Consider the following 115,343-nt stretch of genomic DNA (forward strand, 5'->3'; position numbering starts at 1 on the left):
CAAAAGCACAGGGCACGTTCGCTGTCCTATAGCTCCCCACCCCCGATTTGAGTTAATTTCGGCGCTGCGATAACAGCGTCGGAATTTTCTCGCTGCGCTGTAGCCCAATTCATGGAGTGAAGTCGGCAGATTCAGAGCGGGTCAAATCGACTCAAAACCAGGCGATCACGCCAGTTTCAACTTCACCCTTGTAGACCGTCCTGCCCACCCCCATATTGGGGCGACTGACGCGTGAAGGAATCCAACTTGAGCGAACTTCTCAACCGCCGCCTGGCCCTGCTCGGCAAGCGCGAACACCTCTCCCTGCTAGAGCAATGCTTGCACGGCATCGAGCGCGAATGCCTGCGCGTCACCAACGAAGGTCGACTGGCGCAAACGCCGCACCCCGAAGCCCTGGGCGCCGCGCTGACCAATGAACAGATCACCACCGACTACTCGGAATCGCTGCTGGAGTTCATCACCCCTGCCCTGCCGAACCCGGCCGATACTCTGAGCAGCCTGGACAAGATCCATCGCTTTGCCTACACCAAGCTGGGCAGCGAATACCTGTGGAGCCCCTCGATGCCGTGCCCGTTGCCGGCCGAGGAAGATATTCCGATTGCCTACTACGGCACCTCCAACATCGGCCAGCTCAAGTACGTGTACCGCAAGGGCCTGGCCCTGCGTTACGGCAAGACCATGCAGTGCATCGCCGGCATCCACTACAATTTTTCCCTGCCGGAAGCGTTGTGGCCGTTGCTCAAGGAAACAGAAGGGTTTGTCGGCACCGACCGTGACTATCAATCCACGGCCTACATCGCGCTGATCCGTAATTTCCGTCGTTACAGCTGGCTGTTGATGTACCTGTTCGGTGCCTCGCCAGCCCTGGATGCCGGCTTCCTGCGCGGACGCTCGCATCAGCTTGAAGTCCTCGACGCCGACACGCTGTACCTGCCCTACGCCACCAGCCTGCGCATGAGCGACCTGGGGTACCAGAGCAACGCCCAGGCCGGCCTGACGCCGTGCTACAACGATTTGGCCAGCTACACCGACAGCCTGCGCGAAGCGGTGGCAACACCCTACGCGCCCTATGTCGAAGTCGGCACGCACAAGGATGGCGAGTGGGTGCAGCTCAATACCAACATCCTGCAGATCGAAAACGAGTACTACTCCAACATCCGTCCCAAGCGCGTGACCTACACCGGCGAGCGGCCGATCCAGGCGTTGATGGCCCGCGGCATCCAGTACATCGAAGTACGCTGCCTGGACATCAACCCGTTCCTGCCGATGGGAATCGACCTGCCAGAGTCGCGGTTCCTCGACGCATTCCTGCTGTACTGCGCGCTGAACGACAGCCCATTGTTCGCCAACAACGAGTGCGGCAACGCCACCTCCAACTTCCTCAGCGTGGTCAAGGAAGGCCGCCGTCCGGGCCTGCAATTGCAGCGTGACGGCCAGCCGGTGGACATGAAGGAGTGGGCGGCCGAGTTGCTGGAGAAGATTGCCCCGCTGGCCGCCCTGCTCGATCAGAGCCATGGCATCACCGAGCACAGCGAGGCATTGGACGCCCAGTTGGCCAAGGTCAAGGACCCGTCCCTGACGCCGTCGGCCCAGGTGTTGGCAGCCATGGCTGAGCGCAAGGAAAGCTTTGCGCAGTTCTCCCTGCATCAAAGCGAAGTCCATGCCGAATACTTCCGCAAAGAACCTTTGGCGCCTGAGGAACAAGCCCACTTTGAAGAACTGGCCCGTGCGTCGCTGGCGCAACAGGCAGAGCTGGAGCAGAACGAAGTAGGCGATTTCGATGTGTTTGTCGGTTCGTACCAGGCAAGCATCCTCGCCATCAGCAACTAACCTGTAGGAGCGAGCTTGCTCGCGAAAAACTCACGGCCCCCGCATTCATCCAGACTGAACGCGTCACCGTTAACGTTTTTCGCGAGCAAGCTCGCTCCTACAAGTTTTAAGCTAATTCGAAAAAGTTATTTATTTTCGAATTCTTAGATCATTTAGTCTCCTCTCACGCCGACCCTCGGCCGCCTGATTGAGGAGCTTCCCTTTGAAACTGCTGACCCCTCTGCGCCTGTTGGCCGCATTGTCCCTGGCCGGTGCCAGCCTGTTTGCCCAGGCGGCGGACGTGACCATTGCGTATCAGACCACCGTGGACCCGGCCAAAGTCGCCCAAGCCGACGGCGCCTATGAAAAAGCCACCAACGCCAAGATCGACTGGCGCAAATTCGACAATGGCGCCGACATCATCGCTGCCATCGCGTCCGGCGACGTGCAGATCGGCTACCTCGGTTCCAGCCCGCTCACCGCCGCGATAACCCGTAAAGTCCCGGTGCAAACCTTCCTCGTCGCCACCCAGATCGGCGGCGCCGAAGCCCTGGTGGCGCGTAACGGTTCGGGGATCAACAGCCCTCAGGACCTGGTCGGCAAAAAAATCGCCGTGCCCTTCGTTTCCACCGGCCACTACAGCCTGCTCGCCGCGCTGAAGCACTGGAACATCGACCCGGCCAAAGTCACCATTCTCAACCTCGCCCCGCCGGCCATCATTGCCGCCTGGAAGCGCGGTGATATCGACGCCACCTATGTGTGGGACCCAGCCCTGGGCGTGGCCAAGGAAACCGGCAAGGTGCTGATCACGTCCGGGGAGTTGGCCAAGTTCGGCGCGCCGACGTTCGATGCCTGGATCGTGCGCAAGGACTTCGCCGAGAAGCACCCAGAGATCGTCACCGCCTTCGCCAAGGTCACTCTGGATGCCTACGCCGCCTACCGCAAAGACCCACAAGCCTGGCTCGCCGATACCGGCAACGTCGACAAGCTGGTGAAGCTCTCCGGCGCCAAGGCCAGCGATATCCCCTTGCTGCTGCAAGGCAACGTCTACCCGTTGGCCGCCGACCAAGTCACCCTGCTGGGCGCACCGACCACCAAGGCCGTCACCGACACCGCTGCGTTCCTCAAGGAGCAAGGCAAGGTCGAGGCCGTGCTGCCCGACTACGCCCCTTATGTCAGCGCCAAGTTCATTACCAACTGACCCAGGAGTTCACTGCGATGGCCTTGCTACAACTGGAGCGCATCAGCGCACAGTACCCAGGCGCCCCGGAACCGGTACTGTCCGATATTTCACTGGAGCTTGGGCCCCAGCAATTGCTGGTCGCCCTGGGCCCCTCCGGCAGTGGCAAGACCTCGTTGTTGAACCTGATTGCCGGCTTCGTCGAACCGTCTGCCGGGCGTATCACCCTCGATGGCGTGCCGGTCAAAGGCCCCAGCGCCGAGCGCGGCGTGGTGTTCCAGGACGATGCCCTGCTGCCCTGGCAGGACGTGCTGGCCAATGTGGCTTTCGGCCTGGAGCTGGCCGGCGTGCCCAAGGCGCAGCGCGACGTGCGGGCGCGTGAAATGCTCGCGCTGGTGGACTTGGCCGGTTTCGACAACCGCCGCATCTGGCAACTCTCCGGTGGCCAGAAGCAACGCGTCGGCCTGGCGCGTGCGCTGGCGGCCGACCCGCGTGTACTACTGATGGACGAACCCTTCGGCGCCCTGGATGCCTTCACCCGTGAACAGATGCAGGAGTTGCTGCTGCAAGTGTGGCGGCGCACGGCCAAGCCGGTATTCCTGATTACCCATGACATTGAAGAAGCGGTGTTTCTCGCCACCGACTTGATCTTGCTGGCGCCCAACCCCGGCCAGATCGTCGAACGCCTGCAGCTGGATTTCGGCCAACGTTACGCCGCCGGTGAATCAGCCCGCGCAATCAAATCCGACCCGCGCTTTATCGAAACCCGTGAGCATGTGCTGGGCAAAGTGTTCTCCCAACGGCAGGTGTACGCATGAGCAGCTACGAACTTCCCGCCACGGCCACCGAGCCTGCGACACATCCCGTGATCCCGCTGCGCCGTCGCCTGAGCACGCGCTGGATCAGCCTGCTGACCCTGGCGGCCTTGCTTGCCCTGTGGTGGGCAGTGACCGCCACCGGTTTGATCGAACCTTTGTTCCTGCCGCCACCGTCCGCCGTGTTGCAAAAAGGCTGGCTGCTGGCAACCACCGGCTACATGGATTCCACTTTGTGGCAGCACCTGGGCGCGAGCCTCAGTCGCATCGGCCTGGGCCTGGGCTTTGCAGTACTGACCGCCGTGCCGGTGGGGATCGCCATCGGTGCCAACCGTATCGCCCGTGGCATTCTCGATCCGCTGATCGAGTTCTACCGGCCGATTCCGCCCCTGGCCTACCTGCCGTTGATCGTGATCTGGTGCGGCATTGGCGAGCTGTCCAAGGTGCTGCTGATCTACCTCGCTATCTTCGCCCCGATTGCCATCGCCACCGCCACTGGGGTGCGCACCGTCGACCCGGCCAAATTGCGCGCGGCGCAGTCGTTGGGCGCCAGCCGCGCGCAACTGATTCGCCATGTGATCCTGCCCAGCGCCCTGCCCGATATCCTCACCGGTGTGCGCATCGGCCTGGGCGTGGGCTGGTCGACCTTGGTGGCGGCCGAGTTGATTGCCGCCACCAGCGGCCTGGGCTTTATGGTGCAGTCGGCGGCGCAGTTTCTGGTCACTGATGTGGTGGTGCTGGGCATCCTGGTCATCGCCCTGATCGCCTTCGCCATGGAAATGGGCCTGCGCGCCCTGCAGCGTAAATTAGTGCCCTGGCATGGCCAGGCACACTGAGTGAAGAACCCACAATGAGCAGCCTGACCGTTACCCCATTAAGCACCGCCCTGGGCGCCCAGATCGGCGGCGTCGATATCACCCAGCCGCTGAATCCCGAACAGCGCGACGCCATTGAACAGGCGTTGCTCGACTATTCGGTGCTGTTCTTCCGTGACCAGCCGATCACCCCTGCGCAACAGGCACGGTTCGCGGCAAACTTTGGCGACCTGCACATCCACCCGATCTACCCCAACGTGCCGGAACAGCCCGAAGTGCTGATCCTCGACACCGCCGTCACGGATGTGCGTGATAACGCGGTGTGGCATACCGACGTGACGTTCCTGCCCACGCCTGCTCTGGGCGCAGTGCTCAGCGCCAAGCTGTTGCCCGCGTTCGGCGGCGATACCTTGTGGGCCAGTGGGATTGCGGCGTATGAAGCACTGTCTGAACCGCTAAAGCGCTTGCTCGATGGCCTCACCGCCACACACGACTTCACCAAGTCGTTCCCGCTGGAGCGCTTTGGCAACACCGCCGAGGACCTTGTGCGCTGGGAAGCAACCCGCAAGAAAAACCCGCCGCTATCGCACCCAGTCGTGCGCACGCATCCGGTGAGTGGACGTAAATCGCTGTTCGTCAGCGACGGCTTCACCACCCGAATAAATGAACTGGAACCGGCCGAAAGCGAGGCCATTCTCAAGCTGCTGTTCGCCCACGCCACCCGCCCGGAATTCACCATCCGCTGGCGCTGGCAGGAAAATGACGTGGCGTTCTGGGATAACCGCGTCACCCAGCATTACGCTGTGGATGACTACCGGCCGCAGCGGCGGGTGATGCACCGGGCGACGATTCTTGGGGATGTGCCGTTCTGACGCTTGGCGACAGATCATTCCCACGCTCTGCGTGGGAATGCCTCCTGTGATGCTCTGCGTCATGACTTTAAAGCGGACGCCGAGCGTCCGGGGCTGCATTCCCACGCAGAGCGTGGGAACGATCACCCAGTGGTGTAAGGTCATTCAGCAGTGGACGGTTTTTCCCACAGGTTGATCCCACCTTCCTGCGCAAACCTATCAATTTCCGCCAGTTCTTCAGCACTGAAGCTCAAGTTCTTCAACGCCCCAACGTTCTCGATAATCTGCTCCGGCCGGCTTGCGCCGATCAGCGCACTGGTTACCCGTGGATCACGTAACGTCCACGCCAGCGCCAACTGGGCCAGGCTCTGGCCACGGCGTTTGGCGATTTCATTCAGGCCGCGTACATGGGCGATGTTGGCTTCGGACAGGTGCTGGGCCTGCAACGAGCCACCACCCGGACGATTGACCCGCGCATCGGCCGGTACCCCGTTGAGGTATTTATCGGTCAACAAACCCTGGGCCAGCGGCGTGAAGGCGATCACCCCGGCGCCGAGTTCTTCAGTGGTGTCCAGCAGGTCTTTTTCCACCCAACGGTTGAGCAGGTTGTAGGCCGGCTGGTGGATCAACAACGGCACTTTCCACTCATTGAGCAACGCTGCGATTTCGCGGGTTTTTACCCCGGAGTAAGACGAGATACCGATGTACAACGCCTTGCCTTGTTGCACGGCGGTGGCCAGGGCGCTGGCGGTCTCTTCCAGGGGCGTCTCGGGGTCGAAGCGGTGCGAGTAGAAGATATCCACATAATCGACGCCCAGGCGTTGCAGGCTCTGGTCCAGGCTCGCCAATACGTATTTACGCGAGCCGCCACCCTGGCCGTAAGGGCCGGGCCACATGTCCCACCCGGCTTTGCTGGAGATGATCAATTCGTCGCGATAGTGTTTGAAGTCTTCGCGCAGCAACCGACCGAAATTGATCTCGGCGCTGCCGTAGGGTGGGCCGTAGTTGTTGGCCAGGTCGAAGTGGTTGATACCCAGGTCGAACGCCGTGCGCAGCAATGCGCGCTGGGTGTCGATCGGGGTGCTGTCGCCAAAGTTGTGCCACAACCCCAGGGACAGTGCCGGCAGCACCAATCCACTGCGGCCTACGCGGCGATAAGGAATAGATTCATAGCGGTTTTCGGCAGCAATGTACGTCATCGAATCCTCTCTTGATCTAGGGCAAATAAGGCCCGGGAATAGGCATATACCCGGGCCTTTTAAGCAGCTGAATCGCTTAAGTCTGCCTCTTCCTTTTACAGCAAAGACCTACTTGAGAGGAACGCTATCAGCGCACCATGTGCAAGAACTGCAGATGGCGCTCGTACTGGTCGAGGATGTCATTGATGATCTGCTCCTTGGTGTAGCCCACCAGGTCATAGTCCTGGCTGCCCTCACTCAAGTGCACTTCGGCCCGATAGTAGCGGCGGTTGTTGATCTCTTTCTTGCCAATGCCGCCCAAGGCGAACGACGGTGTGAAATAGCCACGCATCTGCACCTGGTAGATGAACGGGCGTTCTTCGCCATGGCCGATTTCGAGGCTGACGCTGTCGTTGGACGGGTCGGGCTGGGTCACCACCGTAAGGCCCTTCTCGACAAACACTGCGGTCACTTCTTCAATCGCCGGGCGCACCGTGGTGTCGAGGAAACGGTATACCTCATCGCGGGATGGGAAATGCACCGCCTGGCTCAAACGCTGGCGCCAGCCGCCTCGGCCTTTGCGCGAAGCGGAGATCGGTGCCAGGGAATGCAACTGCGCGATCTGCTTTTGCGACTCCAGGTAGAACGCCTTGTGCAGCCCCCACATCATCAGCAGCAGGATCAGCGAGAACGGCAGCGAGGTCAGTACCACCGCAGACTTGAGCGAGTCGATACTGCCGGCGAACAGCAACGCACTGGTGACCAGGGCGGTCATCGCGCCCCAGAACACACGCAGCCACTTCGGCCCATCTTCATCCGCGTTGCCGCCTTTGGACGACAGGGTAGAGAGCACCACCGTGCCGGAGTCCGCCGAGGTCACGAAGAACACAAAGCTGATGAACACCGTGACCGCGATCACCGTCTTGCTCCACGGGTAGGTCTCCAGCAGCAGGTAGAGGCTCATCGATGGGTCATCGATCGCCGACTGGCCCAGTGCAGCCATGCCATGGTTGAGCACCTGGTCGATGGCGCTGTTACCGAAGATCGACATCCACGCCAGGGTGAAGCCCAGTGGAATCAGCAGCACGCCAAACACGAACTCGCGGATGGTACGACCACGGGAAATACGCGCGATAAACAGGCCCACGAACGGCGACCATGCGATCCACCAGGCCCAATAGAACACCGTCCAGCCGCCCAGCCAGTCGCTCGGCTTGTTGTAGGCGTATACATCAAAACTCTTGGTGGGCAGCGCCCCCAGATAGTCACCGATGTTCTGGATCAAGGTGTTGAGCAGGTGCTGGGTAGGCCCTGCGAACAACACGAACAGCAGCAGCGCACAGGCCAGCAGCATGTTGATGTCGGACATCACCCGCACGCCCTTGTCGACGCCGGCCACGGCCACGATGATCGCCGCGCCCATCATCAGAGTGATCAGGCCCACCTGGATCCACTGGGTATGGGCAATGCCAAACAGGTAGTCCAGGCCAGAGTTGAGGTGCAGTACGCCAAAGCCCATGTCGGCGCCCAGGCCGAACACCGTGGCAATGATGCCAAAGCCATCCACGGCGTAACCGATAGGGCCATTGATGCGCTTGCCGATCAGCGGGTACAGCGCCGAGCGCAACGCCAGCGGCAGGTTATGCCGGTAGGCGAAATACGCCAGGGCCATGCCGACAAACGCGAACACGCCCCAGCCATGCAGGCCCCAGTGCAGGAACAACACCTGCATGGCCTGGCGCGCCGCATCGGCGTTCATTGCTTCGCCCTGGGGCGGCTGCACCAGGTGCGTCAGCGGCTCCGAGACGCAAAAGAAAAACAGCGTGATGCTGATCCCGGCGGCGAACAACATGCCAGCCCAGGACAGGTAACTGAATTCGGGCTCGTCGTGGTCGGCACCGAGTTTTATCTTGCCGTAGCCCGATAGCGCGGTGACCACCACGAAGACCAGATACAGCGTCATCGCCAGCATGTAGTACCAGCCGACCGTATTGGCCGCCCAGTTTTGCGCCGCCAGCAGCCAGGCACCGGCCTGTTGCGGGATAGCGATGACCGTGATGCCGAACAGCAGGATGACGGTCGCGGCAAAATAGAAAACGGGCGCATTCATGCGCACCATGCCGCTGGAAGGGGTGGACGATGCACTCATGAACGATGCACCTCAAGGTTGCGGGATATGGCTGTAAAAAACGGACTCAGCAAAGGTAAGCCTCCTGTTGTGAGCGGGCAGCGAACCACCGGTTTAACTTGAACGAACGTTCAAGTTAAACATGAATAGGCGGTCTGGGACTAATCGCAGGGCTGAGTGGTAGGTGTTTCCTACACTAGCTCAGGGATTGGTATGACGCGTGAAGGAGACGAATCGTTCAGCAACCCGACGGTGAAATACATACGAAATGTGGGAGCTGGCTTGCCTGCGATAGCGCTGGGTCAGCCACCCATCTGTTGACTGATACACCGCTATCGCAGGCAAGCCAGCTCCCACACTGACCGGCGTTTGACTCAGGTATTACTTCTGCGCCCCATCATCATGCTGCAAGTTCGCCTGGGTGATATTCGCCCCGGCCGGCACGCTGCGGGTCAGCCACACATTGCCGCCGATGGTCGAACCCTGGCCAATGGTGATCCGCCCCAGGATCGTCGCCCCGGCGTAAATCACCACATCATCTTCAACAATAGGGTGACGCGGGTGGCCTTTCTGCAATTGCCCATCTTCATCCGCCGGAAAGCGTTTGGCGCCCAATGTCACGGCCTGGTAGATGCGCACGCGCTCGCCGATGATCGCGGTCTCGCCAATCACCACGCCTGTGCCGTGGTCGATAAAGAAACTCGGGCCGATCTGTGCGCCGGGGTGGATATCAATACCGGTGGCCGAGTGGGCGATTTCCGCACTGATCCGCGCCAGCAGCGGCAGGCCGGCGCGGTACAGGTGGTGGGCCAGGCGATGATGGATCACCGCCAGGATGCCCGGGTAGCACAACAGCACCTCATCCACACTGCGTGCGGCCGGGTCGCCGTGGTAGGCGGCCAGTACGTCGGTGTCCAGCAGGCTGCGCAAGGATGGCAACGCCAGCGCGAAATCCTGGATCAGGCGAATGGCGTGGGCGTTGACTTCGCTGTCGTCCTCACCGCTCTGGCGCGCGGCATAGCGCAACTCCAGGCGCGCCTGGGCGAGCAAGGCGTTGAGCGCGACGTCGAGGGTATGGCCCACGTAGAAGTCTTCGCTTTCTTCGCGCAAGTCCGCAGGGCCCAGGCGCATCGGAAACAGAGCGCCGCACAAGGCCTCAAGAATTTGTGCCACCGCCTCGCGGGACGGCAACTCGCGGCCACCATGCTCGCCACTCAAGCGCCCATTGCGCGTTCGCCACTGGTCGCGGGCGCCGCGCAGCTGGCTGACGATGGTCTGCAATTGCCAATGACTGGAACGCTCACTCACGGTATTCACTCCTGACGAAATGGCCATCACTTTACGGTATGCACCCAGGCAGCTCTTAAGAACCAATGGTATGGAGCTAAGAACCTTTCGTCATAAGCGATTGGCGGTTGCCCGATGAAAAGTGCCTGCCTATAGTCCCCCAATCACTCAGCCACCGTGCGTAACCATGATCAAACAACAGCTCGACCGTTTTAACCGTCTGGAACTACTGGGCAGTGCCACGGCCCTGGAAAAGCTCGAGCGGCTGTCGGCTTGGCTGGGCAGGGACATCTACGTCAAACGTGATGACACCACGCCGCTGGCCATGGGCGGCAACAAGCTGCGCAAACTCGAATACCTGGCCGCCGACGCCATCGCCCAGGGCGCCGACACCCTGGTCACCGCCGGCGCGATCCAGTCCAACCATGTTCGCCAGACCGCCGCGCTCGCCGCCAGGCTTGGCCTGGGCTGTGTTGCCCTGCTGGAAAACCCTACCGGCACCGACGACCCCAACTACCTGGGCAACGGCAATCGCCTGCTGCTGGAGCTGTTCGACGCCAAAGTGGAGTTGGTGGAAAACCTCGACAACGCCGACGACCAACTCAACGCCCTCGCCGACCGCCTGCGCAGTAACGGCAAGAAGCCGTACCTGGTGCCTATCGGCGGGTCCAATGCACTCGGCGCGCTGGGCTACGTGCGCGCCGGGCTGGAGTTGGCCGCGCAGATTGAAGACAGCGGCATTCAATTCGCCGCCGTGGTGCTCGCCTCTGGCAGTGCGGGTACCCACAGCGGCCTGGCCCTGGCCTTGAGCGAAGCACTGCCGCAGTTGCCGGTGATCGGCATCACGGTGTCGCGCACCGAGCAAGCGCAATTCCCGAAAGTGCAGGGCCTGGCCGAACGCACCGCCGAGTTGCTCGGTGTGGCTATGCCCGACGCCTTCAAGGTTACCCTGTGGGACGAGTATTTCGGGCCGCGGTATGGCGAGCCAAACGCTGGCACCCTCTCGGCGATCAAACTTTTGGCCAGCCAGGAAGGTCTGTTGCTGGACCCGGTGTATACCGGCAAGGCCATGGCCGGTTTGCTCGACGGCATCGGGCGCCAGCGCTTTGAAGAGGGGCCGATCATTTTCCTGCATACCGGTGGCGCGCCGGCATTGTTTGCCTATGACTCAGTATTCAACTGATTGAATACTGTCGATGTGGGAGCTGTACATATTTCTAAAAAGAATATGAAATGGTATTTTTATTATTTTCAAGACTTAAAAACCCACCTTATCATCGCGCCGAAGGCGAAGACGCGCTTCGCGCTTTAGGGCAGGATACGACTACCGCGTCACCTGCTTCGCTCACCATAAAAAACACAGGGGCTCTCCATGACTATTTCTGCATTTCGTCGCACGCTGTTGGTTGGCACTTTGGGCCTCGCGCTTGGCGCTGGCTGGTTGGGCCAGGCGGTTGCCGGCGAGCAATTGAACACCATCAAGAAGGCCGGCGAGATCAAGATCGGCCTGGAAGGCACCTACCCGCCGTTCAGCTTTGTCGATGAAAGCGGCAAGCTCAGCGGTTTCGAAGTGGAACTGTCCGAGGCGCTGGCCAAGGAGCTGGGTGTCAAGGTCAAGCTGCAAGCCACCCCTTGGGACGGCATCCTCGCCGCGCTGGAATCCAAGCGCCTGGACGCCGTGGTCAACCAGGTGACCATCTCCGAAGAGCGCAAGAAAAAGTATGACTTCTCCAAGCCTTACACCGTGTCCGGCATCCAGGCGCTGGTGCTGAAAAAGAACGTCGACTCGATCAAGAAAGCCGACGACCTGGCCGGCAAGAAAGTCGGTGTGGGCCTGGGCACCAACTACGAACAATGGCTCAAGGACAACCAACCAAAAGCCATTATCAAGACCTACAACGACGACCCGACCAAGTTCCAGGACCTGCGCATCGGTCGTATCGACGCCATCCTGATCGACCGCCTGGCCGCCCTGGAATACGCCAAGAAAGCCCCCGACACCGCCGCTGCCGGCGACGCCTTCTCCCGTCAGGAATCCGGTATCGCCCTGCGCAAAGGTGAGCCCGAGCTGCTCGATGCGGTGAACAAGGCTCTGGACAAACTGCGCGCCGACGGCACGTTGAAGACGCTGTCCGAGAAGTACTTCAACGCTGACGTCACGCAATAATGGAAGCAGGTTTCCAACTCGCGCTGGACTCCGCGCCCTTTCTGCTCAAGGGCGCGTACTACACGGTAATCCTCAGCCTGGGCGGGATGTTTTTCGGCCTGCTGCTGGGCTTCGGCCTGGCCTTGATGCGCCTCTCGCGCTTCAAGCTCTTGAGCTGGACCGCCCGGGTCTACGTGTCGTTCTTTCGCGGCACGCCGTTGCTGGTGCAGCTGTTCCTGATCTACTACGGCTTGCCGCAAGTGGGCATCGAGCTGGACCCGATCCCGGCCGCCATGATCGGCTTTTCGCTGAACATGGCTGCCTATGCGTGTGAAATCCTGCGGGCCGCCATCGCCTCCATCGAGCGTGGCCAGTGGGAAGCTGCTGCCAGTATCGGTATGACCCGTGCGCAGACGTTGCGCAGGGCCATCCTGCCCCAGGCGATGCGCACGGCGTTGCCGCCTTTGGGTAACAGCTTTATTTCACTGGTCAAGGACACGGCGCTGGCCGCCACCATCCAGGTGCCCGAGCTGTTCCGCCAGGCCCAACTGGTGTCGGCACGTACCTTCGAAATTTTCACCATGTATCTGTCCGCGGCCCTGATCTACTGGATCCTGGCGAGCATCCTGGCGCATCTGCAAAATCGTCTGGAAGACCGGGTCAACCGGCATGACCTGGAGTCTTGAAGCATGATCGTGGTTGAAAAACTGACCAAGCAATTCAACGGCCAGGTGGTACTCAACGGCATCGACCTTGAGGTCAAGGAAGGCGAAGTGGTCGCCATCATCGGCCCCAGCGGTTCGGGCAAGACCACCTTCCTGCGCTGCCTGAACTTCCTCGAAGAACCCACCAGCGGCCGTATCAAGGTGGGTGACATCGAGATCGACAGCAGCAGGCCGCTCAACCAGCAACAGGGCCTGGTGCGGCGCCTGCGCCAGCATGTGGGCTTTGTGTTCCAGAACTTCAACCTGTTCCCCCACCGCACCGCGCTGGAAAACGTCATCGAAGGCCCGATTGTGGTCAAGAAGATGCCACGGGAAGCGGCGGCCGAACTGGGGCGCAAGCTGTTGGCAAGGGTCGGCCTGGCGGGCAAGGAAGCGTCGTACCCGCGGCGCCTGTCCGGCGGCCAGCAACAGCGTGTGGCGATTGCCCGCGCATTGGCCATGGAGCCGGAGGTGATCCTGTTCGACGAACCCACCTCGGCCCTCGACCCGGAACTGGTGGGCGAAGTCCTGGCGACCATTCGCAGCCTGGCCGAAGAAAACCGCACCATGGTCATCGTCACCCACGAGATGAGCTTTGCCCGTGATGTGGCCAACCGGGTGATCTTTTTCGACAAGGGCGTGATCGTCGAACAGGGCGAAGCCAAGGCGCTGTTTGCCAACCCCAGGGAAGAACGTACCAAGCAGTTCCTGAGCAAATTCCTCGCCCACTGACGCCTCCCAGTGTAGGAGCGAGCTTGCTCGCGAAGAACGTTAACGATAACGCGGTGAATCAGATTGACCGAGTTGCCTGGGCGTTCTTCGCGAGCAAGCTCGCTCCTACAACGGGTTGCAGGTTGAGCGTGTAAAAGCCCCCGTCGCAAGCGCCTTAAAATCCCCCTCCTCGTCAGACCCGTCTGAATCTCGCCAAACCCGCCGTTTAGCCCTTTGCCTCCATTGACGCTCCTTGGCCAACCCTCTTATCTAGCGCCTTAAGGATTGGATCCTATCCCGGCTACTGACTGAATCGTGCCTTTCGAACCCCCTTGCGCCTGTGCGTCCAGGTTTCGGAACGATTGCTGCTGGCTGCATCAAGGAGATTACTTATGACACACACTCAAACCCCGGCCACGCTCAGTGCCCCAAGGCTTCCCCAGGCTATTGGAAACGGCATCAGCGCCCTGGCCTCCGCCCACTTGCAGGTCGACATTTCACCCTACCCGAGCATGGAAGAAGGCGACCTGATCGAACTGTTCTGGAACAACTGCTTCGCCGCCTCGCGCAAGGTGACGGCCTGCAGGATCGGCACGTGTACCCACTTATGCGTACCGCAGAGCTTTGTGCAGGACGGACCGGCACGCGTCCATTACCAGGTCTTGCAGATCGGCCATGGCCCGATGCGCTCGGCGGTGACGCTGGTGCGGGTCAAGACCAGCTATCCGGGCGGTCAGCCTTCGCCGCGCCTGAACCCTGAAGGCGACACTGAAAACCAGAATCTGGCGCCCGTGAACTTGCCCGAGACGATTCGCCGCCACGGCGTCAACAGCAGCCAGGTAAGGCGCGGCATTCCGCTGACCATCGAGCCTTACCTGAACATGAGCACGGGCGATGCCATTACGTTGCGCTGGGGCGATGTACGCTTGGACCTGCCCCGCATCCAAGCCAACAGCGTCGGCCTGGCGGTGCAGGTGTGGGTGCCGCCCCACGTGATTGTCGAAGCCGGCGACGACTGCCGGTTGGAAGTCACCTACTGCATTCTCGACCGCGTGGGTAACAACTCCCGCTGGGCGCCCGCCCGCACGCTGCGCATCGCCGCCTGCACACCGCCCCGCATTGCCTCGCCCGCACCGGGCTATCAACCGCGTCGCTTCGGTTCACCCTGTGAACCGGGGTGACAGCCCTTCTATGCATATTCCTAAAAGTTAGTTTATTTAAATAATTAACACGCTTAGGGTATATGCACCGGACCACCGGACATTCCTGATTTTTCTGTTTATTTCATTGAATGCGAGGTCGGTATGGTCAGAATTACCCCGGTGCGCAACGCCAGGGCATTGCGTGCAGCCAAGGAGCGGCGCTGATGTCTAACTTGGCTCTAACACCCCCCCAGAGTGATCTGGATGTAGCCCCCCTGCTGTTGCCCGCCACGGTGTTGCGCAACGACGCTCAGGCACTGAGTGCAGCCCGCGAACTGGCCCAGGCTGCACGCCTGCACGCCGCCCAGCGCGACCAGCAACGCAAACTGCCCTGGGCGCAGCTCGAACAGTTCACCCGCAGCGGCTTGGGCAGTATTTCCATTCCCCGTGAATACGGCGGCCCACAGGTGTCGTTTGTGACCCTGGCCGAAGTCTTCGCGATCATCAGCGCAGCCGACCCGGCACTCGGGCAGATCCCGCAGAACCATTTCGGCATCTTGCACGTATTGCAGGGCACCGCGACCGAGCGTCAGAAAAAGCAGCTGTTCCAGAGCGTGCTCGACGGCTGGCGCATCGGCAACGGCGGCCCGGAACGCGGCACCAAAAATACCCTGGAGCTCAAGGCACGCCTTACGGCCGAAGGTGATGGGTACGTGGTCAGCGGCCAGAAGTTCTACTCCACCGGCGCCCTGTTCGCTCACTGGGTGGCAATCAAGGCCCTGAACGATGACGGCAAGCAGGTCATGGCCTTTGTGCGTCGCGGCAGCGAGGGTCTGCGCATCGTCGATGACTGGTCGGGCTTTGGCCAACGCACCACCGCCAGCGGCACCGTCTTGCTTGATCGCGTGGCCGTGGAGCCGGAACTGGTCATCGACAACTGGCGCCTGGGCGAGAGCCCGAATATCCAGGGGGCCGTGTCGCAGCTGATCCAGGCCGCCATCGACGCCGGCATCGCCCGAGGCGCCCTCGACGATGCCATCGCCTTCGTGCGTGAGCGTTCGCGCCCGTGGATCGACGCCAAGGTCGAGCGAGCCAGCGACGACCTGTATGTGATCGCCGATATCGGCAAGCTGAAGATCGAACTGCACGCCGCCGAAGCCCTGCTGCGCAAGGCCGGCCAGGTGCTTGACCATGTCAGCGCCGCGCCGATCACCGCGCAGTCCGCCGCCCACGCCTCGATTGCCGTGGCCGAGGCCAAGGTGCTGACCACCGAAGTGGCGTTACAAGTCACCGAGAAGCTCTTTGAACTGGCCGGCAGCCGCGCCACCCTGGCCGAATTCAACCTTGACCGTCACTGGCGCAACGCCCGGGTGCACACCCTGCACGACCCGGTGCGCTGGAAGTACCACGCCATCGGCGCCTATCGACTCAACGGCACCTTGCCGGCTCGTCATTCCTGGATTTAACCAACCAGAACACTTTTTCCACGAGCTTCTGGAGAAACTCATGACCCTTTCTCACTCCGTCGCGGTCATCACCAGCGACGAACAAGCGCTTATTGTCGCCAGCGATCTTGCTGAAGACTTGCGCCGCGACAGCGCCCAGCGCGACCGCGAACGCCGCCTGCCATTGCCTGAACTGGACGTGTTTTCCCGCTCTGGCCTGTGGGGCATCAGCGTGCCCAAGGCCTACGGCGGCGCGGGCGTGTCCAACGTCACCCTGGCCAAGGTCATCGCATTGATCGCCCAGGCCGATGGCTCGTTGGGCCAGATTCCGCAAAACCATTTCTATGCCCTCGAAGTACTGCGCGTGAACGGCAGCCCCGAACAGCAGCAACGCCTGTACGCCGAGGTGTTGGCCGGCCAACGCTTTGGCAACGCCTTGGCGGAGCTGGGCACCAAGACCGCCCACGACCGCATTACCAGCCTCACCCGCGACGGCGACGGTTTTCGCATCAACGGGCGCAAGTTCTACGCCACCGGCGCGATCTACGCCCAGCGCGTCCCCACTTCGGTGGTGGATGCAAATGGCGTGCAGCAACTGGCCTTCGTACCGCGTGACAGCGAGGGACTGACGGTGATCGACGACTGGAGCGGCTTCGGCCAGCGCACTACCGGCAGCGGCTCGGTAGTGTTCGACAACGTGTGGGTCGCGGCGCAAGACGTGGTGCCGTTCCAGAGCGCTTTCGAACGCCCGACCACCGTCGGCCCGCTGGCGCAGATCCTCCACGCAGCCATCGACACCGGCATCGCCCGCGCGGCCTTTGAGGACGCCTTGCATTTTGTGCGCACCAAGACCCGCCCATGGATCGACGCCGACAACGACAAGGCCACCGAAGACCCGCTGACACTCAAGAGCTTCGGCCACCTGAGCAGCCGGCTGCACGCCGCCGAAGCCTTGCTGGAACGCTCGGGTGAATTCCTCGACCGCGCCCAGGCCGACAGCAATGCCCAGACCGTCGCCGCAGCCTCCATCGCCGTTGCCGAAGTACGCGCTCTGAGCACCGAGATCTCCCTGGCGGCCGGCAGCACCCTGTTCGAACTGGCTGGCAGCCAGGCGACCCTGGCCGAACACGGCCTGGACCGCCACTGGCGCAACGCCCGGGTGCACACCCTGCACGACCCGGTGCGCTGGAAATACCATGCGGTTGGCAACTACTACCTCAACGATGAAAACCCGCCGCTGCGGGGGACCATCTGATGAGCAAAAAAAAGATCCTGCTCAATGCTTTCAACATGAACTGCATCGGGCACATCAATCACGGTTTGTGGGCTCATCCACGAGACAACTCGACCGAGTACAAGACCCTCGAATACTGGACTGAACTGGCGAAGATCCTTGAACGCGGGTTGTTCGACGGTTTGTTCATCGCTGATATCGTCGGCGTGTATGACGTCTATCAGGACTCCATTGACGTGCCGCTCCAGGAGTCGATCCAGCTACCGGTCAACGACCCGCTGCTGCTGGTGTCGGCCATGGCCGCCGTCACCCAGCACCTTGGCTTCGGCCTTACCGCCAACCTCACCTATGAGCCGCCGTACCTGTTCGCACGGCGCATGTCGACGCTGGATCACCTGAGCCGTGGCCGGGTGGGTTGGAACATTGTCACCGGCTACCTCGACAGCGCCGCCAAGGCCATGGGCCTTACCGAACAGGTCGAGCATGACCAGCGCTACGACCAGGCCGATGAATACCTGCAGGTGTTGTACAAGCTCTGGGAAGGCAGCTGGGAAGACGACGCGGTGCGCAACGATCGCCAAGCGCGGGTGTATGCGCAACCGGGCAAGGTGCACAAGGTAGAGCACCACGGCGAGTTCTATCAGGTGGAGGGTTACCACCTGTGCGAGCCCTCGCCGCAGCGCACGCCGGTGCTGTTCCAGGCCGGCAGTTCCGAGCGCGGCTTGCTGTTCGCCGGGCGGCATGCCGAGTGCGTGTTTATCAGCGGGCAAAACAAAGCAGCGACCAAACGCCAGGTGGACAAGGTGCGCGCCAGCGCAGTGGAGGCTGGGCGCAACCCGGACGACATCAAGGTGTTCATGGGCCTTAACGTCATCGTTGGCGCCACTGAAGCGTTGGCCTGGAACAAGCACGCCGAGTACCTCAGCTACGCCAGCGCGGAAGCCGGCGTGGCGCACTTCTCGGCCTCGACCGGGATTGATTTTGCCCAGTACGCGTTGGACGAACCGATCCAGTACGTCAAAAGCAACGCGATCCAGTCGGCCACCCAGAACCTGCAGAACAACGACTGGACCCGGCGCAAATTGCTTGAACAGCACGCCTTGGGCGGGCGCTATATCACCCTGGTGGGCTCGCCTGAACAGGTGGCCGATGAGCTGGAATCCTGGATCAGCGAAACCGGGCTGGATGGTTTCAACCTGACGCGCATTGTGACGCCGGAGAGCTATGTGGATTTCATTGAGCTGGTGATACCGGAGCTACAACGACGGGGCTCGTACAAGACGGAATATGCGCAGGGAACGCTGCGGGAAAAAGTCTTCCACGACACGGCTCGCTTACCCAGCCAACACACCGGCTCTACCTACCGCCACATTGTTTGATCGTTCCCACGCTCCGCGTGGGAATGCCTCTTGGACGCTCTGCGTTCGCTTGTGGGACGCGGAGCGTCCCTGGCTGCATTACCACGCGGAGCGTGGGAACGATCTCGCTACCTAAGACCTTATGACTGGAAAACCATTATGAAAAAGACATTCCTAAACCACCCAGTCAAAGCACTGGCCCTGGCCTTCGGCTTATTCAGCTCGGCGGTATTTGCCGCCGACGCCCCGTTGAAAATCGGCACCACCGCTGCCTTCGCCATTCCGCTGGAAGCCGCCGTAGAAGAGGCCGGCAAGCAGGGCCTGAAGGTCGAACTGGTGGAGTTCACCGACTGGATCGCGCCCAACGTCAGCCTCGCCGCCGGCGATATCGACGTGAACTACTTTCAGCACATCCCCTTCCTGGAAAACGCCAAGGCCGCCGCCGGGTTTGACCTGGTGCCGTATGCGCCAGGCATCATCAATAACGTCGGGCTGTATTCGAAAAAGTACAAAAACTTCAACGAACTGCCCGCAGGCGCCAGCGTGGCGATTGCCAACGACCCGATCAACAGCGGTCGCGGCCTGCAACTGCTGGCCAAGGCCGGGCTGATCACCCTCAAGCCGGGCGTGGGCTACAAAGCCACCGAAGAAGACATCGTCGCCAACCCGAAAAACATCAAGATCCTGCAAGTGGAAGCGGTGCAACTGGTGCGCGCCTATGACGACGCTGATCTGGTCCAGGGCTACCCGGCGTACATCCGCCTGTCCAAGACCTTCGATGCCGAGTCGGCGCTGCTGTTCGACGGCCTCGACCACCCGGAATACGTGATTCAGTTCGTCATCCAGCCCAAGAGCAAAACCGACCCACGGGTGATCAAGTTCGTCGATATCTACCAACACTCGCCGGTGGTGCGTGCGGCCTTGGACAAGTCCCTCGGCAAGCTCTACCAGGTCGGTTGGGAAGCTAAACCATGAGTGCCGCCAACGCCCGATTGCACGATCTGGCCCCTGCGCCCAGCCACGCCGAACAGACTGAACTGCACCCGGACTTGAACCGCGCCCATGTGCGGTTCATCAACCTGGGCAAAACCTATGACGGCACGGTGCATGCGCTGCAAGGCATTGACCTGGCGATCCAGCGTGGCGAAGTGTTCGGCATCATCGGCCGCAGCGGCGCCGGCAAGTCATCGCTGATCCGCACCATCAACCGCCTGGAACAACCCAGCAGCGGACGGGTGCTGATCGACCAGGTGGACATCGGCAGCTTCGATGAAGACCACCTGGTGGCGCTGCGGCGACGCATCGGCATGATCTTCCAGCACTTCAACCTGATGTCGGCCAAGACTGTGTGGCAGAACGTCGAGTTGCCGCTCAAGGTCGCCGGCGTACCCCAGGCACAACGCGCACGAAAGGTGCATGAACTGCTGGAGCTGGTAGGCCTGCAAGACAAACACAAGGCGTACCCGGCGCAGCTGTCCGGCGGGCAGAAACAGCGCGTCGGCATCGCCCGCGCGCTGGTGCACGACCCCGAGATTCTGCTGTGCGACGAAGCCACCTCGGCCCTCGACCCGGAAACCACCCAGTCGATCCTCGGCCTGCTGCGCGAGATCAACCAGCGCCTGGGCCTGACCATCGTGCTGATTACCCATGAGATGGCGGTGATCCGCGACATCTGCGACCGCGTGGTGGTGCTGGAGCACGGGCGTATCGTCGAGCAAGGCCCGGTGTGGCAGGTGTTTGGCGATCCGCAACATGAGGTCAGCAAGACCCTGCTCGCACCGCTGCAACACGGCTTGCCGCCAGAGTTGCAAAGCCGCCTGCAACCCACGCCAGCCTCGGCCGACGCCGCACTGGTACTGCGCCTGCAGTTCACCGGCAGCGACACCCTGGAGCCAGACCTCGCGGCACTGTTCAGTGCCCTCGGCGGCCGTGTGCGTTTACTGCAAGGCGGCGTGGAACGCATCCAGGGGCATGCCTTGGGGCAACTGCTGCTGGCGGTGAATGGATCGCCGCACAACGCCGAAGAACTGCGCAAACGCGCGGCCAATTGGGCACAACAGGTGGAGGTGCTGGGCTATGTGGTTTGATCGTTTAGTGCAGGGCGCCATCGACACCTTGTTGATGGTGGGGGTGTCGTCGCTGATCGCGCTGCTGGTGGGCATTCCGCTGGCGGTCTTCCTGGTCACCAGCGACAAGGGCGGCATCTACCAGGCACCGGCCCTTAACCGCGTGCTGGGAGCGTTCGTGAATCTGTTCCGCTCCATTCCGTTTCTGATCCTGATGGTGGCGCTCATCCCGTTCACGCGCCTGATCGTCGGCACCACCTATGGCGTCTGGGCGGCAGTGGTACCGCTGACCATCGCCGCCACGCCGTTCTTTGCACGCATCGCTGAAGTGAGCTTGCGCGAGGTCGACCATGGCCTGATCGAAGCCGCGCAGGCCATGGGTTGCCGTCGCTGGCACATCATCTGGCATGTGCTGTTGCCAGAGGCGTTACCCGGCATCGTCGGCGGCTTCACCATCACCCTGGTGACCATGATCAACTCATCGGCCATGGCCGGGGCGATCGGCGCCGGTGGCCTGGGCGATATTGCCTACCGCTATGGCTACCAGCGCTTCGATACGCAGATCATGCTCACGGTGATTGTGCTGCTGGTGGTGCTGGTAGCGGTGATCCAGCTGAGCGGGGACCGATTGGCGCGGGTATTGAACAAGCGCTGACGTCACGGGCACTCATCCAGTTGGGCAACGCTGGCACGGGGCACGAAGGTGATGGTTTTTTCCTTGGCCTGCCAGGGCCGCACGATGTAGCTGCCATCCGAGTCGGCCATCACTCGCAGTTTTACGCTGCGCTTGGGGTTGTCGGTGTCTACCAGCGCGCCGGGGACCTTGGCCTCTGCCGCCCAGGTCATCAACGTACAAACGCGCCCTCCCGAGGCGGAGCCTTGCAGCGGCAGGCCACCCAACTTGGCCCCGCTCGCCGGGATCAGCCCGAGTAAAACGATGAGCGCAAAGGCCACCAATGAGGCGAACGCCACCGGGTTTTTCTGGACGCGCATGCGCACCACCAAGCAGGCGGCGCTCCCCTGGATCAGGAACAGCACGGCCATTTCGGCGGCCATGAACGGCGCAAAGAACACGGCGCTGTCGGAGTACTCGCTGAAGGCGCGGGAGACCGGCACCGTCACCATCAGAATGACCACCATTTGAACGACCCCGGCGCCAGCACTGGCCAGCCAGAACTCGCCGGACAACTCACGCAGGGCAACATCGGCGGGCCGGGCACGAATGATGATGCCGACATAGGCCACTATCGCCGCCATGAATGCGACGATCCAGCTGAAGGTCAGCCAAAACCCACTTTCGGCGTTCACAGACAGGTATACAGCGGACATCCAGAAAACACCCATTACGACCAGACTGACAGTCCAATGCCCCAATAAGCGCCTATGCTGGGCCGTCTCTTGGGGCGACTGCGGGCGGAGATTGAGTTGATCACTCAGGCGCACACCCGCGCAGTTCAGGCGCGTGAACAAGATGAAGGTAGGGATCAGGATCGACGCGCCCATCATGCCGATCACAAATACCAACATGGCGAACATCGCCGGCAAGGCAGTGAACGCCGACGCCGACAAGATACTCAGCGGTACCTGTTCGACCTGGATGTACTGGTACAGGTACAAGCCAGCCACCGAGAGAATCCCCACCGTCAGCGGCCAGGCACGCTCATTGAGCCAGAACAGCCCATTGCTCAAACTTGTGGCGTATTGGACGACCTTGTTCGCTGCGGTGTCGCTGCCAACGGGTGAACGTTTTTCCTCTTCCATGGATGTGTAGCCCTCTGCAAATGAGGGCCGAATCTTACCCACAATTTCCCGTGGCGGTCTGTCGGATGCGCGCACTGCGACCGCCGTGAAGTGCCCTACAGCGGATACACGGTTTTCAACTGATGAATGGGCCGGGGTATAGTCCCCCTACCTCAGCCGCAGCCGTGCGCCATGCCATGAAACTTGCTCCCGACGACCTCAACCAGATCACCTCCACCACCCTGGGCCACTACAACAAGGTGGCCGAAGACTTCCGTGAAGGCACCCGCGATCACGATGTGAGCCAGAACATCGACGCGCTGCTGCGGCATATCCAGGGCACGCCGCCATTCACTGTGCTGGATTTCGGCTGTGGGCCAGGGCGGGATTTGCAGACGTTTACGCGCATGGGGCATATCGCCGTTGGCCTGGATGGCTCCGAGCGTTTTGCGCAGATGGCCCGCGAAGACAGCGGCTGTGAGGTGCTGCAGCAGGACTTTCTCAAGCTGGACCTGCCCGCCGAACGCTTCGATGGGGTGTTTGCCAATGCTGTGCTGTTTCATATTCCCAAGCAGGAGTTGCCCCGAGTGCTCAAAGAGCTGCACGGCGCGTTGAAGCCTGGGGGCGTGCTGTTCAGCTCCAACCCTCGGGGTGAGAACCAAGAGGGCTGGAATGGGCCGCGGTATGGCTCTTATCACGACCTGCAGGCGTGGCAGGCCTTGCTGACCGCGGCAGGGTTTGAAGAGTTGGAGCATTACTACCGGCCGGCCGGGTTGCCGCGGGAACAGCAGCCTTGGTTGGCGAGTGTGTGGCGTAAACTTTAGTACTGCATCGCCTGTACCTGCCTCATCGCAGGCAAGCCAGCTCCCACCTTTGGAATGCATTCCCCTGTGGGAGCGGGCTTGCCCGCGATGGCGCCGTAACGGGCAGCGTTATTTCACCTGATACACCACCGGCTCCTCCCCCTCCACAAGCACCGTCACACTGCGCCCGGCATACCCCTGTTTTTCCACCGCCGAGAAATTCGCCACCAGCCGCGTCCCATCGGCGAAGGTGGTTTGCTGCAGCTGTTTGTCCACCGTCAGCCAACGGAAACCAGTCATTTCCTGGGTCGCCAAGCGCTGGTGCAACGGCCGGAAGAAGCGGTCCTGGCGCTGAATAATCGGCAGCCGCGCCTTGAGCGTCGCAGCACTGAGGTGGTACAGCGGCGGCACGTTGTAGAGCAGTTGGGTCAGTTCATTGTCGCCCTGCACATTGCTCAGTTTGAGGCTGTCGAACAGCCAATGATGGGTGGTGATCACCGAGCCGTGGAACACCGCCTGATACAACGGCAGGCGCATCGTCGGTTCGAAATACAGCGTGCGAAACGGCTCCTTCAACGGCACTGATTTGAAGAACACCGCCGGTTGCTCCGTGGGGTACCAGTTGCCTACGAAGTACGGCGACTGCGGGTCCTGGGTCATCTCGCGGTCACCCCAGCCGATCACCGGGGTCTGCATGCCGTGGGCAAACAGGATGCCTTGGGCAGTGATCGCGTTGCCGTCTTCGGAGCCTGTGACCAGCTTCGGCACGGTGTTGATCCAGCGGGAAGCATCGATATTGCCTTCGGCGTTTTGTGCCTGAGTCATGCTGGCGTTGCTGCGATAGCTGTCGAACAACATGCTGGTGGCGTAGGCATCGAGAAACCAGGCATTGAAGCCAGTCTTCGCGTGTACTGCCTTCACCCGTGCCTCCAGCAGCGGCCGCACACAACGTGGATCCGTGTAGTGGCCGGACTTCTGGAAACCGGTTTTCAGCTTGCCGTCTTTCAACACGATCGCGCAGTCGCGGTAGGCCTTGGCGCCCAGGTGGGCAGTGGTCCAATCGGGGTTTTCCGTGGCGGACAGGGCCGTTTCATAGGAGTCGTAAGGCGCCATCAGAAAACCGGCTTCCACCCCCGCGCGAATCGCCTCGGGATGCCAGAGGCCACCCTCCCAACCTTCGCCCAAGGTCAGCAGCAGACGCTGCAGCCCGGCGTCGCGCAGGGTTTGAATGGTGCTACTGCCCCAGGTCTGCGGGCTGTCACTCAAGGCTCCCGCAAAGTCCACGGCCAGTTCACTGCGCAGCTCACCATAACGGGCGGCAAGGCGGGTCATGTCTGGCTCTTGCACTTGCCAGGCCTGCCGGGCCTTGGTGTTGATCGCCGCGTTGAGGCCGCGAAGGAGCACGGTTTGTTCATAGCGATTCAGTGCAGCGGACTGCGCCAGCAGCTGTGCGCTCTCTTTGTCCATCAGGCTCTTGAGTTCATGGCTGCGCAGCCGTTGGATCAGTCTTGGCCAATCACGCACATCGCCCAAAGCCAGCAGGCCGTTGTCCCAGAGGTACACATGGCTGGCGCCCAGCAGTTTCTGGGCTTCGGGTGTTTGCCGCAGTTTGTCCGCCAACGGCTCATAGCGGCCCTGCTCCACCAGCCACTGGCGGTAGCGCTTGGCACCAGCCAATGGGTCGGCATCGCCCAGGTACAGCCGCAGCGTCATCGGCGCATCAGGCGCCAGCGAGGTGAATTCATGGGCCGCGGAGAGGGCCAGGCCGTTGCCGTCGGCTTGCCATTGCAGGCGGTTGTTGTAGGGGTTGGTCAACAGCCAGCTCAAGGTGAAGCCACCGTGATCCACGCCCCACAGCGGCAGGCTCAGGTCCTGGGTGGTATTGAACTCGCCCCGCTCCAGCAGAAACGTCTTCCAGATGGCATTGCCGGCAGGCACGTAATGCCCCTCGGCCAAGGGCCAGATCAACCCTCGCCCCATGGCCTCGGCAGGCTGGCGCAGCAGGGCCAGTTCACCGGGCTCGCGGGCGTTGATGGTCAAGGCCAGGTCGCGCTGTTGCAGGCGGGCGGTCAGGCGATAGGCGCCGTTGTCCCATTGCCAAGTGGCTTGATCAGGCTTGTTCTGCAATTGGCTGACGGCATGCGAGGCCACACCGCTGGATGCCTGCACCGAAGCCTGGCCTGCGGGTGTCACGCGCAGCGCCAGGGTGGCGGGGTCGAGTTCGACGCGCCACAAGGCGTTTTCCAGTACGGTGGCGGCGAAGGCAGGCGGTGCAAGGAGCAACGCGCAAAACAGCAAGGTGAAACGCAGGCACTGCATGAGGACCGACCTGGGTTTGGAATGAGGACCAGAGGGTACAACATGCAAGGGTCAGCCAGGACGACGTCGGGATTTTTCAGAAGCTTCACACAGCCTCAGTCAGTTAAGGCTCTTTTGTAGGAGCGAGCTTGCTCGCGAAAAACTCACAGGCGCCGCGTTTACTCAGGAAGCACGCGTTATCGTTGACGTTTTTCGCGAGCAAGCTCGCTCCTACAGAATTAATCCTGTTGTGGCTGATGTTCCTGTTTCGGCTCGCGAATCTTGTACCAGGCCACATACAGCGCCGGCAGAAACAGCAACGTCAGCAACGTCGCAATGATGATCCCGCCAATCATCGCGTAGGCCATCGGCCCCCAGAACACCTCTCGTGCAATCGGGATCATGCCCAGGCTCGCCGCCGCAGCCGTCAGCAGAATCGGTCGACGCCGGTGTTCGGTGGCTTCCACCACCGCATCCCACGGCGTGTAGCCGGCCTCTTCGTACTCGTGGATCTGTGTGACCAGAATCACCGAGTTGCGGATGATGATGCCGATCAGCGCCAGGATCCCCAGAATCGCCACGAAGCCCATGGGCGTGCCCGTGGGGATCAACGCCAGCACCACGCCGATCAGCCCCAGTGGCGCGACGCTGGCCACCAGGAACATCTTCTGCACGCTGTGCAACTGGATCATCAGGAAGGTGGCCATCAGGAACAGCATCAACGGCACCACCTTGGCGATAGGCCCCTGGGCCTTGCCGCTCTCCTCCACGGTACCGCCGGTGGCGACTTTATAGCCCACCGGCAAGCCTTCGCTGAATTTCTCGATGGTCGGCGCCAATTGCTTGACCAGGTCGGTCGGCTGCATCTCATCGCGCACCGCGGCCTTGATGGTAATCGTCGGCTTGCGGTCACGACGCCAGACCAGCGGCTGCTCCAGTTCGTAACGCACCGTAGCAAAGGCCAGCAATGGAATCGAGGTGCCGTTGGGCGTAACGATCTGCAGGTTCTGCAAGGTTTCCGGCGTACCGCGCTCGGCATCCTCGGCGCGGCCGACCACGTTGATCAGGTAGATATCGTCGTGCACCTGGGTCACCGCCGCGCCGCTGACCACGCTGTTCATCAACTGCGCCACGTCTTCCGACGAAAGCCCCAGTTGCCGCGCCTTGTCCTGGGCGATGTCGACGCGCAGCACTTTGCCCGGCTCGTTCCAGTCGTAGATGATCTCGCCCAGGTGGGTGTTCTGATCCAGCAAGGTCGCCAGTTCAATGGCGTGTTTGCGCACCTGGTCGATGTCTTTGCCGGACACGCGGTACTGGATCGGCCGCCCTACCGGCGGGCCCATTTCCAGCGGCTGCACGTAGCTGCCGATACCGACAAAATCATCGCGCAAGCGTTGTTGCAGGCGGGCGATCAGGGCGCCACGCTCTTCCAGGCCCTTGCTCACAATCACCAGTTGCGCGTAGTAGGGGTTTTCCAACTGCTGGTCCAGCGGCAGGTAGAAACGGATCGCGCCCTGGCCGATGTAGGTGCTCCACCGGGCGATGTCCGGGTCGTCCTTGATGATCGCTTCGAGGCGGTCAACGGCCTTGCGCGTCTCGTTGATCGAGGCGTTTTGCGGCAGGTTCAGGTCGACGAGAATTTCCGGACGGTCCGACGACGGGAAGAACTGGTTCTGCACAAATTGCATGGAAAACACCGAGGCCACGAACAGCGCCACGGTGATACCAATCGCCCACCAACGGTTGCGCATGGCCCACAGCATGCCGCCATTGAAGGCACGGCCAATGCGCCCCGGCTCGGCGTTGTGCGGTTTCACATTGGCGCTGAGGATATGCACGCCGATCACCGGCGCAAACAGCACCGCCACCACCCACGACACCAGCATCGCCACGGCAATCACCGCGAACAAGGTAAAGGTGTACTCGCCCGCCGAACTGGCGTTGAGGCCAATCGGCACGAAGCCGGCCACGGTCACCAGCGTGCCGGTGAGCATCGGGAAGGCCGTGGAGGTATAGGCGTATGTCGCCGCCTGTTCCTTGGTTTCGCCTTTTTCCAGGCGCGTGATCATCATCTCCACGGTGATCATCGCGTCATCCACCAGCAGGCCGAGGGCGATGATCAATGCGCCCAGCGACACGCGCTGCATGGTGATGCCGCTGTATTCCATGAACACGAACACCAGCGCCAGCACCAACGGAATCGAGCACGCCACCACCAACCCGGCGCGCATGCCGAGGCTGATAAAGCTCACCACCAACACGATGATCACCGCCTCGAACAACGCGCTGGTAAACCCGCCGACGGCTTCTTCCACCACTTCGGCCTGGTCGGACACCTTGTGCACGCCGACGCCCACCGGCAGGTCGGCGGTCAGCTCGTCCATGCGCCCGTGCAGGGCCTTGCCGAACGACTGGATATTGCCGCCCTTCTGCATGGCGATGGCCAAGCCAATCGCCGGTTTGCCGTTGAAGCGGAACATCGGCCGCGCCGGGTCCACATAGCCACGGCTGATGTCGGCAATATCCGCCAGCCGGTAGAAACGGTCATTGAGGCGCAGGTTGACGTTGGCCAGGTCTTTCTCCGAGGCGAACTGCCCGGAGGTGCGCACCGAAATCCGCTCCGGCCCAGCCTCGATCACCCCGGCCGGCGTTACCGCATTCTGCGATTGCAGGCTTTGCACGACCTGGCGCTGATCAATCCCCAGTGCCGCGAGTTTGCGCGTGGAGAAATTCAGGTAGATCACTTCGTCCTGCTGGCCGATCATTTCGACCTTGCCCAGCCCTGGTACCGAACGGATTTCGGCGCGCACCTGCTCCACGTAATCACGCAGCTGACGCATCGACAGGCCATCGCCGGTAAAGGCATACACCGAGCCGAACACGTCACCGAATTCATCGTTGAACGACGGCCCCTGCAAACCCTGGGGGAAGGTGCCGCGGATATCATCGATCTTCTTGCGAACCTGGTACCAGATCTCCGGGATGGCCTTGGCACTGGTGGTGTCCTTGAGGAACACGAACACCGTGGACTCGCCCGGCCGGGTGTAGCTTTTCACGTAGTCGAGGGAGTCGAGTTCCTCGAGTTTTTTCTCGATGCGGTCGGTGACCTGCTTGAGGGTTTCTTCCTGGGTCGCGCCCGGCCAGCGGGTCTGGATCACCATGGTCTTGATGGTGAACGACGGGTCTTCTTCACGGCCCAGGTTCATGTACGAGAACACGCCCATCAGCAGCGCGACGAACATGAGGTACCAGACGAAGGACTGATGCTTGAGGGCCCAGTCGGATAAGTTGAAGCTCCCTTTCATCGCGGGCTGTCCTCGTCGATTTTGACTTTTTGCCCAGGTTTCAGGCTGTTCACGCCGGCGGTGACAATGTGCTCGCCGGGTTTGACGCTGCCATTGAGCAAGGCGCTGTGAGCATCACGGCTGATAACCGTGACCTCGCGGGGTTGCACGGTCTGGCTCTGGGTGTCGAGCAGCCAGATACGGGTCTTGCCGTCGACTTCCTGCAAGGCGCTCAGGGGCAGTTCGATACGCGGGGCGATGGCGGTGCTCAAAGTCACGCTGATTGCCGTGCCCAGGCGGAACGCCGGCGGGGTTTCGGCCAGGCTCAGGCGTGCGCGACGGGTGCGCGTGGCACTTTGGGCCTGAGGCTCGATCTCACGCACCACGGCAGTGGTGTGCACGCTGGGGTCCAGTTGGCCGGCGACGAGGAACACCACATCGGCAGGCAAGCGTTCAGCCAGGCCGGCGGGCAGGTCGATCACCGCTTCCTTGATGTCCGGACGGGCCAGGGTCACCACTTGCTGGCCGGCGCTGACTACTTGGCCGGCCTCGGCATTCCAGGCGGTGACGATGCCGGCATGGTCGGTGCGCAGTTCTGCGTAGTTGAGCTGATCCTTGGCCTGGTTGACCGAAGCACGGGCCTGGTCGAGGGTCGCCTGGGTGGTTTTCAGGTCGGTCTGGGCCACATCCAGCTGGGCCTGGGCGCCGACGCCACGGTTGAACAGCTCCTGTTGCCGCCGAGCGTTGGCCTGGGCGTTGATGAACTGCGCCTGTACGCGCGCCAGGTCGCCCTGGGCAGCGCGCAATTGGTTCTGCTGGTCGGTGGGGTCAAGCACGGCGAGCAGGGCGCCCTTCTCCACTTCGGCGCCGACATCCACAGCGCGACGGGCGATGCGGCCCGGCACACGGAAACCCAGGTTGCTTTCATAGCGGGCCTGGATGGTGCCGGCGAAACGGCCCAGGTTTTCCTGGTCTTCAGCCTTCACTTCCATGGACAGCACCGGGCGTATGGGTTCGGGCGGCGCCTCTTCCTTGGAGCAGGCCATCAGCAACAGGCTGGCGGCGACAATGAGCGTCAATTGCTTCATGGCTGCGCTCCGGGTTGGGCGATCTCGACGACCATGCCGGGGTGCAGCAATTGCCCACCGGCTATCACGACTTTTTCACCGCCTTTGAGGCCCTCGCCGATGATCACTTTGCCGGTGAGGTAGCGCGCCACGGTGACCTTGTGCAACTGCGCCTTGCCTTCGCCGTCCACCAGCCACACGGCTGGCTCGTTGAGGTCTTTGGTCAGCGCTGACCAAGGCAGCTCGATGCTCGCCTTGGCCGGGCCATTGGCGGTGGCGCTGACCACCGACCCCAGTTCCATGCCCTTGGGCAGGCTTTGCAGGGCGATCTTCACTTGGACGGTGCCGGTATTGGCGGCCACGGCGGGCGTGACTTCGCGGACTTTGCCCACGGCCTTGATGCTCGGGTTGTCCAGCAGGCTCACCGTAATCGGCGCGTCGGGCGGCGGCTCCACCAGCAAGGACTCATACACGTTGAACACGGCGTCACGTTCGCCATCGCGGGCGAGGCTGAAGATCGGCACGGTGGCCTGTACCACTTGGCCGACTTCGGCCTGGCGCGCCGTGATGATCCCCGGGGCATCGGCAATCAGCGAGGTGTAGCCCAATTGTTCGCGGGCATTGGCCAACTGCGCCTGGGCGGCGGCCAGGGCACTTTGGCTGCTGCGCAGCGCGGCCTGGGCGGCGTCATATTCGCTGCGGCTGGTATAGCCTTTGGGCAGGAGTTTTTCCTGGCGCACAAAGGCGGCGGCGGTCTGCTTGACCCGTGCCTGTTCGGCCACGACCTGGGCCTGGGCCGAATCGACGTTGGTTTGCAGGTCCTTGGGGTCGAGCTTGGCCAGGACTTGCCTGGCTGTGACGCGGTCGCCCACGTCGACCATGCGCTGGATGATCTTGCCGCCCACGCGAAAGGACAGATCGGTTTGCACCCGCGCCTGGATATCACCGGTCAGCGTCACCGCCGCGGCGAAATCCGCCGACTGCACGGTTTGCACGAACACCCGTGAATGCTGCTTGGGCTCGGCTTTGTCCTGGCCACAGCCGCTGAGCAGCGCCAGGAGGCCAAGGCTGAAAATAAATGTCGAGGTGCGACCGCCCATGCAGGCTCCTTTTGCGTGATGCCGACGTTCAAGTGTGTATGCGACTGTGAGCTTAGATCAGGGTTCCTTATCTGCATGGAGGATCCCATACTCCAATGGTTCCCATGCTGACTAAATACACATGCTTAAAACCCTCGCGGTGGCCAATTACCGCTCGATCAACAAATTGGTGGTGCCCCTGGACCGGCTGAACCTGGTGACAGGGCCCAATGGCAGCGGCAAGTCCAACCTGTATCGCGCCCTGCGCCTGCTGGCCGAAACTGCCCAGGGTGGGGTGATCAATGCGCTGGCCCGCGAAGGCGGGCTGGATTCCACATTCTGGGCCGGGCCGGAAAACATCAGCCGGCGCATGCGCAATGGCGAAGTACCGGTGGAGGCCGTGGTCGCCCAAGGCGTCAAACGCTTGCGCCTGGGCTTTGCCGGGGAGGACTTCAGCTACGCCATCTCCCTGGGCATGCCCATCCCGGTTCCCGGCAGCGAGTTCAAACTGGACCCGGAGATTAAAAAGGAATGTATCTGGGCCGGCCCTCTCTATCGCCCGGCCAGCCTGCTGGTTCAGCGCTCGGGACCGATGGTACGCGCCCGTGATGGCCGCGCCTGGGACGTGCTGGCCCAACACACGCCCAACTATCACAGCCTGTTCGATCAGGTCGGCAGCCTGCGCGGTTCGCCGGAAGTGTTGCTGCTGCGCGAAAGCATCCGTGGCTGGCGCTTTTATGATCACTTTCGCAGCGATGTGGATGCGCCGGTACGCCAGCCGCAATTAGGCACGCGCACGCCGGTGCTGCATCACGACGGTCGGGATTTGGCGGCCGCGTTACAGACGATTCGCGAAGTGGGCGATGTCGAGGCGTTGCAGCACGCGGTCAGTGATGCCTTCCCCGGCGCACGGTTGCATATCGAACCGTTGCAGGGCGGACGCTTTGCCATTGAGTTCTATCAGGAAGGCTTACTGCGCCCGTTGTCGGCGGCGGAGCTGTCGGACGGCACCCTGCGTTACCTGCTGCTGATCGCAGCACTGCTGACCCCACGCCCGCCGACCATGATGGTGCTGAACGAGCCGGAGACCAGCCTGCATCCCGACCTGTTGCCGGCACTGGCGCGCTTGATTATCCAGGCGTCGAAGCAGTGCCAGGTGTGGGTGGTGAGCCATGCCAGCCGCTTGATTGCAGCGTTGCAGCAGGATGAGGGGTGTAACTCGATTGTGTTGGAGAAGGTGATGGGGGAAACGCGAATTGTAGGGCAGGGCATTTTGGATGCGCCGGCGTGGCATTGGCCGGAGTAGGAGCGAGCTTGCTCGCGAAAAACGTCAACGATAACGCAGCGCTATCTGCTAGCCCGCGTTGCCTGTGCGTTCTTCGCGAGCAAGCTCGCTCCTACAAGGACGGGGTGATCAATCAGCCCTGCCACTTACCGCCTTCGACAATCACACTCTCAGGCTTGGTGTCATCGCTCAGTTCTTTTCGCACATATTGGTCATAAAGCTTGAGCAGAAACTTCTCCTCCCCCAACTTCGCCAGCTCGGCATTCACCCAGTCGCGCAACTCGATATTGCCCTTCTTCACCGCCGGGGCAATCGGCGCTTCATCACCCAGCTTCTCTTCCAGCACGCGGAAACCCGGGTTCTGCTTGGCCCAGCTGAACAGCACCAGGTTGTCCTGGGCATAGGCATCACCACGGCCGGCCGACAGAGCTTGCAGCGACTCGGAGTTCTTCTCGAACTTGAGCAGCTTCCAGTCCGGATGGTTCTTGGTCAGCCAGATATCCGCCGTGGTGCCGGTGGTGACGATGGTCGTGCGGGTTGCCAGGTCATCCAGGCTTTTGACGGCGCTGTCATTCGGCACCAGAGCCTGCACCGCGACTTTCAGGTTGGGGTTGGTGAAGTCCACCGCGTCCTTGCGTTCAGGCGTCACGGTCATGTTGGCGAGGATCAGGTCGACTTTGTCGCTTTGCAGGAAGGGAATGCGGCTGGCCGGTTCCACGGCGACAAATTCCACCTTGTTTTCGTCGCCCAACAGGTCCTTGGCGAATTGACGGCCGATGTCGGTATCGAAGCCGACATAACGACCCGCTTCGTCCACAAAACCGAATGGCGGCTTGTCGGTAAACACGCCGACAATCAGCTTGTCCCGCGCTTTGATTTTGTCGATGTAGCTCACAGCCGCGGGTTTTACCGGCTCTTCGGCCTTTTTATCGCAGCCGGCCAGCAAGGCGACGGCAAACAGTGGCAGCAGTAACTTTTTCATATCAGCTCCAGTTCCTTGATCTTTTTGGGCAGTGTTGAAACAAAGGAGAACTTCTCCAGGAACTGCTGCGCGCGCGCGGTCTGCGGGTTCGTAAAGAATGCCTCGGGGGTGTTGTGTTCGAGGATGCGACCGGCCTCCATGAACACCACGCGGTCGGCGACGGCGCGGGCGAAGGCCATTTCGTGGGTAACGATCAGCAGGGTCATGCCATCGCGGGCCAGGTCCTGGATCACTTCCAGCACTTCCTTGACCATCTCCGGGTCGAGGGCCGCGGTGACTTCGTCAAACAGCATGACCTGGGGGTTCATGCACAACGAGCGGACGATGGCGATGCGTTGCTGCTGGCCGCCGGAAAGCTGGCGTGGGAAGGCGTCGCGCTTGTCGGCAAGGCCCACGCGCTCCAGCAATTTTTCCGCCTGCTCACGGGCCTCCCGGGGGTCGCGCTTTTGCACTTTGAGCGGGCCGAGCAGGATGTTGTCGAGCACGCTCATGTGCGGGAACAGGTGGTAGCTCTGGAACACCATGCCGATGTCCTGGCGTACCTGGCGCCAGTCGGTGGTTTTATCCAGCAGCTCCTTGCCGGCAAAGCGCAGACTGCCGCTGTGTGCCACTTCCAACCCGTTCAAACAACGCAGCAAGGTGCTTTTGCCACAGCCGCTGGGGCCGAGGATCACCACCACTTCGCCGCGTTGCACGCTCAGGTCGATACCCTTGAGCACCTGCGCCTCGCCGAAGAATTTGTTGAAACCCTGGAACTCGATCAATGCGCTCATGCTTGGGCCCAGCGCCGTTCCAGCACCTTGGAGGCGGCTGACAACGGGTAGCAGATAAAGAAGAAAAACAGGAACAGCGCACCGTAGATCAATACCGACTCATAGGTGCGCTCGATGATTTGCTGGCCGACCTTGATCACATCCACCACGCCGATCAGCACCGCCAGGGAGCTGGTCTTGATGATGCGCGTGTACACATTGATGGTCGGCGGCGTCATGCGCTTGAGGGCCTGGGGCAGCAGCACATAGCCGTACAACTGTGGGCCGGACAGGCCAATCGACAAGCCCGCTTCGCGCTGGCCACGGGGCAGCGAATGCAACGCGCCACGCACCACTTCGCCCACCTCGCTGGCGCCCCACAACGACAGCACCAGCACCGCGCACCAGAAACTGGGGATGCTCAGGCCGAAGAAGATCGGCACGCCAAAAAACAGCAGGTACAACCACACCAGTACCGGAATGGCGCGGAACAGTTCCAGGTAGACCCGCAGCACGCCGTTGATCGCTTTGTTATTCAAAGTGCGCAGCACGCCGTAGAGCACGCCGCCAACCGTACTGAAGGCGATGCTCAAAAACGAAATCGACAGGGTTTGCGCAGCGCCCTTGCCCAGTTGCGGCAACGACACCCAGAGCAACTCAAGACCCGAACTGGCCATGTTGGAGCCTCCTTTCCAGGCGGCTGAGCAACAGCGACAACGGCAAGAACAACAGCACGCAAATCAGCGTCAGCACAGCGAGCATTTCGTAGGTTTTGTAGTAGAGGGCGATGTAGCTCTTGGTGGTGTAGAGAATTTCCGGCACCGCCACGGCGGAAACCACCGTGGTTTCCTTGAGCAGAAAGATGAAATTGGCGAACAGCGCCGGCAGGCTGAGGATGCCGGCCTGGGGCAGGATCACATGGCGCAACAGCTGCCAATCGGACAGGCCAATGGACTTGCCCGACTCGATTTGCGCCAGCGGCACCGCTTCCACACCAGCGCGCAGCACCTCGGTGAGATAGGCGCCGCCCAGAAAGGTCATGGTGATGATCGCCGCCCAGAACCCGGAAATATTGAAACCCAGGGCCGGCAGCGCGAAGTAGACGAAGAACAGTTGGATCAACAGCGGCGTGTTACGCGCCAGCTCCACATAGAGCGCCACCAGGCGCGACAGGTAAGGCGTGCGAAACACCAGCAGCGCAGCGTTGATCAGCGCCACCAGCAAGGACGTGGCAATGGCGATCAGGCCGACTTGCAGCGTCACACCCACAGCCTTGAGAAACGCCGGCAGCGTGCTGAGGATAAAAGCGAAATCGAAGGTCATGTGCAGTCCATATCGCCGCATGGGTAATGCCGCGAGCGCAGTCCGTGCTGACGTGGATAACGTCAGCTAGCGCGAACTTTAAAGGTATAAAAATCAAAGTTTAAATACCTAGATAGCATATTCATATCACCAAAAAACTTACCTCTGTGGGAGGTGGCTTGCCTGTCGATCATTCCCACGCTCTGCGTGGGAATGCAGCCCAGGACGCTCTGCGTCCGCTCTAAAGTCGTGACGCAGAGCGTCACAGGAGACGTTCCCACGCGGAGCGTGGGAACGAGCAATCGCACAGTTTTGACTGTATTTCAGATAAAAAAACGCCGACGCTGTAGTAGCCGTCGGCGTTGAAACCTTGAAGGGGGTTTTGGCTTACATCAGAACGCTGGCACCACCGCGCCGTTGTACTTCTTCTCGATGAAAGCTTTGACTTCCGGGCTGGTCAGGGCCTTGGCCAACTTCTGGATAGCATCGCTGTCCTTGTTGTCCGGGCGGGCCACCAGGAAGTTTACGTAAGGTGATTTGGCGTCTTCGATGATCAACGCGTCCTTGGCCGGGTTCAGGCCAGCTTCCAGGGCGTAGTTGGTGTTGATCAGGTCGAGGTCAACCTGGTCCAGCACCCGTGGCAGCAGGGCCGATTCCAGCTCTTTGAACTTCAGGTTCTTCGGGTTGCTGGCGATGTCTTTCGGCGTGGCCAGGGCGTTGGTCGGGTCTTTGAGGGTGATCACACCGGCCTTTTGCAGCAGCAACAGGGCGCGGCCGCTGTTGGAGCCTTCGTTCGGAATCGCCACGGTGGCGCCATCTTTCAGATCTTCGATTTTCTTGATCTTTTTCGAGTAGCCGCCGAAGGGTTCAACGTGCACGCCCACCACGGTAATCAGATTGGTACCTTTACCCTTGTTGAAGTTTTCCAGGTACGGCAGGGTCTGGAAATAGTTGGCATCCAGGCGTTTCTCAGCGACTTGCACGTTTGGCTGTACGTAGTCGGTAAAGACTTTGATCTGCAGGTCCACACCTTCCTTGGCCAGGGTCGGCTTGATCAGCTCGAGGATTTCGGCGTGGGGAATCGGCGTAGCAGCCACCCCCAGTTTCTCGCTGGCCTGGGCAAAGCCAGCAGTCAGGGCAGCCGCCAGAGCGGTAAACAACAGAACCTTTTTCATGCAATGTCCTTCTAACGACCGTTTTTATGTGAGGTGCCAGCGAAGTGCTATCGCGGCGTGGAAAGGACAATACCTAGATTTTTTATTCCCGAACAATATCTTTTATTCACGTTGATATTCCATTTTGCTCATACAGAAATTTACGCACCGATTCCTGCTCGGCCGGGCTGGCGCTGGCCAAAATTCGTCGCACTTGCTCCAGCGGCGAACCCGCCGCTGGCAAGTTCAAATGCTCGGGCAAGATTTCATCGCCGCTGCTCACCAGCAAGGCAAAGTGAATGACGTTTTCCAGTTCGCGGGTATTACCCGGCCAAGTGTGGTGTTCCAGCACCTGCTGGGCGGCGTCGCTGATCAGTGGCACCGGCAGGTCCAGGCGCTGGCTGTAGATGCCGAGGAAATATTCGGCCAGGGACAAGATATCCCCCACCCGCTCGCGCAACGCCGGCAGGTCCAACCGGCCCTCACTCAAATAATGGAACAGACGCTCGTGAAACTTGCCCACGGCCACGGCCTGGGCCAGGTCGATACTGGTGGCGGCCACCAGGCGCACATCCACCGGGCTGGGCTGGTGGGCACCAACGCGGGTGACTTCGTGGTTTTCCAAAGCCGCGAGCAATTTCACCTGGATCGGCAGCGGCAAGTCGCCGATCTCATCCAGGTACAAGGTGCCGCCATTGGCCGAGCCGAACCAACCCGCCCGGCTGCTCGCCGCGCCACTGTGACTGCCGGCGGCATAGCCGAACAACTCGGCATCCGCATAGGTGGGGCTGATGGCGCCACAGTTGACCGAGACAAACAGGCCAGTACGGTCACTACCACGGTGGATGTGCCGCGCCAGCAACTCTTTACCGCTGCCGGTTTCTCCTCGAATCAATACGGGTAAGGCGCGCGGCGCAAGGCTTTCCAACTCTTCACGCAGTTGGCGTGAGCGTGGGTCGACGAACACCAGCGCCTTGGCGCGGATGCTCAACGGGCTTTTTTCAGCATCGGGAAAGGTCAGCAGCGGCTGGCCGAAGGTTTCACGCAGACTCATGGCAGGCTCCCGCCCCAATCCACTCAGGGACGGGGCGTTGAAAAAATATTAGGCGCTGCGCCGAGCGTGGTGCTCGAGGCGATGTTGCAGGCGATAGAGGTAAGCAAACCCTTGCTCCCAGCGCCGGTGGCCGGACTTCACATTGATATGCCCGGCGCCCGACAAGATGCCGGCTTCGGCGCCCCACTGACGCGCCAGTTCCAGAGCCCTGGGGGCGCTTACGGCACTGTCGTTGTCGGAGCTGACCACCTGGCTGGGAAATGGCAGCAGGTCAGTTGGAATAGGGGCGAAATTGCGCAGTGCAGGGGCACACGCAGGACGCTCGACATCCGCCGGTGCCACCAGCAATGCGCCGCGTACCTGCCGCAAGAAGTGCACGGGGGCAGTGGCGGCCCAGTGGGCCACGGTGATGCAACCCAGGCTATGAGCGATCAGGATGACCGGCGTGCTGTCGGCAGCGATGGCCTCGGCCAGTGCGGCGACCCAATCCTCGCGACGCGGCGTCAGCCAATCGGCCTGTTCCACCCGTGCGCTGTTGGGCAAGCTGTTTTGCCAATGGGTTTGCCAATGATCTTCTGGCGATCCTTGCCAGCCCGGCACGATCAGATAACGAATCGACTCGCTGTGCATGGGTGTGCCCTCCTGCAGCGTTTAACGTTGCTGGTCAGTATAGGGCGAGGCTCACACACCAATAAGGAATAAAAAAGAATTTATTAATAACCAAAAGGAATTTGCGCCCTTTTCAGAACTTGCTTTTACCAAGCCCTTCATTAAAACCGGCCATTGCGCCCCTGCCACCGCGGCGCAATGACCGAGCCAACCTCAGCGAGAATGATGCATAGAGTGTTCCGAGCCGATAGCAACTCCGAACTTATGGTTCATCGCCATATAATAATCACGCACTTGTGTAAGTTTTTCCGCATACGCTTGCGGAAGTAAAATACGCGCTTCCAACAGTTCCGTCAGTTCCTCAACTTCTGAAAAAAAACCATATTCTTTTTGCGCCAATACATCACCAAACATTCTCGGCCCAGTGATCTCGAAAATTTTCTTTACATACTCGTTATAAATTTGCCGCTCTGCGGCTGTCGAGTTTTCCTTCAGAAAGGGACGATTAGCGTTCAACCATTCTTCGTTTGCCTTGTATCGCTCATACGCCGTCTCCAGAATCTCGTCAAATACAGGGTTGTCTGGGTGGCTGGCAAAATTACTGGTGTTGAACCCATTGAAGTCCGCAGGTTCGTAAGTAACCGGCACGTTCATCAAGATGTCATTGGGCGTGGCTTTCAATGTGACCTCGCCCACATTAAAGGTCAGTGCATCATCCGTATCCAGATAGATGCCACCGTACTTTTTCATTAGCACCGCGCGCATGACGTCCGATGAGGCCGCTAAATTCTGCCCGCGCCCTGAACGGAAAAACTGATACATATCGCCGTATTGACCTGCATTCAGAGCCTGAAAACTTTCATCGGCCTTTAAATCATGTACTTCAAGCCCGCCCACTTTATGATCCAACGCTGAATGTATTTTCTGAAAAGTATCCGTGTCATTGGCATCGACGTGAACAATCGATTTATACCCGGGGCTTTTCCGGGAATTTTCAATAATATTATTGAGCAAATTTTCCGGCATTTCATTGCCGGCCCAAAAATAGTGGATCACTTTCGGCACGTCTGTAGCACCGGACGGCAGTACCGGCATTCTCGGTAGTTTCAGTACTTTGGTTGTCATCGAAGCAGGCGCATTTTTACTGGCCTCAATCGCTTCGGCTTGAGTGCCACCCAGCCACCGTCCTTGACCTTTACGCCAATAAAAGATGTCGTTCACCTGACCATTGGCTTGGAGCCCGCGCCAAAGACCCGCTTCGACGTCATACGTAACTTTGGTACCGTATTGACCGACATAAACCATATAGTCTTTCCCGATCATGCGCCTTACGTCATCCATGGGAACCCTGACCTCCTCAAGGATCACTGGAGGTGAGACGGGCCCCATCGGGTATCCGATATGCCCATTGACACGTTGTGGTGGCCTGAAGAATGGGCGCGCTTGTTCAGTCACTTGGGTGGGTGTGCGGGTTGCAGCATCAACCCCTGCTGCAACGCCACCGCCGGACACCCTCTCTGTCAGCGCTTTCGCCAGTGGTGCCCCCGCGTGAGTGGCCAACGGCGGTACGGCGTTCAACACGCCAAACACAATGCGGTCGGAAGCCGTTGCTTTTCCCTGGACGGCATCATCAATACCGATACCTGTCTGGGCAGCCCCGGCGGCCAGGAAGAAAACATCCAGCCCTATAGCGACTTCGGGCATCACCAGCGCCAGCGGCGTCATGAACATGGCGACCTTGGTAGCCTCTTCCACGACATGCAGCACCTGGTTCTTGGTGTAGTCCCCGTCACTGACAATCGCATTGTCGGCGTCCGAATAGGACCGTGCTTTTTGCCGAACCTTGACCGCTTCGAAAGGATCACCGTGCAACTGCTCAACAGCGATGAAACGATCCGGCACCCAACCGTTGAGGCTCGCAAGGAAAGCATTGCCTGATGCCTGCGCATCGGACCAGTTTCCCATCCCCTGCAGGGTCTGACGTACGCCGTCTGAAAACGTTCTGTCAGCTTGATCCTTGAGGGAAAAGTGCGTCAACAAGGACGCGCGCTTTACGGGGTCCGAGGCTTGCCCGGCCAGCCACGTTGTCATTTGCTGAGGATTATCGAAGCGATGTATTGGCGAGGAGTTGCCAGGGATGTAAAGCAACGTCAACTGGGTTTTCCGATCGGTCACACACATCAAGTCGGTCGACTCAAACCCATTGATGCTCAGCAGGCCGATGTCCAGATCCGGGTCCTTCACGGCAGGCCCTTCAAAATCCTGGACCGTCAGCTTGGACCAATCCTTTTGCGCAACAGGCCCCAACGCTCGCTGGGCGAGTGCCGTCTCGGCAGGGCCAAGGCTCCCTTCCAGGCGCTGCAGATTGATGGCTTTGACAAACGAGATTTTACTCAACGCCGTATAAGATTCGCTGTGCTTGTCCCAAAACCCATCAAGGGTCTTCTTATACAGTTGGGTCCGGTCTGTATCCCAGACTAATGCCTTGAAGTCATCCACCGGTATGGAAACGCGGGTGTCGGCGTTATAGGGGGCATCGCCCGGCGCACTGGGCTCCCGATAAATACCTTGTCGAGTGTTTGCTTCCTGCACCCAACCGTCAATCTGGTTGTAAATATATATCGCTGGCGAAAAGTACTTGCCAATTTTTACAAACCAGCTTTCATCACTCTTAATTGTTACATCTTGCCTGTTTTTCAATGCCGCTTGTGTCAGGGTGATTTTTTCTACCACCTCTTTTTCATCCTCACTGTCATCTTTAAATGTCACCAGATAGGTTTTATCCGGATCAACATCCACACCCCATTGCTGCTTTATCTTTGCAGATAAAAGAGTGGAAATTTCTTTTTCGGGCGTTACAAAGTCGGCGGTTTGCTTGCTGATATAAGATTCTAAACGAGCATTTTTTTTGAATGCCGAGTTGCTCCCGCCTCTTGGCGTAGGGCTTGCTTCAGCACCCTGCAGTAAACTCTGTTTTCTCTTATAGTCAGCCAGCGTGGGCAAAATACAGGCTGATGGATGTCTCAGGCCGGCCATACGATCGTTCGAAGATGCCATTACCGCAGGCTTTTCTTCAGGCTTTTCACCCTTTAAATGGGGATTAACGAACGTATTCACGACTTGGACAGGAACGCGTATAGACATGCAATTACTCCATTAATTAAATCACTCTATGCGCCGACCAGAATAAGCATGCAGCCGAAAATTGCACGCTCGGATACATGTAAATTCTTTTCCTGTGCAACATCTGTAAACATGCAATGCTTAGATAAAAAAAGGGCCGCACCCTGCCAAGGAAAGCGGCCCAAAAACTGTCGAGACTTTTTGAAACTAACGTGCAGTGATCACCGACAACTTGGTGATGCCCGCACGCTCAATCGACGCCATGGCTCGTGCCACTTCGCCGTAGTTCACTCCATCGTCAGCCTGCAGTTGCACCCGCACATCGGGGTCCTTGGCCTTCGCCGCCTGCAGGTTGAACTCCAGCAGATCCGACTGGATTTCGTCCTTGTTGATAAACAATTTGCCGGCGCCGTCAATGCTCACCACCAATGGATCCTTCTGCTCAACCGGTGCCACGGCCTGGGTCTTGGGCAGGTTGATCGGGATCGAGTTGGTCAACAGCGGCGCGGTGACGATAAACACCACCAGCAGCACCAGCATCACGTCCACCAGCGGCGTGACGTTGATCTCGCTCAGCACCTCATCACTGTCTTGCGTGGAGAAGGCCATGTCAGGACGCCTCCTTCACTTTCTGCGGGCTACCGGCGCCGGCCTTGGTCAGCGCCGGGTGCAGCAGCACGCGGAACGCGTTTTTCTGCGCCAGGCTGTAGAAGTCGTGGGCAAAGTCATCCAGGTCTGCCGCCGTCAGCTTCAGGCGGCGCAAAAAGTAGTTGTAGACCAGCACCGCAGGCACCGCGACGGCGATCCCCACGCCGGTCGCCACCAGTGCCGCGCCGATGGGCCCGGCCACGGTTTCCAGGCTGGCGGACCCGGCAGCACTGATCCCTTTCAGCGCTTCCATGATCCCCCACACGGTGCCAAACAGGCCGATAAACGGCGAGGTGCTGCCGATACTGGCGACTACAGCCAGACCGGTTTCCAGGGAGCGGCGCTCACGCACAATTTGCTGGCGCAGAGCGCGTTCGAGGCGGTCCTGGTGATTGATCGCCTGGCTCAAATCCGCAGCGTGGGGGGTATCGCCCACCTGGATCGCGGCATAGCCGGCCTGGGCTACACGGGCGGCGGCACCAGGCTGGGTTTCGGCGAGTTCGGCGGCCGAGTCGAGGCTCGATGCCGCCCAGAACTGTTTGTGAAACTTGCGATCCTGGGCCTTGAGGCGACCGAACTGCACGCCCTTGAGCAAGGCCAGGCCCCAGGTGGCGACCGAAAAGGCCACCAGCAGCCAGATCACCGTGCTTTCGATGGATTCAAGTGGAGATGCCAATGCCATGATGTTTTCCCTCTGCGCCGCTGAATAATTAATAAATCTTGAAATCGATGGGCACGCTCACCCATCCGTTCTGGGCCACATCGCCCTGCTTGGCAGGCACGAAACTCCAGCGCTTCACCGCCGCCAATGCCGCGTCATCCAACTGCTGGCGACCACTACTTTTTTGCACCTGGATCTCACCCGGTTTACCGCTGGCCAGCACCTGCACCCGCAGCAACACCGTGCCTTCCCAACCGCGACGCTGAGCCAGTGACGGGTATTCCGGCGCCGGGTTTTTCAGGTACGCGGCGTTGGCCGAAGCAGGCGTCACCGGCGCTGGCGCCGCAGGTGCGGGCGGTGCAGGTAGCGCTGGCGTCGGTGGTGCAGGTGGTTGCTCGACGGCCTTGGGGGCCGGCTTGGGCTCAGGTTTAGGCACGGGCTTGGGCTTGGGCTTGGGTTTCGCAATGGGTTTGGGCGGCGCCGGCTTGGCCGCCAACTCATCCACCAGCGGCGGCGGGGGCTCGACCACAGGCGGAGGCGGTGGTGGCGGTACAGGCGGTGGCGGCTCAACCACCGGCGGCGCCGGCTGGGAAAATTCGATGGTCATCGGTGGAATTTCCGGCGGCACAATCGGCAGCACCGGCGTGGGTTTCTGGCTCACCCAATAGATCACTGCACCGTGCAGCGCCAACACCAGCAACCCGAGCAAAACCCCTTCGCGGCGGCTGGAAAAACGCTTCGGGGTTTTCTGCAGGCGCAATTGACCCAACGGCGCGCGATGCGGCCGGCCAAGGTCGACCAACTCACCACTCGGTGCCTGACGCCACTGCGCCTCAGGTGCACTGGCGGCGGTCTGGACATTGCCCATTGATTCACTCCCTGCGGTTTTGAAAAACCGACGGGCCAGCGTGAAGGCCCGTCGAGGGCTGAATCATCGGTGCCAGACACTTATCTCTTAAAGTAATCTTTAAAGTTATAGATAGAACAAAAACGCATAAACAAAACAGCCGATCACACCAAAGCCACGGGGTCCGTGGCCTGGCTTCAAGCCGTTGTTTTTCAATGCCTTAAAGGCATACAAAATATTCGGCAAAGGTATGAGCTCAGTGCGGGTTTCCACTGCACAAGGCCAGCAATTCACCCAGCAAACTCTGGCCCGCTGCGCCCAAACCACTGCGGCCATACAGGGCCAACCGCACGCCATGAACAGGTGGCAAGCCACTCTCTGGGCCGAGTATGCGATGGCCCGGTTGCAACACCCGTTCTGGCAATAAACTGATGCCCAAGCCTGCCGCCACCGCCGAGCACACACTGGCCAGGCTGGCGCTGGAATAGCCGATGCGCCAACGCCAGCCGGCCCGTTCCAGATGGTGCAGCATGTCGTTGCGATACAGGCCACCTACGGGGAAAGCCACCAGCGGCAGCGGGTCGCGGCCCAGGGCCGGGGTGCTCAGGCTGTCGACCCAATACAAGGGCTCGGGCCACGACGCCACGCAGTCGTCGCTGTCGCCCATCTGCTTGACCAGCAACACATCGAACTCACCGCCCCGGTACTGGCGCTGCAATTCGGGGCCCAGACCGCTGGTGACTTCCAGCCGCACCCGTGGGTACGCCACCACAAACGCCGAAAGCAGCGGCATCAGGCGCTCGGCGGCGAAATCCTCCGGCACGCCGAGGCGCAACACACCGTCGCTTTGCTGGTTGATCAGCACGTCGGCGGCTTCTTCGTGCAACGCGAGAATACGGCGCGCATACGCGAGCAGACGCTCACCCTCGGCGGTGGCTACTACCCGGCGCTGATCGCGGTCCAATAACTGACAGGCCACTGCGTCTTCCAGGCGGCGGATCTGCTGGCTGACGGTGGATTGAGTCAAATGCAGGCGCTCGGCCGCCCGGGTGAAATTGCCGCAGTCCACCACGGCGACAAAGCTGCGCAACAACACGGGATCGAACAACGTCATCACCATTGCGTTTGCCACTGATTGGCATGTTTATATTTAATTTCAGCATACCTTGCTGGCTGACCATACTTCACCTTTCATCGCACCCCGGGGCCTTGTATGACCAACGATCAACCACACCTGCAACGCGCTATCGCTTTGGCCCATGCCAACGTCGCCCAAGGTGGCCGCCCCTTCGGCGCGGTGCTGACGCGCAACGATGAGGTGTTGGTGGAAGCCGTGAATGAGATCCACCTGACCCAGGACCCCACCGCCCACGCCGAGCTGCTGGCAATTCGCGCAGCGAGCCGGCAGCTGGGTGCACGCCTGGAAGGGTGCGTGATCTACGCCAGCGGCCAGCCTTGCCCGATGTGCCTGAGCGCCATGTACCTGTGCGGTGTAGAACGCGTAGTGTTTGCCGCCAGCAACGAAATGGCCGAGCCTTACGGCCTGTCGACCGCAGCCATCAGCCAACAGGTTGGCTTGCCCATCGACGCGCAACGCCTGCCCATTCAGCACCTGCCCGATGCCGCAATGACTGCGCTGTATCACCAGTGGAAAACTCTGCATGACCCTGAATAAATCCCTCGCCGGCTGGGGCCTGCTGGTGGTGCTCGGCCTGAACCTGCGCCCCATCCTCAGTTCCATCAGCCCACTGCTCGGCGAGATTCGCCAGGCCACCGGCCTGAGCTTTCAGAGCAGTGCCCTGCTCACCAGCCTGCCGGTGATCTGCATGGGGTTGGTGGCACTGGTCGGCGTGCGCGTGGAGGCGCGCTTGGGCGAGCGTCGCGGCATCGCCCTGGGCTTGTTGATGATTCTGCTGGCGTGCCTGGCGCGCTGGTTGATAGGCGAAGCCTCGGCACTGCTGGTTACCGCACTGCTAGGCGGTGCGGGTGTTGCGCTGATCCAGGCGCTGGTGCCGGCGATGATCAAGCGTGAATTCCATCACCGTGTGCCCGTAGCGATGGGGGTGTACTCGGCGTCGCTGATGGCCGGCGGTGGGCTGGCGGCGCTGCTCAGCCCGGTGATAGCCACGCATTTCCAGCAATGGCAGGCAGGCCTTGGTGTGTGGTTATTGCCGGCGCTGGGGGCATTGCTGCTGTGGGCCTGGCTACCGCTGGGCGCCGCGCGCAATCCACTGCAGGCGCCTGCGTTCAAAGGGTTGCGCAACCGCCGCGCCTGGCTGCTGGCGCTGTATTTCGGCCTGGTCAATTGCGGCTACATGAGCATGGTCGCGTGGCTGCCGGCCTACTATCAGCAACTGGGCTGGGGCGTGCTGCCCAGCGGGTCGTTGCTGGCATTCATGACGATTTTTCAGGTGGCGGCCGCCCTGCTGATGCCGGTGCTGGCGCAACGCGGTATCGACCGCCGCCCATTGCTCAGCATCAGCCTGCTGGCCCAAACCATCGGCTACCTCGGCCTGATCATTGCGCCGCAGGAATATCCCCACCTGTGGGTGGCCTTGTGCGGCTTCGGGTTAGGGGCGTGCTTTGCCCTGAGCCTGCTGCTGACCCTCGACCACCATCGCGACCCACGCCAAGCGGGGCAACTGGCGGCGTTCGTGCAAGGCGTAGGCTTTTTGATCAATGCGATTTCGCCGTGGCTGACCGGCTGGCTGCGCGAGCTTACCGGCAATTTCGTCAGCGCCTGGGTGGTGCTGACGGTGACCGTGGTGGCGATGCTGCTGGTGACGCGGGTGTTCAGCCCGGCCACCTATCGCACCGACCTAGAAGTCGTAGCGCCCAGTCACGCCTAGGGTGCGCGGCGTGCCCAGCAGGCCCTCGTAACCGCCGTTACCACCGGTCCACAGGGTGGTGTAGTAGGTTTTGTCGAAAGCGTTTTTCAGCCACAGCGACACATCCCACTGCCCCTGGTCATAGTCGCCGCGCAAACCGGTAGACAGGTTGACCACCGCATACGCCGGGATCTGCCCGTAGTCGGAATCCTCCACCGTGCCCACCGCCTTGGAACGAAACGCGTAGCTGGCGGTGACGTAGGGTTCGAAGCCGTTCGCCAGGTTCCACTTGTACTCGCCGTTGGCGTTGGCGATCCACTTGGACGCGCCCACCACCTGGTGGCCGCTCAAGTCGCAGGACGCCGGCGCACCGGGACGCAGGCTGGTTTCCGGCGGGCATGGCGCATCCTTGTAAGACAGGTACGTCACGTCATTGAAGGAGCCGTTGATGTTCAGGGTCAGGCCCTTGATCGGCACCAGGGTGCTTTCCACTTCCACGCCCCGCGAGCGCACCGAGCCGGCGTTGGTCAGGTACTGCACGCGGTTGTCCTGGTCGTAGGCGTTGGTCTGGTAGCCGTTGACCTGGGTCCAGAACAGGTTGGCATTGAGTTGCAGGCGGCGGTCCCACAGCGTGCTCTTGAAGCCCAGCTCGGCGTTGTTGGCGCGCTCGGTGCCGATCAACAACGAGTCGGCTCCGGCTGTCGGCGCAGACCCCACCGCCAGGTTCACACCGCCGGACTTCTCGCCATGGGACAGTGTCGCGTAGCCCAGCAGGTTTTCATTGAAGTGATAACTGAGATTGAGCAGCCCCGACGGCGTGGCGCTGTATTGTGACAGGTCGCCCGAGTCATAGGCCCCGGTACGCCCACGCCGCGCCATGGCGGCGGCCCCGCTGACCGCCGCGCCACCGTTGGGCGCATTGCGCGTGACCCAGGCGCTTTTTTCTTCGTAGGTGCCGCGCACACCGGCGGTGAAATCCAGGCGCTCGGTCAGGTGCCAGGTGCCTTGGGCGAACAGCGCGAAACTGTCGGTGCGGATATGCCCGTTGCCCACACTGCTCACATTGCTCAACGCACCGGCGGGCGTGCCGTTCCAGATATCGGCCTTGGGCCCGTAGTAGGCAAAGGATTTGTTATCCAGGTCGGAGCCGAAGTAGTAGGCGCCGAGCACGTAATCGAAGAAACCACCGCTGGGCGACGCCAAGCGGAATTCCTGGGACCACTGCTTATCTTCCACCGAAACCCCGGCGTTATACGACGCCGGTACGTTGAGGCCATCATCGTTGCGCGGGGTGAAATTCCACCAGCGGTAAGCACTCACCGAGGTCAGGGTGAAGTCGCTGGGCAGCGTCCAATTGGCTTCCAGCGAGGTACCGCCCTGGAACACCGTGACGTGCTGGTCGTTGTCCAGGTTGACCTTGCGATGGGTGCCGTCCACCAGGGTGGCGCCTGCCGCGTTGGCCCGGGATTGATACAGGTTGGTGCCATTGATGGTCGGCCCGGTGCTGTACAGCACGCGGGTGCCGGCGCTGGAGTCTTCTTCGTTGTAGTCGCCGATCCAGCGCAGGTTGAACGCTTCGTTGGGCTTGTACAGCAGTTGCCCGCGAAAGCCCTGGCGTGAACCGCCGTTCAGATCATGGCCATCGTGTTCATTCTTGATGTCGCCGTCGCTGCGGGTGCGATAGGCCGAGAAACGCCCTGCCAGGTCATCGGTCAGGGGGCCGGAAATCGTGCCCTTGGTCTGGAAATAACCGTCCTCGCCCAAGGAGGTTTCGATGCTGCGCTCCGGGGTAAAGCTCGGTGCGCGGGTGCTGATGTTGATGACCCCGGCAGTGGTGTTCTTGCCGAACAACGTGCCCTGGGGGCCGCGCAAAACTTCAAGCTGCTCAATGTCCATCAGGTCGAACACCGCCATGCCCGGGCGCCCGAGGTAGACGTTGTCGATATACAGCCCCACGCTGCCTTCCAGGCCATCGCTGGCCGGGTTGTTGCCCAGGCCGCGGATCGACACGCTGGACTGGCGCGCATGCATATAGGCGACGTTGACGCTGGGCACCAGTTGCTGCAAATCCTGGATGCGGTACACCCGCTGGGTTTCCAGGGCCTGGCCACCGACCACGCTCATGGGCGTCGGCACGGCCTGGGCACTTTCGGTACGCCGCCGGGCAGTGACCGTGACAGTTTCCAGTTGGCCACTGGCGCTTTCGCCCTTGCCGGCAGGCGCGGGTGTTTCAGCGGCCTGGGCCGGCGACCAACTGCTGCTACCGGCCACTAGAACAGCCAGGGGCAAGGACTTGAACAAACTCATAAGCGGCTCCAAAACCCCGGAATACTCGTCGCCTTATATTCCTAAAGGTTATTTATTTATGTTTTTACGAACATTTACTGCATAAGAGATAGCCTTTATAAGGAGTCGACGTAATGCATAGCCAATGCATTTCCCGGATATTTTTGATGTGAAAAATGCATATCGACTTGCGCCAGCTTCGCCACTTCATCGCCCTCGCCGAACAGCGCAGTTTCGTCGCGGCAGCCGCAGCGGTGAACCTGTCGCAGTCGGCGTTCAGCCGTAGCATCCAGGCCCTGGAACACAGCGCCGGCTGCCAACTGGTGGACCGTGGCCGCAAAGACCTGGCCCCCACCAAGCAAGGCCAGGTGCTGCTCGAACATGCACGCCGCCTGGTCAGTGGCGCACAACAACTGGCCAACGAAATCAGCCAGTTCAATGGCCTGGAAGCCGGTGAACTGCGTTTCGGTTGCGGCCCCGCGCCGGCCGGTGGGTTAGTCCCGCGTGCCATTGGCCGTTTTATCGGGCGCTACCCCAAGGCCCGCGTGCAGTTCCAGGTGGATGACTGGCAAAGCCTGGGCAAGCGCCTGCTCAGCGAAGAGTTCGAATTCTTCGTCGCCGACACCCGCCACTTCGAAGCCAACCCCGACTACCACACCCACCGCCTGCGCCCGCGCCGTTGGCACTTCTGCTGCCGCGCCGGGCACCCCCTGGCCGCGCGTAACAGCGTCAGCGCCGCCGAACTGATGAGCTACCCACTGGCAGTGACCATCCGCCCGCCGAACCTGCGCAAAGTCATCGTCGACCTCAGCGGCCGGCCGGATTACCAGCCCAATGTGGAATGCGAAAACGGCTATAGCTTGATGGGCGTGGTGCTGCGCTCGGACGCCATCGGCATCGTCAGCGCCAACAGCGACGTGCTGCACATGGCCCGCGGCGAACTGGTGTGTTTGCAGATTGAGGGATTGGACGAAAACCTGGAGGAGCGCTACACCCGCTACGGGATCGTCAGCCGTGCAGGGTATCGGTTGTCGCCGCTGGCGCAGGCGATGATTGAGCAAATCAAGGAGATTGATGAGAGAGACGAGGATGCTTATGCGTTGGAAAATATTGCGGTCTGACCAAGCGGTGAACAGCGGCCCGCAACGTCAGTGAAGTCATCATTAGATAACAAAGATCACCTACAAGAGGGTCTATAACCTTTTGACCCGCACGAGGAAGCGCATTTGATGGACTGTATCTTTTGCAGCATTGCCCGCGGTACTGCACCCTCCCACCTCCTGTGGGAAGACCAGACCCACATGGCCTTTCTCTCCATATTTCCCAATACGCCGGGGTTCAGTGTGGTTATCCCCAAAACCCATCACGGCAGCTATGCGTTTGCCGAACCGGACACCGTGCTATGTGACTTGGTCATCGCAGCCAAGAAGACGGCGAAGCTTTTGGACAAAGCGCTAAAAGGTGTGGCTAGAACGGGCATGATTCTGGAGGGTTATGGCGTCGATCATCTGCACGCCAAATTATTCCCGATGCACGGGACCGGGGAAGATAGCGCCTTCAAAAAAATCAGTTCGTCCCAGGACAAATATTTTGAGCGTTATGAAGGCTATGTCTCCTCCCATGACGCTGCCAGGGCAGATGATAAAGCGCTGGCAGGATTGGCCGCTCACATCAGGTCCTTCGCCGGGTAAGCCTGCTCCCACCATTTGATCGCGGGGTGGCAGGTAGATATGTATCTGCTGTCAGGCCGTCATCGCAGGCAAGCCAGCTCCCACAGGGAAATGCATTTCAACTGTGGGAGCTGGCTTGCCTGCGATGACGCCAGCAGCCACACCCATGCACTCAATGCATAGAACCCAGTCCCCAAATGCACTTGCCAGAGCGCCCCTCGAACGGCGAAAAAACCCACCTGTCCTCCGTTCGGTAAATTCCTATGTCTGACCCCAAACCCCTGCGCAACGTGCTCTACATCATGTGCGACCAACTGCGCCGCGACTACCTGTCCTGCTACGGCCATGCCCATCTGCACACGCCGAATATCGACCGCCTGGCCGCCGCTGGCGTGCGTTTCAGTCGGGCCTATACACAAGGCACCATCTGCGGCCCGTCGCGCATGTCGGCCTACACCGGGCGCTATGTCAGCAGCCATCAGGTGGCGTGGAATGCAGTGCCGCTGCCGCTCGAAGAGCTGACGATCGGCGACTACCTGCGCCCCCACGGCATCCGCACCGCCCTGGTGGGCAAGACCCACGCCACGCCGAATATTGAGGCCTTGCAGCGCCTGCAGATAGACCCCGACAGTGCCCAGGCCGAGCCACTCAATGAGGTCGGCTTCGACGCGTATCTGCGTCACGACGGCATCTACCCCGACAGCCCGCTGTTCGAGGATAAGCGCGAGTCCGCGCCCTACACCCAATACTTGCGTGATCACGGCTACCACGGCAGCAACCCTTGGCACGAATGGGCCAACGCCGCCGAAGGTGAGAACGGCGAAGTGCTCAGCGGCTGGCATATGCGCAACGCCGGCAAACCCGCACGGGTGGCCGAAGAACATTCGGAGACCGTCTACACCACCGACCGCGCCATCGACTTTATCGACGAACAAGGTGAACAGCCCTGGTGCCTGCACCTGTCGTATATCAAGCCGCACTGGCCCTACATCGCGCCGGCGCCGTATCACGCGCTGTACGGAACCGAGCATGTGCAAGCGCCGATTCAACCTGACCACACCAGCGATCACCCGGTGTACCAGGCATTTCGCCAACACCAGGAGAGCCAGAATTTCTCCCGTGACGAGGTGCGCCTCACGGTGATTCCGACCTACATGGGCCTGATCAAACAGATTGACGATCAACTCGGGCGGCTGTTCGACTTTCTGCAAAGCGCTGGCCGCTGGGACGACACGCTGATCGTGTTTACCAGCGACCACGGCGACTTCCTGGGCGATCATTTCCTCGGTGAAAAAGAATTCTTGCTGGAGCCTGCGGTGGGTGTACCGCTGATCGTGCGCGACCCACGTGCCAGCGCCGATGTCAGCCGCGGCACCGTGGATGAGCGTCTGGTGGAAACCATCGACGCCTTGCCCACCTTCCTCGACGCCTTGGGCTTGCCCGCCGCCGACCATCGCCTGGAAGGTCGCTCACTGATTCCATTGCTGCACGGCGCGCAACCCGCCTGGCGCCGCTACGCCATTGCCGAATACGACTACGCCTTCCAGGCCCCGGCTCGCGAGCGTCTGGAGCAACCCATCGACCGTTGCCGCATGACCATGGTGCGCAGCGAGCGCTGGAAGTACCTGGCGTACGACGGCTTTCGCCCGCAACTGTTCGACCTGGAAAACGACCCGCAAGAACTGTACGACCTGGGCAGCGATCCTGCCTATGCCGAGGTGCGCGAGACGCACCTGGGTTATCTGTTCGACTGGTTACGCGGGTTGAAACGGCGCACCACCATCAGCCACACGGAGGTTGAGGTGCGCGGGCAATGGTTTCGTTATGGTGAGCCAGAGGCAGAGAAAGTGGTGAAGATCGGAGTCTGGTAAACACCACAAATCCAAATGTGGAGCGGGCTTGCTCGCGAATGCGCAGCGTCAGTCGACGTATTCATCAACTGACCCACTGCATTCGCGAGCAAGCCCGCTCCCATATTTTTATCCTCACCCGGCTTAAAGACCTTTAGTGGTTTTGCTTGATTGCCCCTGCACCCCCACCGGCACATCGCCCTTGAGCGTAACCCGGCGCACGATGCGCTCCTGGGTGCCGTAGTCGTCCACCGCGTAATGCTGGGTGGCGCGGTTATCCCAGATCGCCACGTCACCGGTGTTCCAGCGCCAGCGCACGGTGTTTTCCAGGCGGGTGACATGGCCTTGCAGCAGGTTGAACAACTGCGCCGACTCTGCCTTGGAGTAGCCTTTCAGGCGTTTGACGAAGTGCCCCAACAGCAGGGTTTTCTCACCGCTGACCGGATGCACGCGCACCACCGGGTGTTCGGTTTCATACACCGTGGAAGTGAATACTTTGCGGTATTCCTCCAGCTTCTCCACCGCCACATCCGGCTTGCGTGCGGCGTAGTCGTATTCGTTGCTGTGCACCGCCCACAGGTGATCAGCCAGTGCGCGCAGTTCCACACTGAGGTCGTTGTAGGCAGCGGCTGTGTTGGCCCATACGGTGTCGCCGCCGGACACAGGCGCCAGCACCGAACGCAGGATCGAGGCCTTAGGGTAGGCATCGACGAACGTCACGTCGGTGTGCCAGGAATTGGCGCGCTGGCCACGGGTGCCATCCAACTCCATCAGGAACCGCGTGCCGTCTCGTACCGGTACGGTGGGGTGGGCGATCGGCTCGCCGAGCAGGTGAGCAAAGGCTTCCTGGCTCTGGTCATCGAGATGGGTCTGTTCGCGGAAGAAGATCACCTTGTACTGCACCAGCGCCTGCTGGATGGCCTCGACGGTGGCGACATCCAGCTCACCGGACAATTTGATGCCACGGATTTCGGCGCCGATCCGCCCGGCTACCGGGTGAATATCAAGTGGTTGGGCGATGGGTTGAACGGCTAATGCGGCGTTGCTCATTGTGATGACCCTCATGTGCCTGCGAAACGGTGGGGGGACGCTTCCAGCAACGCTCTATCCATATGCAATTTAGGTCTAGCAAATGAATGAATGCTTCGTTGACGGAATAAGAGCTTGCATTTAAAACCTCAGCTTGCTCGGTCGCAAATGCCTTCGACCTATTTTTAAAATGCCGGGAAAGCATATGGATCTTCGCCAACTGCGCTACTTCATCGCCCTCAACGAACACCGCAGTTTCGTGCGTGCCGCGGACGCCATGGGCATCACCCAACCAGCGTTCAGCCGCAGTATCCAGGGGCTGGAACAGGAGTTTGGTTGCGTGCTGGTAGACCGTGGCCACAAGGACTTGCGCCCCACGCCGGAAGGCCAGGTGGTGTTGCAGCACGCCCTGAGCCTGGTGCATGGCGCAGCGCTGCTGAGCAGTGAAGTGACGCGCATGACCAAGCTCGACGCCGGCGACCTGCGCTTCGGCTGCGGCCCGGCGCCAGCCGTGAAACTGGTGCCGGATGCGGTGGCGCGGTTTATCAACGCCCACCCGAAAATCCGCACCACGTTTCAGGTGGATAACTGGGAAACCCTCAGCCGCCGCCTGAGCCGTGAAGAGATTGAATTCTTTATCGCCGACATCCGCCAGTTCGAAGCCGACCCGAATTTCCAGACCCGCGCACTCACCCCCAAACGCGGGGTGTTTTTCTGCCGCCCTGGGCATCCTTTGCTGGCCAAGGACAGCCTGTCCACCAACGATATGTTCGACTACCCGCTGGCGGCGCCGCTGATCTCCCAAGGCATTCGCAAACTGCTGGCGAACCTGAGTGGGCGTATGGATTTTTCACCGAGCATCCAGACCGAGCACTTCCCGGCACTGGTGAGCATCGTGCTGCAAACCAATGCCATCGGCGTCGGCACTGAAGAAGCCTTTGCCGAGGACATTGCCAGGGGGGCGCTGGTGCTGCTGCACTGGCGCAACTTGCCGCAGCACATGGATACCCTGAGCGCACGCTGCGGGGTCGTCAGCCGCACGGGGTCGCGGTTGTCGCCGGCGGCGAAGGCGATGATCGAGATGTTGGTGGAAGTGGATAGCCAGCAGGTCAGTGTGGCGGTTTGAAGGGCCTCATCGCAGGCAAGCCAGCTCCCACATTGAGCGGTGAACACGTTCAAGTGTGGGAGCTGGCTTGCCTGCGATAGCGATAGCCCAGGCACCGACAAGCTCAGAGCCCCGCCGCCACCAACCCAGGCGCCACCCAATCACTCACCTGAAACGACTTGCGAATCAACTTCTCCCTGGACGCCAGGTCCACCGCATCCTGCAATTTGCCCAGGAACACCGGGTCGAGTGTGGAGGGGAAAACTTCGCTGAGTTTCTGGTCTTTCAAATCATTGGTGAGGATCACCGGGGGGTAACTGGCCAGCCCTGATACCAGCGCTATGTACGCCTGTTTGTTGTTGTCATCGGTCAACCACTGCACCGCTTGCTGCTGGGCCTTGAGCAGCTTGGCCACCGCATCGGGATGTTCATCGACAAACTTGGCGCTGCCCACCAGCACGGCCTGGATGCTGCCGGCATCGCCCAGGTCTTTGGTGGTCAGCGGTATCTCTGCCAACCCTTTGGCCTGCAACGCCGTCAGGGTGGAACCGCCCCAGGTGGCGTCAATCTGCTTGGCGGCCAGGGCGGCAGCGGCCGCGTTGAAGTCCAGATTGATCACCTTAAGGTCCTTCTCGCTCAAGCCCTGGCTGGCCAATGCGCTGTCGAACGACAACTGGCTGGCCGTGCCTCGGAACACCGCCACGCGCTTGCCCTTGAGGTCTTGCAGGGTCTTGATGCCGGAGCCCGGCACCACGCCGAGGTAGTGTTTCACTCCCCGTGCAGAGGCGCTGAGCAGCCGCGTGTCCAGGCCATTGGAGCGGCCGATGATCGCTGCCAGGTCGCCCAGATAGGCCAGGTCCACCTGGCCGTTGGCGAACGCTTCATTGATCACCGGGCCGGCGCCCTTGAAGTAATTCCATTGGATCTTGATGCCTTGGTCGGCAAAGGCTTTTTCAAAGATCTGCTGTTCACGCAACACGTCGGTGATGCCACCGCCGCTGTGCTGGCTGCCGGCACTGAGGTCGGGCACTGCGATGCGGATTTCCTTGAGGTCGGCGGCATGCACCAACCCGGCCAGGGCGGTGCCGGCGAACAGGCTGATCAGACGTTTAATGGGCAGTTTCATAAGCGCAGCTCCTGGTGGGCGACGGTCGCCTGGGGAGCAAAAAGTAGGCACAGACTGAACAAAACTTTAAATACTATAAATTCACAATTTAATAGCTTTTAGAAATATGCAAGCTAACCCGCAGCCTCCAGAGGCCTATGCATAAACAGCATCGAAAATATTCTTCGAATGCATTGGATGCGTGGCGGCGTGAGGCTTTAAATGACTTTTCTTATCTCACAATCATCTTGATCGCGCTTTTGTAAGATCGAAATCACATAACGCATTCGGAGGTCTTCCATGGCCCGGATTTCACTTCTGAGCCTGCCGCTGGCGGCCCCGCCCAAAGGCATCGCGCCGCGCTGGCCGCAGCTGGGCCAGCGTTTATTGCCGTGGCTGCTGCCGCTCACGCTGTTTGCCTTATGGTGGCTGGCCAGCCGCAATCATTGGATGAGCGAGCAGATTCTGCCCACCCCCGCCCTGGTGTGGAGCAGCGCGGTGGAGTTGGCCGGCGGCGAGTTATGGAGCCATCTGGCCATCAGCTTGCAGCGCTTGTTCTGGGGCCTGCTGGCCGGTGTCAGTGCCGGCGCGATACTGGGCGCGTTCCTGGGTTTCAGTGCGCGCGCCGAGCGCTTGGTGTTCCCGACGTTCTGCGCGCTGGCGCAAATGCCGACCCTCGCCTGGATCCCGCTGTTCATGGTGTTTTTCGGCATTGGCGAAACCCTCAAGCTGGTGGTGCTGGTCAAGGCCATCGTGGTGCCCGTGACTCTGCATACCCTGGTAGGCGTTCGCGACGCCCAGCCCAACCTGCGCGAAGCCGCCCGTGTACTGCGCCTGCCTGGCCACTTGCTGATCCGCCGTCTGGTCCTGCCCGCCGCACTGCCTGCGTTCATGGCCGGTGTACGCCTGGCCCTGGCGGCGGGCTGGACCTCCCTGCTGGCCGTGGAGCTGCTGGCCTCCAGCGAAGGCATCGGTTACCTGATGGTGTGGGCGCGCCAGTTGTTCATGCTCGATATCGTCTTCGTGTGCATCGTGGTCATTGGCGTGCTGGGTGTGGTGATGGACCGCGGCATCGGCTGGCTGGACCGCAAGTGGGTGCACTGGCCCCATCCGGCCACTGCGCAGATTCGACGCGGGCCACGCTACGAAGGCTGGCAGCGCTTGCAACCCTGGCTGTTGCCGCTGCTGCTATTGGCGTTATGGCAAGTAGCGACTCAGCAGGATTGGGTCGATCCAAACATTCTGGTCAGCCCCTGGGCGGTGCTGCAAACCAGCGTGGCGGGCGTGCTGGATGGCAGCCTGACTACGGCGCTGGGCAAAAGCCTTGGCCGGGCCCTGGGCGGGTTGCTGCTGGGCGGTAGCCTGGGCTTTGCCATGGGCCTGTGGCTGGGGCTGTCGCGGCGCAGTGAGCGGCTACTTGGCCCCACTTTGTCCGCGCTGCGCCAGATCGCGATTTTCGCCTGGGTGCCGCTGCTCACCGCCTGGTTCGGCCTGGGTGAACTGGCCAAGTGGGTGTTTATCGCCCTCGCCGCCTTCTTCCCGTTGTTTATTGCCACCCAGCGCAGCGTGCTCAACTTGTCGCCCCAGCTGCGCGAAGCCGCGCAGGTGCTGCGCCTGAACCTCTGGCAACGCTTGCGCCGCATGGTACTGCCGGGCGCCGCGTCGGGGATTTTCGCCGGCCTGCGCCTGAGCCTGATCTACGCCTGGATGGGCACCCTCGGCGCCGAATATTTCATGCCCTCAGATGGCGGCATCGGCAGCCTGATGATCGGCGCCCAACAGTTGCTGCGCATGGATTTGATCATGAGCGGCATGCTGCTGGTCGGCCTCACCGGCGCCGCTCTGAACCTGATCGGCCAACGCATCGAAACCCGTGCCACCCGCTGGAGACACGCATGAACGCACCGATTGTCAGCTTCAACCACGTGGGTAAGTCCTTCGACGTCGATGGCTTCGAACTGGAAGCCATCCATGAATTCAACCTGGAGGTGGCCGAAGGGGAATTTGTTGCGATTGTCGGCTCCAGTGGATGCGGGAAATCCACACTGCTGCGCTTGCTGGTGGGCTTGGATACGCAGTTTCGCGGCGAGATCCAGGTCGATGGCAAAGCCGTCAGCGGGATCGGCGGCGAGCGCGGCATTGTGTTCCAGGAGCACCGCCTGTTCCCGTGGCTGACCGTGGCGCAAAACATCGGCCTGGGCCTGGTCAACGAGCCCCTGAACGAGGCCGAGCGCAACCGGCGCATCAGCGACTTTATCGAACTGGTGGGCCTCACCGATTTCACTCGCGCCTACCCCCACCAACTCTCCGGCGGCATGGCGCAACGGGTGGCGATTGCCCGCGGCCTGGTGGCCAGCCCGCGCATCCTGTTGCTGGACGAACCCTTCGGCGCCCTGGATGCACTGACGCGCCAGCAGATGCAGGACGAACTGCTGGCGATTCGTGCCCGCGCCAGGATCACCACGGTACTGGTGACCCACGATGTGGAAGAGGCGATTTTCCTCGCCGATCGCGTGGTGGTGATGGAGCCGCGTCCGGGGCGAATCAAGCAGGTCGTCGAGATCGCCCTGCCTCATCCGCGCCAGCGCAGCAGTTTTGAATTCCACCAGCTACGCGAAGAGCTGTTGCACGAATTAACCAGCGACGACCATTACCAACCGCCGGTGCGCGAACAGATCCGCGACCTGCCATTGGCGTTCATTGCTTGCTGAAAGAGAGCTCAGTGCGCGGGTGTTCCTGGGGCTCCAGGCGATTGGCTCGCGCAAACGTGCCCAAATCATTGAAGCGCACCCCCATCTCGGCCATGACCTTGTGCGCCACCTTGGCGGTCATCTGGCGGATGTAGAACGGTTCTTTCACCACAAAGTGATGGATGCCGTGGGTGCTGCCGAAGTTGAAGCAGAACGCCTGCAACGGCCACAGCCACCAAGGGTTCAGCACTTGGGTTTGCTGCATCACATTGCCCAGTTCCACATCGCCGTAGTAATGCATGTTGGAGCTGACAAAGTGCAGGCAGAAGGTGCGCAACACGTTCGGGCCGATGATCACCACCGCAGCGATATCGATCACCTGCATCACCTGCAAGGTACCGGCTGACCACTGAATGGGCGCGCCCATCAAACTGGCAATCCCATTGGCGGCATGAAAGCCCAGGAAGACGTACCACGCGCCCCAATGCAGCAAGGCCAGCGGTGCGTACACCAGCAGCACGCGCTTGAGGATGCTGAACCTGTGCGGCCAGGTCTTGGCGCGCAACAGGCGGATCAAGGCCGACATCATGTTGTCCCCCACCATCAGCAACCGTGCGATGCCCCAGGGTTCGCCATTGGTGATCGCGCGCTCTTCCATGTCGGCTTCGGTGCCCGAGACCTTGTGATGGTTGAGGTGCAGGTGCCGGCGTATCCATGGGTTGATGGTGCTTGGCCGCGCCAGCCATACCAGGCCCATCATCAGGTTGTGGGGCACGCGTTGCTTGCGAAAGTACATGCTGTGGATCAGGTCGTGTTCCAGCTCGTGGGTGAGCGAGGCGAAGAAGGCATTGAGCAGCAGACACACCCACCAGGCCATATGACCGCTGATATAGAGCGCTGCCGAGCCGAACATGCCCAGCAGGGCAAAGGCCAGGATGCCTGCGCCCAGCGCGTCCTGATGCAACAACCAGGGGTGCCGCTGGCGCAAGCGCACGCCTTCGGCCATCACCACCTCGCGGATATGCGCCGAACGCTGTTGTGCGTTCAACGGCTGGGGGCTTGCAGAAGTACCGTCCATGCTTCCATTCTCTTGTGAAGTGATGCCTGCATCCTGCACCCAACCCTAGCGCAGGACGCTAGCCGCGCACGCCAATCTGTTGACCACAAGCGCCAATTGCCATGACCGAACCCACTTCCCTCGCCAGCTGGACCCGTGCCCTGCGCAAGCAGCTCGACGCCCTGGGCCTCGACAGCGCCGCGCTGTGCGCCGAGGCCGGGCTCGACCCGCAGCAGATGGACGACCCCAACGCCCGCTACCGGTTGTCGGCCACCACGCGCCTATGGGCGCTGGCGGTACAGGCCAGTGGCGACCCGGCGATTGGGCTGCGGGTGTCGCGGTTTGTCAGCCCCACCACCTTTCATGCGCTGGGTTACGCATTGGTGGCCAGCGGCAGCTTGCGCGAGGTGTTCGAGCGCATCGTGCGCTATCACCAGGTGGTCAGTGATGCCTTGGACCTGGAGCTGAGCCGCCACGGCGACGTCTACCGTTTTCGCCTGCTCCAACCCCCAGGCAGCCCTGCGCCCGCGCCGGAAGCGATTGATGCCTTTGCGGCGATCTACGTGCGCACGTGTCGCAACCGCCTGGGTCGCGACTATGCGCCGTTGGCCGTTTACCTGCGGCGCCCGGAACCCGCCGACCCCGAGCCGTGGCACAGGGTATTTCGCGCTCCGGTATGGTTTGCCGCCGACGAAGACCGCCTGGAATTCGCCGCCAGCGACTTCGACAGCCATCTGGACGACGCCAACCCGGAGCTGGCCGAACACAACGAAACCGTGCTCAAGCGCACCCTCGCCCAACTGCAACCGCTGACCTGGGAACGCAAGGTGCGCGCCGCCATCGAGGCGCAATTGCCAGACGGCGAGCCAAGCGCCGAACACATTGCTCAAGCGCTGCATTTGAGCCTGCGCAGCTTGCAGCGGCATCTGGCCGATGAAGGGTGTCGGTTTGACGCCTTGCTCAATGAGTGCCGGCAAAACCTGGCGTTATTGCACCTGCGCGACCCGCAGTGCTCATTGGCCGAGATCAGCCATTTGCTGGGGTTTGCCGATACCAGCAGTTTCAATCGTGCGTTCAAGCGCTGGACGGGGATGACGCCGGGGCAGTTTCGCGACGGGTTGCAGTAGGAAGGGCCTCATCGCAGGCAAACCAGCTCCCACAGGGGAATGGGGTTCACATCATGTGGGAGCTGGCTTGCCTGCGATGAGGCCAGTACAAACACCACAAATCCCTGAGTTTGATTACAAACCTGTCATCCAATTGTGCGGCTTTTGTCCGCGTCCGCTGGTTACCGTGACGGCCTGCTTTCTGGAGCCCTCACTATGTACCGCACTGCCTTGTTCCTGAGCCTCGCCGTGGCCACCGTCGCCCAGGCGGCGCCACAATTACCACGCCATGCCGAGCTGGATCTGCACACCGCTCGCCAACTGGCCGACGCCAGCCTGGCCCACTGCACCGCTGCGCTGACCGTACTCGACCGCGGTGGCAACCTGTTGCTGGGCCTGCGCGCTGACGGTGTCGGCCCGCACAACAGCCTCGCCAGCCAACGCAAGGCGTACACGGCGCTGTCGACAAAAACCCCGACCCGGCTGTTTGCCGAACGGGCGCGTAATAACCCCGAAGCCGCCAACCTCAACAGCTTGCCCGAGCTGCTGTTGCTCGGCGGTGGCGTGCCGCTGTTTGCCGACGCCGAACTGGTCGGTGCCCTAGGCATCGCCGGTGCCGGTGGCGCCGCGCAGGATGAAGCCTGCGCCGTACAGGCCGCCGAGCAACTGGGCCTGAAAATCACCCCTTGATTCCACTTCCCTCAAAAGGACTTCGCGATGAAAACCTTGAGCATGACCCTCGCCGCACTGAGCCTGAGCGGCCTGTGCAACCTGGCCCTGGCCGACGGCAACCCCCTGAGCGTGCACGTACTCAACCTGGAAAACGGCCTGCCAAGCGCCGGGGTCAATGTCACCCTTGAACAGCATGTGGGCGATAAGTGGCAGTCGCTGTCTGAAGGTGTGACCAACCAGCAAGGCCGCATCGCCGAGCTGTTCCCGGCCAACCGCAGCATGCAGCCGGGCGAGTACCGCGTGGTGTTCAAGACCGGCGATTACTACAAGAAGGCTAACCGCGAGACGTTTTTCCCTGAGGTACCGGTGATATTCCAGGTCAAGCAGGCCGACCAGCACTACCACATCCCGCTGTTGCTCAGCCCTTACGGTTTCTCTACCTATCGCGGTTCATAGGCCCGCGGCCAGCCGCAGCCCATTGAGGTCGCGTATCTCGATGGCACCGTAACTCAAGCCGATAATGCCCTGTTGCTCCAGCGCCTTGAGCAGACTGTTGATGGTCTGGCGCGACAGGCCCAGCATCGCCGCCAGATCCTCCTGGGGCAGTTGCAGCACGCGGCGCGCATGATCCACTTCGCCGTAGCCTTGGGCAATCATCAGCAACCGATGGGCCAGCCGCTCTGAGGCGGGCATCAGGCTTGTCTGTTCGATATTGATCAACGACAGCCGTAGTTTATGGCTCATCAACAGCGCCATCTCCCGCCAAAACAGCGGATGCTGCTCGAGAATGCCGAGCATCGCCGCCTGCGGCACCTGCAGCAGCCTGCAAGCACCCGTGGCCATGGCATCGTGGGTGCGCGGCAGGTTGTCGAACAGGCAGATCTCGCCGAACCAGTAGGGCGTTTCCACCAGGCTCAACACCGCTTCCTTGCCCTGAGCACTGACCGCACTGATGCGCACCGTGCCTTCCAGCACCGCATACACGCCGCACGGCGGGTCACCGCGCTTGAACAGGTACTGCCCCGCCGTCAGCACACGCAACCGCGCCGCCCCCAGCAGGCTATGCTGCAAGTCTGGCGGCAAATGGCTGAACCAATGACCGCGAGCCAATTGCGCGTGCCATGTCCCTGTGTCCATGCGAACTCCGAAGATTGTCGCCCAGTTGACAGTTAGGCACCGACTGACAGGGCATGATCAAACATCCTACAGGAGGAACAACAATGAAAAGCCTCGTCGACCACCTCAGTCAATACGCCGCGTACCACCGCGACCCACGCAACATCGCCAGCCACTTCATCGGTATTCCGTTGATTGTGGTGGCGGTGGCCGTGCTGCTGTCGCGCCCCGAATGGTCGGTGGGCGGGCTGTGGCTATCACCTGCGGTGCTGTTGGCGCTGTTTTCGGCGTGGTTTTATCTGCGCCTGGAACTGGCCCTGGGCGTGTTGATGACTATGCTGATGGGCTTGTCGGTGTGGGCCGGGCATGTGCTGGCGGCGCAAAGCACGGCGGTGTGGCTGAGCAGCGGCGTGGGGATGTTTGTGGTGGGCTGGGTGATTCAGTTCATCGGGCATTACTACGAAGGCAGGAAGCCTGCGTTTGTGGACGATGTGTCCGGGCTGATCGTGGGGCCGTTGTTTGTGGTGGCGGAGTTGGCGTTTTTGCTGGGGTTGCGGCAGGACCTCAAGCGCCAGATTGAAGAGCGCTCTGGGCCGGTGGCGCGGCGCGGTCTTGATCGGTCCCATGCTCTGCGTGGGAATGCAGGCCAGGACGCTCCGCGTCCAAAAGCGTGACGCAGAGCGTCACCAGAGGCGTTCCCACGCAGAGCGTGGGAACGATCACGTGAGGCTCAGGTTTTGGGTTTGAAGAACAGGGTCTCGCCCCGCGCCAGGCCGGTGAGGCTGTCATGGTCTTTCACCACTTCGGCCTCGATCAATTCACTCTGGCCTTCAACCTTCAAGGTCACGCGAGTGGTCGCGCCCAACGGCCGAATATCCCGCACTTGCGCCGCATGGTGATCTTCCAGTTCATGGCGTGACAGCGACACTTCGTGGGGGCGGAACAGCAGGTGCTTGTCTTCGCCCAAATGCAAGCGGTTGGAGTCACCCAGGAAGTGGTACACAAAATCGCTGGCCGGGTTTTCGTAGACGTCGCCCGGTGAACCGATCTGCTCGATCACGCCCTTGTTCATCACCACGATACGGTCGGCGACTTCCATGGCCTCCTCCTGGTCGTGGGTCACGAAGACCGAGGTCAGGTTGATGTCTTCGTGCAGGCGCGCCAGCCAGCGGCGCAGTTCTTTACGCACCTTGGCGTCGAGGGCGCCGAAGGGTTCGTCGAGCAGCAACACCTTGGGCTCCACCGCCAGGGCGCGGGCCAGGGCGATACGCTGGCGCTGGCCACCGGAGAGTTGTTCCGGGTAACGGTCCGACAACCAATCAAGCTGCACCATGTTCAGCAGCTCGTGAACCTTGCTGGCGATCTGGCTTTCGGTGGGGCGTTGGTTTTTCGGCTTCATGCGCAGGCCGAAAGCGACGTTGTCGAACACGGTCATGTGGCGGAACAGCGCGTAGTGCTGGAACACAAAGCCCACGTTGCGATCACGCACATCGTGGCCGGAGACGTCTTCGCCGTGGAACACAATACTGCCGGTATCCGGGGTTTCCAGGCCGGCAATGATGCGCAGCAGCGTGGTCTTGCCGCAGCCGGACGGGCCCAGCAACGCCACCAGCTCGCCACTCTGGATATCCAGGTTGATGCTGTCCAGGGCCTTGAAGGCATTGAAGTTCTTGCTGACATTACGGACTTCGATCGACATGACTTATTCCTCACCCGCGCTGTTGCGCAGGCGGTTGATTCGGTTCTCGCTCCACTGCTTGAGCAGCAGGATGAAGAGCGCCAGGATCAGCAACAGGCTGGCCACCGCAAACGCGGCAACGTGGTTGTATTCGTTGTAGAGAATCTCGACATGCAGCGGCAGCGTGTTGGTGACGCCGCGAATGTGGCCGGACACCACCGACACTGCGCCGAACTCACCCATGGCTCGCGCCGTACACAGCACCACGCCGTAGATCAGACCCCACTTGATGTTCGGCACGGTGACATGCCAGAACATCTGCCAGCCATTGGCGCCCAGCAGGCGTGCGGCTTCTTCTTCCTGGGTGCCCTGCTCCTGCATCAGCGGGATCAGCTCACGGGCCACGAACGGCACGGTGACGAAGATGGTCGCCAGCACGATGCCCGGCAGGGCGAACACGATCTGGATGTCGTGGTCTTGCAGCCACGGCCCGAAGAAGCCCTGGGCGCCGAACATCAACACGTACACCAGGCCTGCGATCACCGGCGACACCGAGAACGGCAGGTCGATCAGCGTGACCAGGATGCTCTTGCCACGGAACGAGTACTTGCTCACGCACCAGGCGGCGCTGACGCCGAACACCAGGTTGAGCGGCACCGAAATCACCACGGCGATCACCGTGAGTTTCAGCGCCGACAGCGCGTCGGGTTCAAGGATTGCGCTGAAGAACGTGCCGAGGCCGTTTTTCAAGCCCTGGGACACCACCACCAGCAACGGCAGCAGCAGGAACAGCGCGAATACCAGCCAGCCAAGGCCGATCAGGATACGTCGCGAGGTCGCGCTGCCACGGCGGGCGGCGTTGGCCGAGGACGCGGCAGAAATAGACGATTGGGACATGTTCCGCGCCTCCTTATGGACGTTCGATGCGCCGCTGCAACAGGTTGATCAGCAGCAGCAAGACGAAGGACACCACCAGCATCAGCACACCAATGGAGGTGGCGCCGCGGTAGTCGTATTGGTCGAGCTTGACCATGATCAGCAATGGCAGGATTTCGGTTTTCATCGGCATATTGCCGGCGATGAAGATCACCGAACCGTACTCACCCACGCCTCGGGCAAAGGCCAGGGCGAAGCCGGTCAGCCAGGCGGGCAGCAATGCCGGCACTAGGATGTAGCGGAACACTTGCAACGGCTTGGCGCCGAGGCAGGCGGCGGCCTCTTCGATTTCCCGGGGGATATCGGCCAGTACCGGCTGCACCGTGCGCACCACGAAGGGCAACGTGACGAAGGTCAGCGCCAGGGTGATACCCAGGGGGGTGTAGGCGATCTTGAAGCCCAGGTCGGTGGCAAACTGGCCGACCAGGCCGTTGGGCGCGTACAGCGCCGTCAGCGCGATACCGGCGACGGCGGTGGGCAGCGCGAACGGCAGGTCGATCATCGCGTCGATGACCTTGCGCCCGGGGAAGGTGTAGCGCACCAGCACCCAGGCCAGCAAAGTGCCAATCACACCGTTGATGAGTGCGGCGTACAGCGCGGTGCTGAAGCTCAGCTTCAAGGCCGCCAGTACACGAGGTGCGGAAATGATGTTCCAGAACTGATCCCAGGTGAGTTGAGCGGCGTGTACAAACATCGCCGCCAGCGGGATGAGCACGATCAGGCTGAGGTACACGACGGTGTAGCCCAGCGTCAGCCCGAAGCCGGGTATGACGGGGGAGATACGACGCGACATAAGAGTCCTTGGTTAGCGGAACGGATATGCGTACGGCCCACTGTGGCGAGGGAGCTTGCTCCCGCTGGGCTGCGAAGCGGCCCCAGAACCAGGCAACCACGATGTACCGTGAGTACCGGTTTTGGGAGTGCTTCGCACTCCAGCGGGAGCAAGCTCCCTCGCCACAACAAGCCCCGCGCAATAGTCGGTGTTGATTATTGCGCCGTGTAGATCTGGTCGAACACACCACCATCATTGAAGAATTTCGGTTGGGCAGTTTTCCAGCCGCCGAAGTCTTTGTCGATAGTCACCAGGTCCAGTTTCGGGAACTGCTGGGCGTATTTGGCGGCGACTTTTTCATCCCGTGGACGGTAGAAGTTCTTCGCCGCAATCTCCTGGCCCGCCGGGCTGTACAGGTGGTTGAGGTACGCCGTGGCGATCTCGGTGTTGCCCTTTTTCTCGGCGTTCTTGTCGACCACGGCCACAGGCGGTTCTGCCAGGATCGACAGGGACGGCACGACGATGTCGAACTTGTCGGCGCCGCCGTCTTCCTTCAAGGCCAGGAACGCCTCGTTTTCCCACGCCAGCAGCACGTCACCCTGGCCGTTGTTGACGAAGGTAATGGTAGAACCGCGTGCGCCGGTGTCCAGTATCGGCACGTGCTTGAACAGCTCTTTGACGTATTCCTGGGCCTTGGCTTCGCTGCCGCCTGCCTTGAGGCCGTAGGCCCAGGCGGCGAGGAAGTTCCAGCGTGCACCGCCGGAGGTTTTCGGGTTGGGCGTGATCACTGAAACGTCTTTCTTGATCAGGTCGCCCCAGTCCTTGATGCCCTTGGGATTGCCCTTGCGCACCAGGAACACAATGGTGGAGGTGTAGGGCGTGCTGGCGTCCGGCAGGCGGGTCTGCCAGTTCTCCGGCAGGGTCTTGCCCAGCTTGGCGACTTCATCAATGTCACCGGCCAGGGCCAGGGTCACTACGTCGGCGCGCAGGCCGTCAATCACTGCGCGTGCTTGCTTGCCCGAGCCACCGTGGGACTGCTGGATCTTCACGTTGTCGCCGGGGTGGGACTGTTTCCAGAAGCTGGTGAACTCAGCGTTGTAATCCTGGTACAGCTCACGGGTGGGGTCGTACGAGACGTTGAGCAACTCGTAGTCCTTGGCAACGGCGGAACCGGCAAACACGGCACTGGCCAATGCGGCCAAGGCATAACGGCGAATCGACGACATAGAAGCTCCTGAAATTCTTGAGTGTTGGCTTTTCTTGTAATTGCGGGTCTATCGCCGTTCTTGCTCAGCTCGGTTTGTTACCGGGGTTCTGCAGACGGAATTTTTCCTTGCGTTCGATCTGTACCACTTGGGCGTTGTGTACGGTGATTTCCACCGCGCCAAACCGCAGATCGCGCAGGGCGCTCTGGATTTCACGCAAAATGGCTGCTTCGTCCTGGCCGTCAACGCTACGTAGAGATGCGCTCATGGTCTCGCTCCTGAAAATGAGTAGTGCCTGGCAGTGGCGGCACTGCTTGCGGCGTGAGGGCGATAGTAGATAAGCGCGGATATTCTTAAAAATACTATTTAAGAATGTTTATATAACCAGAAAGAATTTTCTGATAGGGCATGGGGTTGCAAGGGTTTCGGCAGAAAAAACGCTCACACACAGGCGCCGCAGAACCCCTGTGGGAGCTGGCTTGCCTGCGAAAGCGGTGGTGCAGTTACAGATACAGTGACTGACACGCCGCCTTCGCGGGCAAGCCCGGCTCCCACATTGGCCGAGTCAGTCCTGACGAATCAGAGGGGCTCGGGTCCAGTCGATTTCATCAGCCGGCATCGGCCGTCCAAACCAGTACCCCTGGCCCATGTCGCATTCCTGATCCAGCAGGAACCGCGCCTGTTCCACCTGCTCGATCCCTTCGGCGTGCACCTGCATGCCCATGCTTTTGGCCAGGGCGATCACCACGCGCACAATCGCGGCGTCGTCTTCGTCCCACGGCAAGCCCGCCACAAAGCCCTGGTCGATCTTGAGCTTCTGCACCGGCAGGCGTTTGAGGCGCAACAACGAGGAATAGCCGGTGCCAAAGTCGTCGATCGCCAGGCGCAGGCCCAGTTCGCGCAGGCGGTGCAGTTGCTCCAGTGCGACTTCCGGGTCGTCCATCACTGCGCTCTCAGTGACTTCCAGCTCCAGGAAGGCCGGGTCCAGCCCAGTGGTGTGCAGCACTTGGGCCACTTGCTCATACAACTCGCGTCGGGCAAACAGGCGGCTGGAGACATTGATTGCGATAAAGCTCAGCGGCGCGCCGTCGGCCAGCCATTGGCACATCTGGCGGCAGGCCTGGTCCATCACCCACGCATCGATCTCGGCAATCAACCCGGTGCGCTCGGCGATGGGGATGAACTCGCCCGGGGGTACCAGGCCGCGTTCCGGGTGCTGCCAGCGCACCAGTGCTTCAACGCCGACCAAACGGCTGTCGTGCAGGTCGTGCACCGGCTGGTAATAGACGCGCAGCTCATGTTGGTCGAGGGCGCGACGCAGCTCGCCAGCGATTTCCACCCGATGCTGGGCGTGGGCGGTCAGTTCTTCGGTATACAACGCGTAGCCTTCGCGCCCGGCGCTCTTGGCCTTGAACAACGCGGAATCGGCGTTACGCAGCAGTTGCTCGGCGCTCAGGGCGTCACTGGGGAACAGGCTGATACCGATACTGGCGCTGATAAACAGCTGGTTGCCGTCAAAAATGAACGGATCCTTCATGGCGTTGAGCATGCGCTGCGCCAAGGCCGCCGCTTGCACCACCTGCGGGCAGCTTTCTGCCAGCACGGCAAATTCGTCCCCCCCCAGGCGCGCCAGGGTAACCCCCGGCCCAAACAGGCCGCTGAGGCGTTCGGCCACCAGTTTGAGCAACTGATCGCCAACGTTATGGCCGAGGCTGTCGTTGATGATCTTGAAGTGGTCCAGGTCCATCAACAGCAGAGCGCAGCCACGCTTATGCACCTGCGCGGAAGCCAGGGCCTGCTCGGCGCGATCGGTGAACAGCAGGCGGTTGGGCAGGTCGGTGAGCGGGTCGTGATGGGCCAGGTGCGCCAATTCGTGCTCGGAGTTCTTCATGGCGCTGATGTCCGAAAACACCGCCACGTAGTGGCTGACCTGGCCCTGGTCGTCGTGAATCACCCGTATGGTTTGCCACTGGGGGTAAACCTCGCCGCTTTTACGGCGGTTCCAGATTTCCCCGCTCCATTCGCCGGTGCTTTCCAGGGCCTGGAACATTTGCTGGTAGAAATGCGCCGAGTGGCGCCCGGACTTGAACAGGCTTGGCCGTTGGCCCATCACGTCGTCGCGCTGGTAGCCGGTGATCTCCATAAACGCGCGGTTGACGTGCACGATCAGCCCCTGGGTATCGGTGACCAGCACCCCTTCGCGGGTGCAATCGAACACCGCAGCGGCCTGGCGCAGGCGCTCGCGGTTCTCTTTCAGGGGTTGTTGCAACGCATGGGCACGGGCAAAACGCCGGCCTATCCAGTAAATGAGCAAGGCGCTGAGGCTGACCCACACATAACCGCGCGCCTGCAGCCAGCGCCCCAGAGCCCAAGGTTCATCGATAAAGTTGATTAATAGGTAATTGCTGAGCTGGAGCCAAACGATAGAAACCAGCAGGTACACCAACCCCGCACGTAGGGCACCTCGGTATGAAAACAGCATATGCTTAGTAATCCTTACTAAATAACCAGAATCGCCCTACAAAGGATCAGGATTATAGAGTAGGAAACACTTTGTAAGTCTTATCTGAAACGGTGACTGGTTTTATCTGCAAAGGAAGTGATAATGCGGGTGCTGTTTTTTTCTTTATCTGAGGGCCATACAGCCTATGTGGTACAACGGTTTTCTTGATCTGTCCGCCTGGCAACTGGTGGCAGTCACGCTGTTGATGACCCACGTGACCATTATTGGGGTCACTGTCTATCTGCACCGTTATTCGGCCCATCGCTCGCTCGAGCTCAATGCCGGCCTTAAACACTTCTTCCGCTTCTGGCTGTGGCTGACCACGGCGCAGAACACCCGCGAGTGGACCGCCATCCACCGCAAGCACCACGCCAAATGCGAAACCGTAGATGACCCGCACAGCCCGGTGATCAAGGGCTTGTCCACCGTGCTGCGCAAAGGTGCCGAGCTGTACCGCGCCGAGGCGGAAAACCCCGAGACCCTGCGTATCTACGGCAAAAACTGCCCGGACGACTGGATCGAGCGCAAGCTCTACACCCGCTTCCCGCTGCTGGGCGTGGCGCTCATGGGCGTGATCGACCTGCTGCTGTTCGGCACCATCGGTATCACCATCTGGGCGATCCAGATGATGTGGATCCCGTTCTGGGCCGCCGGCGTCATCAACGGCCTGGGGCATGCCGTGGGCTATCGCAACTTCGAATGCCGTGACGCCGCCACCAACCTGGTGCCGTGGGGCATCATCGTCGGCGGCGAAGAGCTGCACAACAACCACCACACCTACCCCAATTCGGCCAAGCTGTCGGTGAAGAAGTGGGAGTTCGACCTGGGCTGGGCCTGGATCAAGGTGTTCAGCTTCTTGCGCCTGGCCAAGGTGCAGCGTGTAGCGCCCATCGCCCACCGCGTCGAAGGCAAGGGCAGCCTGGACATGGACACCGCCATGGCGATCCTCAACAACCGCTTCCAGATCATGGCCCAATACCGCAAGTTGGTGATTGGCCCGTTGGTCAAGCAGGAGCTGGAGAAGGTCGATCATTCGGTGCGCCACCAGTTCCACCGCGCCAAGCGCCTGCTGTCGCGGGAAACCAGCCTGCTGGAAGACCGCCACCACTTGCGCATCCAGAGCATGCTGGAACACAGCCATGCCCTCACGGTGATCTACGAGAAGCGCCTGGCGCTGCAGCAGATCTGGCTCAAGACCAGTTCCAACGGCCACGACATGCTGGCGGCGATCAAGGAATGGGTGCATGAAGCCGAGGCCAGTGGCATCCAATCCCTGCGCGATTTTGCCCACCAACTGAAGACTTACTCGTTGCGTCCTACAGCAGCGTGAGGGCGCCGTGGGAGGGTTCACCCTCCCACGCACTGGCTTTTTGGCGTCATTTTCCGGGCACCGTCAATCCACGCCGTTCACGGAACTTCACCGCAATTCCCCTCTCTCAAAGAACACTTCGCCATCATGGTGACCCCTTGTAGTGACCGCTTTTGCACCTGCGGCGCGCCCAGAGAGAGTTGTACCGATGGTTCACGAAAAGCCCAGCCTGCCCGATGTGCCCACCGCAGAGCCGCCGCGCCCGGCCGCGGCGGCGACCCTGTTGGCGCTCATGCATGCTCAAGGTGAAGTCGAGCGGCTGAGTGAGCGTGAGCAACTGCTCAGTTCCCTGCTGGTCAGCGTGAACGCCGTGCTCTGGGCCATCGACTGGGAAACACGCCGCGTGCTGTATGTGAGCCCGGCGTACGAGCGCCTGTTTGGCCGCTCCGCCGGCCTGCTGCTGGCCGACCACCGCGAATGGCGCAACAGCGTCCACCCCGAAGACCTCGACTACGCCGAACACAGCCTGGCCCGTGTGCTGGAACAGGGCGCCGTGGAGGACCGCGAGTACCGCATCATCACCGCTGACGGGCAGATCCGCTGGTTGAGCGACAAGTGCTACATCAACCAGCAGGTGGTGCCCGGTGAAGCGCTGATCGTGGTGGGCATCGCCGAAGACATCACCGAAAAGAAGCAACTTGAGCTGGAACTGCATCGCCTCGCCACCACCGACGTACTGACCCAAAGCAGCAACCGCCGACACTTCTTCGAACTCGCCAACCAGGCGTTCGACAATGCCTGCGCGCAGGGCACGCCGCTGGCGTTCCTGTTGCTGGACATCGATGATTTCAAAGACATCAACGACACCTACGGCCACCTGGAGGGCGACCAGGTGCTGCGGCGCATCGCTGAGAGTGGTCGCGGGGTATTGCGCCGTGGCGACCTGTTCGGGCGCGTTGGTGGCGAAGAATTTGCTGCTGTGCTGCCGGGTTGCCCACCGGAGATGGCCCTGCAGGTTGCCGAGCGGTTGGGCAAGGAAATCCAGGCATTGGTGTTCAGCTACGAAGGGCATGAATTCAATGTGACCGTCAGCCAAGGCCTGGCCGGCCTGCGCGAAGATGACTCCACCCTCGACAGCCTGTTTGCGCGAGCGGATGCGGCAATGTACGAGGCCAAGCGCCAAGGCAAGAACCGTGTTATCGCCGGGTAACACCGCTTGGCATTTATGCCTTTTTGTAGGAGCGAGCTTGCTCGCGAAAAACTCACAGGCGCCGCGTTTATCCAGGAAGCCCGCGTCATCGTTGACGTTTTTCGCGAGCAAGCTCGCTCCTACATGCGTTCGGTGTGTGTTTCAGGTTTTGCGCACTCGGGTCAGTTCCGACAAGCCGACCTTGAGCAGCCGCGCCGTCTTGCTGCCCGCCAGTTCTTCCAGCCCTTCGTGCTCGGTCAGCCGCGCCATTTGCACCGCCAGGTTCACCACCAGGGCTTCGCGCGAATACACCCCGCCTTCCAGTGAATAGATCCCTGCGATCAACTGCCGCAACTCCAGCGGCAAGCGCCAACGCGTGCGCAACGCCGAACCGTAGGCGGCGCCAAAGGCGTCGAGGGATTCGCCGATGGCTTCATCATCCAGGGCGCCGCCGCCCTGGCGCCAGTCTTCCAGGCAGCGCAACAAGGCCAGGTCGCCCAAGCGATGCAGGATGCAGGCGCTGTAGCAGCGCTGGTGGTCGAGCTCCAGCATGCGCGCCAGGCGCCGGGCGTAGTCGGCGCTGTCCTGGGACAATTGCCAGTGCCGCTCGGCGTAGGCCACCAGCCCAGGGTCGCCCAACACCACGTTGTGCTTGAGCGCCAGGCCCAGGATGAGGTTCATGCTCTGGCCGGGCACCAACTTATGCAGGGCCTCTGACAGGGTCTGCACTGGCGTGCCGTGGTAGCCGGCGCTGTTAGCGGCGGCGATCAGTACGGCGGTGATTTGCGGGTCGCTGTGCACCTGGTCTTCCAACTGCTTGAGGTCCAGGCCTTCGGGCCCCAGGCTGCGTTGCACGGCGGCTTTCACATCCACACGTAACGGCGCCCCATCGCAGACCTCCCGGCGCCGCTCCAGGAAGGCTGGCAAGGTCATACCCGGCGCCAGCGGTGGGATTTCGCAGTACACGCTTTCGCCTTCGTTGAGCAGCAGGTCTTGCAAGCGCTGGGTCAGGCTTTCCATGTTCAGCGGGCGGGTCAGGTAGGCGGTGGGCGCCAGGGGCAAGGCTTCGCGCACGCTGGCGCTGTCGTTGCGACTGCTCAGCAAGATAAACGGCAGCGAACGGCGCTTCTGGCGCACGCTGCGCAGCAGGCTCAGGCCATCCACGCCCGGCAGCTCCCAATCCGCCAGGATCAGGTCATAGGTTTTTTCTCCCAACAGCGTAGCGGCGTGCTGCCCATCGGCGCACACATCCAGCCGTGCGTCACAGCGCACATTCAACAGCACTTGCTTGAGCAGGTCCCGCGACCAAGGGTCTGCTTCGGCGATTAACACTCGGGGTACAGCGGGTAAATCAACAGCAGTCATCCAGCACGCTCCATCGGCAATGCTTGCACCTTAGACAATGCAGGCGCGTGCGTACAATGAAGCAGGCACAAAAAAACCGCCGAAGCGGTTTTTTTGTACGGGCTGTAACCTGTGGCGAGGGAGCTTGCTCCCGCTGGACTGCGCAGCAGTCCCAAATCAAAGAGCGGGGCCGCTTCGCGCCCCAGCGGGAGCAAGCTCCCTCGCCACAGTGACTAAGGTTGGTCAGAGTTCGGAGAAACACTCTTCGATGATCGCCAGGCCTTTGTCCAACTGCTCGTCCGGCGAGGTCAGGGGCACCAGTACGCGCAATACGTTGCCGTAGGTACCGCAGGACAGCAGGATCAGGCCCTTGTCACGTGCCTTGGCTACCACGGAGGCAACGGCGGCAGCGTTTGGCTTGTGGGTGTCGCCGTCTTCAAACAGCTCGACCGCGATCATCGCGCCCAGGGCACGCACTTCGCCGATCACCGGGTACTTGGCCTGGATGGCCTTGAGACCAGTCACCAGGCGCTCGCCCACGGCCTTGCAGCGGTCCAGCAGGTGCTCTTCTTCGAACACTTCCATCACGGCCAGGGCTGCTGCGCAGGCAATCGGGCTACCGGCATAGGTGCCGCCCAGGCCGCCTGGAGCGATGGCGTCCATGTACTCGGCCTTGCCGCACACACCGGCCAGCGGGAAGCCGCCCGCGATGGATTTGGCGAAGGTGGTCAGGTCGGCGGCAACGCCCATCTGTTCCATGGCGAAGAAGGTACCGGTACGGCCGGCACCGGTTTGCACTTCGTCGGCGATCAACAGGATGCCGTGCTTGTCGCACAGTTCGCGCAGGCGCTTCATGAAGGCTTTCGGCGCGACGTAGAAACCGCCCTCGCCCTGTACCGGCTCGATGATGATGGCGGCGATATCACGCGGCTCGGCGTCGTTCTTGAAGATGCGCTCGATGCTGGCGATGGAGTCGTCGACGCTCACACCGTGCAGTTCGTTGGGGTACAGCGCACGGAACACGCCGCCCGGCATCAAGCCCATGCCGGCCGAGTAAGGCACGACCTTACCGGTGAGGCCCAGGGTCATCATGGTGCGGCCGTGGTAGGCGCCGGTGAAGGCGATCACACCGGCACGGCCGGTGGCGGCGCGGGCGATCTTCACGGCGTTCTCCACCGCTTCGGAACCGGTGGTGACCAGCAGGGTTTTCTTGGCGAAATCACCCGGCACCTTGGCGGCGACTTTTTCGCACACTTCTACGTAGGGCTCGTAGGCCAATACCTGGAAGCAGGTGTGGGTCAGCTTGTTGAGTTGCTCGGTCACGGCCGCGATGATTTTCGGGTGCACGTGGCCGGTGTTCAGCACGGCGATACCGCCGGCGAAGTCGATGAACTCGCGACCTTCAACGTCGGTCACGGTGGCGTTCTTCGCGGAGTCAGCGAAGATCGGGTGAATCTGGCCAACACCGCGCGGTACAGCGGCTTCGCGGCGTTTCATCAGGGATGCGTTGGTCTTGCTCATAAAGTCCTCATTCGCCGCTCATCGGGCGGCGTGGCTCAAGGATAGGTGGCGGGGAGGCAACTACGGCAGCATGCGATGATCGACTGCCACAGCTTTCCCGGCCACTGCGAATAACCATGTGAAACACGCAAAGGGGCAGCGCTCTCGTGCCCTCTGCGTTTACTGCAATCCCGTGCCTTAGATACCCAGGCAGAGGTATTTGATTTCCAGGTAGTCCTCGATCCCGTACTTGGAGCCTTCACGGCCCAGGCCGGAGGCCTTGATGCCGCCGAACGGCGCCACTTCGTTGGAGATCAACCCGGTGTTGACGCCGACCATACCGTATTCCAGGGCCTCGGCCACACGGAACACACGGCCCAGGTCGCGGGCGTAGAAGTAGGAAGCCAGGCCGAACTCGGTGTCGTTGGACATGGCGATCACTTCGGCTTCGTCTTTGAAGCGGAACAGTGGCGCCAGCGGGCCGAAGGTTTCTTCCTTGGCGACGGCGGCGTTTTTCGGCACGTCGACCAGGATGGTCGGTTCGAAGAAGTTGCCTTCCATCACCTTGCCACCGGCCAACAACTTGGCGCCTTTGCTCAGGGCATCAGCGATATGTTCCTGCACCTTGGCCACGGCTTTTTCGTCGATCAGCGGGCCGGTGGTGGTGCCGTCTTCCAGACCGTTACCGATCTTCAATTTGGTCACCGCCACCTTGAGCTTTTCAGCGAAGGCGTCGTACACCGAATCCTGGATGTACAGGCGGTTGGCGCAGACGCAGGTCTGGCCGTTGTTGCGGTACTTGGAGATGATCGCGCCTTCGACGGCCTTATCCAGGTCAGCGTCGTCGAACACGATGAACGGTGCGTTACCGCCCAGCTCCAGGGAGACTTTCTTGATGTCCTTGGCGCATTCGGCCATCAGCTGGCGACCAATTTCGGTCGAGCCGGTGAAGGACAATTTACGCACAATGGGGTTGCTGGTCAGCTCGCCGCCGATGTCGCCAGCACTGCCGGTGACTACGCTGAGCACGCCTTTGGGGATACCGGCGCGGTGCGCCAGCTCAACCAGGGCCAGGGCCGAGAACGGGGTTTGCGAGGCCGGCTTGATCACCATGGTGCAACCGGCAGCCAGGGCCGGGCCGGCTTTGCGGGTGATCATCGCCGCCGGGAAGTTCCACGGGGTGATGGCTGCGGTCACGCCGATGGGCTGCTTGATCACGATCAGGCGCTTGTCGGGCTGGTGGCCGGGGATCACGTCGCCATAGATGCGCTTGGCTTCTTCGGCGAACCACTCGATAAAGGAAGCGGCGTAGACGATTTCGCCCTTGGCCTCGGCCAGCGGCTTGCCTTGTTCGAGGGTCATCAGGCGGCCGAGGTCGTCCTGGTTTTCGATCAGCAGTTCGAACCAGCGGCGCAGCTTGTTGGCGCGCTCCTTGGCGGTGAGTGCACGCCAGGCTGGCAGGGCCTTGTCGGCGGCTTCGATGGCGCGGCGGGTTTCCGCGGCGCCCATCTTCGGCACGGTGCCGAGAATCTCGCCCGTGGCCGGGTTGTTGACCTTGATGGTTTGACCATTGTCCGCATCGACCCAAGCGCCATCGATAAAGGCTTGCTGGCGGAACAACTGGGTGTCTTTAAGCTGCATGTCGGCTTTCCTTAACAGCACCGCGCGCACGCGGAGCGAATTAGAGTTGTTGAAAGGCGCCTTGTGGGCTGCCGTCAGGGAAATCAGCCCCAGCGCGCAGAAGAAATGAAAGAGCGCACGGGAGACAGAGCGTTTGAAATCTCAAACGAATCCTAGGATCAATGGGGGTACAGGGCAATAGGATGTTCGAAAAAAAGAACGAATATGGCACATCCGATTCATCTTTCGGATCAAACGCACACACGACAACAGCCCCGGAGCCTTGTGGGCGCCGGGGCTGCTGGGGGCTCTGCAGTTTAAGGTTGGAACGACTTGAGCACGGCCAACAGGCTGGTCAAGTTGTCGGCCACGCCGCCCTGGGCGACTTTTTCGGTGGCGGCGGCGCCAGCGGTGGTGTCGACACTGTAGATCTGCATCACGCCCTGGTTGGTGGCCGCCTGAGCCAGGGTGTTTTGTTGCTGTTGGGCCGAGACCGAGTTCTGGAACAGAATGGCCGTGGCCTGGCCCATGGACTGGTAGATGGTGCTCATGGCCATCGCGGGTGATTCGGCAACCACCTTGACGTTGGTCTGAGTGACGGCATCGGTGATTTGCGGGCTGACTGTACTCATGGTTGAAACTCCTGGGTTGAGAAAGAACAACATCCGTTATTGCTCAGTGCTTAAGGCTGGAACGACTTGAGCACGGTCAACAGGCTGGTGAGGTTATCCGACACGCCGCCCTGGGCGACTTTCTCGGTGGCCGCCGCACCTGCGGTGGTATCGACGCTGTAGATCTGCATCACGCCCTGGTTGGTGGCCGCCTGGGCCAGGGTGTTTTGCTGCTGCTGGGCCGACACCGCGTTCTGGAACAGAATCGCCGTGGCCTGCGCCATGGATTGATAGATAGTGCTCATCGCCATCGCTGGCGATTCGGCCACCACTTTGACGTTGGTCTGGGTGACCGCGTCGGTAATTTGCTCGTTGACTAATGGCATGATCAATTTCCTTATTTAGTACACGGTGCATTCCGTGTTCATCAATGAACGTTGCGGCACAGGCGCTGTGAAACGCAGGGTCAAGGTTTTGCAGTGGGGCCCAGCGCCGCTTCAATCTGGACGATCAACCCTTGGATCAGTGCCTGCACTTTCTTGCGTTGCGCATCCTGGTCGGGAGCTGCGCCGTCCAACACCTGGCGCAGGGCCGCTTCACGTTGCAGGGCAGCGGTCTTGAGCGCTTGTTCGTTGGCCTTCGATTGCGCAAGCACTTCGGTAGCGCGCTTGAGGGTTTCGTCGACGATGGCCTGGGGCGTTCCGGCGAAGATCTGCGGGTTGCGCAGCATCGCTTCGAGCCGCTGGCGGTCATCGGCAGACAGGACCGAGGGTGTGGAAGGGGGTGCCATGTCGATCTCCTTGGGTTTTACGTCGCCTGCCAAAGGGCCGCTAAAGCCGCACCTCTCTGCCGTCTTCCCAGAAACCGGCAAAGAAAAAACGCGGCGACGCAGCACAGAACGTCGCGAGCTCTGCCGGTGTCATCGCTGAGGGTTGCCGACTGAAGATGGCCGGCGGTGGCGGAACCAGATTGGCCGCGTTGTAGAGGTTGCCGACCTCATAAGCGTTGGCCGCGAATTGTGAGCAAAAGGAACCGCTGCCTATCGCTATCGACTCATTGATCCGAGCCTGCAGGGTGTCGTTGGCCTTCCAGTTCTTGAATGCAGAAAGCATCGCGTTCCACGCGCTATAACTGCCGTCGATTTCATCGCCGAGCTTGTCGAAATAAAACTGCTTGGCCGCCAGCGCCGCCGCAAACCCCAGCTCAGTGTCACGGCAGGAAAAGACCATGGCGGTGCGAGGGGGTTTTTCCAGGCTCACGTCAGTCAACGCCAGGCCAGTGCCGACGCTTTCGATCACCATGGTCTTGCTCACCGCAATTGCCGGGTGGACCACATTCAGATACGTCGTGTCCTGTGAGAACACCTTGGCTTTGACCAACTGACCGGCTTTGATGAAAGCCCGCGTCGTACTGTCATCTTCTTGCTTCACCGAAAAAATAAGATCTCCAACGTCCATGATGTCGCTCCTCACTCAAGAAAAGTTGCTTTCAAGTTGCTGTTGCACCGCCCCAGCAGAACGCCGAAGCGCTGTGCTCGGTTCAAGCCGCTGGCGCGGCCCGGTTGGCCAAGGTGTCGGCGTACTTGGCGATGCTCTGGTCGATCTTGTCGATGGCCACGCTGGCGGCTTCGGCTTCCATCGCACCGGCAGCGGCAGCCACGGCGGCAGCGGCGCCTACCAGCAGGTCGGTGGCCAAGGCGCCCAAGGCGTCTTCGGCAGCGGCCGGCAGGTTGTCCTTGACGATGTTCTCGGTCATTTGCTGGAGCAGCACGGCCTGGGCCGCCAGGGCGATCTTGCTGACCCCGTCGAAGTACCCCGCCGCCGCTTGCGCCACCAGCCCGGCCGCCTGGCTGATCATCATGTCGGCCGGCACCGCGATCTGCGCCGGCGCATAGGCAAAGTTCTGCGCGTTAGTGAACTGCACCGCCTGCACGATCTGGCTATTGAGCGCCGCCGTGCTGTCGGATGACGGCGTGCTCACCTGGTTGAGCAGGTGCTCGTTCATGCGCGCCATGATCGAGCGCGAGGCCGGTGCAGGGGGCGCTGTCGCCGGAGGGTCGGCGGCGGGCGTTGCTTGGGAGGCGGCGGGTTTCTTTCTGCTGAACCACGACATAATCGATCTCCCGAGGGCTCAGCCCTTCTCGCCAATCTGCATGATCAGCGCCACGGCCTTGGAGATCACCGCGTTGGAAATCTGATTCATCGCCTGCTGGCTGTTGACCGCGTTCTGCAACGACAGGCCCGCCGCGCTGCTGGCCACCTGGTACAGCGACGCGATGGCCTGGGCCGGCGCCTCTGCCACCACCTTGACGTTGGTTTGAGTGACCGCGTCGGTGATCTGGCTGTTGACCTCTGTCATACATCTCTCCTTGATGGCATTCACCCAGGTTTGGGTGTGGATAGCGGCGGCGTGCTGCGCTCATACCACTAGAACGCCCCACGCCAACGTCTGTGAATCACCTTCAGCGCAACGCATCGCGCAGCAGTTGCACACGCTTGCGCACCAGCGGCAGCTTCACGTGCAGCTCGGCGGCAATTTGCGGGTAAGGCAGGTCGTCGACAAAGCGCATCTCGAACAAGCGCTGCTGCAACAGCGGTAACCGTGCGACGTGCGCCCCGATCTGCTCCAGGCGCTCATAGCATTCCACCCGCTCCAGCACCGAGGCGCAGGGCGCGGCGAGCGCGGCCAGGTGATCGTGTTCAAGGTCTACCGAATCATCGAACAGCCGCCCCTCGCGCTTGCTGCGCCGCAGGCTGTCGAGAAACACATGATCGAGCACTAAAAACAGAAAACCCTGAGGGTCACGAATGCGCTCCGGCGAGCGCCGAAAAAACAACAGGGCCTTGATCGCCGTGGCCGACAACCACTCCTGGCCCTGATCCAGATTGCCCTTGGCCCGCCGCAACGCCCGGCGCCTGAGCTCGCCGTGCACAGCGCGCCAACTCGCTTCGAACAAACGGTCATCGGCGGCCCATTGATCCTTGAACTGAACAGTCATCCCCATCGCCAGCACTCCTGTGCATCCTTGATGAAGGGCCAGTCTGCGAGGGCACGACGGGGGCACGCTGTTACCTGGGGAACACCGCCACAACTAATTCAGCGCAAAAGCCTTGCGCCGCAAATGCTCGACATCGTTGATCACCATGCGCTCCAGGTCGCCGCTGATCACGCCACTGCGCCGCCACACTTGCAGCTGCACATTCAACTTGGGGCGACTGGTATTCAGCATCGACGCCAACACCCCTTGGCTTGCGGGCAACGACACACTGGGCAAGGCCAACGCCAGGTCGATCTCGCCCAGGTTCGCCAATAAAAACCGCGCCAACCGCGACTCCAGCCGATGCAGGCACACCAACTCCAGCAACTCGATGGCGTGCAGCAACCTCAGCATCATCAACATCAACAAACGCCGCAGAAACGCCGGCTCCTCAAACAGCACACCAAAATGCCGGCTACCCAACTGCAACAACCGCGTGGGCCCGCTGGCAAAGGTAGAAGACTCGCGCCCATGATCCTTGATCAACGCCGTCTCCCCCACCACCTGCCCGGCCCCGGTACTGCCGATAATCTGCTCGCGCCCATCCGGCCCATGCACAACCGAATAAATCCGGCCCTCCACCACCAACGCAATGAATTCGAGGGTGTCATCCTTGAAATACAACAGCTCACGATCATCCAGCGTGCGCTCCACCATATGGGTGGCGACGTAGCGCAAGAGATGCTCCGGCATACCTCGAAACAAATCGGAGCGAGCCAGCAGGGTTTGTCTGAGCGGGAGATCGAGCATCACGGTTCCTTTGGAATGCATGCGTTCACCTGAGGAATTGCGGCGTGGAAGCGGGGTTAAAGCCACAAGAGCAAAGCAAACAAAGGGACGTGCGGCGCGGGGAGTTGTGAATGAGGGTGGCGATTAGCCATTTTTTGTCGGAAATGGACGACAGGGGGCGGGGGGAATGCCGGAATGGACGCATCAGGTCGACATGGGTATGATGTCGCCCGCACAAGCATCCGTAGCTCAGCTGGATAGAGTACTGCCCTCCGAAGGCAGGGGTCGTGGGTTCGAATCCCGCCGGGTGCACCAGATATGAAATGAAAAAGCCTCAGGTCGGGAGATCTGGGGCTTTTTTGTTTTTGGTTTGGTGGGTGGTGAGAGAGTGTTGAGTCGCGTCGGGATAGTAGAGGTGAAAATAAATCCCCTTTTCTCCCCCCCTTTTTCCCAAGCAGTTTTCCAGCTCTACGATCATTACGATTTCACCGCCTTGAGCGCCGGTCTCAAGCAAAGAAGAAACGCCTACACAGGAACCTCCGCCCTGATCAGCGTACCGCCTTCGACCAGATTACGGGCAGTAATGGTACCGCCATGGGCGTGGCAGATCGCACGGGCGATGGACAAGCCTAGCCCGCTCCCCCCCGAGTAACGTGCCCTGGAGCGCTCTGCACGCCAGAAGCGGTCGAACACGCTGTCCAGATGCTGGGCTTCGATACCTGGCCCTCGGTCACCGACTTCAATCACCACCGAACCGTGAACCCGGCGCGCCGTTACATTCAACTCGCCTCCCCCGGCCGCATAACGCAGCAAGTTATCGACCAGAATGTTGATCACCTGGCCCAGGCGATCACGATCGGCATGCATACGAAGCCCATCAGCAATACTGACCTGCGTCAGCACGCAAGCCTCATCCAACTGCGGCTGGAACCACGCCAACCGCTCCGCCACCAGAGCTGCCAGAGAAAACTCGCTGCGCTCCAGCACCAGCCGGCCAGCACGAGCCATCGACAACAGGTGCAAATCATCCACCAGCTTTCTGAGTTGATCGAGCTGACGCTTGACCATGCCCAACTGCATGGCATCGCTGGGGAATACCTCATCGAGCATACCCTGCACGCGCCCCATGGCGGCGTTCAAGGGTGTGCGCAGTTCGTGGGCAATGACCGCGCTGGATTCACGCACATCGCGCTCATAGCGCTCCAGTTGCGTGGTCATGCTGTTGAAGTCGCTGACCAGCCGTTGCAGCTCGTCGGGCGCGTCGCGGTGCACTGGCAGGCGCGTCAGGAAATCACCGCCGGCGACTCGCCGGGCGCCCTGGGCAATTGCCGAGAACTGGCTGGACAAGGGCCGCGAAAACCACAGGCCGAAGCCAATGATGATAGGGATCGCGGCCAGCACCAGGCCGATCAGTATCAGCCAGTCGCGATTGGCGATAGCCGGCTGGAAATAGTCCAGCGGATAGTACTGGGCAACCACTTGACGCAAGCGTGCCTCATTGAGCTCTGGCTCGGCGCGCAACGCCAGCAGCTCCTCACGCGGCCCCGGCGGCAGATGCTGCACAAAATACCAGTCCGACAGTGTGACGTTGATCCACATGCACACCGAGATCACCACCACCGCGCCGATCGCCAGCAGGCTCATGCGCAGGCCGATCCAGCGCCACATGGGTTTGTCGTTGACCCGCGGTTGCTCAAGCATGTGCGTTACCTGAATCGATAGCCAATGGAGCGCACCGTGACCAGAACGCCGGTGATGCCGTGGTTTTCCAGCTTGCGGCGCAGGTTGTGCACGTGGGTGTCGACGACGCGGGCCAGAGCTTCGCTTTCCGGCAGGCAGATTTCCAGCAACTCATCACGAGTGAAGGCCTTGGACGGCGTCTTGAGCAACGTCACCAGCAGCTTAAATTCCGTTGGGGTCAGGTCCAGCCATTGCGGTGGTGCTTCGCCCTGCTCAATGGCCGCGGTAAACGCAACAAGATCCACCCGCAGGTTTTCATGGCGCAGCAGGTGTTCGACCGGTTGGTTGCCGGTGGTGCGCCGCAACACCGCGTGCACCCGCGCCACCACTTCGCGCGGGCTGTAAGGCTTGACCACATAGTCGTCCGCGCCATAACGCAAGGCACCGAGTTTTTCCGGTTCGTCGCCCATGGCCGTGACCATGATGACCGGCGTGTCACTGCTACGGCGCACGGCGGATAACACCTCGGTGCCGCTCAAGCGCGGAAGCATCACGTCGAGCAGGATCAGGTCGGGCTGCCAGCTTTTGTACAGGTCCAGACCGTGCTGGCCGTCTTCGGCCAGGGCCACCTCATAGCCATCCCGGAGCAAGTAGGCTTCGAGAATGTTGGCGCTGTCGGCGTCGTCTTCGACGATGAGGATACGTTTTCCTGACACAAAGAAGCCTCTTGATGAAACCTTGATAATTTACGAACGGTTTATTGAAAGTGCGCTGCCAGTATTGCCCTACGCCCGCTTTCGCGAGCCGATCCTATGCCGACCACTGCATCGCTGTCCAAGCCTATCAACGGGCCTGAACAGCTCGATCAGAGGGAGGCGTTGTGTCGCGCGTCGGCGGGCGCACTGCTGTCTTCTTTTGCACATAGGGCTTGACCATGAACTTCACCACCTCCCCTACCCACAACGTTCTGTTGGGCGCCGTCACGCTGCTGTGCTGCGCGCTCGCGCCCCAGGCTCAGGCGACCGACGCCAGCCCGACAGCCGAAGAAACCACCGTTACCCTGGGCCTTGGCATGGGTGTCACGCCTCGCTACATGGGTGCTGACCGCTACCGTCCGCTCGTACTGCCGATGCTCAGCATCCAGCACGGAGCGTTGTTCGCCGACACCACTCGCGGCGTGGGCCTGCAATTTCAATCCGACAGTGGTTTTAGCGCCAGCGCAGCGATCAATTACGACCTGGGCCGCAAAGAGAAGGACAGCATCACCAGCCCGGGCGGCGACGAGCTCAGAGGTATGGGCGATATCAACGGCGCAACCGTCGCCGACTTTACCCTCAGCCAACAACTGCTTGACTGGCTGTCGGTCAACGGCGAAGCCGAACTGCGCATGGCCGGCGAGCACCGAGGCAACCGTTACCGCTTTGGCCTGGAAGGCATCTTGTTGCACACAGACCGCGACACCCTGAGCCTGGCCATCGACGCCCATGCCGGCGATAGCCGCTACAACCAGACGTTCTTCGGCGTCACCCAGGCTCAGAGCCAACGCTCGATCTACAGCAAGTACACCGCCGACGCCGGGATCTATGCCTACTCCGCTGCCTTGAACTGGCAGCACACCTTCGACGCGCACTGGTCAACGCTGGCCAGCCTGACGCTGACTCAATACGCTGACCAGGCCAGCGACAGCCCGCTGGTAAGGCGCGAAACCGCAGGCTTGGGCCTGTTTGCAATCAACTACACGTTCTGACAACAAGCCCCGGGTATGCAGGCTTCATCTGAACTATCCCTGGGGCAGATTCCAGTCCTGTGCGAATGGCTTTTCAGACCGCGCAAGGTTCTCCCCATCAGGGCGTACACACGATGATCCGTTTGAAGTACCTGTCCAAAAGAGCCGTGCTGCTCTATGCGCTATTGATGAGTATCGGCAGTCAAGCCTCCCCCACCCTGCATACCGAAGCGTTCGTGCATCCTGGCCTGCTCCAGACCCGGGAGGACTTCACGCGGATACGCGAGAAGCTGGCCAACTATAACCAGCCGTGGCTGGCCGGCTGGCAGAAGCTGATCGCCAACCCCCATGCCTCATTAGCCTGGCAGCCCAACCCGATGCCGGTGGTGTACCCCACTTCAGGCGGCCCGAATAACGACAGTGTTCTGTTCAACGACGCAGCCGCCGCGTATGCACTGGCCCTGCGCTGGCAGATCTCCAACAACCCGGCGTATGCCGACAAGGCCGTGAGTATTTTGAACCAGTGGGCCTTGACCCTCACCGCGATCAAAGACAAGCCCGGCAGAGCTTTGGTGGCAGGCTTGTACGGCTACCAACTGGCCAACGCGGCCGAACTGCTGCGCAGCTACCCAAAGTGGCGGGCGGAAGATTTCCAGCGTTTTCAAGGCATGATGCTCACTGTGTTCTACCCCATCAATCATGACTTCCTGGTGAACCACGACGGCGCCCGGCCTGATCATCATGGGGCCAGCTGGGACCTAGCCAACATGAACTCGATGCTGGCCATCGGCGTACTGACCGACCGCCGCGATCTCTACAACGAGGCCGTCGACTACTTCAAGCACGGCACCGGTAACGGCGCCATCGCCCACGCGGTGTGGAAGCTCTACGGCGATGGCCTTGGTCAAGTCCAGGAAAGCGGACGTGATCAGTCACACGCAATGCTCGACATAGCCGTGCTCGGCAGTTTCTGCCAAATGGCCTGGAGCCAGGGCAACGACCTGTTCGGCTACCAGAACAACCGCGTGCTGCAGGGCGCCGAGTATGTGGCCAAGTACAACCTTGGCCAGGAGGTGCCGTTTACCCCCATCCCCAACAGCAGCTTCAAACAGACCGTCATCTCGGCCGATCATCGCGGCGAAACCCGTCCGATATGGGAACTGCTCTACAACCACTACGCCGTGCGAAAGGGCCTCAGCGCACCGAATGTGCAGGCCATGGCAAATAACGTCCAAGTGGAAGGTGGTGGCGGGGATTATGGTGCTGACAGGGTTGGCTACGTCCAGCTGGGGTATGGGACGTTGCTGTATTCGTTGGGGGAATACGGTTTGTCGGAGATGCAGTTAATGCCTTAGAGGTATATCACCGAAGCTGCGCTGCGCATTACAAATGCGTCCTTTCTACCTGTCAAATTCGAGGAATGGCAAGAACGCATTGGTGTGTTGGAAATGTCAAAGGACGCCAGCACCATCGCCGCAGAAGTGTGGAGCCAGATATGAATGAAACACCCGAGGTCTTTAGACCCGGGGCTTTTTTGTGAGCCACTTGCACGCGCAACTCGATGTTGCTACGAGTGGCTAAGCGCCTACATCCCGATGGGTTGAGTATTACGAAGGCCTTGATGAATTCCCGGAATGCTGCTTTTCCAGGCTTGAAATTTCACCGCGCAACACCCCCTCCAACACCCCAAAAAACCCCTGAATATGCCCCTGCTTCAACGCCTGCGGCCGCGTAACCAAATAAACCTCCATCGCCGGCAGTTCTATCTCCTGAAAAACCTCACTCAACCCCGTCGCCAAAATACGCGGCAACACCGCCACCCCCATCCCCCGCTTCACCGATTCAAGCTGCACCGCAAACGAACTCACCCTGATCGGCGCACGGTCCACCCCCGCAGCTTTCGCAGCGCGCATTTGCGGCAGCAGATCCAGCGGCGGCAGCAAGGCGATACTGGCGGCGGTAGCTGGCGTTAGCGCAGGAAACCGTTGCAGGTATTCAGCAGTTGCGAATACGCCGTAAGCGAGTTTGCCGAGCCCTCGGTAGATCAGGGAAGGTTCGCCCAGGTGTGCGGTGCGTATGGCGATGTCGGCCACGCCTCGTACGATTTTGTGAAAGTCGGTGGTGACCTGTAGTTCTACGGAACAGCCTGGGTGCTGGGAGGTGAAGCGGCTGGCGGCCTCAAGCACGCTGGCGGAAAAGCCTTCGCCGGCGCTCACCAGCACGGTGCCGCTGAGGGTTGCTGGCGTGCCGTCGGCGGGGGCCTGGCGGCGCAGGCCGGATTCGGCTGCCAGGGCGACGTCTACCAGGGCTTGGCCTCGGGAGGTGAGTCGGCAGCCTTCCACGCCGCGTTCCACCAGTGGTTCGCCAAGGGCAGTTTCCAGTTGGGTGAGGCGTCGGGAGACGGTAGACGCCGCGATACCGAGTAACTGGCCTGCCTGTAAAAAGCTGCCGCGCCGTGAGACTGCCAGCAGCAGTCGAAGATCGTCCCAATTTGCCTGCAATGCCATATCTCCGCGCTTCCCTGGTGTGCAGATGTGCAAAGCCATTATGCCGCAGGCGCTGTTTTTACGGCGCGGGCTGACCGGTATATCTACTGGCCTTCTCAACAAATGGAATGGCCTGTATGAACACGAACCCCAATCGCTTGCGCAGCACCTTTGTGACCGGTGCCACCGGCTTGCTGGGCAATAACCTGGTATGGGAGTTGGTCGCACGGGGTTATGCGGTGAAGGCGCTGGTCCGCTCGGCGGCCAAGGGCGCGCAGCAGTTCGGCGATTTGCCGGGCGTGGAGATGGTGGTGGGGGACATGGCGGATGTGGATGCCTTCGCGGCGGCGTTGCAAGGCTGCGATACGGTGTTTCACTGCGCGGCGTTCTTTCGGGATAACTACAAGGGCGGCAGCCATTGGGAGGAACTGGAGAAGATCAATGTCGTCGGTACCCGAGCCCTGCTGCAACAGGCGTATGACGCCGGTGTGCGACGGTTTGTGCATACCTCGTCGATTGCCGTGCTCGACGGTGCCCCCGGTACGCCGATCGACGAGACGTGCCTACGGGCCGAAGCCGATGCGGACGACTACTACCGCAGCAAGATCCTGGCTGAGCGGGAGGTGTTGAGGTTTCTTGAAAGCCATCCGCAGATGTACGCCTGCATGGTTTTGCCCGGTTGGATGTGGGGGCCGGGTGACCGTGGGCCGACGTCTTCGGGGCAGTTGGTCCGGGACGTGATCAACGGTAAGTTGCCGGGGCTGATTCCTGGCACCTTTTCGCTGGTCGATGTCCGCGATGTGGCCTGGGCGCACATTGCTGCTGCCCAAAGCGGGCGACGGGGCGAGCGTTATCTCGCGGCCGGTCGCAACTTGACCATGCGCCAGCTGATTCCGGCGCTGGGGCGTATTGCCGGGGTCAAGGTGCCCTCCCGCCAACTGCCGCTGCCCGCGCTGTACCTGTTGGCAGCGATGCAAGAGGCCTACGCCTACCTGACCGGCAAGCCCATCTTGCTGAGCATGGCGACGTTGCGGCTGTTGATACGCGAGGAGCACCGTACCCGCTTTGACCACCGCAAAAGTGAAGAGGAACTGGGGTTGAGCTTTCGCGTCCTGGAGCAGACCCTCACGGACACGGTGGCGTGGTCCCGGGCCTACGGCGGGTTGTAATAAAAAGCCCCAGGTCGACAGGCCTGGGGCTGGTTCGTGGCGGCAGGTTCAATGCTGTTTCAACGCCTCTAGCCGTGCCGGCAAGTCCTCCTCGGGAAAGCGTTGGTACAGCGCCAGCAGTTTTTCATCCGCGGCCCTGGTTTCACCCGCTCGACGCAGGTTCACAATTTCCTGCAGACCTGCTTCCAACGTAGGCAGCGCCCGTTTGCTGAGTTTCAGCGCTGGCTGATCCGCCACTGCGCTTTCGGCTTGAGCAGGCGCACTTTCAACCCGTGGCGCTATCGCCATCCGGGCCATTGGCGCGGGGGCGGAGAAGGCTTGCGGCGCTGGCTGGGCGGCTTCTTCGTGGTGCGGCGCAGAGAATGTCGCGGTGGAGATTTCGGGTTGCGGCACGGGGGAGCGCATGACCACGCCGATCATCAGTGCCAACCCGGCGACGGTGGCAAATGCCATTTGCCAGCGCGGGCGTTGGCAGGCTTGCAGCCAGCGTTGCCACAGGCTGGGTTGCGGCTGCGGGGCTTCGCGACGGGCAGCGTTGAGGATGAAGGCGTCGAGGGACGCGGGCGGCTCGCCCGTGCTGTGTTGACGATAGTGCTGGAGCAGCGCGTCGTCTGGGGTGTGTCGGGAGTCAGTCATACGGGTACCTCCTCGGCCAGCAGGCGCCGCAATTTTTGCAGGGCGTAGCGCAAGCGGCTTTTTACGGTTTCCAGCGGGGCGCCGGTGAGGGTGGCGATTTGCGGTACTTCGAGCTCGCCGTGCAGGCGTAGCAGAAACACTTCGCGCTGGTCTTCGGGCAACGCTTGCAGGGCCGCGTCGAGGCGCGCCTGGTCGCGGCTGAGGGTCAGTTGTTGCTCGGGGCCGTCGCTGTCATCGGCCTGGGCGTGGAGCTGTTCATCGTAGCTGTCGTGCAGGGGGTTGTGGATGCCGTGCTTGCGCCAGTGGTCGATCAGGCGGTTGCGGGCGATCTGGAACAACCAGGTGCGAAAACTCGCCCGGCCTTGTGGCTGGGTGGTGCTGCGGATCAGGCTGAGCCAGGTGTCCTGGTAGATTTCTTCGGCCAGTTCGGCTTTGTTGCATAGGGACACGAGGAAGAAGTACAGGCCCTGGCGATGGCGCGTGTACAAGGCTTCGAAGGCGGCAGCGTCACCGGTTCGGTAGCGGGCCAGCAGCGATTCGTCGCTGGGTGAGTCATCTGAAACGGCCATGTAGTGGGCGAACTCCTTTTGGTCAGCCGAAGCAGGATTACTGTAGGAGCGAGCTTGCTCGCGAAGAACGTCAACGATAACGCGTGCTTCCTGGATAAACGCGGTGCCTGTGAGTTTTTCGCGAGCAAGCTCGCTCCTACAAAAAGTTTTAGCAGCATGGCCCCTCCCCCATTTGCACATTGGTGCGGGCGAGATCAGGGCTTGAGGCTTTGGGCCAGCTCCACCAGTTGCACGAATTCGTTGCGCAGCCCGAACGGGTCATCGCCGCGGGCCGAGCGCGCCAGTTTGGCGGTGTCTTGCACACTCATGATGCCAGTGTAGCGGCCATCGCCCTTGAGCTGTTGGGCGAAGGCGGCCACGGCAGACGCGAAGCGCAGGTCGTCGCTGGCTGGGGTGGCCTGGTTGGCGATAGGGCGTTCGATCAACTGGCTGTTACCGCCCGCAGCTGGTTTGTAGCGCACCCGCAGCATCGCCAGCTCATCGGACTTGCCTTCGGTCGCAGGCGCGTCGGCGTAACGCAGAGGTTCCAACCAGCCCTTCTCGCCCTTGGGCACGATTTCATACAGCGCCGTCACCGTGTGCCCTGCGCCAATCTCACCGGCATCGACCTTGTCGTTGTTGAAATCCTCACGCTTCAGGGCGCGGTTTTCATAGCCCAGCAGGCGGTATTCGCTGACCTGGGCCGGGTTGAACTCCACCTGCAGTTTCACATCCCGCGCCACCACGGCCAGGGTGGAACTGAGTTGCTCTACCAGCACCTTGCGTGCTTCGCGCAGGTTGTCGATGTAGGCGTAGTTACCGTCGCCCGCGTCGGCCAGTTGTTCCATCAGGTGTTCGTTGTAGTTGTCCACGCCAAAGCCGAGGGTGGTCAGCGATACGCCGCTTTTGCGCTGGGCCACGGCCATCTGCTTGAGGCTGTCGAAGTCGCTGATGCCCACGTTGAAGTCGCCGTCGGTGGCCAGCAGGATGCGGTTGATGCCCTGGTCGATAAAGCCTTCGCGGGCCATCTGGTAGGCCAACTCGATGCCCGACGCGCCTGCGGTGGAGCCGCCGGCGGTGAGTTGGTCGATGGCGTTGCGGATCTTGGCTTTTTCACTGCCCGAGGTGGGCTTAAGCACCACGCGGGATTCACCGGCATAGACCACCAGTGACACACGGTCCTGATCACGCAGTTGATCCACCAGTAACTTCAGCGTGCTTTTGACCAACGGCAAGCCTTCGCGGCGGTCCATGGAGCCGGACACGTCCACCAGGAAAACCAGATTGGCGGGCGCCAGTTCGGCCACGGTTTTATCGGAGGCCTTGATGCCAATGCGCAGCAGTTTTGTGCGCGGGTTCCACGGCGTAGCGGCCAGCTCGGTGGTCACGCCAAAGGGGGAGCCATCGGTGGGCAATGCGTAGTGGTAGGGGAAGTAGTTGACCATTTCCTCCAATCGCACCGAGCCTTCGGGCGGCAGGCGGCCTTGGTTGAGGAAGCGCCGTACGTTGGCGTAGCTGCCCGTGTCGACATCCACGCTGAAGGTGGAGACCGGGGTTTCGGCGACGCTATGCACCGGGTTATCCGGCAGGTTGGCGTATTGCTCGCGGGGTTCGCTGCGGTAGTCCATCGTCGCCATTTCCCGCACCCTCATTGGTGCCGGCATGGCCATCCGCTTGACCACTGCATTCTGGATCGGCGCGCTGTGCAGCTCGGCGAGAGGCGCCGGTTCAACCGGTTTGGAGACTTCGGGGGACGATGACAGCCCACACCCAGCCAGCGCCACCAGCAGGGTAACGGTAAAGCCTTGGGCAGCGGGACGCAGGTAAAGCAGAGGGCGGGACATGGGGCTGAGCCTCGTGAATGAATGAGCCGTTCACAAGGTCAGACGCGAGATAGGTTGGGTTTGGGTTAAACCCTCGAAATTCACCCCGATCAATGTGGGAGCTGGCTTGCCTGCGATAGCGGTGGGCCAGTGCTGGAAAGGCTGCCTGACACACCGCTATCGCAGGCAAGCCAGCTCCCACATTTGAATGGCGGTGTTCTCTTAGTCCGTGCCGTACTTGGGGTTACGCGGGCCGTACAAGATGCCGGTGCGTTGCCCTGCCGACAGCAACCGCGCACTGGTGATACCGGCAATCGGATGCGCCGCATCGGTAGAGCTGTTGATCACCTGCTTGACCGCCGCCGTGATCAGCATGCCCACCAGGCCGCCACCGTTGTTATTGCCCTCCTCGCTCGACGCCCGCGCCGAACCGGTCCACAGGGTGGTGCCGGTGCGCAGGTCCACCAGTTTGGCCGAGGCCGTCACCGAGGTGTCGCTGGAGATCAGCATGTACTGGGTGCCGTACTCGCTGATGGTGATGTACAGCGCCGCGTCCGCACCAAAGATGTCATGCAGCTTGGCCGGTTGTACGGCCTGGATATCGTTGGCGGTGGTCAGGCCGTTCTGGCGGAAGGTTTCGTCCACCAGGGCAATCGGCAACACGTAGTAGCCGGCTTCGGCCAGCGGGTAGGTGACTTGCGACACCAGGCTGTAGGACGCCTGCACTTCCGGCGATTCGTTGATCGGCGGCAGTACCAGGATCGACTTGGGCCGTGCCTGTTTGTACGCCGAATAATCGACCGTCTTGGGCGCGGCGCAACCGCCGAGCAACGCCAGGGCCAGCAAGGCGCCGGTGAGTTTTAACAGGCTCATTTGGTGGCGACTCCGGTCTTGGCGTTTTTCAACAGAAAGTCCATGTACGCAGCAGACTCAGGGAACAGGGCCTTCTCGGTGCGAAACTCCTGCACCATCTGGTCATCCTTGCCCATGTTCATGTACAGCATGCCCAGGTGCGCGTGGTAGCCCGGCGGCGCCTTGCGGCCACTGGCGTTGATCTTCTGCAGATCGCGTTCCAGTGCTTCCACCTGCGCTTCCTTGGGCTCGCCCTTGAAGTACTCGTAAACCTGCGGCTGGTAGCTCTCCCATTGATACAGGGGCTGGGGCGCCGTCTGGCACCCGGCTACCGTTGCGATTGCTGCCAGCGTCAGCGCCAACTTCACTGCCTTGCTCATCCGTGTACTGCTCCTTGTGGTGTGGCTGATCAGTTACGCGGGTTCCAGGCGCCGGCGTTGATGCCGTCGACCAGGCGGTTGATCGCTTCGCGCATGGCCAGGTCGAGCACCTTGCCATTGAGGGTGGAGTCATAGCTGGCGGTGCCGCCGAAGCCGATCACTTCACGGTTGGACAGCGCGTACTCACCGGCGCCCTGGGTGGAATACACCACTTCGGAGGTATTGATGTTGACGATATTCAACGCAACTTTGGCGTAGGCCACTTGGGTCTTGCCACGGCCGAGGATGCCGAACAGCTGGCGGTCGCCGGTCTCTTTGCGGCCGAACTCGGTCACATCGCCAGTCACCACATAGTCAGCGCCCTTGAGCTTCTGCACGGTGCCTTTGATTTTGGCTTCCTGGGAGATCTCGCCCATGTTGTCGCGGTCCAGCACGCTGAAGCGGTTGGTCTGCTGCAAGTGGGTGATAAGAATGGTCTTGGCCTGGCCGCCGAGACGGTCAACGCCATCGGAGAAGATGCCGCGCATGTAGCTGGAGCGGTTATCGAACTTACCCACGGCAATCGGCACACGCACGCCGGAATAGGCCACGTGGGCGCTGGCGACTTGCTCCACCGGCATCGCGCGGTTGCTCTCGGTGGCGCAACCGGCCACGGTCAACAGCGCCGCGGCGGTGAGGCCCGACAGCAGGATTTTGGACAGTGTCTTCACAGGGTGCTCCTTGGGTGAGGAAATCAGCGTTGCTGGGTTTTCCAAGGAGAAAGGCAGCTTGAAAACGCGCTGGCCTGGATTCTTCCCTGAAAGACGGTGATGCAACGGCTGCGGCATTTTACGGGGTTGAGAGCGGTTCTCAAGTTGTTTCGGCCATAGGTGGGGGGGCTTAGCCTACTGCCGACCGCAATACTCAAAGCAACAAAGATCAAATGTGGGAGCTGGCTTGCCTGCGAAAACGGTAGTGCAGCAACAGATGCAGCGACTGACACAACGCCTTCGCGGGCAAGCCCAATGCCGATCAATTAAACGAACGCAATGCCCAAAGCAACGAAGATCCAATGTGGGAGCTGGCTTGCCTGCGAAAGCGATAGTGCAGCAACAGATGCAGCGACTGACACACCGCCTTCGCGGGCAAGCCCGCTCCCACAGGGGAACTGCGCTTAACCCTGACTGGCATTAGCCCAAGCCCGCCCATCAACAGCCGCCAGCCTTCGCACAGCCCTACTTGAGCTCCTTCACCAGATACTGCGCAGAAATCTGCGTAATCCCGGTCAACGCCCGGCGCAAAGCTTCAGGGTCCGTGCGGTAGGTTAACGGTGTATAGCCATAAACGTTCTGACCATTGAACGGCGTGACCGCTTCAAAGGTGCGCCAGACCATCTCATCGCCGCGATCCATCTGAGCTAACACGTTAAGGGTCGGATAAATCACGCTGCTGAAACCCTGGGTCAGGCGAAAGCCCCACTCGGACACGGTCAGCTGAATCTGCGCATCAGCGGGCTCATCGTCGCCGACCACCTTGAGCGTCGAAGTCTTGCCCAACTCATCGACAAAGCCCTGCTTGAGCAACACGCCTACATCGAGTTTTTCCGCCTCCATCACCGTCAGAATAGCCACCGGCGTCGGCATCTCGGCCAACTGCCCGAGCTTCATGCCGCCGGCAAACCCGGCGCCACTCAACGCCGCAGTACCCAGCTTGGACGCTCCGCTGGCCATGCCAACACCCGCACCAACCCCGGCCCCCAGGGCCGCGCCCCAGGCCTGTTCGCGGCCGAAGTACACCATGTTCTTTTCCCACTTCACGGGCAGGACTTTGACGGTCTTGATCTGCGCGCGGTTTTCGGGGGTGAGAGGGTGGCTGACGCAGCCGCCGAGGATGAGGGTGGTGAAGAGAATGAGGAGGAGGTTTTTCACATTGGTCCTTTAATGTTTGGGGTGAGGCTTCGGATTTGCGTATTCGTAGTGCGTTTGTTCGTGGGCAGTATGTCGGCAATGGATAGCAAGATGTTAGCCGCTGCGGGCACGCTCCGAAGCAGCGGCATTTTGATGCCTTGCGCGGGCTTGGCGGTGCGGCTTATAGTCCGGCCGTCGCTCAAAAAGCGACCGGGTTTGGCGACCCGAAGAACGAGCCCTCAATAATCCAGAGAGCTTAATGATGAATCGATACATTCCCCTAACCGGCCACGACTGCACCGTCCCAGCCCTGATCATCGACACCCAGGCACCTCTCGACGTCCTTCACGACGCCGCCGTGCACCGCATTCGGGCCGTCACCCAACTGCTGGAAAACCTGGCCTTCCGCGAACAACTCAGCAGCGATGCCGTCGTGCTTTCAGACTTCGCCCATTTGCTGGCCATTCCGCTGCGCGATGGGTGTGACTTGCTGGATGTCATCAGTCGCAGGCTGAATGCCGATCCGTCCTGAGTGAAAATCGGGCGGCCTTAGTGTCGCCCCCTTTATGCGTGAGCAATTCAACTTAATAAACCGGTCCACTTTTTTCGTCATTTCACGCAGCAAACCTGATCATCCGAAAGATAATAAAGTCCCTCCAGCTTTCCGCAAATGGAAGGAAGACCGAAAACCGATTCTGAGGCATAAGAAATAGGCAGCTCGGTTCTAATCGAACAGGCAAACTCCGAACTTTCCCACGTTGGAGTGACTATACCGCTCCAAAAACTTACTGCGTCTCCCTTATCAGACAATATAACAGGCTTTACGTATTCAATTGCGGCATTGGAGTCCCAATATAAATAACCGCGATACACAGCGCCACTTTCACCAAGAAAATCAGTTAGAACGATAATCTGAAAATCTGAGCACGTTTCCTGTTCGGCGAGGGGGCGTACAGTTGACTCATCCTCCACTGTTTCGTCCATCGGAAAAAACCAAACGCTATAGCTATCAAGATCATCAATCGTTAGCTCATATACTTGTTTGTCCGACACAAATCGCCCCCTATGTAATTAAATACAACAAAAGGGGACAGAATTACTTAATAGGCTCTCAATTCTAATTTAAATAAATCTGTCCCTTTTCTACCCATTTCTCCGAATTTTTATCCTGCTGGAACCGCATCGATATCAAACTCACCTTGCTCGTCAATTTCGGCGTCTGCTCTCAACACCTCAAAATCGCAGCCCCCTAAATTCAAATGGACATTTATTTCATACGCTCCACTTGAGGAGGGTCTTATAAATTCGACCTGAAGAGAATAATCTCCTTCAGGCAGTTCTAGAGGAACCGTACTCGAAATACTACCAAGCTCAACATTTCTATCTTTCACCGTGAAGGGAACTTTAAGAGCCCGAACCACGTCTGCGCTAATAGCGGGCACTTGCTCGTTAATGAAAACGCTAATTATATGATCCCCTTCGTCGATCAAAGCTCTAAAAGAGGCACTTCCTAACCTCCACGCAAATCCTTGCGCATAACTACGATCACTCCAATCATTATACGGCTGATCAAGCGAGCTTAAAAACACGCAAAATTGCGAATAAGACAAATATATACTTTCTCTAAACCCAGCCATTAGCCCACCACCTTAATTCAACAAAAGGGGACAGATTTACTCAATAGCCTTTGTACTACCACCACGAATTAAGTAAATTCGCCGCCCTCACAACTACCTGACTAACTAGGCAACGGTTTCTTGATCGCCATTAACAGAATCAAACAGTACGCCGACAACACCAGCCGCCATAAATCGCCGTTTCACTTCTTCACTTACTATGACCGCACCCAAATATTTTTTAAGTTTAAATATATGACTTGATCCGACCCTGCCCGGGTCAACCACTAAATTGTAGAAAGCACGATAGTTGCCGGCCATATCTGGCCTAACAGGATCATCTACCTCAAACTTTTTATAGCGAGAGCGCTTTTCATCCACGCAATCAATTTGCGTTTCAATAATCATCAAAAAATAGCTCTGGCAAACCACTTTATTGTTTATCTTCACCGGCTCAAAAACGACATGCTGATAAAGTTCGTCTGTCTCTGGCAAACCGGCGAGCGAATTTTTTGCCCTCTCGCTTAAAACAGGAATACTGGCGTATCCAGCGAGGGAATAATCAACTTCTTTACCGTCGAACCTTACATCGAGGGTATATGTGCCTGGCTCCATAAAACTAACTGGAGGATCACTGAAATGCCAGTTATCTACATGATGTACATCTCCGAGCACCCACCTATCGCAGACAGTTACATCTTGTCGCATTAAGTAATATCTCATTTCAGTCCCTCGTAAGCCATTTATTAACTTCACTACCCACGATTACTGCTTCTGACTTAATCCCTTCCAATATTTTTGTCACGAATCAACGAAAAAAGGGGACTGTCTAGTCCTGAAATAGGTTTACACCTGCTTCAGGACTAGACAGCCTTTAAACTCTAGTCTAGATAAATCTGCCCTCTTTTCTTGTCCCTTTTCTTCAGTCCCCTTTTCTTCAACTTATTCATCATCCCATAACTGCCCCGGCGGCGCATAGTTACCATCTTCCAAGATGCTGCACCATCCAAAAAGCCTATAAAACATTTCAAGATCCAATATTTGGTAGATATCAATATCAACTTTTTTTAACGACACCCGACCGTGTGCATAGTGAGAGTATTGCCCACCTACCCCACCTATCGCTCTTTTTTCAAGTTCTGCACGATCCCACTCCAGAACGGTTCCTGCAGCTTCTGGCAAAGGGTCCAAAAATTCAATTTCAAACTCCGTTGCAATTTTGCAAATGCAAGGAATCAGCCTTTGCTCGAGCAGGCTGTGGGTTAACAAATTCTCGGGAAACTTAATGCTTAATTTCATTTCAGAGCATCCTTTGGAACAACAACATAACCTGAAAAATTCTTTTCAAAAGTAGTCGCGGGGCTAAAGTACTGCTTACCATGAGGATCACTGCAAAAGGGGACAGATTTATTTAATGCGCCTTTAAACTCTAATATTAAATAAATCTGTCCCCTTTTCTCGTGAGATTAAAAGGTGGTACCTACCCATCCATCTTTACTGGATACCCACGCAGACCGTGACGGCGCGCAACCCACAATCAGAAATACAACTACCATTATTACGCTAATTTTTTTCACGTTTTCTCTCCGTGAAAATGTGAAAAATGGGACATATTTATTTAATACGTTTTTCAACTCTAATTCTAAATAAGCCTTTCCCTTTTCTCACTTTTTTATTCATCTCCGCTCTGGCACCGACTCAACTTTTTCCATTTATATGATTTCGCCACGGCACGAGCAGTCCCTCCAACAAGACTCGATCAACAACACCATCATCAATGGCGCCGACAAAAGTTGTATCCAACTGAAACTCAAAGGAAATATCTTCCTTTTCCGATAACTTTTTTACGGCACAGACTATTTCTTCCACTTCATCTAGATTTTTTGAATCCATATCAACAGACAGTACATTCGGTTGCAGTGCTGAATAAATCTCCAACATTCCACCCACCACTTCCGCGCCCCCTTCGTCTATCGCGTAAATAAAGGTTGGCGGGGCAATGCTCCATATTCTTGACGCAGCGAGCTCATTCACGAGCTGCTGCACATTAGATCTAATAGACTGATCTAAGTCTTGAGCCACGTAGAAAATCAACTTTTGCTTCTCATGTTCTAGCGGTACGGAATGCATTATTCAGCTCCTTTTTTTGGAGGGTATGCCGGGAGAGCCGACCCTGGACCGCCTGGATTATATCTAAACCCTCCTGGCATATGCGCATCCAAATGCCGTGTATCAGGCAGTGGCACAGTAAGTGGCGAACCCTGAACATAACAAAAGGGGACAGATTTATTTAATATGCTTTTCAACTCTAATTTAAATAAATCTGTCCCCTTTCTCATAACCTCTTTCTGAGGAGACATATTCAAAACCCTCACTTTTAAACTCCACGTGAGGAGTACCATCTTCGGGGGAGCTCTCTCTAACCAACAGCATAGACTTAGGCGCTCCCAACTTAGCGCCTATCAAACTCACGGTTTTCTGCAGCTCACCGAAATTGGAAACCATACTAATTCGTTCTTCTCAACAAAAGGGGACTGATTTATTTAATGCACCTTTAAACTCTAATTTAAATAAATCCGCCCCCTTTTCTCTCTTTTCTTTACCCTTAAAACAGCAGTTAAACGACATAACATCCTTTTACGTTAGAAGTTTCGTATCTCCATGACTTTATTAGCCGATCCGCAGCGACAAAAACCGAATATCGGCAATCCCTAATCCAAGTTATGTAATACCGCCTGCCTCCGTTTTCATCAACAACCTTATCAAAGGTCTTATTTTTATTTACAGGCGACCAATATGAGTCGCCACATCCTCGAGTGCAGTCTTTGTAAAGGTGGGAATCGAAATGAGTACCTACCCATAGATTCATTCCATTTTCCCAATTGGAATGGGAAGGTGCGCAGCCAGCCAAGGCCGACAATAATACTACTAAAAGCCATTTATTAATTTTCACGCTTTTTCTCCGACTCAATTGCTGGGCGGTACTTATCGTACAGTGCTCCATAATTTACAAGCAGAGCAGGCGGCACGAACAAAAGGGGACAGATTTATTTAATAGGGCTTTACCGCCATCTCGAATTAAAATAAATCTGTCCCCTTTTACTCTTTTATTACATTTTTATTATTTCTATGCACTCAAGACGAACGAACTCACATCACCAAAATTCAAAAACTCTTGAAAACAAGAAGTAACGACACCTATATCTCTAGTTATGAAACTCGCCGGGTAATAGTCGCCCAAAATCTCAACTGAACTTGTCCCCATCGACGTATTATTAAGAGTACGCACGACGTGCTCACCATCTTCAAGGTATTGATTTAGCATCAAAAGATAATTTCCAGAATCAGCGTAAAGATTGATTTCATACGGTCCATATTCAGGCGTCGGTGAAATAGACAACGAAGCGACACCGTCAAATTTTCTATACTTGCTTATAATGGACTTCACATCTTCCAGGGACGGTTGGCGAACAAGAGGGATTTGCAATCTACCGTGTTCAGGATTAAGTGTATACCCTCCAATTATCATCTATTTTTCTCCTTAATGGACTTCATGCCTGACTCCCAGTAATAGTTTTTCGGAAGTCCCGTTTTATCATCTATAGCTTTCACGGTGAGCGATTTCAACTCAGCTTTTTCTGCGGCAGCAGCAATGTCACCTTTGCAGAAACCGCATACATCTTTTCCTGCGACCGTCATGGACATGTCCGCCCCCGCAGTTTTACCAGAGCTATATGCTTGCTGAATCACACCTATTTCTGCGTGGGCATCTTTCATATTTCCGTTTGGATAAAGCTTGCCAGGATTCGTAGCAGCTTTATCTGCAATCCTATCCGTGATCAACGAAGGTATTTTCGGGTCTGCCTCGTTGAGCGGACGAGAGGTCTGATTGACGTCTTGGAAGGTTTGTCCACCTACCTTTCCCTCTGCGGCTACTTTCGGAGCCGCGCCCTTAGCCGCCCCTTCTATAACATTCCTCTCGGCCAGTGCAGCGGTTTCGGAATCCGTAAACATGCTTGTTGCGTTTGCATTCTTAGACGCAGCGCCTTTGGCTGCTCCTAACTCTGCTCCTTCAACGACTCGCCCAGCAACCTTACCTGCCCCTCCTAACCCACCGCCGAACATCATGCCAACCATTTCGGCATGATCACCCTTCATAGTTTGCTGCACCGCGAGGCGCGTGTCGTCCTGATTCTTATCTTGGAAGCCCCGAACGATAGACTGTTCTGCTTTGTTGAGCCCGCCGCTCTGATCATATTTATCCAGCGCTGCATTACCCGCCTCCACGTCTAGGCGCTGCGCATTACAACTCGTAGGATCATTACACTTCAGCAGCGTAATGCCAGTTTTCTTATCGCTGATTCCTGCGTACTTAGTAGCCACATCGCTACGGCAGGATGAAGGGCTGGCTGCCCCACGGCACCCTTTCAAATCCTTAACTAAATCATCAACTTCATGGTGATTTAGGTAGTTATAGGCCGTGGCATTTTTCGCGATTTCAGCACCTTTCTGCACGTCACCGTCAGTCGCACCAGCGGCCGCAATTCCGACCAATTGCGAAGCGGCTAGCAACAACGCTGGATCGCCATCTACCACTTTCGCCAGTGAGGTTACCAGTGCTTCGTTAGCTCCAGCAGCGAGAGCGCCCGTAGCAAAACTGCCGCCGCCAGCTTCACTCAAAAGCCCGCCAACCAAAGCATGCAGAGCGATTTTTTGAGGCCCTGATTCTGACCATTTTTGGCCTTTCGAGTAATCGCCTACAGCGTTAAAGGCGACCGCTTGCAACGTGCTCTGCAACTGCGACCGTAGGGAACTACCGAGATTGTCTCCAAAACTACCGCCTTGAATAGCAGTGCTTAAACTTGCTTGGGCAACTCCTTGCGCCCCCGAATAGACGGCAAACCTACCGATGTCAGACGCGGAACTGAGGTCAAACCCTTTTGTAATGTGATTGACGTTGTCGCCAGTTACACCAAACGCAGGATCAAGCACGCCAGCGGTAAAACCTGCAGCTAACGCCCCAGTTGCATACCCCTTCAAGGCTTTGCTTGACGTAATGTCTTGAAAAGTTGCACCGATGTTTCCGCCGTTATTGATGAAGCTGACGGTGCTTCCACTGGCAACTGAAGTTAACGCAGCAGTTGCCATAACGTTGCCCCAACCGGCTGCTGCGGTCCCAACCGCCGTACCAGCTGAGACCATAGCCGAACTGCCTGCCGCAGCCATTGCCGTACCAGACCCGGCACTGGCACCCGCAGCAGCGCCCGCGACGCTACTTGCGGCCCCAGCCGTCAAAACTGTCACTACGATGATGATCGCCAGCATGGCTCCTTGGCCTAAGCTGGAATGGCTGTACTTGAACGAATCATGCAGTTCCTGCACTTGCCGCCAATCCACATCCCCACGCTTCTCGGCTTCTTTCAACCAAGCCAACTGTGGGTCTGCTTTGACCATCACATCAATCGTCTGGCTAACCGTGTTCTGATCAATCTGTTTAATGTCGATCTTCAGCCCGTTAACCGCCTTGATCGCCAACTCACCCTGTGCCTTCAACTCACTTTGGCGCAACGTCTCGTCGGTATTACCCTTGCCCTTGGCGCTGGTCCAAGCCAGGTCACCCTTGCTTTTCTCGTGACTCTCCTGGTGCAGGTCTTTGACTGCCTCGAACGTCACCGCACCGCCACTGGTGATCGCCAGGTCGTTACCACTCTCAAGCTTGGCCCGCTGATACAACTGATCACCGCCACTGACCAGTGACAGATCACCACCAGTCTTGATCTCAGTCCCCACATTCGTGACGTGGGTCACCTCATCACGCTTGGTCTTCTTCGCGCCCCAGCCCCCCTTCTCCTTCATGTCGTAAAGGCTGTAGGTGCTGTTCTGCGCAGCCAACAAACTCAACTTGTCCCCGCTATACAGATAAGCCTCATTCCCCGCGCTGATCCTGCTCGCCACGATCGTGGTGTCACGCCCCGCCTGGCTGACAAAATCCCCACCCGCCGTCAGCACGCTCGCCACTTGAGTGGTCTGGTCGTCCGAGGTCTTGATGCGTTTTTTGCCGTCCTTTTCCTTGCCCTCAACGTTGTGCATGTCGCTGACCGAGGCGACGTTGAGGTCGCGGCCGGCGGCGATGTTGAGGTCTTTGCCGGCGGTGGCGGTGCTGCCGATGATGTTGACGTCTTGCCCGGCCTGCATGTTGAGGTTGCCGCCCGCCGTGACGCTGGCGGCGAGGTTTTTGACGTCGGTGGTGATGCTGGATTTCTCGCCGCCGTCGCGGGTCTCGTGTTTGACGCGGGTGTCGCTGGCGGCGATGAGGTTGAGGTCGCGGCCGGCGGTTAAGTTAGCGTCGTTGCCCGCTACCAGGGCACCTCGGTTGGTGAGGTCGCGGCCGGCGTCGATGGCGAGGTTTTCGCGGGCGACGATGGTGCCGGCGCTGGTGTCGGTGAGGGTGCGCATGCCGGCGCCGTCACGTACCTGGATGGCGGTGGTCTCGTTGGTGATGTCGCCTTTGAGCGCCGTGAGGCTGACTTGTTTGCCGCGGATTTCGCCGGCCATGGCGTTGCGGATGCTGTCTTGGGCGAGCAGGTTGAGGTTGTTGCCGGCTTCGACCAGGCCGCCGGTGTAGATGCTGCCGCTGCTGATGGCGGAGAGGTTGTTGCTGGCGCGCAGGGTGCCGACGTTGATCAGGTCGCCACCGGTGACCAGGTTGAGGTCGCGGCCCTGGATAAGGCTGTTGCCGCGCACGTTGCGCGAGTCGGCCTGGGCCAGGTACAGCACCGGTACGAGCACGGTCTGGCCGTCGATGACGCGGTTTTCCATCCACACGATGTCGTGGGTCAGGGCGCCGACTTGCTGGTCGGTGAGGGCCACGCCCAGGCTCAGGCGCAGGGCGTCTTTGCTGGCGAGGCCGTTGTCCATCAGGTAGCGGAACTGGTCGGCGTCGCTGTACAGGCCGCCGGCGAGGAAGCGCTGGCCGGTTTGCGCGAGCACGGCGTCGCGGATCAGGCGGGTTTCGTACTGACCGTCTCCGAGGCGGCGCCAGGCGTTGTCGGCGTTGAAGCCGAGCTTGCCGAGCAGGTAGTCGGAGCTGAGGAAGCCCGATACGGAAGTGAACTCGGGGTTGGTTTCGATCAGGTAGTGGCTGGCGGGGTCGGCGTTTTTGACGAACAGGCCGTACTCGCCCTTGGGAAGTTGGAAGGTGGGCGAGGTGGTGGGGTCGACCGGGGCAAACGCGGTGCCGGTGTAGTCCACGGGCACGAAGCCGCCACCAGGGGCCACGCCTACCACGGGCAATACGCTGCCGGGCGCCTGGGCGCTCGGGTCGTTGGCGTGTTTGCTCAGGTTGATGTTGATGCCGCCGACGGGGATGCCGGTCTGGTCGTCGCCGAGGGTGCCGGTCAACTGGGCCAGGGTGTTGTTGTGCAGCGTGCCGTTTTGCAGGGTGCGGGCGACGTTGAGGTTGACCGTGCCGCCCGCTTGCAGGGTGGCGTCGTAGCCGGGGCCGCTGTTGTTGGTCCAGGTGGTGACGTCACTTGCGTAGGCGAACGGCAGGCTGTTGGGTGAGCGGCTTTTGAGTTCTTCGAAGCGCGCCTTATCAAAATTCCCGGCCGCCGTGGCCGCATTGAACGCGGGCACGTCGACGTATTGCATGCGTTCAAACAAATCGTCGGAGACGTGACCTGGCGTGCCGATGACAAGCTTGCGCTGGCCCGTGCGCGTGGCGGCGCCCTGGTTGAGCAGGTCACCGGCAGTGATGCTCAGGTCGCCATTGGCGGCCATCAGGCTGTAGCGGTTCTGCACGTTGTCGCCTTGCAGCAGCATGTTTTTGCCCGCCACCAGGCGCGCCGCTACCGAGTCCTTGGTCGCCGCCTCGAGGTACGTTTCGTAGATGGTGATCTCGCCGCGTTCCCAGTTGTCGCTCTCGCCGCAGTGCTGGCCACAGATCCAACTCAAGCTGCCGGTGGTCAGCGTTTGCCCGAGTTCGAATTCATCTTTGGCGTTTTCGATAAAGCCCGCATTGATGGCGATCGAGCCTTCGCTTTCCACGGTGCCGGAGCGGTTGCTGAACAGCACGGCACGCCCGCCATCGCGGGCGGCGAAGCTCAGGTTGCCTTTGCTGTAGACATCGCCATAGCTGTTGCTGAAGCCATTGCTGCGCAAGGTCATGTCGCCGCCGCTGAACAGCAGCGTGTCGGCGGCATTGGTGATGCCGTTGACTGCGGTGAGGTTCACTGCACCCTGGGCACCGAGGGTGCCACGGTTGTTGATTTGCGCAGCGGCGATGTCCAGTTGCTGGCGGGCGGTGAGGAAGCCGAGGTTGTCCAGGGTGCCGCCCAGGGTCAGGCGCGCATTGGTGGCTGCCAGGCGGCCGCCGTTCTGGCTGAGGTTGTTGGCGGCGACGGTGAGTGTTTGCAGGGCCGAGACGCGGCCGCTATTGCTCATATCGCCGGTGGTGATGCTGATGTCACCGTCGCTGAGCAGTTCGCCGCCGTTGTCCAGGCTGGCCACGTTGAGGATCAAGCCCTTGGCGCTGGCCATGCGGTCACCGGCCTTGAGGGCCAGCCCTTGGTCGCTCTTGTAGGTGAGCGCGTCGTTGAGTTGCACGCGGCCCAGGCCATCGACGTTGCCGAATGCCCAGTCGGCGCTGCCCATGCCCTGGATATTGCCCTGGCTGCCTGCGAGGCTGGCGGTGTTGAGGTGGAACAGGCCGGTGCCGGCGTGTTGCAGCATCCCGTTCTGGTTGTTGAAGCTGGCCGCGTCGAGGCTGAAGGCCTGGCTGCCGAATTCGAGGGTGCCGTTCTGGTTGTTCAGCGCGCCGCTGAGGTTGAGGCTGCTGCTGGCGCCGCCCAGGGCACGCAGTTGCCCGCTGGCGCTGTTGTCCAGGTTGCCGCCGTTGAGGCTCAGGCCCTGGTTGGCTTCGATCAGGCCGCCCTGGTTGGTGAGCGTGTCGCGTGAGGTCAGGTTGAGCTGGTTGCCGCTGATCTGGCCGCCCGCGCTGTTGTCGAGGCTGGCGCCGCTGACGGTCACTTGTTCTTTACCGAACAGTTTGCCGCCACGGTTGGCAAGGGCTTCTACGGTCAGTTGCAGGTTACCGACCAGGCTGGCCATCAGGCCGCCGCTGGCGTTGTCGACGCTGTTGGCGGTGACGCTCAGGCTGTCGCCCTGCACGGTACCGCCCTGGTTATCCAGGCGGGTGGTGTTCAGTTCGGTGAGGGCGCCGCCGCTGAGGATCAGGCCCTTGCGGTTGCTCACATCCTGGCCGCTGTAGCTCAGGCCTTCGGCGCCGGCCAGCAGTTGGCCGTTGTCGTTGTTCAGGTGCTGGGCGGCGATGTCCAGGCGCTTGCCGCGCAGGGTGCCGCCGTCGTTGTTGAGGGTGGTGAGTTGCTTGACCAGCACGCTGCGTTCGCCCGCGTCGATCTGGCCGCCGATGTTGGTGAGCAGGTCGCTGACCTTGAGCACCACGTCGCCGCCATCGCTGACCAGCGCGCCTTTGTTGCTGTTGATGAAGGTCTGCGCGGTGACGTCGACGGTCTGGCCCAGCAGGATGCCGGCGCTGTTGTCCAAGCGCTCGCCTTGCAGTTGCAGCAAGCCTTCGCTCTGGATGCGGCCCTGGGCGTTGAGCAACTGGCCCGGGCCCTTGAGCAGCAGGCTTACGCCCTGGGCGCCACCGGCCAGCAGGCCGGCGTTGCGGTTGTCGAGGCCCGAGGCGCGCACGTCGAGGTGGTCACCCAACACGCGCCCGGCGCGGTTGTCGATATCGCCGCCGGCCACGTCGAGCAGCAGTTGCTTGCCGACGATGGTGCCGCCCTGGTTATCCAGGTTGGCGGCGTGCAGTTCGATATCGCCCTGCCCGGCCTGCAAGCGGCCCTGGGCGTTGTTGAGCTGTTGCGCGGCGGTGAGGGTGAGCTTGCCGGTGTCGGCGCTCAGTACGCCGCCTGCGTTGCTGCTGAGGGTGCCGGCCGTAACGTTCAGATCGGTGCTGGCCTGGGCGAAACCCTGGTTGTTGTTGAAGGTGTTGGACACGGCGAGGTTGAGCGCGCCGCCGTCGGCCTGGATCAGGCCCTTGAGGCTGTTGTCGAGGTTGCTGGCAGTGACGGTCGCGGTCTTGGCCACCAGCACGCCGTTCTGGTTGTTCAGGCTGCCGGCGTTGACGGTCAGGTCGTTGGCGATGACTTGCCCACCGCTGTTGTTCAGGTCGGCGCTGGTGAGCACCAGGCTGCCGCCGGCCATTTCGATACGGCCCTGGCGGTTGTCCAGGGAGGCGCTGTTGAGCGTGGCGGCCTGGCCTTCGCCGAAGCGGATCAGGCCGCCGAGGTTGACGATGGCCGGCGAGTTGATCGCCAGGGTTTGTTCGCCAAACAGACGTGCGCTGGCGCCCTGGTTGGTGAGTTTGGCGCTGCTGACCTCGACGGTCTTGGCCTGGATGATCGCGCCCTGGTTGGTCAGCGCTTGCGCGGCGGTAATCGCCAGTGCGCGGCTGGCCAACAGGTTGCCGCTGGTGGTGACGGTTTGCGCGTTTACCACCAGATCGCCGGTGGTGTTGCGGCTGTTATCGGCGGCGACGCCGGCTTCGATGATGCCGGGGTTGTTCACGCTGGCCGCGTTGATGTCGATGCGCTGGCCGGCGGCGATGCTTTTGCGGTTGACCAGGGCCTGGGCGCTGGTGACCTGCACGTTGCCGTTGGCGTAGACCTTGTCGGTGAGGTCGACGTTTTGCGCGGTGACCTTGACGTTACCGGTGGCCGCCGCCTGCGCCATGCTCAGGCGCCCGTTGGCGTCGAGCTGAATATCGCCGCCACTGGCGGCCAGGGTGCCGTCGAGCTTCACGCCCACACCTGCCTCGGTGCCCACCAGTTTGATCGCGCCGGCATACATGCCGCCCAGGGCCGACGAGTCGATCGCCAGCTCCGGCTTGGCGCTGCCGTCATCGGCGCGGGCGGTGGTTTTCAGGCTTTGCGCATCGACGTCGTTGCGCCCGGCGATCACGTTGAGTTCGCGGGCGTTGATTTGTGCGTTGATCTTGGCCGAGCGGGTGATGATGTCGAAACGTTCGACGTTGCTGGCGTTCAAGCCTTCGCCGTCGATGGTCACGGCGCCGCCATCCACTTCATAGCGCTGCAATTGGCCGCTGGCGTCGAGCACCGGTTTGCCGGTGGTGAGGGTGACGTTGGGGGTGTTGATAAAGCCGCAACCGCTGCACGTCACGCCGTACGGGTTGGCGACAATGACCTTGGCCGACTGCCCCGCCACTTCGGTGTAGCCGCGCAACTGGCTGGGGCTGCCGCCGTTGACTTCGTTGAGGATGACGTTCGCCGCGCCGCCCTTGAGGTTGGGGTTGCCGACAATGATCCCGCCCAGTTGGGTGTTGACCATGGCGGTGTTGCCGTTGTTGAGGATCACGCCGTTGGGGCCGACGTTGTAGTCCTTGAACTGGTTATGGGACAAGCCCGCGCCATTGGGGGTAGCGATGTTTACCACCGGCACGCCATTGCCCGCCGCGCCCACGGTGGTGCCCGGCGCACTGACCACAATGCCCTCGGCCTGGGCCAGCAGCGGCTGCCAGAACAGTGCGTTGGCAAGGATCAACGCCAGCCCGCGCTTGGGCAGGCCGAAGAACGCGTCCCGGCGCTTCAGGGCGGCAGAAGGTTGGCGGGCCAGGAAGGCGAATTGGCGAACATCCATTGTCAGGCTCTCATGCAGCGGGGCGTTGAATTACAGGAAAAAATCCATGCGGAAGTAGATCGGCGCTTCGCGCTCGGTCACCACACCGGGTCTTTCTAACGAATGAGCAAAGGTCACGCTGGTGCTGACGTGTTTGCCACGGGCGAACAGCTCCAGGGAGTTGCTGGACACCCGGCCATGAACGTTGTCGTTGTAGCGGTCGTTGCGGATCACGCCTTGGTCATAACCGACGCTGGCGCCGTATTCGGCGAAGGCCGGGCGCATCCAGTCGAGGGTCACCGGGCGTGCCCAGCGCACTTCGTTGCGCCAGTAGCCGCCGCTGTCGCCGGTCAGCAACTGGTCCTTGAAACCGCGCACCGACGCCGAGCCGCCGAGGCTCATGCGCTGGGGCGAAAACAGAATGTCTTCGCTGCGTTGGCCGGTGGCCAAACTGCTGAAGCTGAACGACTCGCCCCACAGGCTGAACGGTTGCAGGTAGCTGACGGTGGCGGTGTATTTGCGGTAGCGCGAATTGGGCTGACGCCGACCGAGCGGGTCACGCTCGTCTTGAGACTGGGCGTCGAGCAGGCCGATGCCGCTTTGCATGCCCAGGTCCAGGTTGACGAAGGCACTGCCGATGCGCCGACCGTGGTTGACGCCCAGTTGCAGTTCGCTGAGGCGGTTGCTGCTGGCCTCGGTGCGTGTGTCGAGGATGTAGTTGTTGGTACGCAGGTGCGCCAGGCCGACGTTGACCGAGGTCTTGCTCACGTCGTCGCGATGGATCACCCGCTCGGCGCGCAGTTGGTGGTTCTGGTTGTCGCCGTCCTGCTTGAATTTGAAGCCGTCGGTCACGCCGTAGGTGCGGTAGTCGCTCTCGCTGTAGGTGTAGCTGAAGTTCCACCAGCCCCAGGGCAGGTTGTAGTAGAGCATGGTGTTTTTCGAGGTTTTCTGGTGGTCGCTGATGGCGTCGTGGCCGCCGCGCAGCATCAGTTGGTCACCCAGGCCCAGTGGGCTGTCCCACTCAAGGCCAGCGCCCCATTGCTGTTCGCCGGTGCTTTTCTGCCCATCGTTGTTGCGCGACAGGCTGGCGCGCCAGGGCTTTTGCGCGGTGTTCTTGACCACCACGTCGCTGCCGCCGATTTGCTTGCCGGGGGTGAGTTCCATCTGCGCCTGTTTGGACGGCAGGCGGTTGAGCTGGTCCACCAGTTGCTCGATTTCACGCAGGTTAAGTGCTTCGCCGACTTTGCCGGGAAAGGCCATGGCCAGTTCGCGGTCGGTCACCGTGCTGCCTTCGGCGCTGCGCAGGGCTTCGAGCTTGCCTTCCACCACCAGCACTTGCAGATGGCCGGGGGAGAGGTCTTGCTGCGGCAGGTAGGCACGGCTGGTGACGCGGCCTTTGCCCAAGTAGTAGTCGGTGATGACCTTGAGCAACTCGTTAAGCTGGGATACGCCCAGACACTGGCCGATGTAGGGCTTGAGCAAGCGCTCGCGGTCGGGCGCCGGCAGGCTGTCGGCGCCTTTGAGTTCGATGGTTTTGATCGGGAAGCAACGGGTGTCGGCCGGGGTTGCCGGGGCTTGGGGCTTGTCCGCTTTGCCGGGCAGATCCTGAAGCTCCTGGAGGCGCCGCTGTTGCTCTTCAAGCAAGCGGTTCTGCCGGTCGCGGATCAAGTCTTGATCGCCAGGCGTGGGGGCGGCGGATGCACTGTTCAGGCCCATGCAGGTGAGCAGGAGGGTGCAGAGCAGTAACCGGGTCCGTGGCAATAACGAAGACATGTTCGATCCATCGAAAATCAAGGGCCGCGAAACTAACATCGAACTTCCAGCCCGCCTAGAAACGGGCGACGTGGGGCCGTTCGACTGATTAGTTTTCTAACCTGTTGATTATTAATGATAATTTTTCATCAAAAGAGTTTAAGTCGGGCACTTGCAGTGATTATTCCGACAAGTGGCAACTGTTTTGATGGCGATTCGACGAATGACTTTCCGACTGCCATTACTTAGCCATCAGATGTTCGCCGAGTTAGGTTAGTACCGGAGAAGGGGGAAAAGTTCGCGGGGGTTTTGTGAATTGGATCCCATTTATCGGAATTGCGACACGTGCGTTGAATCAGGTGGGGAGCACTCGCGCCATTTTGTAGGAGCGAGCTCGCTCGCGAAAAACTCACAGGCGCCGCGTTTATTCAGAAAGCACGCGTTATCGCTGGCGTTTTTCGCGAGCAAGCTCGCTCCTACATAATGCCCTTGTCTTTGTCGGGTACCAGGGTCAGGCCGGGGCGTTCGACGTCGCGGGAGACGTGGGACTTCACTTCTTCGACGCCGCCCTCTTCATCGTTGTGAATCACCAGCACGCCGGGGCGGCGCAGTTGTTCGAGGTCGCCATCGCCCAAGTTGAAACTTTCACTCAGGTGCTGGTCGCTCAGCGCATTGGCCTCGGCGCGGCGCTGGGCGAATTTGCGCCCGCGATGCTGCTGATAACGTGCCCAACTGATCAGGATCACCGCATTGAACAGCGCGATCCACAGGTAAACCTGCAAGGTGTTGAGCGCCGCAAAGATCGGCGCCTCGATGCGTGGGCCGCCGTGGGTTTCAAGCATGGCGCTGATGCCTCGCGCCAGCAGCCAGATCAACCCACCCCAGGCCAGCAGGGTCAGCAGCACATCGACGATCCACATCAGTGTGTTTTGGCGAGTTCTGACCAGTTTCATGATCACGCCTCCTCTTGTGCAGGTTTGATACCGCGGTCCGGGCTGACCCAGCGTGCGCGTTTCTGATGCTGGTTGAACAACACCTTGGGAAAGCTGACCAGGGTGGTGAGCAGGCTCACCAGCCAGAACACCATCGGGTACCACACGGTCCAGAACAGGGTTTTCCACAGGTCTTTTTCGTAGCGCCGGTCGATCAGGATGCTCACCGCAAACTGCAGCAGGCACACCATCGCCAGCACCAGGCCGGTGAACGCGGGCGGCACCAACGAGCTCACGGTGATCGCCGCCGGCAGCGTGACGAATTTACCCACGGCCCAGAAGATCACCGACAGCAGGAAGGTGAAGGCCCAACCGGTAGACAGGCAGTACTCGAACAGCAGCGGCCACAGGTAGCGGTGGCGCCATTGCCAGATGCCACGGATGTTCTTGAACAGCACTTCAGCGCCGCCCTGGGCCCAACGCAGGCGTTGTTTCCACAGGCCGCCGACGGTTTCGGGCATGAGGATCCAGCACAGCGCGCGCGGCTCGTAGAAGATCGCCCAGTGATCGAGTTGCAGCTTCCAACTGACATCGATGTCCTCGGTGATCATGTCGGTGCTCCAGTAGTCGATGCGGTCCAGGGCCTTCTTGCGAAACGCCACCACCACACCGGAGACCGTGAAGATCCGACCGAATACCCGCTGGGTACGCTTGATCAAACCGATGATCGAGGAGAACTCGCCCACCTGCACCCGGCCGATCAGGGTCGAGCGGGTACGAATGCGCGGGTTGCCGGTGACGGCCCCCAGGCGCGGGTTGTCGAGCATCGGCGCGACCATGTAGGCGGCCGCGTTTTTGTCGAGCAAGGCATCGCCGTCGATGCACACCAGGTATTCGCTGCGGGCGGCCACGGCGCCCATGCGCAGGGCCACGGCTTTGCCCTGGTTCTGCGCCAGGTGCAGCACGCGCAAGCGCGGGTGTTGCAACGCCAGGGCATCGAGAACTGCGGCGGTGTTGTCGCTGGAGCCGTCGTTGACCGCGATCACTTCGATGTTCGGGTACAACTGGCCGAGGGCCGCGCCAATGGTGTCAGCGACGTTATCGCCCTCGTTGTAGCAAGGGATGATGATCGAGATCAGCGGCTCGCCGGCCAGGGTCGGCGCCGGCGTGTCTTCTTTCCACGGCCAGTGGCGTTCCCAGTGCAGCCAGAAATACAGGCCACCGGCTATCCATAGTGCCGACATGAACAACGGGTAGAAGAACACGAAGTCCATCAGGAACTGCCCGGTCACCAGGAAGATCAGGCCCAGGGGCAAGCCCAGTACCAGTGCCAACACGAATAGAGCCAGGATTCTGTCAACCATGATCAAGGGTTCCATTGGTTGGAGAGGGCCGGACGAATAGTTTTCAAGTCCGGGGAGTTTTCCAGGAAGTTGTCCGGGTAGTAGCCGAAACTGGTGACGCCCTGGCGTTTGAGTACACCCATCCACTCTGCCAATTGCTCAGCGCTGATATCCGGTGCGGCCTGGGTGCGCCAGTCTTTGGCTTGCAATTCGAAGATGGTTTTTTCCATGGCGCCGGGGCGCGCCTTGACCGTGGCGATGAGTTTTTCCAGCCAGGCGTTGGAGGTCTTCACTTCCTGGCCTTCCATCAACGGCATCGCCATCGGCGCGGTCCAGTCGTAGGCCTGGAGGAAGTCATCAAGGTTCTGCGCGAACCAGGTTTCGCTGCCAGGGTTGAGCATCGGCTCGGCGAAGATATTGCGCGCGGTGAGTACCTGCGGCCCACGGATAGCGCGGACCTTGGCGGTGAGCTCATGGGTGAAGTCGATCAGGTAGCGGCTTTTGAAACGGGTCCAGCGCTGCATCACGGCCGGGTCGGCACGCAGGGCGGCGATGGTGTCCGGCAGGCCTTGGGCCGCATAGGCCTTGAGCGCTGCGGGGCTGGCGTCTTCGAAGTCGTTGAACACCGCATCATCGTGGTAAAGGATGCCGTCAATCGGCCCTACACGCGCCAGGTCTTGGTAGATCTCACCGATGATCTGCCGCACCTTGGGATCAAACGGCGACAGGCGCTTGTATTGATCCGGGTCGGGGCCGACCTGGCCGGTTTCCGGGTCCCAGCGGGTGACACGCGGCAGCTTGGGGTCCAGGGCAAAACTCAGCACCGGCATCCAGGCGTACACACTGGCATGGGCACGGGTGTGCAACTGCCAGGCGACACGGTTGAAAAGATCGGCCCGCATCGGCAGGTGACGGTTAGGGAAGTACAGCGAATGCACCAGGCCGTCGCCCTTGGGGTCGGCGAAGGCTTGCAGGAACACGGTGCCAGCACCCATGTCCACCACGCGCTGAACCAGCACGTCGAGGTTGCGCGCCTGTTGGGCCGGGTCGGGGTCGTACACGTTGTCCAGGTCTACGTGCAGCACGCGCATCGGCGCTTTGGTCTGCACGGCGACCATGCTGTTGGCAAAATGCTCGCCGTCCGGGTCTGAGGCCACCAGAAAGCGTGGGCTGTTCATCAGGTTGCCGAGGTCGTCGAGCCCGTCTTCCAGGGTCAGCGCCATCTCGTAGCCGTGCTCGCCGACCACCGCCAACGAGGTGCCATCGGCGGCCCCGTACGGCCACACCCATACACGCGGCGCCTTGCCGGTGACGGTTCGGATTTTGTTCGAAATCGCGGCGACGTCAGCCCGCATACGCGCCTGGAACTGCGCTTCGCTTTCGTAGCCGTTGGTTTTGGGGTCAAAACTTCGCGTGGTGGCGGCCGGTTCCAGGTTGCCCTGGGGGTTGGCCAGGATGCCTTTGTGATTGGCGTCGGTGTGGGCGGCGATTTCCACCAGGCCAGACTGCGACACCTCGCGAATCTGCTGCCACGTCAGGAACTCTCCCCGTGGTCGTGGCGTACCGGCAAAATCCACCGGTTGGTTCAACGGCGTGTCGATCCAGGACCCCACCGGTGCCAGCAATGCAGGCCAGTGGTAGGCACGCAGAATCGGCATCACGCGGGTGTAGAAGCTGGAATAACCGTCATCGAAGCTGAGCATCACCGCCTTGGGCGGCAATGCCGGGCCGCCGCGCCGGGCTGCCAGGATCTGGTCGACGCTGACCGCCTGGTAGCCGTTTTCACGCAGCCACGCCAGCTGCTCGACCAAACGCTCGGTGCGCACCGCCACCACGGCTTGATCGGGGTCGCGATCTTCTACGTCGTGATAGGCAATGCCCAAAAAGTGGTTCTTCGGCCACGGCGCTTCGTTGGGCGCTATCGGCCGTTCGGCGGGTGGGGTGTAGGGCGCGGGTTGTTGGGCGCAGGCGGCGGCCAGCATTACACCCAGGACCAACAAGCAACGGCTGAGGACGGTCATGGTCAGGCTCTTTTAGAAACGGTAAGTGAGGTCGACGAGCAGGCGCAGATCGCGTTCGCGATCACCGTCATAAGGTCGGCTGATCAGGCTGAGGTTGGCGCCCATTTCCAGTACGTCATTCCAGCGATAGCGTTGGCCGTAGCCAATCAGGCCAATACCGCCGGTGGAGTAGTCACGCTGGCTGTAGGTACCCGCGCCGATTTGGAACTGCTGACTCCACTGGGTTTCGTAGCGGTGATAGAGCACGTGATTGACGTTGATCATGGGCAACACCGTGAAGTCCGACTTCGGGTTGAAGTACACGGTGTCTTCCTTGCTGTTGCGGCTGGCGCCCACTTCCAGGCCCAGGTCCACTTGCACATGGGGCGAGCTGTAGAGGCCCTCGCGGCCGGTGAGCAATGCTTCGAAGCGGTCGTTGCCGTCGCTGAAATGGGACGGGCTGAGGGTCAGTTTCCACTCGCGGCTTTCGTTGGCGCGCCAGCGGATAAAACCGCTGCCGCCGTTGGCTGTGACACCGTCATTCAGGGCCCGCAACGGCGTGGTGCTGAGCAAATAGCCAAGGCTGCCGCCGTATTGCCAGTGGTCGTTGATGTCGCGGGCAATCGACACGCTGGCGCCTTGCTTGGAACCGTCGCCATAGGAATGGTTGGACACTTCGGCTTCGATGGTCATGTCACGGGTGCGACGCTCCACGCCCACGCGCTGCCAGCGATGTTGGCCAGTGCCCTCCTGGAAGTCGGCGGTGGCATAGCCGGCACCGGCGAACAGGCGCCAGTCTTCGTCGATGGGAGGCGTGTAGATCACGCTTTCAATGCCCCAGTCTCGGCTGCCGGAGACGGCACCAGCGTCGTTGTTATTGCCGCCACCGTAGCTCTTGCCGGTGTAGGCCTCGACACGCAACTCGGCCATGTCGTGCACATCGCGCAGGCGGCTCAGGCGCTGCACCTGACGGTTGTCCGGGTTACGGGCGAGCACGTCGTCGGTGAGCGCGTCCATCTGCCGCCATTCTTGCAAGTCCATGGCGGTATAGGCCTGGGAGACTTCCAGGCCGATATCGCGGGGAGCCTGGGTTTCGGTTTCCTTGAGCGTGCCTTCGGCGCGACGCGGCCAGTCGCGGGCGCGGTACATGTCGGCCTGGGCCAGACGCAGGCCCACATTGCCCGGTGCCTTGGCCACCAGGGCTTCCAGGCTGGCTTCGCTGCCGGGCAGGTCACCGCCATAGGTACCGGCCTGGGCGGATAATTGTTGGGCGTCCATCCAGTTGTCATTGGGGTTACCAATGGGCAAGCCCTTGAGCTCAACGCGGGGGTTTTGCTCCTTGGCCAGGTTGTTGGCGACCTGGCGAGCCTCTTCGACCTTGTCGCTTTCCAACAAGGCGTAGAACAGCGCCGTACTGTCATCGACCCGATAGCTGGCATCGGTGTCGGGGGCGGTGAGTACCTGGCGGTACAACGGCTCGGCCTTTTCCGGCTGGCGCTGTTCCAGGTAAGAGCCGGCAACCCAACGCAACGCGTAGGTAGGCAGTTGCACGCCTTCGCCAGTGAGGGTCTGGTAATCGCGGATCACCTCGGCATGCCGTGCTCGCGCTTTGAGCGCGCCCAGGCGGTCAATGCGCCAGCGGATGACGTCGTCCTTGGCTGTGGCGTCCGGCGCCCAGCGACTGATCAGTTTGTCGTAGTCCTGCAGGGCACGGTCTGCGATGACGTAGCGTTCCTTCTCGCTGCGTGTGGCGAACTCAGCCATGCGCACACGCTCGGCGGCAAGGTCACCTTCGAGGCGGCGCTGGGTGACTGCGTCCACCAGCCCCGGGCGCTTGGCCGAGAGGCGCAGTGCCGGCTCCGGCAGCCGCGCCTTTTGCAGGGCAACGATGTATTCACGCGCCACTTCGGGTTTATCGCCCGCCCGGATAAAGGCTTGGTCGAATTCGAACAGCGCGTCGTAGTTCAGGCCGGCACGTGTCAGCGCATATCCCAGGGCCATGCGGCGATTGGGGTCATTGGGTTGCGCCGCCACCAGCGTGCGCAGGCGTTGTACCGCTTCGTTGGCTTTGCCGCCATCGGCCTGGGTGAGGGCCTGGCCCAGTTGCAGGTCGACGTTATTGGGTTCACGCAGCAGCGCCTGGCGATAGACCGCTTCGGCCTGAGCCCACTGCTTTTGATTGCGATAAGTGCGCGCCACCGTGGCGAGTGCCTGGGTGGTGAGGTTGCGATGCTTGCCTTGCGCCTCGTAAACCTTGAGCACTTCAGCATCTTGCCCGGCCCAGCCGGCGATCACCAGGTGGTCGCTGACCTGGCCTGGGGTCTGGCGTTCGGCGGAGAGTTGGCGAAG

101 protein-coding genes and 1 tRNA gene (2 of these 102 cut by a window edge) are annotated in these 115,343 nt (G+C 60.5%); 38 read left to right on the forward strand and 64 right to left on the reverse strand.

All coding sequences use genetic code 11. The features are described from left to right. From OC445_RS08695 to tauD, 6 genes are all read left to right on the forward strand, one after another. On the forward strand, window positions 1-32 hold the 3' end of the coding sequence (locus OC445_RS08695; protein ID WP_052199927.1) for a PaaI family thioesterase. 352 nt of this gene lie to the left of the window's left edge; the window shows 32 of its 384 coding nt (coding positions 353-384); its start codon lies beyond the left edge, outside the window; it ends in the stop codon at window positions 30-32. Between the two features lie 214 nt (window positions 33-246). Beyond that, window positions 247-1,830: a glutamate--cysteine ligase gene (gene gshA, locus OC445_RS08700; RefSeq protein WP_054920278.1), complete on the forward strand. Its 1,584-nt coding sequence runs from the start codon at window positions 247-249 to the stop codon at window positions 1,828-1,830. 202 nt (window positions 1,831-2,032) lie between these two features. Next, window positions 2,033-3,010: a taurine ABC transporter substrate-binding protein gene (gene tauA, locus OC445_RS08705; RefSeq protein ID WP_014716469.1), complete on the forward strand. Its 978-nt coding sequence runs from the start codon at window positions 2,033-2,035 to the stop codon at window positions 3,008-3,010. 17 nt (window positions 3,011-3,027) lie between these two features. After that, the gene (gene tauB / locus OC445_RS08710) at window positions 3,028-3,807 is read left to right on the forward strand and encodes a taurine ABC transporter ATP-binding subunit (protein ID WP_054896655.1); all 780 of its coding nucleotides are present in this window, start codon (window positions 3,028-3,030) and stop codon (window positions 3,805-3,807) included. Next, entirely contained in the window at window positions 3,804-4,640 is an 837-nt protein-coding gene (gene tauC / locus OC445_RS08715; protein ID WP_057975356.1) for a taurine ABC transporter permease TauC, read from the forward strand. The genes tauB and tauC overlap by 4 nt, the downstream gene beginning before the upstream one ends. A 14-nt stretch (window positions 4,641-4,654) precedes the next feature. Further along, window positions 4,655-5,491 carry a taurine dioxygenase gene (gene tauD / locus OC445_RS08720; protein WP_198790441.1) on the forward strand — a complete coding sequence of 279 codons (837 nt, stop codon included), beginning with the start codon at window positions 4,655-4,657 and terminating at the stop codon, window positions 5,489-5,491. Between the two features lie 140 nt (window positions 5,492-5,631). Here the strand turns inward: tauD and mgrA are convergent, their stop codons facing one another. The 3 genes from mgrA to epsC all read right to left on the reverse strand — a co-directional run bounded on the left by mgrA (window position 5,632) and on the right by epsC (window position 10,084). Further along, complete coding sequence (gene mgrA / locus OC445_RS08725; protein ID WP_089042055.1) at window positions 5,632-6,669, reverse strand: L-glyceraldehyde 3-phosphate reductase; 1,038 nt, start codon at window positions 6,667-6,669, stop codon at window positions 5,632-5,634. A gap of 127 nt (window positions 6,670-6,796) precedes the next feature. Beyond that, window positions 6,797-8,758, reverse strand: a complete 1,962-nt coding sequence (gene betT, locus OC445_RS08730; RefSeq protein ID WP_167514232.1) for a choline transporter BetT — start codon at window positions 8,756-8,758, stop codon at window positions 6,797-6,799. A gap of 399 nt (window positions 8,759-9,157) precedes the next feature. Next, entirely contained in the window at window positions 9,158-10,084 is a 927-nt protein-coding gene (epsC, locus tag OC445_RS08735; RefSeq protein ID WP_014716464.1) for a serine O-acetyltransferase EpsC, read from the reverse strand. A 166-nt stretch (window positions 10,085-10,250) separates the two neighbouring features. Here epsC and OC445_RS08740 point away from each other — a divergent pair, with 166 nt between their 5' ends. The 11 genes from OC445_RS08740 to OC445_RS08790 all read left to right on the forward strand — a co-directional run bounded on the left by OC445_RS08740 (window position 10,251) and on the right by OC445_RS08790 (window position 21,524). Next, a complete protein-coding gene (locus OC445_RS08740) occupies window positions 10,251-11,246 on the forward strand; it encodes a D-cysteine desulfhydrase (RefSeq protein ID WP_197881541.1) in 996 nt (331 codons plus the stop codon). A gap of 189 nt (window positions 11,247-11,435) precedes the next feature. After that, window positions 11,436-12,230 carry a cystine ABC transporter substrate-binding protein gene (tcyJ, locus tag OC445_RS08745; protein ID WP_014716462.1) on the forward strand — a complete coding sequence of 265 codons (795 nt, stop codon included), beginning with the start codon at window positions 11,436-11,438 and terminating at the stop codon, window positions 12,228-12,230. Beyond that, window positions 12,230-12,895: a cystine ABC transporter permease gene (gene tcyL, locus OC445_RS08750; protein WP_003187646.1), complete on the forward strand. Its 666-nt coding sequence runs from the start codon at window positions 12,230-12,232 to the stop codon at window positions 12,893-12,895. Before tcyJ ends, tcyL begins: the two co-directional genes overlap by 1 nt. 3 nt (window positions 12,896-12,898) lie before the next feature. Further along, window positions 12,899-13,645 carry an L-cystine ABC transporter ATP-binding protein TcyN gene (tcyN, locus tag OC445_RS08755; RefSeq protein ID WP_014716461.1) on the forward strand — a complete coding sequence of 249 codons (747 nt, stop codon included), beginning with the start codon at window positions 12,899-12,901 and terminating at the stop codon, window positions 13,643-13,645. Between the two features lie 371 nt (window positions 13,646-14,016). Beyond that, window positions 14,017-14,805, forward strand: a complete 789-nt coding sequence (locus OC445_RS08760; RefSeq protein WP_198790440.1) for a hypothetical protein — start codon at window positions 14,017-14,019, stop codon at window positions 14,803-14,805. 185 nt (window positions 14,806-14,990) lie between these two features. After that, the gene (locus OC445_RS08765; protein WP_198790439.1) at window positions 14,991-16,232 is read left to right on the forward strand and encodes an SfnB family sulfur acquisition oxidoreductase; all 1,242 of its coding nucleotides are present in this window, start codon (window positions 14,991-14,993) and stop codon (window positions 16,230-16,232) included. 40 nt (window positions 16,233-16,272) lie between these two features. Next, window positions 16,273-17,466, forward strand: a complete 1,194-nt coding sequence (locus OC445_RS08770; protein WP_181124515.1) for an SfnB family sulfur acquisition oxidoreductase — start codon at window positions 16,273-16,275, stop codon at window positions 17,464-17,466. Next, on the forward strand, window positions 17,466-18,824 hold the full coding sequence (locus tag OC445_RS08775) for an LLM class flavin-dependent oxidoreductase (RefSeq protein ID WP_198790438.1): 1,359 nt from the start codon (window positions 17,466-17,468) through the stop codon (window positions 18,822-18,824). The genes OC445_RS08770 and OC445_RS08775 overlap by 1 nt, the downstream gene beginning before the upstream one ends. 138 nt (window positions 18,825-18,962) lie before the next feature. Continuing rightward, window positions 18,963-19,778 carry a MetQ/NlpA family ABC transporter substrate-binding protein gene (locus OC445_RS08780; RefSeq protein ID WP_054896665.1) on the forward strand — a complete coding sequence of 272 codons (816 nt, stop codon included), beginning with the start codon at window positions 18,963-18,965 and terminating at the stop codon, window positions 19,776-19,778. Beyond that, window positions 19,775-20,890, forward strand: a complete 1,116-nt coding sequence (locus OC445_RS08785) for a methionine ABC transporter ATP-binding protein (protein ID WP_060772800.1) — start codon at window positions 19,775-19,777, stop codon at window positions 20,888-20,890. Before OC445_RS08780 ends, OC445_RS08785 begins: the two co-directional genes overlap by 4 nt. After that, on the forward strand, window positions 20,880-21,524 hold the full coding sequence (locus OC445_RS08790) for a methionine ABC transporter permease (RefSeq protein WP_003187635.1): 645 nt from the start codon (window positions 20,880-20,882) through the stop codon (window positions 21,522-21,524). The genes OC445_RS08785 and OC445_RS08790 overlap by 11 nt, the downstream gene beginning before the upstream one ends. A gap of 2 nt (window positions 21,525-21,526) precedes the next feature. Here the strand turns inward: OC445_RS08790 and OC445_RS08795 are convergent, their stop codons facing one another. Beyond that, a complete protein-coding gene (locus tag OC445_RS08795; protein WP_198790437.1) occupies window positions 21,527-22,630 on the reverse strand; it encodes a hypothetical protein in 1,104 nt (367 codons plus the stop codon). Between the two features lie 176 nt (window positions 22,631-22,806). Here OC445_RS08795 and OC445_RS08800 point away from each other — a divergent pair, with 176 nt between their 5' ends. Further along, entirely contained in the window at window positions 22,807-23,433 is a 627-nt protein-coding gene (locus OC445_RS08800; RefSeq protein WP_060772801.1) for a class I SAM-dependent methyltransferase, read from the forward strand. A 108-nt stretch (window positions 23,434-23,541) separates the two neighbouring features. Here the strand turns inward: OC445_RS08800 and OC445_RS08805 are convergent, their stop codons facing one another. From OC445_RS08805 to OC445_RS08820, 4 genes are all read right to left on the reverse strand, one after another. After that, on the reverse strand, window positions 23,542-25,731 hold the full coding sequence (locus tag OC445_RS08805; RefSeq protein WP_198790436.1) for a glycoside hydrolase: 2,190 nt from the start codon (window positions 25,729-25,731) through the stop codon (window positions 23,542-23,544). A 218-nt stretch (window positions 25,732-25,949) separates the two neighbouring features. Beyond that, on the reverse strand, window positions 25,950-29,015 hold the full coding sequence (locus OC445_RS08810; RefSeq protein ID WP_032894148.1) for an efflux RND transporter permease subunit: 3,066 nt from the start codon (window positions 29,013-29,015) through the stop codon (window positions 25,950-25,952). Further along, a complete protein-coding gene (locus OC445_RS08815) occupies window positions 29,012-30,082 on the reverse strand; it encodes an efflux RND transporter periplasmic adaptor subunit (protein WP_054920307.1) in 1,071 nt (356 codons plus the stop codon). Before OC445_RS08815 ends, OC445_RS08810 begins: the two co-directional genes overlap by 4 nt. Beyond that, complete coding sequence (locus OC445_RS08820; RefSeq protein ID WP_034125475.1) at window positions 30,079-31,161, reverse strand: efflux RND transporter periplasmic adaptor subunit; 1,083 nt, start codon at window positions 31,159-31,161, stop codon at window positions 30,079-30,081. The genes OC445_RS08815 and OC445_RS08820 overlap by 4 nt, the downstream gene beginning before the upstream one ends. Before the next feature lie 121 nt (window positions 31,162-31,282). Here OC445_RS08820 and OC445_RS08825 point away from each other — a divergent pair, with 121 nt between their 5' ends. Continuing rightward, window positions 31,283-32,446 carry an AAA family ATPase gene (locus OC445_RS08825; protein ID WP_034125474.1) on the forward strand — a complete coding sequence of 388 codons (1,164 nt, stop codon included), beginning with the start codon at window positions 31,283-31,285 and terminating at the stop codon, window positions 32,444-32,446. Window positions 32,447-32,558: 112 nt separating this feature from the next. Here OC445_RS08825 and OC445_RS08830 read toward each other — a convergent pair whose 3' ends face one another. The 12 genes from OC445_RS08830 to OC445_RS08885 all read right to left on the reverse strand — a co-directional run bounded on the left by OC445_RS08830 (window position 32,559) and on the right by OC445_RS08885 (window position 44,665). Next, entirely contained in the window at window positions 32,559-33,407 is an 849-nt protein-coding gene (locus OC445_RS08830) for a transporter substrate-binding domain-containing protein (RefSeq protein WP_089042051.1), read from the reverse strand. Beyond that, on the reverse strand, window positions 33,404-34,180 hold the full coding sequence (locus tag OC445_RS08835; protein ID WP_034125472.1) for an amino acid ABC transporter ATP-binding protein: 777 nt from the start codon (window positions 34,178-34,180) through the stop codon (window positions 33,404-33,406). The genes OC445_RS08830 and OC445_RS08835 overlap by 4 nt, the downstream gene beginning before the upstream one ends. Continuing rightward, on the reverse strand, window positions 34,177-34,836 hold the full coding sequence (locus OC445_RS08840) for an amino acid ABC transporter permease (protein WP_034125471.1): 660 nt from the start codon (window positions 34,834-34,836) through the stop codon (window positions 34,177-34,179). The genes OC445_RS08835 and OC445_RS08840 overlap by 4 nt, the downstream gene beginning before the upstream one ends. Continuing rightward, on the reverse strand, window positions 34,817-35,482 hold the full coding sequence (locus tag OC445_RS08845) for an amino acid ABC transporter permease (protein ID WP_003187615.1): 666 nt from the start codon (window positions 35,480-35,482) through the stop codon (window positions 34,817-34,819). Before OC445_RS08845 ends, OC445_RS08840 begins: the two co-directional genes overlap by 20 nt. Window positions 35,483-35,853: 371 nt before the next feature. Further along, window positions 35,854-36,636: a MetQ/NlpA family ABC transporter substrate-binding protein gene (locus OC445_RS08850; protein ID WP_262020061.1), complete on the reverse strand. Its 783-nt coding sequence runs from the start codon at window positions 36,634-36,636 to the stop codon at window positions 35,854-35,856. 106 nt (window positions 36,637-36,742) lie between these two features. Next, the gene (locus tag OC445_RS08855) at window positions 36,743-37,669 is read right to left on the reverse strand and encodes a sigma 54-interacting transcriptional regulator (RefSeq protein ID WP_262020062.1); all 927 of its coding nucleotides are present in this window, start codon (window positions 37,667-37,669) and stop codon (window positions 36,743-36,745) included. Window positions 37,670-37,717: 48 nt separating this feature from the next. Further along, a complete protein-coding gene (locus tag OC445_RS08860; protein ID WP_034125468.1) occupies window positions 37,718-38,299 on the reverse strand; it encodes an alpha/beta hydrolase in 582 nt (193 codons plus the stop codon). A 192-nt stretch (window positions 38,300-38,491) separates the two neighbouring features. Further along, the gene (locus OC445_RS08865) at window positions 38,492-41,422 is read right to left on the reverse strand and encodes a glycosyltransferase family 32 protein (RefSeq protein WP_198790435.1); all 2,931 of its coding nucleotides are present in this window, start codon (window positions 41,420-41,422) and stop codon (window positions 38,492-38,494) included. A 186-nt stretch (window positions 41,423-41,608) separates the two neighbouring features. Next, window positions 41,609-42,010 (reverse strand): ExbD/TolR family protein, encoded by a 402-nt coding sequence (locus OC445_RS08870; RefSeq protein ID WP_198790434.1) that lies wholly within the window; start codon window positions 42,008-42,010, stop codon window positions 41,609-41,611. 1 nt (window position 42,011) lies between these two features. Continuing rightward, the gene (locus tag OC445_RS08875) at window positions 42,012-42,734 is read right to left on the reverse strand and encodes a MotA/TolQ/ExbB proton channel family protein (RefSeq protein WP_262020071.1); all 723 of its coding nucleotides are present in this window, start codon (window positions 42,732-42,734) and stop codon (window positions 42,012-42,014) included. Between the two features lie 25 nt (window positions 42,735-42,759). After that, the gene (locus OC445_RS08880) at window positions 42,760-43,578 is read right to left on the reverse strand and encodes an energy transducer TonB (RefSeq protein ID WP_262020063.1); all 819 of its coding nucleotides are present in this window, start codon (window positions 43,576-43,578) and stop codon (window positions 42,760-42,762) included. 235 nt (window positions 43,579-43,813) lie between these two features. Then, on the reverse strand, window positions 43,814-44,665 hold the full coding sequence (locus tag OC445_RS08885; protein WP_005783745.1) for a LysR family transcriptional regulator: 852 nt from the start codon (window positions 44,663-44,665) through the stop codon (window positions 43,814-43,816). A 105-nt stretch (window positions 44,666-44,770) separates the two neighbouring features. On the opposite strand from OC445_RS08885, the gene OC445_RS08890 reads away from it, so the two are divergent. Next, entirely contained in the window at window positions 44,771-45,232 is a 462-nt protein-coding gene (locus tag OC445_RS08890; RefSeq protein WP_198790432.1) for a nucleoside deaminase, read from the forward strand. Next, window positions 45,219-46,406: a CynX/NimT family MFS transporter gene (locus OC445_RS08895; protein WP_054920326.1), complete on the forward strand. Its 1,188-nt coding sequence runs from the start codon at window positions 45,219-45,221 to the stop codon at window positions 46,404-46,406. The genes OC445_RS08890 and OC445_RS08895 overlap by 14 nt, the downstream gene beginning before the upstream one ends. On the opposite strand, the gene OC445_RS08900 is transcribed toward OC445_RS08895, so the two are convergent. Next, complete coding sequence (locus tag OC445_RS08900; protein WP_198790431.1) at window positions 46,377-48,692, reverse strand: TonB-dependent receptor; 2,316 nt, start codon at window positions 48,690-48,692, stop codon at window positions 46,377-46,379. The genes OC445_RS08895 and OC445_RS08900 overlap by 30 nt on opposite strands. Before the next feature lie 155 nt (window positions 48,693-48,847). Here OC445_RS08900 and OC445_RS08905 point away from each other — a divergent pair, with 155 nt between their 5' ends. The 3 genes from OC445_RS08905 to OC445_RS08915 all read left to right on the forward strand — a co-directional run bounded on the left by OC445_RS08905 (window position 48,848) and on the right by OC445_RS08915 (window position 52,212). Then, window positions 48,848-49,792, forward strand: a complete 945-nt coding sequence (locus OC445_RS08905; protein ID WP_198790430.1) for a LysR family transcriptional regulator — start codon at window positions 48,848-48,850, stop codon at window positions 49,790-49,792. Window positions 49,793-49,900: 108 nt separating this feature from the next. After that, window positions 49,901-50,362, forward strand: coding sequence for an HIT family protein (locus OC445_RS08910; protein ID WP_054920331.1), 462 nt, complete (start codon window positions 49,901-49,903; stop codon window positions 50,360-50,362). Between the two features lie 242 nt (window positions 50,363-50,604). Further along, a complete protein-coding gene (locus tag OC445_RS08915; protein ID WP_198790429.1) occupies window positions 50,605-52,212 on the forward strand; it encodes an alkaline phosphatase family protein in 1,608 nt (535 codons plus the stop codon). A gap of 123 nt (window positions 52,213-52,335) precedes the next feature. Here the strand turns inward: OC445_RS08915 and OC445_RS08920 are convergent, their stop codons facing one another. Then, window positions 52,336-53,241: a TauD/TfdA dioxygenase family protein gene (locus tag OC445_RS08920; protein ID WP_198790428.1), complete on the reverse strand. Its 906-nt coding sequence runs from the start codon at window positions 53,239-53,241 to the stop codon at window positions 52,336-52,338. A gap of 184 nt (window positions 53,242-53,425) precedes the next feature. Between OC445_RS08920 and OC445_RS08925 the strand changes: the two genes are divergently transcribed. Next, a complete protein-coding gene (locus tag OC445_RS08925) occupies window positions 53,426-54,346 on the forward strand; it encodes a LysR family transcriptional regulator (protein ID WP_198790427.1) in 921 nt (306 codons plus the stop codon). A 103-nt stretch (window positions 54,347-54,449) separates the two neighbouring features. Here the strand turns inward: OC445_RS08925 and OC445_RS08930 are convergent, their stop codons facing one another. Further along, complete coding sequence (locus tag OC445_RS08930) at window positions 54,450-55,451, reverse strand: ABC transporter substrate-binding protein (RefSeq protein WP_197900293.1); 1,002 nt, start codon at window positions 55,449-55,451, stop codon at window positions 54,450-54,452. Window positions 55,452-55,730: 279 nt separating this feature from the next. Between OC445_RS08930 and OC445_RS08935 the strand changes: the two genes are divergently transcribed. Both OC445_RS08935 and OC445_RS08940 read left to right on the forward strand, forming a co-directional pair. Next, the gene (locus OC445_RS08935; protein ID WP_262020064.1) at window positions 55,731-57,329 is read left to right on the forward strand and encodes an ABC transporter permease; all 1,599 of its coding nucleotides are present in this window, start codon (window positions 55,731-55,733) and stop codon (window positions 57,327-57,329) included. After that, window positions 57,326-58,141 carry an ABC transporter ATP-binding protein gene (locus OC445_RS08940; RefSeq protein WP_054920341.1) on the forward strand — a complete coding sequence of 272 codons (816 nt, stop codon included), beginning with the start codon at window positions 57,326-57,328 and terminating at the stop codon, window positions 58,139-58,141. The genes OC445_RS08935 and OC445_RS08940 overlap by 4 nt, the downstream gene beginning before the upstream one ends. Here OC445_RS08940 and OC445_RS08945 read toward each other — a convergent pair. Next, window positions 58,128-59,198 carry a fatty acid desaturase gene (locus OC445_RS08945; RefSeq protein ID WP_054920343.1) on the reverse strand — a complete coding sequence of 357 codons (1,071 nt, stop codon included), beginning with the start codon at window positions 59,196-59,198 and terminating at the stop codon, window positions 58,128-58,130. The two genes, OC445_RS08940 and OC445_RS08945, sit on opposite strands and share 14 nt — an antisense overlap. Window positions 59,199-59,299: 101 nt before the next feature. On the opposite strand from OC445_RS08945, the gene OC445_RS08950 reads away from it, so the two are divergent. From OC445_RS08950 to uraH, 3 genes are all read left to right on the forward strand, one after another. Beyond that, window positions 59,300-60,304, forward strand: a complete 1,005-nt coding sequence (locus tag OC445_RS08950) for an AraC family transcriptional regulator (RefSeq protein WP_054896687.1) — start codon at window positions 59,300-59,302, stop codon at window positions 60,302-60,304. A 195-nt stretch (window positions 60,305-60,499) separates the two neighbouring features. Further along, window positions 60,500-60,973, forward strand: coding sequence for a GlcG/HbpS family heme-binding protein (locus OC445_RS08955; protein WP_034125453.1), 474 nt, complete (start codon window positions 60,500-60,502; stop codon window positions 60,971-60,973). Between the two features lie 27 nt (window positions 60,974-61,000). After that, window positions 61,001-61,411, forward strand: coding sequence for a hydroxyisourate hydrolase (gene uraH, locus OC445_RS08960; RefSeq protein WP_014716425.1), 411 nt, complete (start codon window positions 61,001-61,003; stop codon window positions 61,409-61,411). Here uraH and OC445_RS08965 read toward each other — a convergent pair. Continuing rightward, entirely contained in the window at window positions 61,406-62,092 is a 687-nt protein-coding gene (locus tag OC445_RS08965) for a Crp/Fnr family transcriptional regulator (RefSeq protein WP_181124499.1), read from the reverse strand. The two genes, uraH and OC445_RS08965, sit on opposite strands and share 6 nt — an antisense overlap. Window positions 62,093-62,175: 83 nt before the next feature. On the opposite strand from OC445_RS08965, the gene OC445_RS08970 reads away from it, so the two are divergent. After that, window positions 62,176-62,745, forward strand: coding sequence for a DUF962 domain-containing protein (locus OC445_RS08970; protein ID WP_054896689.1), 570 nt, complete (start codon window positions 62,176-62,178; stop codon window positions 62,743-62,745). Between the two features lie 56 nt (window positions 62,746-62,801). Here the strand turns inward: OC445_RS08970 and OC445_RS08975 are convergent, their stop codons facing one another. The 6 genes from OC445_RS08975 to dibA form a co-directional block, all read right to left on the reverse strand. Continuing rightward, window positions 62,802-63,770 carry a sulfate/molybdate ABC transporter ATP-binding protein gene (locus OC445_RS08975; protein ID WP_034125451.1) on the reverse strand — a complete coding sequence of 323 codons (969 nt, stop codon included), beginning with the start codon at window positions 63,768-63,770 and terminating at the stop codon, window positions 62,802-62,804. 3 nt (window positions 63,771-63,773) lie between these two features. Beyond that, window positions 63,774-64,646 carry a sulfate ABC transporter permease subunit CysW gene (cysW, locus tag OC445_RS08980; protein WP_054896816.1) on the reverse strand — a complete coding sequence of 291 codons (873 nt, stop codon included), beginning with the start codon at window positions 64,644-64,646 and terminating at the stop codon, window positions 63,774-63,776. A 13-nt stretch (window positions 64,647-64,659) separates the two neighbouring features. Next, the gene (gene cysT, locus OC445_RS08985) at window positions 64,660-65,478 is read right to left on the reverse strand and encodes a sulfate ABC transporter permease subunit CysT (protein ID WP_032894195.1); all 819 of its coding nucleotides are present in this window, start codon (window positions 65,476-65,478) and stop codon (window positions 64,660-64,662) included. A 194-nt stretch (window positions 65,479-65,672) separates the two neighbouring features. Next, window positions 65,673-66,683: a sulfate ABC transporter substrate-binding protein gene (locus OC445_RS08990; RefSeq protein WP_014716420.1), complete on the reverse strand. Its 1,011-nt coding sequence runs from the start codon at window positions 66,681-66,683 to the stop codon at window positions 65,673-65,675. A 64-nt stretch (window positions 66,684-66,747) separates the two neighbouring features. After that, on the reverse strand, window positions 66,748-66,930 hold the full coding sequence (gene oscA, locus OC445_RS08995; protein WP_003170956.1) for a sulfur starvation response protein OscA: 183 nt from the start codon (window positions 66,928-66,930) through the stop codon (window positions 66,748-66,750). A gap of 297 nt (window positions 66,931-67,227) precedes the next feature. Beyond that, on the reverse strand, window positions 67,228-69,144 hold the full coding sequence (gene dibA, locus OC445_RS09000) for a phosphodiesterase DibA (protein WP_198790425.1): 1,917 nt from the start codon (window positions 69,142-69,144) through the stop codon (window positions 67,228-67,230). A gap of 166 nt (window positions 69,145-69,310) precedes the next feature. Here dibA and desA point away from each other — a divergent pair, with 166 nt between their 5' ends. Then, window positions 69,311-70,495: a delta-9 fatty acid desaturase DesA gene (desA, locus tag OC445_RS09005; protein WP_198790424.1), complete on the forward strand. Its 1,185-nt coding sequence runs from the start codon at window positions 69,311-69,313 to the stop codon at window positions 70,493-70,495. 187 nt (window positions 70,496-70,682) lie between these two features. Further along, window positions 70,683-71,684, forward strand: a complete 1,002-nt coding sequence (locus OC445_RS09010) for a GGDEF domain-containing protein (protein WP_032894198.1) — start codon at window positions 70,683-70,685, stop codon at window positions 71,682-71,684. 141 nt (window positions 71,685-71,825) lie between these two features. On the opposite strand, the gene OC445_RS09015 is transcribed toward OC445_RS09010, so the two are convergent. The 11 genes from OC445_RS09015 to OC445_RS09065 form a co-directional block, all read right to left on the reverse strand. Then, window positions 71,826-73,028, reverse strand: coding sequence for an HDOD domain-containing protein (locus tag OC445_RS09015; RefSeq protein ID WP_198790423.1), 1,203 nt, complete (start codon window positions 73,026-73,028; stop codon window positions 71,826-71,828). 222 nt (window positions 73,029-73,250) lie between these two features. Continuing rightward, window positions 73,251-74,528, reverse strand: coding sequence for a 4-aminobutyrate--2-oxoglutarate transaminase (gene gabT, locus OC445_RS09020; protein ID WP_014716416.1), 1,278 nt, complete (start codon window positions 74,526-74,528; stop codon window positions 73,251-73,253). Window positions 74,529-74,705: 177 nt separating this feature from the next. Next, on the reverse strand, window positions 74,706-76,148 hold the full coding sequence (gene gabD, locus OC445_RS09025; RefSeq protein WP_003187552.1) for an NADP-dependent succinate-semialdehyde dehydrogenase: 1,443 nt from the start codon (window positions 76,146-76,148) through the stop codon (window positions 74,706-74,708). Between the two features lie 296 nt (window positions 76,149-76,444). Then, window positions 76,445-76,759, reverse strand: coding sequence for a RebB family R body protein (locus tag OC445_RS09030; protein ID WP_003187551.1), 315 nt, complete (start codon window positions 76,757-76,759; stop codon window positions 76,445-76,447). Between the two features lie 50 nt (window positions 76,760-76,809). Continuing rightward, the gene (locus OC445_RS09035) at window positions 76,810-77,124 is read right to left on the reverse strand and encodes a RebB family R body protein (protein WP_003187550.1); all 315 of its coding nucleotides are present in this window, start codon (window positions 77,122-77,124) and stop codon (window positions 76,810-76,812) included. Between the two features lie 80 nt (window positions 77,125-77,204). Then, complete coding sequence (locus OC445_RS09040; RefSeq protein WP_198790422.1) at window positions 77,205-77,528, reverse strand: hypothetical protein; 324 nt, start codon at window positions 77,526-77,528, stop codon at window positions 77,205-77,207. Window positions 77,529-77,568: 40 nt separating this feature from the next. Then, window positions 77,569-78,195 carry a hypothetical protein gene (locus tag OC445_RS09045; protein WP_198790421.1) on the reverse strand — a complete coding sequence of 209 codons (627 nt, stop codon included), beginning with the start codon at window positions 78,193-78,195 and terminating at the stop codon, window positions 77,569-77,571. A gap of 82 nt (window positions 78,196-78,277) precedes the next feature. Further along, window positions 78,278-78,850 (reverse strand): hypothetical protein, encoded by a 573-nt coding sequence (locus tag OC445_RS09050; RefSeq protein WP_197884097.1) that lies wholly within the window; start codon window positions 78,848-78,850, stop codon window positions 78,278-78,280. A gap of 18 nt (window positions 78,851-78,868) precedes the next feature. Further along, the gene (locus OC445_RS09055) at window positions 78,869-79,096 is read right to left on the reverse strand and encodes a RebB family R body protein (RefSeq protein ID WP_003187543.1); all 228 of its coding nucleotides are present in this window, start codon (window positions 79,094-79,096) and stop codon (window positions 78,869-78,871) included. A gap of 103 nt (window positions 79,097-79,199) precedes the next feature. Further along, on the reverse strand, window positions 79,200-79,742 hold the full coding sequence (locus OC445_RS09060) for an RNA polymerase sigma factor (RefSeq protein ID WP_198790420.1): 543 nt from the start codon (window positions 79,740-79,742) through the stop codon (window positions 79,200-79,202). Between the two features lie 87 nt (window positions 79,743-79,829). Further along, entirely contained in the window at window positions 79,830-80,546 is a 717-nt protein-coding gene (locus OC445_RS09065) for a Crp/Fnr family transcriptional regulator (protein WP_034125442.1), read from the reverse strand. Between the two features lie 196 nt (window positions 80,547-80,742). Here OC445_RS09065 and OC445_RS09070 point away from each other — a divergent pair. Continuing rightward, a tRNA-Arg gene (locus OC445_RS09070) sits at window positions 80,743-80,819 on the forward strand. 210 nt (window positions 80,820-81,029) lie between these two features. Here the strand turns inward: OC445_RS09070 and OC445_RS09075 are convergent. Then, on the reverse strand, window positions 81,030-82,205 hold the full coding sequence (locus OC445_RS09075; RefSeq protein ID WP_198790419.1) for a sensor histidine kinase: 1,176 nt from the start codon (window positions 82,203-82,205) through the stop codon (window positions 81,030-81,032). 5 nt (window positions 82,206-82,210) lie between these two features. Beyond that, complete coding sequence (locus tag OC445_RS09080; RefSeq protein ID WP_262020065.1) at window positions 82,211-82,900, reverse strand: response regulator; 690 nt, start codon at window positions 82,898-82,900, stop codon at window positions 82,211-82,213. Between the two features lie 218 nt (window positions 82,901-83,118). On the opposite strand from OC445_RS09080, the gene OC445_RS09085 reads away from it, so the two are divergent. Together OC445_RS09085 and OC445_RS09090 are read left to right on the forward strand one after the other, a co-directional pair. Further along, window positions 83,119-83,931, forward strand: a complete 813-nt coding sequence (locus tag OC445_RS09085) for a MipA/OmpV family protein (RefSeq protein ID WP_054896826.1) — start codon at window positions 83,119-83,121, stop codon at window positions 83,929-83,931. A 113-nt stretch (window positions 83,932-84,044) separates the two neighbouring features. After that, complete coding sequence (locus OC445_RS09090; protein WP_262020066.1) at window positions 84,045-85,265, forward strand: alginate lyase family protein; 1,221 nt, start codon at window positions 84,045-84,047, stop codon at window positions 85,263-85,265. A 252-nt stretch (window positions 85,266-85,517) separates the two neighbouring features. Here OC445_RS09090 and OC445_RS09095 read toward each other — a convergent pair whose 3' ends face one another. Beyond that, window positions 85,518-86,417: a LysR family transcriptional regulator gene (locus OC445_RS09095; RefSeq protein WP_054896828.1), complete on the reverse strand. Its 900-nt coding sequence runs from the start codon at window positions 86,415-86,417 to the stop codon at window positions 85,518-85,520. 116 nt (window positions 86,418-86,533) lie between these two features. On the opposite strand from OC445_RS09095, the gene OC445_RS09100 reads away from it, so the two are divergent. After that, window positions 86,534-87,565: an SDR family oxidoreductase gene (locus tag OC445_RS09100; RefSeq protein WP_089042038.1), complete on the forward strand. Its 1,032-nt coding sequence runs from the start codon at window positions 86,534-86,536 to the stop codon at window positions 87,563-87,565. A gap of 48 nt (window positions 87,566-87,613) precedes the next feature. Here the strand turns inward: OC445_RS09100 and OC445_RS09105 are convergent, their stop codons facing one another. From OC445_RS09105 to OC445_RS09135, 7 genes are all read right to left on the reverse strand, one after another. Next, a complete protein-coding gene (locus tag OC445_RS09105; protein ID WP_054920378.1) occupies window positions 87,614-88,201 on the reverse strand; it encodes a hypothetical protein in 588 nt (195 codons plus the stop codon). After that, window positions 88,198-88,770, reverse strand: coding sequence for an RNA polymerase sigma factor (locus OC445_RS09110; protein WP_089042037.1), 573 nt, complete (start codon window positions 88,768-88,770; stop codon window positions 88,198-88,200). Before OC445_RS09110 ends, OC445_RS09105 begins: the two co-directional genes overlap by 4 nt. 194 nt (window positions 88,771-88,964) lie before the next feature. Further along, window positions 88,965-90,593 (reverse strand): vWA domain-containing protein, encoded by a 1,629-nt coding sequence (locus OC445_RS09115; protein WP_198790417.1) that lies wholly within the window; start codon window positions 90,591-90,593, stop codon window positions 88,965-88,967. Between the two features lie 201 nt (window positions 90,594-90,794). Further along, window positions 90,795-91,445, reverse strand: coding sequence for a DUF799 domain-containing protein (locus OC445_RS09120; RefSeq protein WP_005783625.1), 651 nt, complete (start codon window positions 91,443-91,445; stop codon window positions 90,795-90,797). Further along, a complete protein-coding gene (locus tag OC445_RS09125; RefSeq protein ID WP_054896834.1) occupies window positions 91,442-91,804 on the reverse strand; it encodes a DUF4810 domain-containing protein in 363 nt (120 codons plus the stop codon). The genes OC445_RS09120 and OC445_RS09125 overlap by 4 nt, the downstream gene beginning before the upstream one ends. Window positions 91,805-91,833: 29 nt before the next feature. Then, complete coding sequence (locus OC445_RS09130; RefSeq protein ID WP_005783620.1) at window positions 91,834-92,514, reverse strand: CsgG/HfaB family protein; 681 nt, start codon at window positions 92,512-92,514, stop codon at window positions 91,834-91,836. Window positions 92,515-93,018: 504 nt separating this feature from the next. Further along, window positions 93,019-93,711, reverse strand: coding sequence for a hypothetical protein (locus tag OC445_RS09135; RefSeq protein ID WP_054896835.1), 693 nt, complete (start codon window positions 93,709-93,711; stop codon window positions 93,019-93,021). A 253-nt stretch (window positions 93,712-93,964) separates the two neighbouring features. On the opposite strand from OC445_RS09135, the gene OC445_RS09140 reads away from it, so the two are divergent. Continuing rightward, window positions 93,965-94,222, forward strand: coding sequence for a hypothetical protein (locus tag OC445_RS09140; RefSeq protein ID WP_005783616.1), 258 nt, complete (start codon window positions 93,965-93,967; stop codon window positions 94,220-94,222). Between the two features lie 77 nt (window positions 94,223-94,299). On the opposite strand, the gene OC445_RS09145 is transcribed toward OC445_RS09140, so the two are convergent. The 12 genes from OC445_RS09145 to pgaA form a co-directional block, all read right to left on the reverse strand. Continuing rightward, the gene (locus tag OC445_RS09145; RefSeq protein ID WP_072445732.1) at window positions 94,300-94,743 is read right to left on the reverse strand and encodes a hypothetical protein; all 444 of its coding nucleotides are present in this window, start codon (window positions 94,741-94,743) and stop codon (window positions 94,300-94,302) included. Between the two features lie 110 nt (window positions 94,744-94,853). Next, window positions 94,854-95,327 carry a competence protein ComJ gene (gene comJ, locus OC445_RS09150; RefSeq protein WP_072445731.1) on the reverse strand — a complete coding sequence of 158 codons (474 nt, stop codon included), beginning with the start codon at window positions 95,325-95,327 and terminating at the stop codon, window positions 94,854-94,856. A gap of 105 nt (window positions 95,328-95,432) precedes the next feature. Further along, entirely contained in the window at window positions 95,433-96,014 is a 582-nt protein-coding gene (locus OC445_RS09155) for an imm11 family protein (protein WP_262020067.1), read from the reverse strand. Between the two features lie 234 nt (window positions 96,015-96,248). Then, a complete protein-coding gene (locus tag OC445_RS09160; protein WP_054896836.1) occupies window positions 96,249-96,605 on the reverse strand; it encodes a hypothetical protein in 357 nt (118 codons plus the stop codon). 399 nt (window positions 96,606-97,004) lie between these two features. Then, a complete protein-coding gene (locus OC445_RS09165; protein ID WP_262020068.1) occupies window positions 97,005-97,436 on the reverse strand; it encodes a hypothetical protein in 432 nt (143 codons plus the stop codon). Between the two features lie 997 nt (window positions 97,437-98,433). Next, window positions 98,434-98,835 (reverse strand): DUF6911 family protein, encoded by a 402-nt coding sequence (locus tag OC445_RS09170; RefSeq protein WP_054896839.1) that lies wholly within the window; start codon window positions 98,833-98,835, stop codon window positions 98,434-98,436. After that, the gene (locus OC445_RS09175) at window positions 98,832-106,988 is read right to left on the reverse strand and encodes a DUF637 domain-containing protein (RefSeq protein WP_198790416.1); all 8,157 of its coding nucleotides are present in this window, start codon (window positions 106,986-106,988) and stop codon (window positions 98,832-98,834) included. The genes OC445_RS09170 and OC445_RS09175 overlap by 4 nt, the downstream gene beginning before the upstream one ends. 30 nt (window positions 106,989-107,018) lie before the next feature. Continuing rightward, window positions 107,019-108,740, reverse strand: coding sequence for a ShlB/FhaC/HecB family hemolysin secretion/activation protein (locus OC445_RS09180; RefSeq protein ID WP_198790415.1), 1,722 nt, complete (start codon window positions 108,738-108,740; stop codon window positions 107,019-107,021). Window positions 108,741-109,195: 455 nt separating this feature from the next. Beyond that, window positions 109,196-109,672, reverse strand: a complete 477-nt coding sequence (pgaD, locus tag OC445_RS09185) for a poly-beta-1,6-N-acetyl-D-glucosamine biosynthesis protein PgaD (RefSeq protein ID WP_034125431.1) — start codon at window positions 109,670-109,672, stop codon at window positions 109,196-109,198. Between the two features lie 2 nt (window positions 109,673-109,674). Further along, window positions 109,675-111,015, reverse strand: coding sequence for a poly-beta-1,6-N-acetyl-D-glucosamine synthase (pgaC, locus tag OC445_RS09190; RefSeq protein WP_054896841.1), 1,341 nt, complete (start codon window positions 111,013-111,015; stop codon window positions 109,675-109,677). Between the two features lie 2 nt (window positions 111,016-111,017). After that, window positions 111,018-113,015, reverse strand: a complete 1,998-nt coding sequence (gene pgaB / locus OC445_RS09195) for a poly-beta-1,6-N-acetyl-D-glucosamine N-deacetylase PgaB (RefSeq protein ID WP_198790414.1) — start codon at window positions 113,013-113,015, stop codon at window positions 111,018-111,020. A gap of 12 nt (window positions 113,016-113,027) precedes the next feature. Further along, window positions 113,028-115,343 carry the 3' portion of a poly-beta-1,6 N-acetyl-D-glucosamine export porin PgaA gene (gene pgaA, locus OC445_RS09200; RefSeq protein ID WP_089042756.1) on the reverse strand. The gene runs 165 nt beyond the window's last position, so the window shows 2,316 of its 2,481 coding nt (coding positions 166-2,481); its start codon lies beyond the right edge, outside the window — the gene reads right to left on this strand; the stop codon is at window positions 113,028-113,030.

Origin of the sequence: Pseudomonas sp. Pse35 (assembly GCF_024519715.1) — a bacterium.
Lineage (GTDB): Bacteria > Pseudomonadota > Gammaproteobacteria > Pseudomonadales > Pseudomonadaceae > Aquipseudomonas > Aquipseudomonas paracarnis.

Excerpts from the sequence above, each read along its gene's own strand:
- tauB (WP_054896655.1), top strand. The coding sequence starts at position 3,028 with ATGGCCTTGCTACAACTGGAGCGCATCAGCGCACAGTACCCAGGCGCC.
- tauC (WP_057975356.1), top strand. The coding sequence starts at position 3,804 with ATGAGCAGCTACGAACTTCCCGCCACGGCCACCGAGCCTGCGACACAT.
- tauD (WP_198790441.1), top strand. The coding sequence starts at position 4,655 with ATGAGCAGCCTGACCGTTACCCCATTAAGCACCGCCCTGGGCGCCCAG.
- mgrA (WP_089042055.1), bottom strand. The coding sequence starts at position 6,669 with ATGACGTACATTGCTGCCGAAAACCGCTATGAATCTATTCCTTATCGC.
- betT (WP_167514232.1), bottom strand. The coding sequence starts at position 8,758 with ATGAATGCGCCCGTTTTCTATTTTGCCGCGACCGTCATCCTGCTGTTC.
- OC445_RS08740 (WP_197881541.1), top strand. The coding sequence starts at position 10,251 with ATGATCAAACAACAGCTCGACCGTTTTAACCGTCTGGAACTACTGGGC.
- tcyJ (WP_014716462.1), top strand. The coding sequence starts at position 11,436 with ATGACTATTTCTGCATTTCGTCGCACGCTGTTGGTTGGCACTTTGGGC.
- tcyL (WP_003187646.1), top strand. The coding sequence starts at position 12,230 with ATGGAAGCAGGTTTCCAACTCGCGCTGGACTCCGCGCCCTTTCTGCTC.
- tcyN (WP_014716461.1), top strand. The coding sequence starts at position 12,899 with ATGATCGTGGTTGAAAAACTGACCAAGCAATTCAACGGCCAGGTGGTA.
- OC445_RS08760 (WP_198790440.1), top strand. The coding sequence starts at position 14,017 with ATGACACACACTCAAACCCCGGCCACGCTCAGTGCCCCAAGGCTTCCC.
- OC445_RS08765 (WP_198790439.1), top strand. The coding sequence starts at position 14,991 with ATGTCTAACTTGGCTCTAACACCCCCCCAGAGTGATCTGGATGTAGCC.
- OC445_RS08770 (WP_181124515.1), top strand. The coding sequence starts at position 16,273 with ATGACCCTTTCTCACTCCGTCGCGGTCATCACCAGCGACGAACAAGCG.
- OC445_RS08775 (WP_198790438.1), top strand. The coding sequence starts at position 17,466 with ATGAGCAAAAAAAAGATCCTGCTCAATGCTTTCAACATGAACTGCATC.
- OC445_RS08780 (WP_054896665.1), top strand. The coding sequence starts at position 18,963 with ATGAAAAAGACATTCCTAAACCACCCAGTCAAAGCACTGGCCCTGGCC.
- OC445_RS08785 (WP_060772800.1), top strand. The coding sequence starts at position 19,775 with ATGAGTGCCGCCAACGCCCGATTGCACGATCTGGCCCCTGCGCCCAGC.
- OC445_RS08790 (WP_003187635.1), top strand. The coding sequence starts at position 20,880 with ATGTGGTTTGATCGTTTAGTGCAGGGCGCCATCGACACCTTGTTGATG.
- OC445_RS08795 (WP_198790437.1), bottom strand. The coding sequence starts at position 22,630 with ATGGAAGAGGAAAAACGTTCACCCGTTGGCAGCGACACCGCAGCGAAC.
- OC445_RS08800 (WP_060772801.1), top strand. The coding sequence starts at position 22,807 with ATGAAACTTGCTCCCGACGACCTCAACCAGATCACCTCCACCACCCTG.
- OC445_RS08805 (WP_198790436.1), bottom strand. The coding sequence starts at position 25,731 with ATGCAGTGCCTGCGTTTCACCTTGCTGTTTTGCGCGTTGCTCCTTGCA.
- OC445_RS08810 (WP_032894148.1), bottom strand. The coding sequence starts at position 29,015 with ATGAAAGGGAGCTTCAACTTATCCGACTGGGCCCTCAAGCATCAGTCC.
- OC445_RS08815 (WP_054920307.1), bottom strand. The coding sequence starts at position 30,082 with ATGAAGCAATTGACGCTCATTGTCGCCGCCAGCCTGTTGCTGATGGCC.
- OC445_RS08820 (WP_034125475.1), bottom strand. The coding sequence starts at position 31,161 with ATGGGCGGTCGCACCTCGACATTTATTTTCAGCCTTGGCCTCCTGGCG.
- OC445_RS08825 (WP_034125474.1), top strand. The coding sequence starts at position 31,283 with ATGCTTAAAACCCTCGCGGTGGCCAATTACCGCTCGATCAACAAATTG.
- OC445_RS08830 (WP_089042051.1), bottom strand. The coding sequence starts at position 33,407 with ATGAAAAAGTTACTGCTGCCACTGTTTGCCGTCGCCTTGCTGGCCGGC.
- OC445_RS08835 (WP_034125472.1), bottom strand. The coding sequence starts at position 34,180 with ATGAGCGCATTGATCGAGTTCCAGGGTTTCAACAAATTCTTCGGCGAG.
- OC445_RS08840 (WP_034125471.1), bottom strand. The coding sequence starts at position 34,836 with ATGGCCAGTTCGGGTCTTGAGTTGCTCTGGGTGTCGTTGCCGCAACTG.
- OC445_RS08845 (WP_003187615.1), bottom strand. The coding sequence starts at position 35,482 with ATGACCTTCGATTTCGCTTTTATCCTCAGCACGCTGCCGGCGTTTCTC.
- OC445_RS08850 (WP_262020061.1), bottom strand. The coding sequence starts at position 36,636 with ATGAAAAAGGTTCTGTTGTTTACCGCTCTGGCGGCTGCCCTGACTGCT.
- OC445_RS08855 (WP_262020062.1), bottom strand. The coding sequence starts at position 37,669 with ATGAGTCTGCGTGAAACCTTCGGCCAGCCGCTGCTGACCTTTCCCGAT.
- OC445_RS08860 (WP_034125468.1), bottom strand. The coding sequence starts at position 38,299 with ATGCACAGCGAGTCGATTCGTTATCTGATCGTGCCGGGCTGGCAAGGA.
- OC445_RS08865 (WP_198790435.1), bottom strand. The coding sequence starts at position 41,422 with ATGTCTATACGCGTTCCTGTCCAAGTCGTGAATACGTTCGTTAATCCC.
- OC445_RS08870 (WP_198790434.1), bottom strand. The coding sequence starts at position 42,010 with ATGGCCTTCTCCACGCAAGACAGTGATGAGGTGCTGAGCGAGATCAAC.
- OC445_RS08880 (WP_262020063.1), bottom strand. The coding sequence starts at position 43,578 with ATGGGCAATGTCCAGACCGCCGCCAGTGCACCTGAGGCGCAGTGGCGT.
- OC445_RS08890 (WP_198790432.1), top strand. The coding sequence starts at position 44,771 with ATGACCAACGATCAACCACACCTGCAACGCGCTATCGCTTTGGCCCAT.
- OC445_RS08895 (WP_054920326.1), top strand. The coding sequence starts at position 45,219 with ATGACCCTGAATAAATCCCTCGCCGGCTGGGGCCTGCTGGTGGTGCTC.
- OC445_RS08900 (WP_198790431.1), bottom strand. The coding sequence starts at position 48,692 with ATGAGTTTGTTCAAGTCCTTGCCCCTGGCTGTTCTAGTGGCCGGTAGC.
- OC445_RS08905 (WP_198790430.1), top strand. The coding sequence starts at position 48,848 with ATGCATATCGACTTGCGCCAGCTTCGCCACTTCATCGCCCTCGCCGAA.
- OC445_RS08910 (WP_054920331.1), top strand. The coding sequence starts at position 49,901 with ATGGACTGTATCTTTTGCAGCATTGCCCGCGGTACTGCACCCTCCCAC.
- OC445_RS08915 (WP_198790429.1), top strand. The coding sequence starts at position 50,605 with ATGTCTGACCCCAAACCCCTGCGCAACGTGCTCTACATCATGTGCGAC.
- OC445_RS08920 (WP_198790428.1), bottom strand. The coding sequence starts at position 53,241 with ATGAGCAACGCCGCATTAGCCGTTCAACCCATCGCCCAACCACTTGAT.
- OC445_RS08925 (WP_198790427.1), top strand. The coding sequence starts at position 53,426 with ATGGATCTTCGCCAACTGCGCTACTTCATCGCCCTCAACGAACACCGC.
- OC445_RS08930 (WP_197900293.1), bottom strand. The coding sequence starts at position 55,451 with ATGAAACTGCCCATTAAACGTCTGATCAGCCTGTTCGCCGGCACCGCC.
- OC445_RS08935 (WP_262020064.1), top strand. The coding sequence starts at position 55,731 with ATGGCCCGGATTTCACTTCTGAGCCTGCCGCTGGCGGCCCCGCCCAAA.
- OC445_RS08940 (WP_054920341.1), top strand. The coding sequence starts at position 57,326 with ATGAACGCACCGATTGTCAGCTTCAACCACGTGGGTAAGTCCTTCGAC.
- OC445_RS08945 (WP_054920343.1), bottom strand. The coding sequence starts at position 59,198 with ATGGACGGTACTTCTGCAAGCCCCCAGCCGTTGAACGCACAACAGCGT.
- OC445_RS08950 (WP_054896687.1), top strand. The coding sequence starts at position 59,300 with ATGACCGAACCCACTTCCCTCGCCAGCTGGACCCGTGCCCTGCGCAAG.
- OC445_RS08955 (WP_034125453.1), top strand. The coding sequence starts at position 60,500 with ATGTACCGCACTGCCTTGTTCCTGAGCCTCGCCGTGGCCACCGTCGCC.
- uraH (WP_014716425.1), top strand. The coding sequence starts at position 61,001 with ATGAAAACCTTGAGCATGACCCTCGCCGCACTGAGCCTGAGCGGCCTG.
- OC445_RS08965 (WP_181124499.1), bottom strand. The coding sequence starts at position 62,092 with ATGGACACAGGGACATGGCACGCGCAATTGGCTCGCGGTCATTGGTTC.
- OC445_RS08970 (WP_054896689.1), top strand. The coding sequence starts at position 62,176 with ATGAAAAGCCTCGTCGACCACCTCAGTCAATACGCCGCGTACCACCGC.
- OC445_RS08975 (WP_034125451.1), bottom strand. The coding sequence starts at position 63,770 with ATGTCGATCGAAGTCCGTAATGTCAGCAAGAACTTCAATGCCTTCAAG.
- cysW (WP_054896816.1), bottom strand. The coding sequence starts at position 64,646 with ATGTCCCAATCGTCTATTTCTGCCGCGTCCTCGGCCAACGCCGCCCGC.
- cysT (WP_032894195.1), bottom strand. The coding sequence starts at position 65,478 with ATGTCGCGTCGTATCTCCCCCGTCATACCCGGCTTCGGGCTGACGCTG.
- OC445_RS08990 (WP_014716420.1), bottom strand. The coding sequence starts at position 66,683 with ATGTCGTCGATTCGCCGTTATGCCTTGGCCGCATTGGCCAGTGCCGTG.
- oscA (WP_003170956.1), bottom strand. The coding sequence starts at position 66,930 with ATGAGCGCATCTCTACGTAGCGTTGACGGCCAGGACGAAGCAGCCATT.
- dibA (WP_198790425.1), bottom strand. The coding sequence starts at position 69,144 with ATGCTGTTTTCATACCGAGGTGCCCTACGTGCGGGGTTGGTGTACCTG.
- desA (WP_198790424.1), top strand. The coding sequence starts at position 69,311 with ATGTGGTACAACGGTTTTCTTGATCTGTCCGCCTGGCAACTGGTGGCA.
- OC445_RS09010 (WP_032894198.1), top strand. The coding sequence starts at position 70,683 with ATGGTTCACGAAAAGCCCAGCCTGCCCGATGTGCCCACCGCAGAGCCG.
- OC445_RS09015 (WP_198790423.1), bottom strand. The coding sequence starts at position 73,028 with ATGACTGCTGTTGATTTACCCGCTGTACCCCGAGTGTTAATCGCCGAA.
- gabT (WP_014716416.1), bottom strand. The coding sequence starts at position 74,528 with ATGAGCAAGACCAACGCATCCCTGATGAAACGCCGCGAAGCCGCTGTA.
- gabD (WP_003187552.1), bottom strand. The coding sequence starts at position 76,148 with ATGCAGCTTAAAGACACCCAGTTGTTCCGCCAGCAAGCCTTTATCGAT.
- OC445_RS09030 (WP_003187551.1), bottom strand. The coding sequence starts at position 76,759 with ATGAGTACAGTCAGCCCGCAAATCACCGATGCCGTCACTCAGACCAAC.
- OC445_RS09035 (WP_003187550.1), bottom strand. The coding sequence starts at position 77,124 with ATGCCATTAGTCAACGAGCAAATTACCGACGCGGTCACCCAGACCAAC.
- OC445_RS09040 (WP_198790422.1), bottom strand. The coding sequence starts at position 77,528 with ATGGCACCCCCTTCCACACCCTCGGTCCTGTCTGCCGATGACCGCCAG.
- OC445_RS09045 (WP_198790421.1), bottom strand. The coding sequence starts at position 78,195 with ATGGACGTTGGAGATCTTATTTTTTCGGTGAAGCAAGAAGATGACAGT.
- OC445_RS09050 (WP_197884097.1), bottom strand. The coding sequence starts at position 78,850 with ATGTCGTGGTTCAGCAGAAAGAAACCCGCCGCCTCCCAAGCAACGCCC.
- OC445_RS09055 (WP_003187543.1), bottom strand. The coding sequence starts at position 79,096 with ATGACAGAGGTCAACAGCCAGATCACCGACGCGGTCACTCAAACCAAC.
- OC445_RS09060 (WP_198790420.1), bottom strand. The coding sequence starts at position 79,742 with ATGGGGATGACTGTTCAGTTCAAGGATCAATGGGCCGCCGATGACCGT.
- OC445_RS09065 (WP_034125442.1), bottom strand. The coding sequence starts at position 80,546 with ATGCATTCCAAAGGAACCGTGATGCTCGATCTCCCGCTCAGACAAACC.
- OC445_RS09075 (WP_198790419.1), bottom strand. The coding sequence starts at position 82,205 with ATGCTTGAGCAACCGCGGGTCAACGACAAACCCATGTGGCGCTGGATC.
- OC445_RS09085 (WP_054896826.1), top strand. The coding sequence starts at position 83,119 with ATGAACTTCACCACCTCCCCTACCCACAACGTTCTGTTGGGCGCCGTC.
- OC445_RS09090 (WP_262020066.1), top strand. The coding sequence starts at position 84,045 with ATGATCCGTTTGAAGTACCTGTCCAAAAGAGCCGTGCTGCTCTATGCG.
- OC445_RS09095 (WP_054896828.1), bottom strand. The coding sequence starts at position 86,417 with ATGGCATTGCAGGCAAATTGGGACGATCTTCGACTGCTGCTGGCAGTC.
- OC445_RS09100 (WP_089042038.1), top strand. The coding sequence starts at position 86,534 with ATGAACACGAACCCCAATCGCTTGCGCAGCACCTTTGTGACCGGTGCC.
- OC445_RS09105 (WP_054920378.1), bottom strand. The coding sequence starts at position 88,201 with ATGACTGACTCCCGACACACCCCAGACGACGCGCTGCTCCAGCACTAT.
- OC445_RS09110 (WP_089042037.1), bottom strand. The coding sequence starts at position 88,770 with ATGGCCGTTTCAGATGACTCACCCAGCGACGAATCGCTGCTGGCCCGC.
- OC445_RS09115 (WP_198790417.1), bottom strand. The coding sequence starts at position 90,593 with ATGTCCCGCCCTCTGCTTTACCTGCGTCCCGCTGCCCAAGGCTTTACC.
- OC445_RS09120 (WP_005783625.1), bottom strand. The coding sequence starts at position 91,445 with ATGAGCCTGTTAAAACTCACCGGCGCCTTGCTGGCCCTGGCGTTGCTC.
- OC445_RS09125 (WP_054896834.1), bottom strand. The coding sequence starts at position 91,804 with ATGAGCAAGGCAGTGAAGTTGGCGCTGACGCTGGCAGCAATCGCAACG.
- comJ (WP_072445731.1), bottom strand. The coding sequence starts at position 95,327 with ATGGCTGGGTTTAGAGAAAGTATATATTTGTCTTATTCGCAATTTTGC.
- OC445_RS09155 (WP_262020067.1), bottom strand. The coding sequence starts at position 96,014 with ATGCGACAAGATGTAACTGTCTGCGATAGGTGGGTGCTCGGAGATGTA.
- OC445_RS09160 (WP_054896836.1), bottom strand. The coding sequence starts at position 96,605 with ATGAAATTAAGCATTAAGTTTCCCGAGAATTTGTTAACCCACAGCCTG.
- OC445_RS09165 (WP_262020068.1), bottom strand. The coding sequence starts at position 97,436 with ATGCATTCCGTACCGCTAGAACATGAGAAGCAAAAGTTGATTTTCTAC.
- OC445_RS09170 (WP_054896839.1), bottom strand. The coding sequence starts at position 98,835 with ATGATAATTGGAGGGTATACACTTAATCCTGAACACGGTAGATTGCAA.
- OC445_RS09175 (WP_198790416.1), bottom strand. The coding sequence starts at position 106,988 with ATGGATGTTCGCCAATTCGCCTTCCTGGCCCGCCAACCTTCTGCCGCC.
- OC445_RS09180 (WP_198790415.1), bottom strand. The coding sequence starts at position 108,740 with ATGTCTTCGTTATTGCCACGGACCCGGTTACTGCTCTGCACCCTCCTG.
- pgaD (WP_034125431.1), bottom strand. The coding sequence starts at position 109,672 with ATGAAACTGGTCAGAACTCGCCAAAACACACTGATGTGGATCGTCGAT.
- pgaC (WP_054896841.1), bottom strand. The coding sequence starts at position 111,015 with ATGGTTGACAGAATCCTGGCTCTATTCGTGTTGGCACTGGTACTGGGC.
- pgaB (WP_198790414.1), bottom strand. The coding sequence starts at position 113,015 with ATGACCGTCCTCAGCCGTTGCTTGTTGGTCCTGGGTGTAATGCTGGCC.